Source organism: Paractinoplanes lichenicola (genome assembly GCF_016785085.1).
Lineage (GTDB): Bacteria > Actinomycetota > Actinomycetes > Mycobacteriales > Micromonosporaceae > Actinoplanes > Actinoplanes lichenicola.
Genome location: NZ_JAENHO010000004.1, coordinates 336,639 through 451,220, shown reverse-complemented (window position 1 = coordinate 451,220; position 114,582 = coordinate 336,639). Strand labels below are relative to the sequence as shown.

Sequence of the window (114,582 nt, the reverse complement as noted above, 5' to 3'; positions counted from 1 at the left end):
CGAGGATCTGCACTTCGGACGGGCGGCGACCCGGCTCGGCATGGCGCAGCCGCCGCTGTCCCGGGCGATCAGCCAGCTCGAGCGGCGCCTGGGGGTCGAGCTGTTCCACCGTACGAGCCGTGCCGTGTCCCTGACCGAGGCGGGCACGGTGCTCCTGCGCGAGGGCCGGGCCGCGCTCGATGCGGTCGAGGCGGCGGAACGGCGTACGCGAAGGGCCTCGGAGAACCCTGGCCTGGTGCTCGCGTCGAAGGCGGGGGCGGCCGGGGAGATCCTGGCGAAACTGCTGGACGCGTACGCCGCGGAACCGGGCTCGGTCGCGGTCGACGTGGTGCTGTGCCGGGTCGGCGAGCAGGAGAAACTGCTGCGGGACGGCCGCGCCGACGTGGCCCTGCTGCACCTGCCGTTCGACTCGACGGCCGGCTTCGACGTCGAGGAGCTGAGCACCGAGAGCCAAGTCGCGCTGTTCCCGGCCGGCCATCCCCTGAGCACCCGGCCGCACCTGCGGATGTCCGATCTCGCCGAGCTGCCGCTGCCCCGCTGGCCGTCGGCGGACGGGGTGTACGCCCCCGGCGCCGGCCCGGAGGTGCACGACCACACCCAGTTGCTGCAGCTCATCACCCTCGGACGGGCGATCGCGGTGCTGCCCGAGTCGTGCCGCACCCAGCTCGGCGACGACATCGCCACCGTCCCCGTCCTCGACGCCCCGCTGGTCACGACGGTGATCGCCTGGCCGCCGCACAGCCGCTCGCGGGCGTTAGCCGGGCTGATCCTGGCGGCGACGCGCCTCTGAGCCGAGCGCCTCCACGCGACGCGTCTCCGACCGCAGGGCCTCGTCGAGCGGCCGTGGCGGTGCGTACAGATAGCCCTGGCCCGTGTGGCAGCCCAGCGCGAGCAGCTCGTGGGCCTGCTCGGTGGTCTCGATGCCCTCGGCGATCGTGCGCAGCCGCAGCACCTGGGCCAGGCGGATGACCGCCTCGGCGATGGCCGCGCCGGTCGGGGTGCCGTCGAGCTCGGCCACGAAACTACGGTCGATCTTGAGGATGTCGACCGGCAGCCGGGTCAGGTAGTGCAGCGACGAATAGCCGGTGCCGAAGTCGTCGACGGCGATGCGGATGCCGTGCGACCGCAGCTCGTGCAGGGTCGCGATGCCGCCGCTCTGCTCGTCGACGATCGCCGACTCGGTCACCTCGAGCACGAGCCGGTCCAGCCCGATCCCCGAGCGCCGCACGACCGCCAGCACGTCGTGCACCAGCGTGGGCGTCTGCATCTGGCGGGGTGAGAGGTTCACCGACACGTACGGGCGGCCGGGCGCCGCGGCCATGTCGGTGCAGGCGCGTTCGAGCACGTGCAGCCCGATGTCGTAGATCAGCCCGGTGCGCTCGGCGACCGGGATGAAGTCGAGCGGCGGCACCAGCCCGCGCACCGGGTGCCGCCAGCGGACCAGGGCCTCGTACCCGGCCGCGGCCCCGGTCTCGATCGTGACGATCGGCTGGTAGAGCACGATCAGCTCGCCGCGTGCGGCCGCGCCGGTCAGGTCGTCGGCCAGCGCCGCGTCCATCGCCCGGCGGTCGACCATCGACGGGTCGTGCCGCATCCACGAGTGGGCGCCGGCCCGCTTGGCCGCGTACATGGCCAGGTCGGCCCGGCGCATCAGCTCCTTCGTGGTGTCGCCCGGCCGCGCGTCGGTCAGCCCGATGCTGGCGTGGACCAGCACCGTGTCCTCCCCCAGCCGTACGGGATGGGCTGTCAGCGCCCCGAGAATGCGCTGCGCCACCACGTCGGGCGCCGCGCCGCCGGTCAGCAGCACCGCGAACTCGTCGCCGCCGATCCGCGCGCAGGTGTCCTTGGCCCGCACCACGGCCCGCAGGTGATGCCCGAACTCCGTCAGCACCGTGTCCCCGGCCGCATGCCCGTACGCGTCGTTGATCAGCTTGAAGTCGTCGAGGTCGATCAGCAGCAGCGCGGCCGGTTCGCCCCGGCGGGCGGCGATCGCGATGGCGTCCTCGAGCCCGGTGCGGTTGGCCAGGCCGGTCAGCGGGTCGGCGACCACCAGATCGCGGGTCTGACGCAACGACACGGTCATGTGCACCATCACGGCCGCGACCATCAGCAGCAGGCAGATGACCAGGCCACCCCACGGGAACATGTCGTCCTCGTTGATCGTCACCGCGATCAGCGTCACCGCCCCGGTCAGCAGCGACGCCAGCACCAGCCGCTGCGACCAGGCCGGCCGCCGGTTCAGCTCCACCCGCTGCCCGCGCTGCGTCACGGCGGCGATCGGCGACAGGGTGAGCAGCAGACCCGCGCCGACCATGCCGAGACCGATCAGCCAGACGTCGGCCTGGGTGTCGCTGTGCAGGTCGGTGGCGTTCCAGGCGACGTCGGTGATCATCAGCAGCACGAGGCCGCCGACCATCGGCGTGGTCGGATGGGCCAGGTGCGGCCAGGCGCCGCCGAGCAGCAGCGCGCAGGTGGCGGTGAGCACGAGCAGGTCACCCACGACGTAACCCAGGATGCGGCTGAGCTCCATCGGCGGGGTGTGCACGACGAACGCGTGGTCGATCACGAAATACCAGGCCAGCATGGCCCCGGCCGCCACCACGATGACGATCTCGGCGATGTACGCCCACCGGTTGCGGCCCCGGATCTCGGGCAGCCGGGAGACGAAGGCGGCCGCCGCCAGCAACACGAACATCATCCCGCGGAGGCCGATGCCGGCCCAGTAGGCGAACACGGGACCGTCCTGCAGATACCAGAGCAACACGAAGAAGGCGGCCACGGCGCTCGCCCGGGCCAGGCCGATCAGCCGCCAGCCCCACGGGTACGGGCTGTTGCGCACGGCCCGGAAGCTGAAGTAGACGCCGATGACGTCGAGCAGCAGCACCGAGCCGAACAGGATCGGGCGGCGCAGGCCGGGCTCGGCCAGCGACACCAGCTGCGTGGCGACGACCAGCGACACCAGCACGACGGCGGCCCGGGAGGCCGGCCGCCAACTGGTCATCCGGGACAGCAGGGCCACGTCATACCCATCGGACGACCGGCGGGCTCACTGAGTCACGTTTCAGATGTTCTTATCATCGGGATGGTGGGAGTATCGTGTCGCGCATGAGGATGACCCGGGCCCAGCAGCAGGAGCGCACCAAGGGCGCCGTGCTCTCGGCCGCCAAGTGGGAGTTCTCGCACTTCGGCTATGCCGGGGCCAAGGTCGACCGGATAGCCGAGCGGGCCGAGCTGACCCGCGGCGCGGTGTATTCCAACTTCCCCAGCAAACGCTCGCTCTACTTGGCCGTGCTGCTCGCGGCGGCCGCCTCCCCCATGCCCGATCCCCCCGGCGAGCTCGCCGGCGTCGCCTCCGCCGTCGAGGCCTTCGCCCGGGTCTGGCTCGAACGGCTGCCGCTGGCCACCGACGAGGCCGACGCCGGTCGCCTCGCCGCACGCTCGCTGACCGGGGTGGTCGACGACGACCAGGGCCGCGCCGCCCTGGCCCAGATCACCCGGGTCGAGGGGCTGCTGCTCGGCCTCGCCCTCGAGTCGTGCCGGGCCCGCGGCTCCGGCCGCCAGGTCCGGCTGGCCGAGCTGCTCCTCACGATGCTGCAGGGGGCGGCGCACCTGGCCGAGACCGCGCCCGGCTTCGGCGACCCCTTCGACGTCGCGCGGGCCTGCCGCCACCTGGCCGGTCTGCCGCTGGCCGACGAGTGGGACCCGCCGCATCTGCCGTTCGTCGCTTCCGCGCGGCCGGTCCACTTCACTCCGGCCGGCTTCGCGGAGTTGCTCGGCGGCGGGGCGGGCGGCTTTGTGGATTTGCTCAGTGGCCGGCTGGTCGGCTTCGGGGATGACGGGGTGCTTGTCGTGCTCGGCAGCGGGCGGCTCGAGGCCGCCGAGGAGGCCGTGCGCGCGGCCCGTCCCGGCGACACCGTCACTCTCGCGTTCGTCACCGACGATCCGGCCGAGACGGGCGCCCTCGTCCGCCTGCGCCTCACCGACCTGACGACCTGCCTGCGCCGCGTCTTCGGGCATGCCATCCGGCCCGAGGTGCGCGTGGTCCTCGACGACCACGGCGCGCTGGCCACGGCGATCGGCCTCACGGCGGCCGCGGACACCGAATCCGCCGTACGGGTGCGGACCGGCGAGATCGTGGCCCGCGCCGACGGCCGCGGGGCCGGCCACGCGGCGGCCTCGTCATGAACGTCGTGCTGCACACCCTGCGCTGCATCGGGCACGCCGACCTGAGCCGCATCGCCGCCACGGCCGGCCTGCCCGAGGCCCACGTCGAATCCGAGCTGATCGACCTGGCAGTCGACGGGCTGGCCACCCGCTCGATGGGCGCCTGGGGGCTCACCGCGGCGGGCAAGGCGGCCGACGCCAAGCAGACCGCCGACGAGCTCGACACGAGCGGCGCCCGAGCCGCGGTCACGTCGGCGTACGAGACGTTCCTGGTGCTCAACCCCGAGCTGCTCGACCTGTGCTCACTGTGGCAGCTGCGCGACGACACGATCGACCCGGCCCGGGTGCTCGACCGCTTCACCGACCTCAACCGGCGCGTCCAACCGGTGCTGGCCGCCCTGCCCCGCCTCACCCGCTACGGCGGACGACTCGACGCCGCTCTGCATCGGGCCCGCGCCGGCGCCATGGAGGAGCTGACCGATTCGATGACGTCGTACCACGTGATCTGGTTCCAGCTCCACGAAGACCTGCTGGCCACGCTCGGCATCCCCCGCACATGACCTCGCCCCACTCCGTGCCCGGACCCGGCCACGCCCTCTCTCAGCCCGGCGGCGCCCTCTCTCCGCCCGACGGCGCCCTCTCTCTGCCCAGCGACGCGCTCTCTCCGCCCAGCGGCGCCCACTCTTTGTCCGGCGGTGCGTTCTTTCCGCTCGATCCGGCGCTTGGTGAGCCGGTCGAGGTCATCGGGGGCAAGGCGCACGGCCTGGTCCGCCTACTGCGTCTCGGGCTGCCGGTACCGCCCGGCTTTGTCATCGGTGCTTCGGCGTGCCGGCGGTTCCTGCGCGACGGCCGGCTGCCCCACGGGCTCGACGTCGCGGCGGGTTGGCTCGGCGCCGAGTCGGTGTCGGTGCGTTCGGGGGCCGCTGTGTCGATGCCCGGGATGATGAACACCGTCCTCGACGTGCGGGGGCCGATCACCCCCGCCGTACGGGAGGTCTTCGAGTCGTGGAACACGCCGCGCGCGGTCACCTATCGGGAGTTGCACGGCATCCCGCACGACTTGGGGACGGCCGTGATCGTCCAGGCGATGGTCCACGGCGACCGCGACGAGCAGAGCGGCAGCGGGGTCGCCTTCAGCCGCGACCCCGGCACCGGCGACCCCCACCCGTACGGGGATGTGCTCTTCGGCCGCCGCGGCGACGCTGTCGTGTCGGGCGAGTGCAACACGTTGCCGTTGGCCGCCCTCGCCGAGCGGGAGCCCCCGGTGTGGTCCGCGCTGGTGGCCGCCCTGAATTTGATCGAACAGCACTACCGCGACGCGTGCCACGTCGAGTTCACCTATGAATCGGCTCGCCTGTGGCTGCTGCAATTGCGGCCGGGCGGGCTCACACCACGCGCCGCCGTCCGCGTCGCCGTCGACCTCGCCGACGAGGGCCTGATCGACCGCCGGGAGGCCGTCCGTCGAATCTCGCCGTCCCGGCTGCGCGCCGCCGCCACACCCCGCATGGTTGTAACCAGCCCGCCGCTCCGAAAACGGCACGCAGCCAACCCGCCCACTCGCGAGCGTGCAGCGTCGGCCGGTGTTGCCGACCCGCCCGTTCGGAACACGCTCGCCGACACCGCTGGCCTGGTGGCTCGCGGCCGGGGCGCCTCTCCTGGCGTGGCCACCGGGCGGGTCGCGCTCACGGCTGATGCCGCGGTTCGGATGCAGGGACCGGTCGTGCTGGTGCGGCCGGAGACCTCGCCCCTCGACATGCACGGCTTGGCCGCGGCCGTCGGTGTCGTGACGGCCCGGGGCGGCCTGGCCAGTCACGCGGCGGTCGTTGCCCGGTCGCTGCGGAAGCCCGCGGTGGTCGGGGCCTCGGGGCTGGACGCGCTCGCGGAGGGCACCGAGATCACCATCGACGGCAGCAGCGGCGAGATCGCTTGGGGCGCCCAGGCCTCTATTGCGGCAGGGGACGATCCGCACATCGGTCGGTTGCTGGCCTGGGCCGACGCGATCTCCGGCGACGACTCCCCACGCCCGGCCGAGGAACGCCTGTCCGCAGCCCAGGACCGGCTCTTAGCCGCGCCCGGCTGAGAACGGCGGGCCCGGCTGAGAGAGGGCGGGCCCGGCGGAGAGAGCGCGGGCCCGGCGGAGCGAGGGCGAGCCGCTGGCGGGGTTGTTTCAAGGCGCCCGGCCTGGCGAGCCGCCGTCGTTCGGTCATGGCGAGCGGGGCCGGCCGGGCTGCGCGTCAGGAGGTGATTGTCTGGCCGGAGCTGTCGATCGTGTGGTTGCGCCAATAGACGTCCCACTCGTCGTCGACGTGTTCGGGCACCTGGCCCTCCGGGAAGCGGGTGAACCCGGACGGCGGCTCCTGATCCTTGGGCACGCACTGCCGGCCGCTGCCGCCGGTCTGCAGCACCGGGTAGTCGTCGGATCCGCAGATGGCGTCCTTCATGCAACCGCCGAGCAGCAGCGCGGCGGTGGAGGCGACGACGGCAAGCACGGCGGGACGACGCAGTCTCATGACCCGATTGTTCCCAACGCGGCGCCCCGGCGAAACAGCCTGTCGTCAGCGGCGGGCGAGACGGCGTTCGCCGGCCATGCCCGTCTGGTAGGGCAGGTTGTAGTGCGCGAAGACGCCCGGCTCGTCGGCCGCGGTCAGCTCGCCGTCGACCTCGATCGTGGGGGCGTCGCCGACCAGCTTCTTGTCGTAGCGCACCCGCACGGCGTCGGGCCGCACCGTGGCCCCGCCCAGCGGCACGAACACCAGGCGATGCCGTCCGATGAAGCCCACCCGTACGGTCGCGAAGGCCGGCTCGTCGGTGGCGGTGTCCACATACACCGCCTCCAGCTCGCCGATCTTGTCGCCGTCTTGGTCGATGACCTTTTCGCCGCGCCAGTCGCGCAGGTTCTCAGCCGGGAACATGCACCTCAGATGCCCGTCCTGGCCCAGGCAAAACCCGTTCGTCAGCCGAAGACGATGCGGGCGGCCAGGCCACCGTCGAACGGGCTGGCGAAGGTCAGGTCGGCGCCCTGAGCCGCGATGATCCGACGGGTCACGGCCAGGCCCAGGCCCATGCCCGGGGACTCGTTGCGCTGGGCGTCGGCACCGCGGAAGAACGGCAGACCCAGCTGGGTCAGCTCCTGCTCGCCGAGACCGGGACCGAAGTCGCGGATCTCCAGCACCGGGCGGGGACCGCCGGCGAGGGACACGACTACGGGGTGATCGGCACGGCTGTAACCCAGGGCGTTGCTCAGCAGGTGACCGATCGCCACCTCGAGCAGCTGCGGGTCGGCGTACACGGGAACCGGGCGGCCGGGACCGTCCAGCACGATCCGGGAAGCGGCCGGACCGAGCGCCTCGGCCACCCTCGCCGTCAGGCACGTCAGGTCGACCGTACGGCGGTCACCGACCGGCTCGACGTGGTGCTGATGGGCGGCGCGCAGCAGGGTGTCGACCGTACGGCAGAGGCGACCGGCGTTGCGGCTGATCGCGTCGAGCTGGCGGGCGAACGCGGGCGGCACCGCTCCCGGCACGCCGTTGAGCAGCTCGACGTAGCCCTGGATCGCGGTCAGCGGCGTGCGGAACTCGTGCGACATCGTCGCCAGCATGTCCTCCCGGCCGGCCAGCTCGAGCGGCGAGCGGTTGTCCAGCAGGTGCCGCAGACCCGTCTCGGCGTCGACGCGACGGGCGAGACGCTCCAGGTAGCGGCGGGTAGTGTCGGCATCGAGGCTCCGGCGGCCGTTGTCGAACACGCACAACGCCCCCACGATGTGCCCGTCGTGCCGCAGCGGCGCGGCCGCGATGAAGTTGACGTGCGCCGCCCCCGACACCAGCGGGTGATCGGCCAGCCGCGGGTCGTGCGAGGCGTCGTCGACGACCATGGTGTCGTTGCGCCCGGCCACGATGTCGCACAACGACCGCGACTTGGGCACGTCGACCGCCATCGGCATGCCCAGCGTCGCCGCGAAGTGCGCGTGCGCCTCGTCGGCCACCTTCAGCGCGACCATCGGGGCCTGACAGACATCCGCGACGAGCTCGAGAACTTCGGGCACATCCGACACCGCGGTCCGATAACTACCGGCCGCTACGTGCCGCGGTTCAACGCTAGACGCCACCATGACTTTCCCTTCCCCCGCCGACGTGGTTTCTCCAGACAGCGCAGACGATCGGCAGTCCGGCTCGCCATCGCAGAACAGCACCTGGTGCAGACCGGGAGCGGTCTCGCCTGCCGAGCCGTTTCGTCGCCCGCGATGGTCGCTGTCGCGTGTCGACTGGCACGGACTGTATGCATCCTAGGAGGCTAGGAACATCGTCTCGGCGACTCGGTTAGGCGCGGCAAACAAGCGCGCGGCCGGCGGTGGGCCGGGGCAGCCGGTGGCCTGGGGCCGGTGGGTTGGGGGCCGGTGGGTTGGGGGCCGGTGGCCCGGGGGCCGGTGGCCCGGGGGCTGGGGGGCCGTGGGCTGGGGGGCCGTGGGCTGGGGGGCCGGAAGGCCGGGGCAGCTGGCGGGCCGGGGCGGGGTTGAGACAGCCGGTGAGCTGGCCGGCCAATGGGCCGATGCAACCTGTGGCCTGGCGGGCTGGCGGGCTGGCGGGCCGGCGGGCCGGCGGGCCGGCGGGCTGAGCTAGGGGAACGAGCGGCTGCGGTCAGGGGTTTGTCAGGGCCTCGGCGGTGCGAAGGACATGACGGCGCAGCAGCTCGGCTGCCCGGTCGCCGTCGCGGGAGAGGGCGGCGTCTTCAAGGGCCTGATGTTCGGCGGCGGCATCGCGGGACGGATCGCCGTGCAGGGACCAGCGGCGAGTCAGTTCGCTAGCTGTCCAGAGGCGGTCGAAAGTCTCCAGCAGCACGTCGTTGCCGCACGCCGACAACAGGGTGCGGTGGAACAAGCGGTGCGCCTCGGACCAAGCGTCGCTCAGGTGGTTGTCGCCCTCGCGCTCGAAATGGGGCGTGCCCGCAAGACGGTGATAGGCAGCCCGTACGGCCGCCTCCCACTCCAGGTCGCCGCGCGTGATCGAGAGCCGCAGCGCGCCGGGTTCGACTATCGAGCGGGCCTCGGCGATCTGTTGCCAGCGTTCGGCGCTTGCGGCCGGCACGGCGAAACCGCGGTTGGGCAGCCGGTCGGCCAGGCCCTCCCCCACCAGCCGCAGGAGCGCCTCCCGCGCGACGGCCAGGCTCACGCCGTGCGCCGTGGCCAGCTCTTGCGGCTTCAGCGCCTGCCGCGGCTGGAACTCCCCGCGCAGCACAGCGGTCCGCAGCGACGCGTAGACCTTCTCGGACGGTGTCACGCTCATCACCCTACCGCAGATAATCGATTATCTGTAAGTTAATCGATGACACGAGAGACACGACAGAGAAGAGCAAGCCATGAACAACCCGTTCGCGAGACTCCCGGAAGTTCCCGCCTTCACCCTCACGAGCACCTCGGTGAAGGACGGCGAGCCCCTGGCCCCGGCCCAGCTCTCCGGCCAGGACAAGTCGCCGCAGCTGAGCTGGTCGGGCGCCCCGGAGGCAACGAAGAGCTACGCCGTCACGGTGTACGACCCCGACGCCCCGACGGGTTCCGGCTTCTGGCACTGGGCGGTGGCCAACCTTCCGGCCGCCGTCACCTCGCTCGACGAGGGTGTGCAGGAGCTGCCGGCCCCGGCCTACCAGCTGCCCAACGACGCCCGGCTGGCCCAGTTCGTCGGCGCGGCCCCGCCGGCCGGCCACGGGGCGCACCGCTACTTCATCACCGTGCACGCGCTTGACGTCGAGGACATCGGGGTGCCCGCCGACGCCACCCCGGCGATCCTCGGCTTCACGATGGCAGGCCACATCCTGGGCCGCGCCACGATCGTCGCCACAGCGGAGAACCCGGCCGCCTGACCCACGGAGGCGCCGCGGCCCACCCCGCGGCGCCAAGCCCGGCCCACCCAGCGGCGCCAAGCCCGGCCCACCCAGCGGCGCCAAGCCCGGCCCACCCAGCGGCGCCAAGCCCGAGCCACCCCGCGGCGCCAAGCGCGAAGCCGCCGGGATAGTGCGCGACCCTGCGGGGTACAGGGATCGCATGGCCAAGTACGAGGTCAACGACGCGGCGGTGCGGCGGGCCCGCGAGCTCATCGAAGCCAAGCAGTATGTGCTGGACAGCGATTGGGGCAGCGTCCAGCCCCGCGCCGACGCCGAGAACTCGTTCCTCGACAAGCATTCCTGGGCCGATTACGCCGCCTGGCATCTGGGCCTGACCGACGGCGCGGCCGACGAGACCAAGGCCCGGTACGCGTTCGTCTACGGCGATCTGCGGCGACTGCACCGTACGGGCCTGATCGCCTGTGTCTATCGGGCCTCCGAGTGGCGGCACAAGGGCATCGAACTGGCCGCCCACGACCTGCTGCAGCAACTCGACGCGAAGGCCGGTATCAAGTAAAGGTGCGCCGCAATGTGGAGGTCTTCGGGCCCCGGGACGTCGGGGACGCCTGGGATCGGTATGTGCAGCCCGCCCGCTGGGCCGAGTGGTCGCCGCAGATTCGGTCGGTCGACTACGCGGAACCGGAGTTGCGGGAGCGGACCGGTGGGGTGGTGCACGGCCCCTTGGGCGTACGGGTGCCCTTCGTCATTCTGCGGGTCTCGCCGCCGCAGTCATGGTTGTGGGCCGTCTTCGTCGCCGGTGCTTCGGTGCAGCTCTCGCATCGGGTCGAGCCTGCGGCGACCGGCACCCGGGCCACCCTGATGATCAACGGGCCGGCGCCGATGGTGCTGGGCTATCTGCCCCTGGCCCGGCTCGCGCTGCGCCGGCTCGTCAAGAAGTGAAGCGCACCGTACGTACCTTTACGCACCAACGCCGGGTACTTCCTTTTTTCCGAACGGACGGCGACCGCCAGTAACCGCGCGCATACGGGGACATACCGGCGACGCGCCGAGGCCCGACATCATCCTTTTGGTCCGTTTAAACCTGCTTTGCGAGTAATCGGCCGACCGAAAGTCGCACAGCGGCGTCAGTGTGGCGCTTACCACTCCCTATCTCCGCACCCCGCCCCCGCGCCGCCGGCGCAGGGACAAAGGCCGAGGCCAGGGCCTTTTCCGGCGGCCGCGCGGCACCTTTGACCGAACCGGTGGCGAACTCGACCCGTACGGCTGGGAAAAGGGCCCCGGAGAGCCCGTAACCGCCCTTGACCGGCCCGGCGATGATCCGCCACCCAACCAAGGGGATGAATCTCTTCTCCCCCGCGACAGGCAGACAGCCTTACCATGTCTTCCCGAAGCTCGGCATCATCAAGCGCGCGACTTATTGTCCGGTCTTGACAAAGTCGTGTAGTAAAGAGATCCACTTCAGCGACGACGAGGACAGATGAACCCCTACGGCGATCCGCAGTCTGCGAGCGCGCGGGCCAGCGTGCCCGGTTCCGGTTCCGCCCCGGCGCGGGGCAGCAGCAGCCCCGTCCCCGGCGGCCGGGCATCCGTAGGGTCGGCGTCCGTGGGCGGCCGCGCGCCGGTCGGATCGGCCTCCGTCGGAGCGGCGCCGGTCGGTGGCCGCGCCTCGGTGGGAGCAGCCTCGGTGGGCTCGGCCTCGGTGGCCCGCGCCGCGGTGCGCCCCCAGCCACCGGGTGAGAAGCCCCCGGTCAGCCCCAAGGACACGAAGAAGGCGGCCAAGAAGCGCCGCCGCACCAACCTGCTCACCGTGGCCGCGGCCGTGCTCGTGATCGTGCTCGGCGCCGGTGTGGTCGGCGGGGCCTACTTCTTCGACGACGTGAAGTTCACCGAGCCCAAGTCCGAGGACCAGGTCACGCAGATCTTCGCGGCCGACAACAAGACGCAGCTGGCGACCATCGGCAACTCGACCCGCCAGCAGGTGCCGTTCGCCAGCATCAACCCGGTCATCGGCCAGGCGGTCATGGCGGCCGAGGACAAGAACTTCCTCGACCACAACGGCATCGACATGAAGGGCATCGCCCGCGCGGCCTGGAACAACTTCACCGGCGGCGACCAGCAGGGCGCGTCCACGATCACCCAGCAGTACGCGCGGCACGCCGCCGAGCTCAAGGAGATCAGCTACAACCGCAAGCTGCGCGAGGCCGTGATCGCCCGCAAGATGGAGGACCAGTACTCCAAGGGCGAGATCCTGGGCCGCTACCTCAACTCGGTGTATTTCGGCCGCGGGGCGTACGGCATCGAGGCGGCCGTGAAGGCGTACTTCGGCCCGACCCGCTCGGTGCTGACCAAGCCCGGCACCAAGGGCGCGATCACCGCCGCCGAGGCCGCCGTCATCGCGTCGGTGATCAAGCAGCCCGAGCCGTCGGCCACGCACAAGGGCTACGACCCGCAGAACAACCTGACGGACGCCAAGATCCGCTGGCAGTACACGATCAACAACATGCTCGAGAAGGGCTGGATCAAGACCGCGCCGGCCGCGTACCCGAAGGTCGCCAAGTTCGACCCGGACGCGTGCCGCACGTCCTGCGGCAACGACAAGGCCACCGGCAAGATCGTGAAGTACGTCAAGCAGGAACTGCGGGCCATGGGCATCAGCGACGCCAAGCAGCAGAGCGGCGGCCTGCGGATCACCACGACGATCAACCCGGCCGTGCAGAAGGCGGCCGAGACCGCGGCCATGCGCACCAGCGACAAGTCGCCGCTACGCAAGCTCGACGCGACGTACAAGACCGCGCTCGTCGCCGTCGACCCGGCCAACGGCCACGTGATGGCCTACTACGGCGGCCCGGACGGCGTGGGCTGGGACTACGCCGGCCCGAACTACAACAGCGAGGGCGACTTCGTCGGCGGCGGCCGGCCGCCCGGCTCGTCCTTCAAGATCTATACGCTGCTGGCCGCGCTGAGCGACGGCTACGGCTTCGACACGACGTGGGACTCCGAGGCCAAGAAGGTCGGCGGCGACGCGATCAACAACTCGAGCCGCACGAACTTCACCTGTGACAAGCGGCGCTGCCCGCTCTCCGAGGCCACCATCCAGTCGTACAACTTCCCCTTCTACCACCTGGCCGCGGCGCTCGGGCCCGACAAGGTGGCCGAGGCGGCGCACAAGGCCGGCATCCAGTACATCTCCAGCCCGACCAAGATCGGCGCCCGGGTCGACCTCAACAAGACCAAGGGCGACGCGCTCAAGCAGTACGGCAACGAGATCGGCTACGGCCAGTACGCGATCACCGCGCTCGACCACGCGAACGGCGTGGCCACGCTGGCCAACGAGGGCCGCTACACCAAGGCGCACTTCGTGAAGTCGGTGGCCGAGCGCGACGAGAAGACCGGCAAGTTCAAGACGATCCACACCGAGCGGGTCAAGTTCACGCAGGTCTTCGACCCGGGCGTGGTCGCCTCGATCGACACCGTGCTGCAGAAGATCCCCGGCAAGAACGGCCAGAACCTGCGCAGCGGCTACGACGCTATCGGCAAGTCGGGCACCTGGGAGTACAAGGACGGCAAGAGCGGGCAGAACGGCGACGCCTGGTGGGTCGGCGGCACCCCGCATCTGGCCGCCACGGTCTGGATCGGCCGCGAGAAGCAGGTCAAGGACCAGATGCAGCTGCTGCCGATCTACAAGCCGGGCAGCAAGACCAAGGGCATGACGGGCGGCTCGACCCCGGGCGACACCTGGAAGGTCTTCATGGACCTGGCCAACAAGGCCCTGGACGCCGAGAAGACCTCGTTCCCGCCGGACGTGCGGGTCGGCGACCCGAACAAGAAGGGCAACGGCCTCGACCCGCTGCCCGAGGCGCCGACCAACGGCTGCATCCTGGGCGGCACCATCTGCCCGCCCGGCACCGACCCGAACAACCCGGGCGGCACCGTCACCCCGCCGGGCGGCAACCCGAACAACCCCGGCAACGGGCTGCCCGACGGGGGCGGCAACGGCGCCGGCAACGGAAACGGCCGTAACTAAAAGCAACAGCACCGTTTCACAGGGTGACCGAAGCCTCATAATTCGGGCCCGTCTGCCGAAGTGATCCGCGACGACGTTTGCGACCACTTCCACGGACGGAGACCCCACGTGACGGCCGAACCGCGCACCAGCCAGACCTGGCTCAGCCCCTCCACGCCGGCCGCCGCCCGTCAGGTTCACCAGGCGCCTCTGCAGGGCGGCAGCCAGGGTCTGGCGGCGCGGTATCAGGCCGCCGAGCGCCCGGTGGCCCGCCCGTTGTTCGGCCCGCCGCCCACGCCGGCCTATCCGGCCCGCCAGGCGCCGCAGGGTGACCTGTTCGCGGCGCCCGGCATGCTGCCGCCGAGCGTCTGGCCGGTGGCCGTGTGGACGTTCCTGTTCGGGCCGCTCGCGATCATCTCGGTGCTCGCCCGCGGGAACAAGGCGGGCCGGATGGGGCTGTCAACCACCCCGTACTGGATGGCCTTCGGCATCACCACGGCGGTGACCTACGCGCTCGGCTGCGCGCTCTACATGGTGGTCGTGGTGGCCCTGGGCCTGTACACGCTGTGACCGGGAGGGCCGAGCGGCTCCTGGACGCCGCCGTGGCCGGCTGCGGGCTGCTGCTCGCGGTCTTCTTCGTGTTCTACCTCGGCGGCTGGGGTGACGAGCCGCTGCGGCAGCTCGTCACCGACGGCGCCTACCTGCCGCCGGCCGTGCTCGCCGTCGTCGCGGGCGTCCGGCTGGTCCACCGGGGCGGGCTCGACCAGCGCGGCCGCCGCGCCTGGACGCTGATCACCCTGGCGTTCGGCTGTCAGCTGGTCGCCCACGCCACCTGGTTTCTCGAGGACAACTTCCTCGGCCCGCCCACGTACCCGGCGGCCGCCGACTACTGGTTCCTGGCCTTCGTGCCGTTCCTCTTCGCCGGCCTGCTGCTCCTGCCGGGCACCCGGCGCACCCGCGCCGAGCGGACGAAGCTGGTCATCGACTCGCTGATCGTCGGCACCGGCACCTTCATGGTCGCCTGGTATCTGGTGATCGGCCCGGCGCTGCAGGTCGAGAACGCCACCGCGCTGCAGGTCGCCATGTCGGCCGCGCTGCCCGTGGGCGACCTGCTGCTCGTGCTCGCGCTGGCCTCGGTGCTGCTGCGCCGCCACGGCCGGCAGCCCGCCACCCTGCTGCTCACGGCCGCGGTCGGCACCTACGTGGTGGCCGACTTCGCCTACAGCTGGATCACGCTCAACGACCGGTTCACCGGTGGCACCTGGCCCGACCTGTTCTGGCTGACCGGTTGCTACCTGTTCGTGCTGGCGACGCGCCGGCGCCACAAGAGCACCGCCGAGCGCATCGGCCGCGCGGGGCGGAGCCGGATCAGCCTGCTCCCGTACGGGGCCAGCGCCATCGCGTACGGGCTGCTCGGCTATCTGGCCCGCGAGCAGGACCTCTATCCGCTCGGCGGCATGATCATCGGCGCCATCGTGCTCACCTCGCTGGTGATGGCCCGCCAGATGTATGCCCTGAGCGAGAACCGCCGGCTGGCCGTGACGGACCCGCTGACCGGCCTGGCCAACCGGACCCTGGTCGGCGAGCGCCTGGCCGAGCTGACCGGGCAACCGCCGCGCGAGGGCCGCCACGGCGCGGTCCTGCTGGTCGACCTGGACCGGTTCAAGCCGATCAACGACCGGTACGGGCACGAGGCCGGCGACGCCGTGCTGACCGCCGTGGCCGGGGTGCTGCGCTCGGTGGTCCGCGCGGGCGACACCGCGGGACGCCTCGGCGGCGACGAGTTCGCCGTCGTGCTGACCGGCCTGCCCGACCGGGATGCCGCCGAGCAGGTCGCCCGGCGCATCGTCGCCGCCCTGGACACCCCGGTGATCTTCGGGGATCTGCTGCTCGCCGTGACCGCCAGCATCGGGGTCGCGTTCCGCGCGGACGGCGCCGACGACGTCGAGGAGCTGCTCGCACACGCCGACACGGCGATGTACGCGGCCAAGCGCGGCGGCCGCGGCCGCTACCGGGTCTACACGCCCGAGCTGGACACCCGCGCCCGCGACGCCGAGCTGCGGCACGCCGTCGCCGATGGTCAGCTGCTGCTGCACTACCAGCCCGCGGTCGACCTGCGCGGCGACGTCATCGTGGCCGTGGAGGCGCTGGTGCGGTGGAACCACCCCGAGCGCGGCCTGCTGATGCCGGGCGCGTTCATCGACCTGGCCGAGGAGACCGGCGCGATCGTGCCGCTGGGCGAGTGGGTGCTGCGCGAGGCGTGCCGGCAGGCCGCCCGGTGGCGCACGGAGGTCCCGGCCGCGGCGGGAATCTATCTGAACGTGAACCTCTCACCCCTGCAGGTGAAGCAGAGTGGTCTGGTGGAGATCGTCACGGGGATCCTCGCCGAGACCGGGTTCCCGGCCGACCGGCTCGTGCTGGAGCTGACCGAGCGCATCGTCCTCGAGCCCGACGAGGCGACCCTGGACCGCCTGCACGCGCTGTGCGAGCTGGGCGTCAGGATCGCCGTGGACGACTTCGGCACCGGGCACGCGGCGATCAACTACCTGCGGCGGCTGCCGGTGTCCCTGCTCAAGCTCGACCGGTCCTACGTCGCCGGCATCGACGACGACCCCCGGGCGTACGCGGTGGCGGCGGCCGTGGCCGGGCTGGGCGCGGCGTTCGGCATGCACGTGGTCGCCGAGGGCGTCGAGACCCCCGCGCAGGCCGGCCGCCTGCTCGAGATGGGCTGCCGGTACGGCCAGGGCTACCTCTACCACCGGCCGCAGCCGGGTGACGAGCTGACCGCCCTGCTGACCCGGGCCGAGCTGCTGGTGGCGCCGTGACCCGGCGGGGCTGGCAGCTGTACGCCGCCGTGGTCGTGGCGGCCGTCGTGGTCTATCTGGCCGCTCCCGGGGGTCAGGCCTGGGAGACCAGTTTCCAGATCGGCGTCCAGGTCACGCTGATCGCGGGCCTGCTGGCCGGGCTGCGGCGGGTGCCGGCGGGCGACCGGGCGCCGTGGTTGTTCTTCGCGCTCGGCCTGACCTGCACGACCCTGGCCACCCTGCCCCTGCAGGTCGGCGCCGACTGGCTGGCCGCCGACGGGCCCGACCTGGCCGACCTGCTGTTCCTGGCGTTCTATCCGGCCGTGGCGACCGGCCTGGCCCTGATGATCCGGCAGTCGCGGCGGCGCACCGACTGGGCGGCGCTGGTCGACGCGTTCACCGTCACGGCCGGCATCGGCCTGCTGGCCTGGTCGTACGCGATCGCGCCGGTGCTGCGCGACGAGTCGACGGCGCTGGTGACCCGGCTCGTCACCTGCGCCTACCCGCTGGCCGACCTGGTGCTGCTGGCGATGACGATCCTGCTGGCCCGCAGCAACGGCCGGGAGGGCCGCCGGGCGCCGCTGATGGTGGCCGTCGCGATCGGCGGCTACCTGGCCGGTGACTGCGCGTGGGTCGTGCTGCGCCACGTGAACGAGGGCTGGGCCGACTTCTGGTGGACGGCCCGCCTGATCAACGCGGACTACCTGCTGTGCCTGCTCGTGCTGACCCTGGCCGTCGCCTGGCCGCGGGTGCGGGGCGACGGGGACGGTGCCGGCGCGGTCCACCACCTCAGCCGGCGGCAGCTGGCCGTGCTCACCCTGGCCATGCTGATGTCGCCCACCCTGCTGATCACGCAGCAGCTGACCGGCGAGATCGTCGACGGGCTGGCCATCGGGATCGGCTCGGCCATCATGTTCCTGCTCGTGATGGTCCGCTTCACCCAGCTGCTCAAGCAGGCCGAGCGGCAGGCGGCGCTGGTGCGCGAGCTGTCCCGCCGGGACGAGCTGACCGGCCTGCACAACCGCCGCAGCTGGAACGAGGAGTTCCCGGTCTTCCTGGCCCGGGCCCGGACCGAGAACATCCCGGTCGTGGTCGGCATGATCGACCTCGACCACTTCAAGGCCTTCAACGACACGTACGGGCATCCGGCCGGCGACCGGCTGCTGCGCGAGGCGGCGCAGGCCTGGGGCGAGCAGCTGCGGGCGTACGACGTGCTGGCCCGCTACGGCGGTGAGGAGTTCGTCGTGCTGCTGACCGGCTCGCCGGCGACCGAGGCGGTGACGGCGATCGAACGGCTGCGCGACGTCACCCCGCAGAACCAGACGTTCTCGGCCGGCCTGGCCGAGTGGGACCAGCAGGAGACCCCGGACGAGCTGATCGCCCGGGCCGACGTCGCGCTGTACGCCGCCAAGGCCGCCGGCCGCAACCGGGTGTGCTTGGCCGAGGAGCCCGTGCGGGTGAGCTAGGTGCGGCGCAGGACCGAGACGACCTTGCCCAGCACCACGGCGCGGTCGCCGTCGATGTTCTCGTACGCCGGGTTGCGCGGCTCGAGCACGACGTGCCCGCCGCGGCGGCGGTAGACCTTCACGGTCGCCTCGTCGTCGATCATCGCGGCCACGATGTCGCCGTTGAACGCCTCGTGCCCCTGCTTGACCACGACGATGTCGCCGTCGCAGATGGCCGCGTCGATCATCGAGTCGCCCCGCACCCGCAGGCCGAACAGGGTGCCCCGCCCGACGAGGTCACGCGGCAGCGGCAGCACCTCGTCGGAGTTCTGCTCGGCCAGGATCGGCGAGCCGGCCGCGATGTCGCCCAGCACGGGCACCCCGACGGTCGGCTCGGTGCGCTGCCGCGGCACGGGCTGCAGGAACATCCGTACGTCGATGGGTCTGGTCGCCCGGCCCCGGCGCAGGAACCCGGCCTCCTCGAGCACGCGCAGGTGCCGCCCGACCGAGGACGGGGAGGCGAGCCCGATCGCGTCGGCGATCTCGCGGGTGGACGGCGAATAGCCGTGGCGCTGGGCCCACTGCTGAATGACCGTGAGGATCTGCCGCTGCCGCTCGCTCAGCGTCGACGTGTCGTAGTAGTCCTCATCCATCAGCACCCGGTGATCTTGCCAAATCGGGCCCGGCCGGTCACGCAGGCGCGCCGTCAGCGGGGCCGCGAGGCCTCGGCGACCAGGGCCGCGGCGACGTCGCGAAGCTTGCGGTTGCTCTGCTGGGAGAGCTTGCTGAGGCGGGTGAACGCCTCGTCGGGCGAGCACCGCTGCTCGGCCATGATGATGCCCTTGGCCTGCTCGATGGCGGCCCGGTTGGTCATCGCCTCGCGCATCTGCCGGGCCAGGGTGGCCGTCGCGTCGTACGACTGCGCGTTGGCCAGCGCGACCGCGGCGTAGTCGGCGAAGCTCTGGGCCACCGTGACCGCGTGGTCGTCGAACGCCTCGGCCCGCAGCGAGTAGAGGTTGAGCGCGCCGGTCACCGCCTCCTGCACCGGCAGGCCGACCGACAGCGCGCTGCCCAGGCCGGCCCCGGCGGCCCGGGGGAGGTAAAGCGGCCAGCGCTCCTCCCTGGCCACGTCGGGCACCGAGATCGTGACGGTCGAAGCGGCGGCCTCGAGGCAGGGGCCGCCCTCGTTCTCGTACTGCCATTCGTCGAGCATCTTGGCCAGCACACCGGTGAACGCGGCGGTGCCCGACTCGCGCGGGGCCACGAGGGTCACCGACGCCTCGTCGGCCCCGTCCACCGTGTCGCGGGCGAGCGTGGCCACCCGCAGGAGCACGTCGTCGAGCGGCACCTCGCTCAGCCGGATGCGCCCGAGCTCCGCCAGTGCCCCCTGCGAATCGGCCATCCGCCCAATTTACGCCCTAGCCGTCCATCTGCTCGCGGAGCTTGGCCAGGGCCTGGGTGAGCAGGCGGGAGACGTGCATCTGGGAGACCCCGATCCGCTCGGCGATCGCGGACTGGGTGAGCTCGCCGTAGAAGCGCAGCGCCACGATCGTCCGCTCGCGCTCGGTCAGCGTGGCCAGCGCGGGCGGCAGCGCGACCCCGAACTCGGCCAGCGCGAACCCGCGGTCCTCGCCCCCGAGCGTGTCCCCCAGCGTCAGGTCCTCCCCATCCCGTACGGGGGAACTCAGCGAATCGGGGCGGTAGGCGTGCCCCGCCTCGAGCGCCTCCAGGATCTCCTCCTCGCCCACGCCCAGGTGGGCCGAGATGTCGGCGACCGTGGGGGCGCGGGTCAGCGTGTGCTCGAGCTCGGTGCGGGCGTGCCCGATGGCCATCCGCAGCTCCTGCAGGCGGCGCGGGATCCGCAGCGTCCACGAGCGGTCGCGGAAGTAGCGCTTGACCTCGCCGAGCACGGTCGGGATGGCGTACCCGGTGAAGTCGACCCCGCGCGTGGCGTCGAACCCGTCGATCGCCTTGATCAGGCCGATCGTCGCCGTCTGCAGCAGGTCGTCGAACGGCTCGCCGCGGCCCATGTAGCGGCGGGTGAGCCGGTGGGCCATCGGCATCCAGGCCTCGATCGCGCGGCGGCGCAGGGCGGGCCGGTCGGGATGGTCGGCCGGCATCGCGGCCAGCGCCTCGATCAGGGCGGTGGCGTGCCTGTCCTCGTCGGTGACCTCGAACTTGCGGCGGCCGGCCGGTCGGGTGGTTACGGTCACGGTGTCTCCATTCACAGCGCATCGCGTGTGTGATCGCGACGTGCGGCAGACACCAGGCAAGGCGCGTCGAACCGCGACGAGATGAACCGCACGTCGAGGATCGGCGCCTTCTTGACCGATAGCCGGACGCTACCCGAGGATCCGGAACTATGCCAGCCGAAAGGATGAGTCCCGTTCGGCTGATCAGCCGACCGAGTGCTTGCCGACCTCGGCCACCAGGGCCGCCGCCACGTCGCGGACCTTGCGGTTGGCGTCCTGCGAGGCCTTGGTCAACTGGGCGAAGGCCTCGTCGGCCGAGCACCGCCGCTGGGCCATGATCACGCCCTTGGCCTGCTCGATGACGGCCCGGCTGCCCATGGCCGCCTGCATCTGCGAGGCGAGCAGCAAGGCGCTGTGGAACGAGTGCGCATTGGCCACGGCGACGGCCGCATACCCCGCAAAGGCCTCCGCCCGTACGGTGTCCTCGTCGCTGAACCCCCGGGGCGAGCGGCTGTGCAGGGTCAGGACGCCGGTCAGCTCGGCCGAGACGGGCAGCCCGATCGAGAGCACCGCGGCCGCGCCGGACGGCTCCCCCACGGCGGCCGCGGTGTACGAACCGGACTCACCGGCCAAGGTGATCGAGATGGCCTCGGCCCCGGGCACGGCCTCGCAGGCCAGCATGGCCACCCGGTCGAGAAAGCCGGCCAGGGTGGTCTCGGCGAGCCGGATCCGCCCCAGTGCCGTCACGGCATTCGGGTCGTGCGTCATGGATGTCGGTCTGTCCTTGCAGCGGGCGGGGCCGCGACGGCGGCCGGGACGGGCGGGTGGACGGGCCCAGGAGTGCCTGGAATCCCGTTCCCGCGCCGCTGCTTGACGCGAGACGGCCGGTCCTCGAACGAGGCCGACCGCAGGGCTCCGATATTACCCACCGGATCCGGCCCGTCGCGCGTCAACCTCCGGACCACCGCTCAAAGAAAGCGCTTCCCGACCATCGGCGCACGTTTCCGCATATGGTGCCGATCGAAGGACGTCAAAGTTGAGAGAGCGCTTCCTCGGGTCTGATACTCCGGAGCACCCGATTCCCCCTCCCCCGAAGGGAGCGTCATGCATTCATCCCCACGAATCCGCCTCCTGCTGGCGATCGTCCTCGCGGCAGCCGCGACCGTCCTCGGTGCCCCGCCCGGCCCGGCCTACGCCGCCGACGCCGCCGACGGGTGGGTGCCGGTCGACGCCGCGGCCTGGAACGCCCAGCTGGCCGAGTTCCGGGCGCTGACCCCGCGGCCGGTGCCGGCGAACTCGGTGCGCGTGCCCGAGTTCAACGCGACCTGCGCCTACAGCCACTCGAAGCCGGACGACCCGATCGTGTTCCCGGGCCTGCCGGGCGCCTCGCACATGCACTCGTTCCTCGGCAACACCGGTACCGACGCGTACGCCACCACGCGCACCCTGCTCGCCAACGCGGGCACCACCTGCCGCCCGGCGCCCGACCTGTCCGCGTACTGGATCCCCACGCTGTACGAGAACGACCGCGCGATCGAGCCCAAGGACGTGGTCGTCTACTACGGCTCCCGGCTGACCGACTCGTCGGCCACGGTCCCCTTCCCCCAGGGCTTCCGCATGATCGCCGGGGACGCCCGGCGGCAGGTGCCGACCCCCGCGGGCTCGGTCAACGCGTTCTACTGCGCCGGTCCGGGCGGCGAGGTCGGCCGGAGCGCCGACGGCAACTGGCCGGTCTGCGCGCCCACCGCGGTGCTGATGTTCCACCTGGTCTTCCAGGACTGCTGGGACGGCCGCAACCTGGACAGCCGCACCCACAAGGAGCACGTCGCCTACAGCTACGACGGCACCTGCCGCGGCGCCTACCCGGTCGCCATCCCCAACCTGTCCTTCCTCATCGCCTACCCCACCAGCGGCGGCCCCGCCGGGTTCCGGCTGGCCTCCGGCATGGCCTCCTCGATGCACGGCGACGCGTTCCTGGCCTGGGACAACCGCGCCCTGGGGGAACGGGTCAAGAACTGCCTGACGCAGAGAGCGAAGTGCAACACCAGCGGCGACTTCTAAAGGCGTCCCCCTGCCGGTCGATCAAGGGCTGGTCAGACAACCGGCAGGGGGTACGTGGTGGATCGGTGGCGGTTTGCTGCCTGGCAGGTCTACCTCGCCGTCTGCGCCGTGGCGGGCGTCGTCTACTACGCGTTCCCCGCGGAGTGGGTGCAGGCCACCATCGTGGCGGGCGTCGGCATGTCGGCCGCCGTGGCGATCGTGGCCGGGGTGCGGCGGCACAAGCCGGCCGTACGGTGGCCGTGGTATCTGATGGCGGCCGCGCGGGCCTGCTTCGCGCTGGCCGAGGTGGCGTACTGGATCCAGCACTTCACCACGGGCGGCGACGTCTTCCCCTCGTACGTGGATGTGCTGTACCTGACCTTCGCGGTGCTGCTCGCGATCTCGGTCGTCGGCCTGGTGCGGGCCCGCCGCCCCGGACGTGACCGGCCCGGCCTGATCGACGCGCTCGTGCTCTCGACCGGCGCGGCGATGCTGGCCTGGGTGTTCCTGATCGTGCCGTACGTGCGGGCCGAGGACCTGAGCCCGCTCGCCCGCGCGGTCTCCCTGGCCTATCCGATCTCGGACCTGCTGGTCCTGACCGTGCTCTCGCGGCTGGTCACCGGCAAGGGCGACCGCCCGCCGGCGTTCAAGCTGCTCGTCGCGAGCATCGCCGCCCTGCTGTACGCCGACATCGGGTACGCGCTGCTCGAGCTGAGCATCGGCTACACCGCGGGCAACATCGTCGACCTGGGCTGGATCGCCATGCAGGCGCTGGGCGGGGCCGCGGCGCTGCACCCGTCGGTGCGCGCGCTGGCCGAGCGGAGCCCGCAGACCGCCGAGAGTCCCGCGCCCCGGCGCCGCGTGGCCGCGCTGGCCGTGGCGAGCCTGATGGCCCCGGCCGTGCTGGCCATCGAGTGGCTGCGCGGCATGCCGATCGACGTGCCGGTCATCGTGGCCGGCTGCACGGTGCTGTTCCTGCTGGTCATCGCGCGGCTGGACGGCCTCGTGCGGCTGCTGGCGGGCGCTTTGCGGGCGGTCGAGGAGCAGGCCACCACCGACCAGCTGACCGGCCTGGCCAACCGCCGCCGGTTCCACGACCGGTGGGCGGCCGCGCTGGGCGAGTCCGTCGGCCCGACCGCGCTGCTCTACATCGACCTCGACGGCTTCAAGCCGGTCAACGACACCTGCGGCCACGAAGCCGGCGACGCGGTGCTGGTCGCGGTGGCCCAGAGAATCAACACCATTGTCCGTACGGGAGATGTGGTGGCCCGGCTGGGCGGCGACGAGTTCGCGGTGATCCTGCCGTGGACCGACGACGAGACGGCCAAGACGGTCGCCGACCGCATCGTCGCGGCGCTGTCCGAGCCGTTCGACACCCCGGCCCGGCCGGTCTACATCGGGGCCAGCATCGGCGTGATCACCGCCTGTTCGGGCGCCAACCCCGAGACGGAGCTCCGCCGCGCCGACACGGCGATGTACACGGCGAAGAACAACGGCCGCAACCGCGTGCACCACGATCTAGCGACGCCGGACCACAGCTAGGCCGCCACGGGCCGGGGCCACGGCGATGCCCCGGTTGTGCGAGCGTTCCGGCGCGGCGGTGGTCGGCTCGAGCACGAAATCGCGCAGGATCGTCCGCAGGACGACGCGCATCTCGAGCGAGGCGAACGCGGCCCCGAGGCAGCGCCGCACTCCCCCGCCGAACGGGATCCAGCCGTCGGCCCGGGCCCTCAGGAACCGGTCCGGGTCGAAGCGCTCCGGCTCGGGGAACAACGTCGCGTCGTCGTGCACCAGGGCGATGCCGGCGGTGACCACGGTGCCGCGGGGAAACGTCCAGCGGCCGATCCGCAGCGACTCCGCCCGCACCTGCCGCGACGTCATCTCGATGACCGGGCGCACCCGCTGCACCTCGGTGACCGTCGCGTCGAACAGCTCGTCCCCGGCGTCGTTCAGTCTCGCCAGCACCTCGGGATGGCGTCGCAGCCGCTCGACGGCCCAGGCCAGCGTGGTCGCCGTGGTCTCGTGCCCGGCCGCGAGCAGGGTCAGCAGCTGGTCGGCGATCTGGTCGCGGCTCATCGCCGACCCGTCGTCGTAACGCGACTGCACCAGCATGGCCAGCACGTCTTCCCGCTCGGCCAGCCGCGGGTCGGCCTTCGCCCGCGCGATGAGCACGTCCACGATCTCGTCGTAGCGCCGCCGATGCCGCGCGAACCGGGCGCCCGGCCCCTGCCCGCCCAGCTCGAGCCGCAACACCGGCAGCACGGCCAGCACCGACCCCAGCCGTACGGCCTTGGGCAGCAGCACGCGCAGCTCGTCCAGCTCGTCCCCGTCGGCCCCGAAGACCGCGCGCAGAATGACGTTGAGGGTGATCCGCATGGTCGACGGCATGACCGGGAACGGCTTGTTCATCGGCCACGACGCCGTCTCGCGCCGCGTCTCGACCTCGATGATCCCCTCGTACGCCCGCAGCCGGCGCCCATGAAACGGCGGCGTGAGCAACTTGCGCTGCCGGCGGTGCTCCTCGCCCGCGATCGCGAACATCGACCCCGGCCCGAGCACCGAGCCCAGATTGGCGTCCGGGGTGTCGGCCAGCTCGGGCGCCGCCTGCAGCAGCTCCCGCACCTCCTGCGGGTCGGACAGCATCACCATCCGCCCCAGGTTCAGCGACTGCACGGTGAACGCCGAGCCGTACCTGTCCCGCATCCGCCGCATCGTCCCGCGCCGTGAGGCGGCGAACTGCAGCACCTGAACGAGGCGCGGACTGCCGGGCCCGTCCGGAAGAACGACGTCCATCGCTTCACCGTACGATCCCCGACCCGCCCGGCATAGGCTGCAGTCCATGGATCCGCAAGAACTGCTCGCTCACTGCCTCGGCAAGCCCGGCGCCTGGGCCGACCAGCCCTGGGAGGGCGACACGGTCGTCAAGGTGGGCAGCAAGATCTTCGCGTTCTGCGGCTCGGCGGATGCGGTCGGCGTCAAATGCGGCAAGGACCGCACGGTCGCCGACGAGTGGCTGACCCGCTACCCGAAGGACGCCGAGCCCCTGGCCTACATCGGCCGCTACGGCTGGAACCGCCTGCGCCTGACCGGCGCGATCCCCGACGACGAGCTGCTCGAGGCCGTCGATTCCTCGTACGACGATGTGGTGGCGCGGCTGCCCAAGAAGGAACGCCCGCCCCGGTAACCTTCCCCCATGCGCATCCCCACGGCGGCGATCACCACGACCTCCCTGATCGGCGGCTGGCAACTGGCCCGCCGCACCGGCATCCGCCCGCTGGGCGGCGCGGTCCTGGCCGCCGGCGGCGTCCTCGCGGGCCGCGAATGGTCGCGCCACACGTCCCCGGCCGTCACCACGGCGCTGGTCGCCACGTATGTCGGCGCCTTCGGCCTGTCCCACCCGCTGGCCAAGAAAATTGGCTCCTGGCCCGCGGTCCTGGCCGTCTCCGCCGCCACCGCAGCCATCTCCTACGCCGCCGCCGACCGCCGCTGACCGCTCCGACCGTCACGAGCGGCACGGGGCACAAAGGATCAACGGAGTTCGATAGCGTCCGGCTATGAGGCGGATGGCAGCGGTGCTGAGCGCCGTCGTGATGGTCCTGGCCGGTCCCGTCGCGCCCGCGCAGGCCGCGCCGCCGCAGCCGGGTGCGGCGGGCATCGGTGACAGCTACTACCCCGATTACGGCAACGGGGGCTACGACGTCGAGCACTACGACATCCGCCTGCGCTATCAGCCCGCCACCGACGAGCTTTCCGGCAGCACGACCATCAAGGCCCGGGCCACGCAGGATCTGAGCCGCTTCGATCTCGACTTCCGGCTGGGCGTGAAGTCCGTGACTGTCGACGGCCGGGCCGCCCGGTTCGCCCGCAGCGGCGACCACGAGCTGGTCGTGACGCCGGCCCGGCCGCTGCGCCGGGGCCACACCATGACCGTACGGGTGGCCTATTCAGGCATTCCGTCCAGCACAACCGGCGCCTGGTTCCGCACTCCCGACGGCGCCGTGGCGGCCGGCGAGCCCGAGGCGGCGTGGTGGTGGTTCCCGGCCAACGACCACCCGGCCGACAAGGCGCGCTTCGACATCTCGGTCGCCGTTCCCACCGGTGTCGAGGTGCTGAGCAACGGCACACTGCCACACCCGCCGTCCCCCGACGGGCCGGGCTGGACGAGGTGGAGCTGGCACTCGGCCCACCCCATGGCCACCTATCTGGCCTTCCTGGCGATCGGGCAGTACGACATCGAGAGGACCCGCAACTCGATAATCGCGTACTCCCAGCTGCTCACCCCCGAGCTCGAAGCGGCCGCCCGGGCCAGCGTCGGCCGCACCGCCGAGATCGTCGCCTGGGAGAGCAGCCTCTTCGGCCCGTACCCGTTCGAGTCGCAGGGCGGCGTCGTCACCCCACCCGACGCGCTGCCGTATTCGCTCGAGACCCAAACCCGGCCCACGTACGGCACGAGCCACTTCCGCCGCGGCCCCAACCCCAATGTGGTCGTGCACGAGAACGCGCACCAGTGGTTCGGCGACAGCGTCTCGCTGACCAGGTGGCAGGACATCTGGCTCAACGAGGCCTTCGCCGTCTACGCCGAGTGGCTCTGGTCCGAGCACACCGGCGACGCCCCGGCCCAACAACTCTTCGACGAGTACTACGACGGCTTCCCGGACGACGACACGGTGTGGACCCTGCCGCTGGGCGACCCGGGCGTCCCCGTCATCACACCGGAGATCTACTTCCGCGGCCCGATGACCCTGCAGGCGCTCCGCGTGACCGTGGGCGACCCGGCCTTCTTCAAGATCCTGCGCGCCTGGCCGGCCGAGCACCGGTACGGCAACGGCACCACCGCCCAGTTCGTCGCCCTGGCCGAACGCCTCTCCGGCCGCGACCTGGGCCCGTTCTTCCAGGCCTGGCTGTACACGCCGTCGAAGCCGGCGCGCCCATCGTGAAGGCCGCGGTCGACGTCCTCGTCGGTGATGTCAGCCGGCTGCCGGTCGCGGTGTCGGTCAGCCCGCTCAGCACCACCATGACCAGCGTGGTCGAGGCGTTCGGGGTGCTGCGGGGCCGGCTGCCGAGCGCCGTGCAGGCGGCGATCCACTCGCTGGCCCGGCCGCTCGACCTGTCGGCCCTGGCCCCGATCGGCAACCGCCACGACCCCCGCATCCCCGACGCGCTGCACCCGGGCCGCCCCGGCACGATGACCTTCGCCGAGGAGCTCGAGCTGATCGGCGAGGCGGGCGGCGACATCCGTACGGCCATCGCCGACGAGTTCACGGGCGACGTCCCGGAGCATTTCCGGTCGTGGCTGGACGCCCCGGCCCGGGCCCTCGGCGCGTACGTCGACACGCTGCGCCGCTATCACGACCTCGTCGTCCGGCGCGTCTACCCCGACCTGTTCGGCCGGCTGCGACGCGAGGCCGAACTGCTGGAGGGTGCGCTAGTCGACGGGCCCACCCGGCGCCTGCTGGAGCGCCTGCATCCCAGCCTCAGCATCGGACCGGACAGGCTGCGCCACGAGCCCCGCTCCCCCGGCGGCGCGTCCCGCCAGCTCCGGGCGCGGTCACTCACCCTGGTCCCGGTCGTCAGCGCACCCCTGACCTACAGCGCCAACCTCACCGGCGCGCTCACCACCACCGGCGGGGTGCGATTCTCGTACGCCCCGCCCAACCTGGCCCTGTTCGACAACGAGGCCCGCCCCCGCGGCCGCGACGACCCGCTGGCCGCGCTGCTCGGCCCCCGCCCGACGGTGATCCTGCGCCGGCTGGCCCGGGCCGCCACGACCAGCGAACTGGCCGACGAGCTCGGCCTGGCCCCCAGCACCGTCTCGCATCACCTGACCGTCCTGCTGGCGGGCGACACGGTCAGCGCCCACCGGCAGGGCAACACCGTCTACTACCGCCTGACCGACCGCGGCCGGGCCCTGCTCGAGCTTTATCCATGATTCGACCGCCGTCGAAAGACGTTGGGGCCCCTGCACTGCCGGCCCTACCGTCCTCCGCATGAAACGTCTCCTGAGTGCCCTGACGGCGGGCGCGGTGATGGTCGCGGGCTCGCTGCTCGCCAACCCGGCCCCGGCCTTCGCCGCGAGCTGGAAGTTCCGCTACACCGAGCACCAGAACGGCCCCAGCTACACGTACCAGATCGGCGTCAACGAAACGACGTGGGGCGACGACCTCGGCTCGGTAACGGTCAGCAGCAACACATCCAACGAGGACCAGATCCGCAACATCCGAGTCTGCGACAACGAGAACGACGACTGGGAGGTCCGTCTGCGGATCTACCCCCTCAGCGGCAGCTACATCGACTACGTCGACCGCGTCGGCGGCAGCTGCTACACCCGCAACCTGGGCTACAGCATCTCCCACTTCCGCATGATGTTCCGCGGCACCCTCTCCGACCCCCTGGACGCCCCTCCGGGCTGACAGTCTTCGACTGCCGCCACCTCCGCTTTCGGGTGGTTTGCCGATCATCGCCAGGTGATGTCCGTCCGGCGATTCCAGTCCGGGTTGGCCGGGTGCAGGCATGTGCCATGGGGGTGTGCAGGCTTCCGGTGCCGATGCCGGCTCGGTTGGAGGGTTCTCCTCGTGCGCCGGCCAACCCGTTCGTCGGCCGTGACGAGGATCTTCGTACGTTGGAGCAGACGCTCGATCGGCAGGGCGCCACCCCGGCAAGGCGCGCTTCGACATCTCGGTCGCCGTTCCCGACGGCGGCGAGGCGCTGAGCAACGGCACCCTGGCGCGGTCGCCCCGACGGCCCGGTCTGGACGAGGTGGAGGCCCGCGACACCCCGCCTACAGGCGTGGGTGGTAGAGATTGCGGCGGGGCCGTTGAGCCGGGTCTACGTCCACCGGCGGGATGAACTCAGGTCGTTGATCGGCGTCAAGACGGATCTGCCAGCCCGCGGTCGGGTGATGGATCAGCCGATGATGGTGGCGGCAGAGCAGCACCAGATTCTCAAGGCAGGTCGGACCGCCGTCCATCCAGCTGACAAGGTGGTGTGCGTCGGTCCACCGTGGCGGGCGATCGCAGCCGGGGAACGTGCAGCCACCGTCGCGTAGATGCAGCGCGCGCCGGAGCGGCCCGGTCGGCAGGCGGTGGCTGCGTCCGAGGTCGAGGACCTGGCCTTCGCCGCCGAGGACGGCGGGCAGGATCTTGGCGTCGCAGGCGAACCGCCGTGCGGCCGCGGCGGACAGTCGCTGCCCGGTGTCGGTGGCGGCTGTGCCGAGGGCCCGGGTGAGCGGGTCGAACTTGACGGCGACCGTCAGCTGGACGGGTTCGCCGCCGGACTCGGGCAATTCCCCGGTACGCAGGGCGAGCCGGCAGATGTCGATCAGCGCGTCGGCCCGGCGTTGTGCGGGCCGCCGGTCGTCGTCCGGAAGGGGCCGGCACAGCGGGTGCAAGGCGGCCTGCACCACGGCCGCCTCCTCCAGGCCGAGCATGCCGGACAGGCGCACCAGGCCTGCCGCCGGATGGGACATGGTGAAGCCCCGGGCCTGATGAGCGCGGTCCTCCTGCCGGGCCAGGGCGAGCTGATCGGCCCGTTCAGCCACATGCGGGGCGACGTGGGCCAGGATGCGTCCGCCGATGTGGCGCAGCTGATACGCGGGTAGCCGGTCGGCCCAGTCGATCAGGGCGGTGGTGGCCTGCCGAACGATCTCGTCGGCCGCCGCTGGGTCAAGGATCGCCGGGTCGGCCTGGCGCAGTTCGGCCAGGCCGTCGGCCGCGGTCTGCGTGAGGGCCGCGATCTCCGTCGCCTGCCGGACGTCGACTCGCCCGTCGATCAGGGCCTGCTCCACGGCGGGGTGACGGGCCAGGACGGTGGCGCGGTTCGCGAGGTCGCGAGCCGCGCTCGGATCGAGGAGCAACTGCTCCCGCAACCAGGCCTTGGTGCCGCGGTAGCCGTTCCTGGTGGTCAGACCCAGCTCGTCGGCATGATGCGTCAACCGGGCCTGCAACGCCACCGCGACTTGTTCCAGCCGATGGGCCGCCGCCAGGCCCGCGGTGATCTCGTCGTCGGCGAGCGGCCACAGCGGAGCGGCGGCAAGCTTTGCCGCTTCCTGCCCCAGCTGCACCACTTCGTCCACCAACATGGCGAGCATCTTCGTACACACGTACGACAGAAAGCGAGCCCAAATCCGGGCACAAGTGATCGACATCCACTATTTGCCAACCACACCAAAGTTGTTTCCGCCCGGACGGCCCGAACCCCGTCGCGCTGTCCAGGCGGGACGCTAGTTACCCGCGCCCAGGCTGCCCATCATCGCGGTCGGGTAGCGGTCGCCCCGGGCCGCGCCCGCCGGCACCGCCTTCTCGATCTCGGCCAGGTCGTCGGCGGTCAGCGTGAGGTCGAGCGCCGGCAGGGCCTCGGCAAGGCGTTCCCTCGTACGGGCCCCCACCAGCGGGACGATGTCCGTGCCCTGGGCCGCCACCCAGGCGATGGCCAGCTGGGCGACCGTGCAGCCCTTGGCCGCGGCCACCCGGCGCAGCGCCTCGACCAGCGTCAGGTTGTGGTCCAGGTTGTCGCCGGAGAATCGTGGCGTCATCCCGCGGAAGTCGCCCGCCTCGCCGCCGCGCGCCGCGTTCCAGTGCCCCGAGATCAAACCCCGGCTGAGCACCCCGTACGCGGTCAGGCCGACACCCAGCTCCCGCAGCGTGGGCAGGATGTCGCCCTCCACGGCGCGCGAGATCAGCGAGTACTCGATCTGCAGGTCGGCGATCGGGTGCACGGCGTGGGCCCGCCGGATCGTCGCCGCGTCGACCTCGGACAGCCCGACGTGCCGGACGAACCCGGCGTCGATCATCTCCTTGATCGCGCCGACTGTGTCCTCGATCGGGACCGCCGGGTCGAGCCGGGCCGGCCGGTAGACGTCGATGTAGTCGACGCCCAGCCGGTTCAGCGAGTACGCCAGGAAGTTCTTCACGGCCGCGGGCCGCCCGTCGTTGCCGCCCCACGAGTGGTCGGGGCCGCGCAGCGCGCCGAACTTGACGCTCAGCTGGTAGCTGTCGCGAGGCCGGCCGCGCAACGCCTCGGCCAGCAGTAACTCGTTGTGACCCATGCCGTAGAAGTCGCCGGTGTCGATCAGCGTGACGCCCGCGTCCAGCGCGGCGTGCACCGTGGCGATGCTCTCCGCGCGCTCCGAGGTGCCGTAGACGCCGTTCGACATGCCCATCGCGCCGAGGCCGAGCGCCGAGACGGTGGGGCCGTTCTTGCCCAGGTTTCGTGTCTGCATGGAGACCAGCCTGCGCCGATCGCGGCGGTGACGGGAGCGGAGCGCTTATCGTGGGAGAGCCGCTCCCTGGATAGCCCGCACGGGCCCGGCGAGGATGGATTTCATGCAGCGTGAAGAGCTAGCCGACTTCCTGCGCCGCCGCCGCGAGGCGATCCGCCCGGCCGAGGCGGGTCTGGCCGAGGGCCCCCGCCGCCGCACCGCCGGGCTGCGTCGCGAGGAGGTGGCGATGCTGGCCGGCATGTCGAGCGACTACGTCGTACGGCTCGAGCAGGGCCGCAGCAGCCAGCCGTCGACCCAGATGCTGGGCGCCCTGGCCCGCGCGCTGCGGCTCTCCGACGACGAGCGTGATCACCTGTTCCATCTGGCCGGCCACCAGCCCCCGCCCGCCGAGAGCTCGTCACGCCTGGCCCGCCAGGGTCTCGTACGGATGCTGGATCTGCTCGGCGACACCGTGGCCATGGTCCTGTCCGATCTCGGCGAGACCCTCGCCCAGTCCCGGGGTTCGCTGCTGCTCGGCGGCGTGCAGACCGGTCTGACCGGCGATCGGCGCTTCCACATCTACCGGTGGTTCACCGAGCCGGCCATCCGCGCCCTGCATCCGGTCGAAGAGCATGATCACCTGAGCCGGGCCACGGTGGCGGACCTGCGTGCGGTGGCCGGGCGCCGGCATGACGACCCTTCCCTCGTACGGCTGATCGCGCACCTGTCGGAGGAAAGTGAGGAATTCCGCGCCCGCTGGTCCGAACACGAGGTCGGCGTGCGCCGCGCCGACCGTAAGACGTTCCTTGATCCACGGGTGGGTCCCCTGGTCATGGACTGCGAGACACTGATGACGCCCGATCAGCGCCAGATGCTGCTCGTGCTCACTCCCGCCGACGCGCCGTCACGCGAGCGCTACGAGCTGTTGCGCGTGCTGGGCCTGCAGGAGTTCACCGCCGGAGTATGACGCCCGCATCCGGGTACGCTTCCCCGGTCATGCCTGCCACCCACCCGTCCCGCCGCCGCCTGTTTCTCCTGCTCGGCGCGGTCGTCCCCATCCTGGCCGCGGTCAACGTCGCCGACAAGTTCGGCCCACCCCACACCGGCCTGGTCGCCGGCCCCCTCGTCGCGGCCTTCCTGGTGCTCCTTGCCCGCCGAGCCGGCCTCACCTGGCACGACTTAGGACTTTCCCGCCGTACGCTGGTGCCCGGCCTGAAGTATGCCGTCGGCGCGATCCTGGCCGTAGCTCTCGTCTACGCCATCGGCGTAGCCCTCCCGTGGACCCGCCCCGCCTTCCACGACGTCCGCTACCACTTGCACCCGGGCGCGGCTTTGATGGCAGCCTTCATCATCGTCCCGCTGGGCACCGTGCTGTTGGAGGAGATCGCCTTCCGCGGCGTCCTGATGGGCGTGATCAACCGCCACCGCGGCGCCGTCTGGGCCAGCATCACATCCTCAGTCCTGTTCGGCCTGTGGCACATCCTCCCGTCTTTACGCCTGAACTCAGCCAACCAGGCCGTCGGAGACGCGGTCGGCGCCGGCACCACCGGTCGCGTGCTGGCCGTCCTGGGAGCGGTCGCGTTCACCGCCGTGGCCGGCCTGCTCCTGTGCGAACTCCGCCGCCGCAGCGGAAGCCTCTTAGCCGCGGCCGCCCTGCATTGGGCCACGAACGGCTTGGGCCTGCTAGTCGCGGCCGCTCTGGCGACAACCAGCTTCGCTTAGTGCTTGGGCGGGTCAAGATGATCAGACGTGCGTGAGGGACGGGCACCGGCCAGCTTCCATCGAAGATGATCTCGCTTGAGGGCCGGTCGAGGATGCCGACCAGGCGTGCCGCAGCCCGGCAGGACACGCCGCAGGGGCAGGATGTGACCATGCCGGTCATTCCTGCCTCCACGAAGACGTCCCTGCCGCAGCGGCTGCAGGCACAGGCCGAGCAGAAATGGCCGCAGCTGACCGGAGTCCACGTGCGCTACCACGGTCAGTTCGCCTACGTCAGCGTCGAGTTGACCGGCGGGCAGCAGCAGCTACCGGTGATGCGACTGCGTTACAGCGGATCCGCCCACCGCTGGCGCCTGGCTACCTACCGGGCCAGCAACAACAGCTACGAAGACCAGTACTGGTTCAGCGGCACCACCGAAGACGCCCTCGACTTCGTCTGCGAGGTCCTCATCAGCCCGATCACCGACTGGCCGCATCGAAGCCCCGAACCGTCAACCCCCGAAGGACTTACGAACTGAAGCGCTAAGGGGTCGTCAGGCGGATGGGGCAAGTGCGGCGCGGCGGCTCCGGCCGGCCGCGTCGCCCTCGGGGAACGGCTCGGCCTTGCGCATCCGCAGGAACATCGCGACCGCTCCGAGCAGCCACGGCAGGTAGGCCCCAAGCACGACGCCGAAGTGCGGGCTGGCGGAGACGCCGAACCGCTGCTCCATCAGGATGATCAGCACGTTGGACGCCATCATGCCGGACCAGACCAGGGCCGGCACCCGGATCCAGGACCGCGACCGGACGAACGCGTAGACGGCGGCCAGATAGAACGGGCCGAAGAGCAGGACATCGATCCAGATGGTCATCTGCCAGAAGGCCGGCCGGGCCATCAGCAGCGGGTCGAACGACCGCCCGTACCAGTGGATGAAGTCGACGACGGGCGGCGGCGGCCAGAGCGGATAGCTGAATCGGTCCGGATCGTCGATGACCAACTGCTCGATGTCGATCGTGTACGTGACGACGACCGCGTTGAACACGAAAAACGCCACGAAGAACAGGTCGACGGGCCGTTTGCGCAGAGGCACCGGAGCCAAGGAATCCATCGCCGTGGATCTTAGGCATCTTTCACCGGCAGGTCCACCGCCGCTTCGCCGTCCGGCCCAGGGTCAGAGCCGGCCCAGGGTCAGGGCCAGCAGGCCGCGGTCGAGACCCACGATCAGGTGGTCGTCGATCTGACGGACGGCCAGCGCGCGGTGATGCACCGGGATGACGAGCAGCGACTTGCCGAGGCGCGGATCCCACACCCGTACGGTCCGGTCGAGCCCGCACGACACGAGCACCGTACGCCCGTCGAGCACCGCCGGCGTGACCCCCGTGACCTCGGCCGTGTGCCCGGTCAGGACCCGGATCGGGCGGCCGTCGACGAGATCCCACAGCCGGATCGTGCAGTCGATCCCGGCCGACACCACCACCTGCCTGTCCGGCAGTTGCAGGGCGCACAACGCGTTCACGCCGTCGTTGTGATGGTTCTGCTCCCACAGCCGGCCGCCCGCGCCGTCCCACAACCGGACCACGCCGTTCTTGTCGGCCGACGCCAGCACCTGCCGGCCGTCCCGCACGACCGTCGTCAGCGAGGTCACCCAGTTCCGGTGGCCGATCAGCCCGTCGACCGGCCGCGCCGTCCGCGGTTCCCACAGCCGTACGGTCATGTCGTCCCCGGCCGACGCCATGATCGGCTCGCCGTGCCGGTCGACGACGCAGACCGCCTTGACCGGCTCCTCGTGCGCCTGGAACGGCTCGGGCGGCTCGTGGCCGTCGACGTCCCACTGCAGGACGTGCCCGTCCTCGCCCGCCGAGGCCAGCCCCGACTCGGTCGCGCAGAGCGCGTTGACCGGCCCGAAGTGCGACCCCAGCTCGCCGCGGGCCGCTCCCGTGGCCAGCTCCCAGAGCCGGATCGCGCCGTCGCCCCCGGCCGTCGCGACCAGCGTCTCGTCGCCCCGCCGGACCGCGCTGACGTCGGCCACCAGGCCCGGCAGCTCGCTCTCCCGGACCGCCCTGGGCAGGTCGCCGCGCGGATCCCACACCCGTACGGTGCCGTCGTCGCCCGCGGTGGCCAGCAGGTTGCGCCCGCTCACCGGCAGCTCGCAGACGGCCCGGATCCAGCTCGCGTGCCCGCGCAGCCCCCGCCGCTCGACGCCGGTCTCGACGTCCCACAGCCGGACCGTGCCGTCCTCCCCGGTCACGGCGAGGATGCAGCCCTGCTCGGACCGGATCGTGCAGATGTCGGTGATCGGCCCCGACCCGGGGGTCAGCGTCGCGACCTCCCGCCCGCCGATCGGATCCCACAGCCGCACCGTGCCGTCGTAGCCGCCCGAGGCGAGCAGGGTCCACTTGTCGGTCACGACCGGATACAGCGTGGTCACCCAGCCGTCGTGCCCGTGCAGCTCGCGCAGACAGCGGCCGGAGAGCGGATCCCACAGCAGCACGCAACTGTCGAACCCGGCCGACGCGAGGATCCCGTACGACTGCGGGACCGGAACGTGCGTCACGGCGGTGACCCACCCGGTGTGCCCCCGCAGCGTGCGCGCGGGCATTCCGGAGGCGACGTCCCAGATCCGTACGGTCCGGTCGTCCCCGGCCGAGACGAGCAGGTCACCCGCGGGCATCGGCAGCGAGCACAGGTTGCGGATCCAGTCGTCGTGCCCCACGAAGGTGCTCCGGTGCGTTCCCGAGCGCGGATCCCAGAGGCCGATCGTCCCGTCGTGGCTCGCCGTCGCCAGCAGCGTGACCCCACCGGCCGTGACGGCGCTCAGGCTCCGGATGCAGTCGTCGTGACAGGCGAACGAGCGGACGGTCTGATTGGTGATCGGATCCCAGAGCCGGACCGTGCCGTCCTCGCCGCCCGACGCGAGCAGGCTCCGCCCGTCGACGACGATGGCGCACACGTCGTGCACCGCCAGCGAATGCCCCTCCAGCACCGTACGCTCGAGCCGCGGCGGCGTGTGGGCCCAGCGCGCCCGATAGCGGGCCCCCGAGGTGCTCACCTTGGCCCCGAGAGCGTCGAGCCGGTCGACGACCGAGAACTGCGCGGCCCGCTCCTCCGGCTCGGCGGTCACCGCGACCGGCGTACGCTGCAGCAACAGCTTGCGGGCGCGGCCGGCCTCGGTGCGGGCGGTGTCGGCGTGCGGCAGCAGGCGTTCCAGGCGGGCGTGCAACAGATAGCCGTCGTCGGCCAGCAACTCGTCGATCAGGTCGGCCCGCGCCGCGTGCGCCGGGAGCGAGCGCAGCAGATATTCGGGCGCCTCGTCCCACCCGTCCGCCCGGCCCAGCCCGAGCCAGGCGCCGACGAGCCGCCGTTCGTCGTCCCGGCGCCGCCCCGCCTCCTCCCGGCTGCTCAGCAACGCGTCGTTGAGGGCCTGGTGGAACAGGCGATACGTGGGCTGCTCGGGGTCGCCGCTCTCGACGAGGAAGTTGGCCGCCGACGATCTCGCGAAGTCCCGCAGCTGCCCGGCCGCGACCTCCGCGCCCAGCGCCCGCACGGCGAGCCGCCACAACTCCATGGGCAGACCGGGCGTTTCCGCGTACGCGAGAGCCGTGAGCGCCATCCCGGCGGACGCGCCGCCCGCCGGGGGCAGGTCGTGAACGTACTCGTTGAGGGCGTCGCCGACCGTGGCCGTGAACGAGACCCGTGCCGGGTCGACCGGTTCGACGTCGCGCAGGGCGCGGGTGCGGGCCACCAGCCCGGCGATCAGGAAGTTGCGGTCGGCCAGCTCGGCGATCCGGCGCGCCACCGGTTCGGCGACCACCGGATCGGCGTACGCTCCCCCGCCGGCGTGCTGCAGGGTGGCCTGGGCGTAGGCCGCGAGGTCCTCGGCCGAGAAGAACGCCGGGGCGTCCAGATCGATCACGTGGGCGTCCGCCCCGAACCCGCCCAGCAGATCACCGGCGTCGTCGGACCGCCGGGTGCCCACCACGACCTGGGCCCCGAGCTCGGCGCAGCTGCGGGCCAGCGGCACCAGCACCTCCTCGACCAGGGCGCGGGCGTCGCCGGGGGTGACCACCTCGTCGAGGGCGTCCACGACCAGGTTGAACCGGGCCGGGCGGGAGCCGAGCCGTGAGCGCAGGGCCGGCACGAGGTCGACCAGGGCCTGCGGCAGCCGGGCGGCGGCGCTGCGGGCGATCTCCTCGGCGATCTCCAGCGCCGTCTTGCCCTTCGCGTGCACGGCGCAGGCGACCGACCCGGTCGTGGCCCGCTCGGCGATGTCGTCCGGCGGCAACGCCGCGACCACACCCGGGTCGGCGGTCGTCACGATCCGCCCGAGCACCGCCGACTTGCCGACGCCTGGCGAACCCGTCACCACCAGCGGCCGGCCCGCCGCCTCGGGACGGTCGAGGAAGGACCGCAGCTCTCGCAGCGCCGCGCTCCGGCCCCGGAACCGCGAGCCCTTCTCGGCGCCGCTCGCCACCCCGCGGGCCCGCGGCAGCCAGTGCCGGCCGGCCTCGTCGTCGGTGGTCAGGGCCCAGCCCCACGCGGCCAGGCTGGGCTCGTCGGCGTCCTCGAGCCGCCAGTCGCCCAGCGCGGACAGCTTCAGGCCGGGCAGCTGCTCGTCGGCGTGGGCCAGCACGAGGGCCTGGCCGGCCTCCGCGTCGACGACCAGCCCGACCACCGCCCGGTAATTCGGGGACCAGAGGGCGGCGCCGGTGAAACCGCGCGTCACTCCGGCGTCCCCGGCCGTGGTGGTCAGCCGCACCAGGCCCTCGCGGCCGCCGTCGCCGATCGTGCCCTCGACCCGCAGGCCGCCGGCACCGCAGGCCCGCCATTGCCTGCCGACCAGGCCCGGCGTCGCGGCCAGCCGCAGCCGGGCCGGGGTGACCGAGACGGGCACGGGCTGCTCGAGTTCGAGCAGGGCGATGTCGATGCGCTGTTCCGCGCGGCCGTTGAGCCGGCAGGCCCGCACCTTGCGCCGCTCGGTGTGCTGAGCCTGCGGGAAGGCGACCCACAGGTCCCGGAGCTCACCGTCGGCGAAAGCCACGGGCGTGCTGGTGAGGATGAGCGTCTGATCCACCACGAAGCCGGCCCCGAGCGGCACCTCGTCGTCGGCGGTGGCATGCAGCGCCACCGCCCAGGACTCGACCTTCGCGCCGATCGGGATCAGCGGCACGCGGGAACATCCCTCTTCGGCAGCGCGGGCGGGCGGTGTGCGGGGCTTTCCTTGCTCGGCAGCGCGGGCGGGCGGTGTGCGAACGACATGGACATCGGACCCCCATCGGGCGGGCGAGGGCGGGCGCACGGAGAGCGGGGACGAGCCGGGCCGCACTCCGCGGTAATGCTGCACGGTGATTAGCCGGATCGCAACGACCAATCGGTTGATCAAAATGCCGTTCCGCACGGATCATTCCAGTATCGGCGACGAGCTGCGAATACGGAGATCCACATTGTGCTTTGTCGGATTTTGGCCGCTTGTTCGAGCGTCTTGCGCGGCCCGTTCCGCGTCGGCACAATCGGCCCGAACTCGCTATTTCGATGATCCGTATCCAGCCGCGGCCACAGGGTGCTGCGGCGGCGCGGTCGTGTGTTTCGGGAGGTCGGCTGCATGCCGGAAGGGGAACTCACCAATCCGCAAAGGGCCGTCTTGTTCGCCTTGATGGTCAAGGCCGAACCAACGGAACTTCGGCATTTGACACACGCGAAGATCAATATCAAGAAGTCCGATCGGGAGAAGCTGATCAAACAGAAGTTGATCACTTTGAAGCCCGACACGCGGTATCTGACCTTGGAACTCACCGAAGAGGGTTGGGGCCGGGCTATCAAAGAATCTTCCGCGGGTGTCCCTGCCTTGGCCGGCGCACTCGGCGCGGCGCTCTACCTACTGCTCGACGTCTTACGGCAGCACTTCGAGAAGCAGGATCTGTCGGCGGCGGAATTCTTCATGGCCTATGCCGGCCAATCACCTGCCCCCATGACGACGAGGGCGGCTTCGGCTCCGGCGCCGCGCGGCAAGCCGGCCGCCCAGGAGGATCTGAAGTCGCGCATTCGTAAGGCTTACGCGGAACTGGCTGCCGAGCCGGGCGCTTGGGTCATGCTGGATGACCTCCGGCAGGCCGTCAGCGACGCGTCCAAGTCGAGTGTCGACGAGGCTCTGCGGCGTCTCGGGCGAGAGCCCGACGTCTCGCTGATTCCGGAGTCAAACCAGAAGGCGCTGACGGCGGCCCAGCGCTCCGCGGCCGTCCGCATCGGCAACCAGGACATACACCTCCTCGCCGTCGGCCGCTGATGGATGCCGAGCAGCAGCGTGCCCTGGCCGCGCTGAGGTTCAACTGGGCTCCCACCCCCGACGATGTGTGGAGACCGGCCCCGTTCCACGTGGACGGTCTTCACCACAACGTCGTGCGCATGGTGCTCGACGGGGTGGACGAGGCCGAGCGAAGCACCGAGTCCAGTCCGATCGGCGTCGCGATCCTGGGCCAGCGTGGCAGCGGGAAGACACATCTGCTCGGTGCCGTTCGCACCCAGGTGCAGGATGCCGGGGGCTACTTCTTCCTGATCAGCCTGCTTGAGACCAGCGCGTTCTGGCGGAGCGGGGCGCTGTCGATCCTGGACGGATTCGCCCGACCCACAGCTTCGGGTGAGAGCCAGCTGAAGACCTTTCTGCGACGGCTCGGCACCGTGATCGGGGCCACCCGCGGCGTGCATCGCGCCGCCGTCGGTGACAGCGAGCTCACCCGTCCGGCCCTCGACGCGTTCATCGACCTTCTCCGCAAACATCACCGCCAGATCGGCATGGAGAGCCAGGACACTGCACGGGCCCTGATTCTCTTCGCGAGCGGAGATCCCGGATCGCAGGACATCGGATACCAGTTTCTTTGCTCCAACGACGAGGAGGAGCCGGGTCAACGGGCTGCCTGGGGAATGCGGCGCGGCAAGCGTTCGGCGCAGGAAGTCGTACGGGACGTGTCGCGGTTGCTCGCCCTGACCGGGCCTACGGTGATCGCGGTCGACCAGATCGACCTGCTGGTCGCCCAGTCCGCCAAAGTGACCGGCGTTCTGGGCGACCGAGCTGGCGCGTGGCAGCACGCGTTGCTACTGGAGCAGGTCGCAGGCGGCCTCATGTCGCTGCGGGAAACAACTCGGCGGTCCCTGTCCGTGGTGACTTGCTTGCCCCATACCTGGGAAGACATCACCACACAGGCAACCGACACCGTGCAGGACAGGTTCCGCGAGGCCGTGCAGCTTCGCAAGATCCCGACGGCCGACATGGGCCGGGAGCTGATCGAGAAACGCTTCGCGCAGCCTTTCGAGAGCATCGGCTTCACGCCGCCGTACCCGACGTGGCCAGTCAGTCCCGCCGCATTCGACGACGCGCCCGACTACACGCCACGCGAGTTGCTGCGCGCCATCGATACCCATGTACGCGCTTGTCTGCGTGCCGAGACCGTGTCCGAGCTCGAAAACCTGGATCCTCAAGCCGAGCGGGCCGTTCCCGCCGCGGAGCGAGTCAGCACGACGGAGTCCGCCGAGAACCTGGATCCGATCGACGAGCAGTTCGCCGAATTCCTCAGGCACGCCGACCCAAGTCCCGCGCTGGATCAGGCCACCGAAGACCTGGAGGTGCCCGCGCTGCTCACGGCGGGCCTCACGGCGTGGATCGGGGAGCGTGGCGCCCACGGGGATGCGTTCAGCATCGACCCGCACGCCGGCGGCAAGCCGGCCCTGCACGCGCGACTGCGGCTGAGCCTGTCCGAGGACGACCTCGATGCGGAGTCCGAGGACGAGGAGCACTGGGCGTTCCGGGGCATGTGCGCGACCCACCACATCGCCGTGCTCAATCGGATCCGTAATGCCGTCACGACCGCCGGGCTCACTGCGGGGATCACCAAGCGCCGGCTGTTCCTGTTGCGCAACCTGGATGTGCACCCGTGGTCGCAGGGCGCCCGCACGCGTGAGGTGGTCAAAGACTTCACCGAGGCCGGCGGGGTCGTGCTGCCCTTCAGCGACGACGACATCAAGCGGCTGCGAGCCCTGGCCGACCTGATCGACAAGTACGGCTCGGACCGGCTCCTGCCGTGGTTCCGTGAACGGCAGCCCACTAAGGCGATCGGGCTGCTGCAAGAGGCGCTGGGCACGGCCTCGGCACCGGCGCCGATCTCAACCCCCGCCGTGGCCCCGGCCGGTGGGTCCCTGCCGCTGGGCACCCCGATGGACGGCGGCGACCCGGTGACCATCGATCTGGAGGCCATGCGGCGGCACACGGCGATCTTCGCGGGGTCCGGGTCGGGCAAGACGGTGCTGATCCGGCGGATCGTCGAGGAGTGTGCGCTGCGCGGGGTGTCGACGATCGTGCTCGACCCGAACAACGACCTGGCCCGGCTGGGCGATCCCTGGCCCACGACGCCGGAAGGCTGGGATGCCGCGGAGGCCGCCCGCGCCGACGACTACCTCCGGAACACCGAGGTCGTCGTGTGGACGCCGAACCGGGACAGTGGGCGCCCGATCAGTTTCCAGCCGCTGCCGGAGTTCGCCGACATCTTGGACGACGCGGACGCGTTCGCGGCGGGGATCGACTCCGCGGTGGCGGCCCTGGCGCCGCACGCCCGGGTCGACGGCAAGACCGACAAGGCGGTGCTGGGCCGGGCCGTGCTGCGGGAGGCGATGCTGAGTTACGCGCGGGCCGGCGGGAGCGACCTGCGCGGCTTCATCGGCCTGCTCAACGCGCTGCCGGAGGGCGTCAGCCTGCTCGACGAGGCGACCAAGCTGGCCGGCAACATGGCCCAACTCCTCACCGCGGCGATGGTCAACGACCCGATGTTCGGCGGCCGCGGCGCCCCCATGAACCCGGGTGAGCTGCTGACCCCGTCCGACGGCTTCCGCGCCCGAGTCTCCGTGATCAGCTTCGTGGGATTGCCCGACGACCAGCAGCGGCAGAACTTCGTCAACCAGCTGCAGATCGCCCTGTTCGCCTGGATCAAACGCAACCCGGCGGGCGACCGCCCCCTCGGCGGCCTGTTCGTGATGGACGAGGCCCAGACCCTGGCCCCGTCGGGCACGATGACCGCCTGCACCCAGAGCACGCTCGCGCTCGCCTCGCAGGCCCGCAAGTACGGCCTGGGCCTGATCTTCGCCACCCAGGCGCCCAAGGGCCTGCACAACCGCATCCCCGGCAACGCCGCCACCCAGTTCTTCGGCCTGCTCAACAGCCCAGCCCAAATCGCCGCGGCGCAAGACATGGCCCGCGCCAAGGGCAGCTCCATCGCCGACGTCGCCCGCCTCAAGGCCGGCCAGTTCTACGCAACAGTCGAGGGCGGCCCGTTCGTCAAGCTGACCGCCCCGCTGTGCTTGAGCCACCACCCCCGCAGCCCTCTCACCACCGAGGAAGTTCTCGCACGTGCGGCAGCCGCCAGTTGAAGCCGTGACGGAAGCACACGGGACTTGTGGGCGAGCGTAAACGCTGGCTGACCACGCTCGGCAACGCCGCGCTCATCCTCGCGGCGTTGCTTCTGGGCGCGCTGATCGCCGCGATCGTCCGGGGCCGGGACGCTCTCGACCTGATGGACAAGATGGGATCGACGCTCGGTGTGATCGTCGCGCTCGTCGTGGTGCCGGTGTCCCTGCTCGGCGGTGTCGCGGCGGAACAGACCTCGCATCGCAGCGAGACCCGGCGGACGGGCCGGGTCGTGAATGCGGCCCTGCTCGTCATCGCGTTCGTCGCGGGCGCCGTGGTTCTCACCTTTGTCCGCTTGCCTGGCGACGACACCCCGGCATCCGATGTCGGCTTTGCCTTCACCGAACCCGCCCCGGGTTCCGAATTCGCGCCGAAGACCAGGATCGGGCTCGCCGGAACCTTCGGCGGCGGGCCGGACGGCCACACCCTGTGGATCGTGTCCCGCGGCGACAGTTCACGCGACTACTTCATCGTGGGTGGAGGGCCGGTCACCGTTGCCCAGGAGGGCCGCTGGGTGGCCTCGGCCTCCGTCGGGGACCAGGACGACGTCGGGCACACGTTCCGATTCACGGCGATCGACGCGAATGCGGATTGCCACGGACTTCTGCTCACCGCCGCCGGCGGGCAGAACTCGGACTACCGGCTCCCGGCGATTCCGTATCCCTGCAAGCCGCTGGCGCCGACGGCGGAGATCACCCTCCGGTAGGCGGGTCACTTGGCCGGGGCGACGATGCCGTATTCGTGGATTTTTCGGTAGATCGTGGCGCGGGACATGCCCAGGGCGGCCGCCGCCTTCACCTTGTTGCCGTCCCAGTCGAGCAGGCTGCGGACGATCGCGTCGCGTTCCATGGCTTCCAGCGGGCTGAGCAGGCGGCGCGACACGGTGCGGCATTCGGGGGGCAGGTCGAGTGGGCGGATGGCGCCGCTGCGGCGATGCTGGACTATGTTGCGGAGCACTTGCCACAGTTGTTCGATGTTGCCCGGCCACGAGGAGCGGCTGAGCATCTGCAGGGCTTCCGGTGAGCAGGTGAGCCGGCCGTCCGGCACCAGGCGGGTCAGGAAGAACGGGACCAAAGTCTGCACGTCCTCCAGGTGGTAGCGCAGCGGGGGCAGTTCGACTGTGCTGGGGAAGAAGCGCAGCAGGTCGGCGAGGTCGCTGCCGTCGTGGCGTTGGCTCAGGGTGACCGCGACCCACGGGGCGGCGCCGGCCACGCGGGCCTTCTCCAGCAGGCGGCAGAGGGCGGTCAGGTGGTCGCCGGCGCGGTCGGCGTGTTGGATGACCAGGGCGCCGGTGCCGTCGGCCAGTTCGCGGCGGATGTCGATCAGCCAGCCGCGGCCGGGGGAGGCGGCGTCGACCACGGCGAAGTGGGCGCCGGGGTTGTCGTGCTGGTGGATGGCGCGCACGACGGCGAGTTTGCCTACGCCGGGTTCGCCTTCCAGGGCGAGCCACTCCCCCGCCGCGTACGCGGATTTGACCTGGTGGCAGCCGCGTAGCCAGAGGCCGCCGGAGCCGACGAGGCCGGGCAGGAACATGCGGGGGTCGGGGTCGAGCCGTACGCCGGTGCGTTGCTCGGCCAGTTTGACGTGCACGACGCCGCCGGTGAGGCCGCCCTCGCCGCGGACCGGGCGGCAGAACATGCGCGCCTTGACGCCGCTGGGCAGCTCCACTGTGAGCGACGCCGTGGGGTTGCGGCCGGCCAGAGTCTCGGCCGCCTGGGCCAGCAGCATGCTCTGTTCGGCCGGGTCGAGCACGTGGCGGGCGTTGTCGTTCATCATCACGACGTCGTTGTTGAGGGCAAAGACAATTCCCGCCGTACGCCGGCACGTGCGCAGATATTCCTGCAGGAGCTCGAGCTCGCGGATGCCGCTGTCGGCCAGCAACGCCTGCTGGATCTGCCCGGCGGTCGTCTTGGCCAGGGCGAGCAGCAGCGGGTCGGCGTCGCGGCGCCAGCAGGTCAGGTCGACCGCCCCGACCGTCTTGCCCGAGATCGGATGCTGGATCGGCACCCCGGCGCAGGCCAGGTCCTCCAGATGCTCGGCGTAGTGCTCGTGACCGAAGACGTGCATGGGCCGGCCGCCCTCGAGCGCGGTGCCGATGCCGTTGGTGCCGACGAACTCCTCGGCGTAGCTGAAGCCGGGGGCCAGGTTGACCCGGTCGAGGTGGGTGTCGAGGTCGCGGCCGGCGTCGAGGCGGGTCAGCACGAGGCCGGTCGGGTCGGTGAGGATGATGCTGATCGGCTGGCCGTCGAGGTGTTCGCGCAGATGTTGCAGCACGGGCAGGGCGCTGCGGGTGAGCGGCGTGTCGAGGTCGGGGTCGCGCAGGTAGGTCAGGTCGACCCGGTCGGCGGCCACGTTCCAGTGGCGGGAACGCCACCACGAGGCCAGGATCGCGTCCCGCACCTGGTTGGGGTCGACCTGTTCGGCTGTGAGGAACTGTTCTCGCGTCTTCGCCAGCGGATCGTTCTGTCCGAGCGCCATGGGGTCCCCTGTCGGCAGGGGTTGTTTCGGGCCTGTTTCACCATAGGCCCGGCCGGGGTGACCCCCGTCTCATGTTGAGACCGCGACCCCTGGGACAAAGGGGTGGACTCGGGCGATGGAGACGTTCAACCCGTGGACCGTCGTCAACGTGGTCTTCCATCACTTGGCTGCTCAGGGCCTGCATCCCGTGCTGGGCGGGACCGATCCGGGCGCGCCCGCGGCCGACCTGCTGCGGGCCCTGGGCATCGAGCCGGCCGCCGAGGGCGACCGCCAGGTGCGAGAAAACGTGAAAAACCGTCTGGCGGAAATTCGGGCAGCCATGTTCCCCGACGGCCCTGACTCAATGTGAGACCCCCACCACGTACGGCATGGGGTCTGATGCGCCAAGTAAGGCACGCAGCCGAATAAAGGGAGCACTCATGAGTCGCCAGAGTGTGGCCAAGGCTCATCAGAAGATCCAGGAGCTGGCCTGGGAACCGATGTACCACCAGCCGGTCTCGCACTACGGAACGGACTACACGTTCCGCAAGGCGCAGAAGAAGGACCCGCTCAAGCAGGTGCTGCGGTCGTACTTCCCGATGCAGGAGGAGAAGGACCACCGGGTGTACGGCGCGTCCGACGGCGCGATCCGCGGCAACATGTTCCGCCAGGTGCAGGAGCGCTGGCTGGAGTGGCAGAAGCTGTTCCTGTCGATCATCCCGCTGCCGGAGATCTCGGCCGCCCGCGCGATGCCGCTGCTGTTCCGCAACGTGCCCAACCCGGAACTGCACAACGGCCAGGCGATCCAGATGATCGACGAGGTCCGGCACTCGACGATCCAGCAGAACCTCAAGCGCCTGTACATGAACAACTACATCGACCCGGCGGGCTTCAACTCGAGCCTGCGCAACTTCCAGAACGACTACTGCGGCACGATCGGCCGCCAGTTCGCCGAGGGCTTCATCACCGGTGACGCGATCACCGCGGCCAGCATCTATCTGACGATCGTGGCCGAGACCGCGTTCACCAACACCCTGTTCGTCGCGATGCCGGCCGAGGCCGCCGCGAACGGCGACTACCTGCTGCCGACGGTGTTCCACTCGGTGCAGTCGGACGAGTCGCGGCACATCTCCAACGGCTACGCGACGCTGCTGATGGCGCTGGCCGACGAGGGCAACCACCAGCTGCTCGAGCGCGACCTGCGCTACGCCTGGTGGAACAACCACCGCGTGGTCGACGCCGCGATCGGCACCTTCATCGAATACGGCACCAAGGACCGGCGCAAGGACCGCGAGTCGTACGCGGAGATGTGGCGCCGCTGGATCTACGACGACTACTACCGCTCGTATCTGGTGCCGCTGGAGAAATACGGCCTGACGATCCCGCACGACCTGATCGAGGAGTCGTGGAACCAGATCTGGCACAAGGGCTACGTGCACGAGGTGGCGCAGTTCTTCGCGACCGGCTGGCTGGCCAACTACTGGCGGATCGACCCGATGACCGACAAGGACTTCGAGTGGTTCGAGCACAAGTATCCGGGCTGGTACGACCGCTATGGCAAGTGGTGGGAGAACTACAACCGCCTGAGCACGCCGAACGGGCATCACCCGATCGTCGCCGAGGACGTCGACTACCAGTATCCGCACCGCTGCTGGACCTGCATGGTGCCGTGCCTGGTGCGTGAGGACATGGTGATGGCCGAGGTCGACGGGCAGTGGCGCACGTACTGCCACGAGGCCTGCCGCTGGACCGACGTCGAGGCGTTCCGCCCGGTCTATCAGGGCCGCAACACCCCGAACATGGGCCAGCTGATCGGCGCCCGCGAGTGGGAGACGCTCTACCACGGCTGGAACTGGGCCGACGTCGTGCAGGACATGGGCTTCGTCCGCGATGACGGCAAGACGATGGTGGCGCAGCCGCACCTCAACCTGGACGACCCCAAGAAGATGTGGACGTTGGACCACCTGCGCCGCATGCCGAACCTGCAGAGCCCGAACGTGCTGCTCAACCAGATGTCCGACGCGGAGCGGGCGGCGTTCCACGCGAACTACATCAAGGGCGGTCCAGCCGGAAGGCCGGCCAAGGACTGATGGGCGAGAAGCACCGGGTCCGGTTCGAGCCCGTCGGGATCGAGATCGAGGTCGACGAGGAGCAGACCGTGCTGCGCTCCGCGTCCGAGCAGGGGCTGATGCTCATGCACGGGTGCAAGGAGGGCCAGTGCGCCGCCTGCAAGTCGTTCGTCCTCGACGGTGACGACATCGAGCTCGACCGCTACTCCACGTTCGCGCTGCCCGACTACGAGAAGGAGGAGGGTTTCACGCTCCTGTGCCGGGCCCACGTGTACGAGGACGTGACGATCGAGCTGCTCAACTTCGACGAGGAGATGATCCGCTCGGGGCTGCCCATCCAGAACGCGGTGGCCGAGGTCGTGGCGATCGACCACGTGACCCACGACCTGCGGCACCTCGTCCTGGAGCTGATCGAGCCGCGGGAGCTGACGTTCTTCCCCGGGCAGTACGTCGACATCAAGGTGCCGGGCACCGAGATCACCCGCTCGTTCTCGATGGCGGGCACCTCATATAAAAAGCTCGAGTTCGTCATCAAGGTCTACCCGGACGGGATCTTCTCGTCCTACCTCGACGGCACGCTCAAGGTGGGCGACCGCCTGGAACTGACCGGCCCGTTCGGGGTCTTCACCCTGCGCGACGCCCCCGACCGCGACCTGATCTTCGTGGGCGGGGGTGCCGGGCTGGCGCCGATCCTGTCGCTGCTGCGCTCGATGGCCGAGCGGGGCATCGAGCGCAAGGCCGTTTTCTACTACGGAGCCCGTACGGCGAAGGATCTTTGCTTTGTCGCCGAGATCGAGGCGCTGCGCGGCAAACTGCCCGGCTTCCGATTCGTGCCCGCACTCAGTGAGGAGCCTGAGGGCTGGGCGGGCGAGGTCGGCTTGATCACCGACGTCCTCAAAACCAACGAGGTCGATCTGAGCAGGGCGCACGCCTATCTGTGCGGGCCGCCGCCGATGGTCGAGGCGGCCATGCCGCTGCTGGCCCAGCTGGGAACGCCCGAGAAGCACATCTATTACGACAAGTTCACCACGACAGGTGGGGAGGACTGATGACGACCGCGACGGAACGCAGCGTTCCCAAGCCCGTCTTCACCGACGCCGAGGCCGGCGCCAAGGAGTTCCCGGACTCCAAGGCGCGCCGTTTCAACTACTTCACCCCCCAGAAGCGCAAGCAGACCCACTACGAGGACGTCACCGTCGAGGTGCAGCCGGACCCGCGGCACTACCTCGCGCAGGGCTGGCTGTACGGCTTCTCCGACGGCAAGGGCGGCTACCCGCTCGACTGGACCCAGCTCAAGGCGTGGGGCAGCGACCGGCCGGAACCCGAGCGCGGGCCGGGCACGGGCGGGCAGGGCTACGAGTGGCCGGCGCACGGCTGGCACGAGTTCCGCGACCCGAACGAGGAGTGGGAGCTCTCGCTCTACCGCTACAACGCCAACGTCGTACGGCAGTTGCAGGCCAATGTGGACGCGGCGAAGCAGGCCAAGTCGTTCCAGCAGTGGAACCCGAACTGGGTGCGGTTCGTGCAGCAGAACGTGGGCGCGTGGATGCACGTCGACCACGGCCTGGGGCTGTATCTGTTCGCCAACGCCAACCGGCGCGGCCCGACGAACATGCACAACACGGCGATCGCGGTCAACAGCATGCACCTGATCCGCGCGGCCCAGGATCTCGCGCTCTATCAGCTCACGCTGAGCGAGGAGGTCGAGGGCTTCGACGGTTCGGCCCACCTGGAGACGTGGAACTCCGATCCGGCCTGGCAGGGCGTACGGGAAATGGCGGAACGCCTGACCGCGACCGATGACTGGGCCGAGGCCGTGTTCGCGGCGAATGTGGTCTTCCAGCCGCTCGTGGGTGAGCTGTTCCGCAGCCAGCTGGTGATGCAGGTGGCCCCGCGCAACGGCGACTTCGTCACCCCGACGGTGGTCGGCGCCGAGGAGTACGACTTCAGCGAGCGGGATCTGCGCTACACAAAGGCGATCTTCGAGCTGCTCAGCAACGACCGCGAGTTCGCCGAGCACAACAGCCGGATCATGAACACCTGGCTGGCCGACTGGACCGGGCAGGCCATCACGGCGGCCCGCGCCATGCAGCCGCTGTGGTCGCAGCCCGACACCAAGCCGATCCGCTTCGAGGACGCGCTGGACCGGGTCAAGAGCCGCTTCGCCGGTGTCGTCGAGGAGCTCAGTTTGGACATCCCGAAGGAGCTGGAGCGATGACGCAGCAGTTCAAGACGGCCGAGAGCCCCTTCAAGTCGGACAACACGGCGTCCAACATGTGTGGCTTCACGCTGATGAACAGCCAGGTCGGCGTGGTGGTGGCCGACGTGATGAAAGACAAGCCCGGCGTACGGGTGACGCCCCTGCCCTCGATGATCCGCGTCGACGCGACCAACCGCATGGACGTCGTCTACGACGAGGTGTCCGAGGCGCTGGGCGAGGAGCCCGGCTTCTTCGACGCGGCCCAGTTCGAGGAGAGCATGTCGACCCACTACGGCCGCATGATCCACGAGGACGACCGCACGATCATTTTCGCCAACCCCGAGGACGCGGCCGAGTACATCGGCTTCGACCTCAAGGCCGAATCGAGGTAGTCCATGTACGAAAAGGACGGCGAGAAGTACTTCGTTGTCGACAGCCACATGCACTACTGGAGTGCCGGGCCGGACAACTGGGTGCCGGGGGCCGAGCAGTACGCCAAGGGCTGGATCGAGTGCTTCCACGCCTACCAGGGGCTGGGGCCGCCGGCGACGCACTGGCCGATCGAGAAGTTCATGTCGTACACCGAGGACGACCTGATGAAGGACGTCTTCCAGGACGGGTACGTGGATGTCGCGATCTTCCAGCCGACGTACCTGACCGAGTGGTACCGGGAGGGGTTCAACACGACCGAGCGCAACGCCGCGCTGGGCGCCAAGCACCCCGGCAAGTTCATCGCCAACACCCGGTTCGACCCGCGCGACGGCGACGACGGGCTCAAGCAGCTGGAGGAGAACGTCGCCCGGTACGGCAGCATCGGGCTCAAGCTCTACACGGCCGAGTGGAAGGACGGCTCGCGCGGCTGGACGCTCAAGGATCCGGCCGCGTACCGGTATCTCGAAAAGGCGCAGGAGCTCGGCATCAAGAACGTGCACGTGCACAAGGGCCCGACGATCTGGCCCCTGGACAAGGACGCGTTCGATGTCTCCGACGTGGATCACGCGGCGACCGACTTCCCCGAGCTCAACTTCATCGTCGAGCACGTGGGGCTGCCCCGCATCGAGGACTTCTGCTTCATGGCGACGCAGGAACCCAACGTCTACGCCGGGCTGTCCGTGGTGATCGGCGGCCTGATGCATGCCCGGCCCCGGTTCTTCGCCAAGGTGATGGGCGAGCTGCTGTTCTGGGTCGGCGAGGACAAGATGACCTTCGGCAGCGACTACGGCATCTGGGAGCCGAAGTGGCAGATCGAGGGCTTCGTCGACTGGGACTACCCGGGTGACGAGTTCAGCGACTATCCGCGGGTGACGACCGCGACCAAGAAGAAGATCCTCGGGCTCAACGCCGCGAAGCTGTACGGCATCGAGGTTCCGAAGGAGTATCAGCTCGACGCGGGCGAGGGGGCACCGGCGGCCCGGGACGACTCCGTGGGCGTCAGTTCCGGGTCTCCGGCGGCCTCGCTCGGATGACCGCGACAACGACGGGTTCGCGCATCTTGGCCGCCCTGGCCGAGGTGCGCGACCCCGAACTGGACGAGCCGATCACGGCGCTGGGCTTCGTCGCGTCCGCCGCCGTGACCGACGACGGGACCGCCGAGGTTCATCTGCGGCTCCCGACCTATTTCTGCGCGCCCAACTTCGCGTATCTGATGGTCGCGGACGCGTACGACCAGGTGGCCGCGCTCGGCCTCAGAACAACGGTGATCCTGGACGACCATTTCGCGTCGGACGCGATCAACGAGGGCGTGGCGGCCCGCGCCGGATTTGTCCGGTCGTTCGAGGGCGAGGCCGTCGACGAGCTCGACGAGTTGCGCGCCGACTTCCTGCGTAAGGCCGTGCTGGCCGGCACCGACGCGGTGTGCCGCCCGCTCGCCGGGTTTCCGCTGGCAACGATGACGCTGGGCGACATTCCTTACTCCCCCGCACTCCAGCGGCTCCGAAGGCGGCGGCGCGATCTCGGCCTCCCGTACGCCGACGACAGTCCCCTGCTCATCGACCCCAGAACCGGCGACCCGGTCGGCGCCGGCGACGTCCCGCTGCACCTGCGCAAGGCCCGCCTCACCCGTACGTCGCTCGACGCGAACACCGGCATCTGCCGCGGCATGTTGAAGCACCGCTATGACACCGACGGTCAGGGCGAGGAAGCCCTGTAATCAAGGAGACCCGATGGCCAAGGAACTCCGATACGGCAGTGATGCGCGGACTCTGCTGCAGAGCGGCGTCGACAAGCTGGCCGAGGCGGTCAAGTCGACGCTGGGCCCCAAGGGCCGCAACGTCATCATCGAGAAGATCACCGGCTCGCCCGTCGTTACCAACGACGGCGTCACCATCGCCCGCGAGATCCACCTCTCCGACCAGTTCGAGAACATGGGCGCCCAGCTGGTCAAGGAAGCGGCGATCAAGACGAACGACATCGTCGGCGACGGCACCACGACGGCGACCGTGATCGCCCAGGCGATCGTGCGCGAGGGCATGTCGGCGATCACCGCCGGGGCCAACCCCGTACTGGTGAAACGCGGTGTTGATCTTGCAGTGGAGCGGCTGGTCGAGCGCCTGGAGTCGGCGGCGCGCCGGGTCAGCAGCGAGGCGGAACTGCAGCGGGTGGCGGCCATCTCGGCCAACGACGACGACGTGGTGGGCTCGGTGATCGCCAAGGCACTGCACACCGTGGGCGACGGCGGCATCGTGACCGTCGAGGAGTCGCAGCGGCACGGCATGAGCGTCGACTTCGTGGAGGGCTTCGAGTTCGACAACGGCTACCTGTCGCCGTACATGGTCACCGACCCGGGCCGGCTCCAGGCCGTGCTGGACGACCCGTACATCCTGCTGTGCAGCGAGAAGATCACCAAGGTGCAGCAGCTCATGCCGCTGCTCGACAAGATCATGCGGGCGCCCCGGCCGCTGGTCATCATCGCCGAGAACGTCGAGGGCACCGCCCTGTCGATGCTCACGCACAACCACGTCAACGGCGTCTTCCAGTGTGTCGCCGTACGCGCCCCCGGCTTCGGCGACCGGCGGCTGCACAAGCTCGAGGACATCGCCGCGATCACCGGCGGCGCCGTCTACAGCCGGCACTCCGGATTCACGCTCGAGACGATGACGATCGACCAGCTGGGCCGGGCCGACCAGGTGCGGGTCGAGTCGGAGAACACCGCGATCATCGGCGGCGGCGGGTCACCCGGCGACGTCGAGTTCCGCGTGACCCAGCTGCGGGCCGAGCTCGAACGGGCCACCTTCGGCGCCGACGAGGACGTGCTGACCGAACGGATCGGCGCCCTGACCGGCAAGGTCGCGGTCATCCACGTCGGCGCGCCGACCCCGGCCGAGCTCAAGGAGCTGCAGCACCGGGTCGAGGACGCGCTGTCGGCGACCCGGGCCGCGATGGCCGAGGGCATCCTGGCCGGCGGCGGGGCGGCGCTGCTGCACGCGGCGGGCGCGCTCGACGGCCTGGAGGTCAAGGACGACGACTACGTCAAGGGGGTCGAGATCGTGCGGCGGGCGCTGCCCGAGCCGACGTTCCTGATCGCCACCAACGCGGGCTTCTCCGGTCAGGAAGTGGTGGCCCGCGTGGCGCAGCTCGGGGCGGACGAGGGCTTCGACGCGCTGCAGGGCCGCTACGGCAACATGATCGAGATGGGCATCGTGGACCCGCTGCGGGTGGCCCGGTCGGCCCTGCAGAACGGCGCCTCGGTGGCCGGGCTGCTGCTCACCACCAACACGCTGGTCGCCGAGGAGCAGACGCCGTGGGGTGGCAGCCCGGCCCTGATGACCGAGTTCGGCGAGCTGGACGAGGGTCTGCGGCAGCCGTCGCCCGATTCGAGCACGCCGCAGTCGCTCGGTCTCGGCCCGTCGGTGGGCTAGCCGGATGGGCCCGGTGGAGGGCTCCGTAGTCGCCCCCGCGTCCGTCTTCACGGATTTGCGAGCGCGGGGGCGCGTACGGGGAACTGTTGCTCTTCTCGGTCCGGCTTTCGTCGCGGCCGTCGCGTACATCGACCCCGGCAACTTCGCCACCAACTTCACCGCCGGGGCCCAGTTCGGCTACACCCTGGCCTGGGTCATCGTCGTCGCCAACCTGACCGCCATGCTCGTGCAATACCTGTCGGCCAAGGCGGGCGTGGCCACCGGCCGTGACCTGCCCGAGCTGTGCCGCGCCCATTTCCCCCGTACGGTCTCCCGCGGGCTCTGGGCGCAGGCGGAGATCATCGCCATGGCCACCGACCTGGCCGAGTTCTTGGGCGCCGCGGTCGGGCTCTACCTGCTGTTCCACGTGCCCCTGTTCCCGGCCGGCTTGATCACCGCCGTCGTCGCGTTCGGCATCCTCGCCCTCGAGCAGCGCGGCTACCGCCGGTTCGAGCTCGCCATCGCCGGCCTGCTCGGCATCGTGTTCCTGGGTTTCCTGTACGACCTGATCGCGGTCGGCGCCGATGCGGGCGGGGTGGCCGCGGGCCTGATCCCCCGGCTCGCCGGCGGCGACAGCGTGCTGCTGGTCTGCGGCATCATCGGCGCCACGGTGATGCCGCACGTGGTCTATCTGCATTCGGCGCTGACCAAGTCGCGGGTGGCCTGCCGTGACGACGGGGAGAAGCGCGAGCTGCTGCGCTTCCAGCGGCTCGACGTGATGATCGGGCTGGGCGCGGCCGGGCTGATCAACCTGTCGATGCTGGTGATCGCGGCGTCGCTGTTCCACGGCACCGCCTTCGCCGCCGGTGACGCGATCCAATCGGCTCACGACGGGCTCGGGCGGCTGGTCGGCGGCGGGGCGGCCCTCGCCTTCGCCGTGGCCCTGCTCGCCTCCGGCCTGTCGTCGTCGAGCGTGGGAACGTACGCGGGTCAGATCGTGATGCAGGGGTTCATCCGCCGCCGTATCCCGTTGTTCGTGCGACGCGCGGTGACGATGTTGCCGGCGTTGATCGTGCTCGCGCTGGGCCTGCCGGTGACCGACAGCCTGGTCATCTCGCAGGTGGTGCTGTCGTTCGGCATCCCGTTCGCGCTCGTGCCGTTGCTGCTGCTCACCCGGCGCCGCGACATCATGGGCGTCTTCGTCAACAAGCCGCTGACCACGGCGGTCGCCGGCACCGCGGCCGTGATGATCATCGGTTTGAACGCGTTCCTCCTGTACGACGTTTTCGCAGGGTGACCTGCACCCATTTCGCAACCGGGACGCCCGCCGATCGCCAACCTGCTTGTCCGATGCTCGCATCAGTGGGTCTTTCCACCCGCGGCGATGACGGACGGGAGGGTTGCTGGTGTCGTTCCTGCGTGCCTCCCGCACCGTGACCGTGGTGCTGGCCGTCCTGCTCGCCGCGCTGGCCGGCTATGCCGTGCTGGCGAACTGGCAGCAGGCCCAGCGCGTCCGCGCCGTCGCGGCGGCCGGCAGCGACACCGACGCGTACCAGAAGGCCGCCTTCGCCCTGACCACCGAGACGACGATGCTGCAGGGCACGATGCTCGAGCACGACGGCGAGGAGCGCGACAAGCTGCTCGACGCCAACCTGGAGACCCAGGCGGCGATGGACCACATGGCGTCGATCGACGAGGAGCACCGGGGCTCCGCCCACGAGCTGGCCGAGCACCACCGCAACCTGCAGATGGTCGTGATCGGGTTCCTGGCCCAGGTCGACCGGGGCGACAACGGCGCGGCCAAGGCGACTGTCGAGGGCGTGCTGGAGCCGGAGTACACGGTGATGATGCGGGAGTTGCTGGACGAGCAGAACGACCATCTCGCCGACTACGAGCGCAAGCAGGCCGACTCGCTGCGCGACTCCCGCAACTCGGTCATCGCCGTCATCGTCGTGTTCCTGCTCGGCGTCGTCGCGCTCGGCGGCCTCGCCCTGTCCCGCCGGGCGCTGCGCCGGCAGGTCGAGGCGATGGCGGCCACCGACCCGCTGACCGGCCTGCTCAACCGCACCGCCTTCACCACCCGGGCCGTCCAGGCCCTCGCGACCGGCCGCCCCACCGTGCTGGTGATCAACGTCGACGGCTTCCGCGACGTCAACGAGCAGCTCGGGCATCGCATCGGTGACCTGCTGCTGATCGAGGCGGCCCGCCGGCTCCGCTCGCTCGTGCGGACGGGCGACGACGTGGTGGCCCGGCTCGGCGGCGACGAGTTCGCCGTCCTGCTGCACGACGACGACCCGCGGGTCGGCGAGACCATCGCCGAGCGCCTGACTGAGGCGTTCGACCGCTCGTTCGTGCTCGACGAGGTCACCGTCGACCTCGAGGTGAGCATCGGCGCGCACACCGCCCGCGACGGCGAGGACGTGGCCACCGTGCTGCGGCACGCCGACACCGCCATGCACGACGCCAAGCAGCACCGGGCCGGCTTCCACCGGTTCCGCGAGGAGCAGCGGCAGGACGTCGCCGCGCGGCTGTCGCTGCTGGGCGACCTGCGCCGGGCCATGGACGACCCGGGTCAGCTGACCCTCAACTACCAGCCCAAGGTCGCGGTCACCGACGGCGCCCTGGTGGGCGTGGAGGCCCTGGCCCGCTGGCACCACCCGGTGCGGGGCCCGATCTCGCCGGCCGACTTCATCCCGGTGCTCGAGGTCACCAACCTCATGCACCGCTTCACCGAGCACGTGCTGACGATCGCGCTGCGGCAGGCCCGCGCCTGGCTCGACGCGGGCCACCGCGTGCCGGTCGCCGTCAACGTGTCGACCCGCAGCCTGCTCGACCCCGAGTTCCCCGTACGGGTGGCGGCCCTGCTCGCCGAGACCGGCGTGCCCGGCGAGCTGCTGTCGATCGAGGTCACCGAGTACGCCCTGATGAGCGACCCGGACACCGCGATCGAGGCGCTGAACCGGCTGCGCGCGGCCGGCGTCAAGTCCTCGATCGACGACTACGGCACCGGCTACTCCTCGATGACCTACCTGAAGGTCCTGCCGATCGCCGAGCTGAAGATCGACCGCTCCTTCGTCCTGGACATCGCCGAGAACAACAGCAGCCGCGCGCTGGTCGCCTCCACGGTCGAGCTGGGCCACCGCCTGGGCCTGACCGTGGTGGCCGAGGGCGTCGAGGACGAGGCCGCCGCCGAGGCCCTGCGCGAGATCGGCTGCGACACGGCCCAGGGCTACCACTTCGCCCGCCCCTTAACCGCCGACGCGCTGACCGCCCGGCTGACCGACCGCGAGCTGGCGGACACCGGTCCGCGCGGCTGACTCGACCCGGGCGATCAGCCGGCTGTTGTGCACGGCGTGCGCGAAGCCCGGGGTGTGCCGGGTCCCGTTCGCGATGTCGCGGGCCAGGCTCGCGTACACCTCACCCACGTTGATCGCGGCGCCGGTCCAGATCTCGGCCGCGGCCGGGCCCGTACCGGTGGCGACGGGCCGGTCGGGGGCGGTGAAGGCCACGCTCGACGACAGCTCGAGATCGCCGACCTGAACGCCGGCCGGGTGGGCACCGGTCAGCCGCAGCCAGCCGTCCGAGCCGCGGATCTCCAGCCGGAACTCGCCAGTGGGCACTCCGGCCAGAATCTGCACACCGGCCGGGGCGCCCGACGCGGTCTTGACGACGGCGTCGAGATGATCCGGAACCTCCCGCACGGTCGTGACACCCGTGTCGGCCAGCCTCACCCGCGGCCACAAGAGCTCCGTACGGGCGTCGACCTCGGTGATGTCGCCCAGCACCGCCTCGACCACGTCCAGCACGTGCCCGGCCGCGATCGGCAGGAAGCCGGCCCCGGCCGCCGCCTTGTCGAAATACTCGTACGGGCTCGCCGACTCCGGCCCGTTGCCGAAGGTGGTGGCGGTGACGCGCGCCGAGAGCAGCCGCCCGAGCCTCCCTTCTCGCACCACGTCGGCCGCGCGGCGCACCGCCGGATTGTGCCGGCCCTGCAGCCCGATCGCGGTGGGCAGCGACCCGGCCGCGGCGGCCATCTCCTCCGCCTCGGCCACGGTCGCGCCCAGCGGTGACTCCGCATAGACGGCTTTGCCCGCGGCCAGGGCGGCCAGCACGAGCTCGCGGTGCGCGGGCACCTTGACGGCCACGGTGACGAGGTCGATCTCCGGGTCGCGGATGAGGGCGAACGGGTCGGCGTACCACCGCTCGGCGTGGAAAGTTTCGGCCGCGCGGCGGGCACTCTCCTCGTGCCGGGTGGCCACCGCGGCCAGGGCGAATTGCGGCTGAGCGGCCAGCGCGGGAATGTGCGCCGCCCCGGCCCAGCTGGCCTTGGTGTCGGCACCGATGATGCCGGCGCGAATCGTGCGGGACATGGATGCTCCGTTTCTACAGGTTGACGGCGGCCATGCCGGGCTCGTCGTGACGAGCGCCGGCGGCCGCGGGCAGGGCGGTCAGGCGGGCGAGCTGGGCCTCGGTGAGCCGGAGCCGGTCGGCGGCGGTGTTCTCCTCGAGCCGGTCGATCCGTTTGGTGCCGGGGATCGGCGCGACGGCCTCGCCCCGCGCAAGCAGCCAGGCCAGGGCGACCTGGGCCGGCGTGGCCCCGGCCTCGGCCGCGACCGCGCGCACCTCGTCGGCGAGGCGCAGGTTGCGGGCCAGGTTGCCGCCGGTGAAGCGGGGGTTGGTGCGGCGCCAGTCGGTGGCGTCGAGGCCGTCGAGCGAGCGGATCGTGCCGGTGAGGAAGCCGTGCCCGAGCGGCGAGTACGGCACCAGGCCGATCCCCAGCTCGCGCAGCACCGGCAGGATCTCGGCCTCGGGGTCGCGGGTCCACAGCGAATACTCGGTCTGCACGGCCGCCACCGGATGCACCGCGTGCGCCCGGCGGATCGTGGCCGCCGACGCCTCGGACAGCCCGATGTGCCGCACCTTGCCCGCGGCGACCAGCTCGCTCAGGGCGCCGGCGGTCTCCTCGATCGGCGTGCCCGGGTCGACCCGGTGCTGGTAGTAGAGGTCGATGCGGTCGGTGCCGAGCCGGCGCAGCGACCCGTCGGCGGCGGCCCGGACGGCGGCCGGGCGGCTGCCCGAGATCAGGCCGAACTTGGTGGCGATCACGTAGTCGTCGCGGCGGCCGCGGATCGCCCGCCCGACCAGCTCCTCGTTGACGTAGGGGCCGTAGACCTCGGCCGTGTCGAGGTGGGTGACGCCCAGGTCGCGGGCGCGGTGAATGGTGCGGATCGACTCGGCGTCGTCGCGGCCGGCGCCCGTGTAGTACGCCGACATCCCCATGACGCCGAGGCCGATGCGGGGGACTTCGAGCCCGCCCAGGGTGGTGGTTCGCATGTCGCGCCTCCGTTTGAACTTGACGCATCAAGAAGTACACGCTCGAACTTGATGCGTCAACAAGAGGGGCTAGGATGGGGCCATGACGAAGAGCACCCCGCGCTGGCTGGAACCCGACGAGCTGGCGGCCTGGCTGGCCAACTCGGCGATCATGATCAGCCTGCCGGCGGCGCTCGACGCGCGCATGCAGCGCGAATCGGGGATGACGTTCTTCGAATACATGGTGCTGTCGGTGCTCTCCGAGGAGCCCGAGCGCACGATGCGGATGAGCGACCTGGCCGGCCGGACGGCGGCGTCACTGTCCCGGCTGTCCCACGTCGCCGGGCGGCTGGAGGCGCGGGGGCTGCTCACCCGCGCCCGCGTCCCCGGCTCGGGCCGCCGGACGAACGCGACGCTGACCGAGGCCGGCTACGCCGAGGTGGTGGCGGCGGCCCCGGGCCACGTCGCCGCGGTCCGCGAATACCTGATCGACGACCTGGACCGCGACGACCTGAAAGCGTTGCGGCGCATCGGGTCCGCGGTCGAGGCCGCCATCAAGCGCAGCCCGGCCCTATGACACCTGGAACGTGGTCAGCACCGCGGCGTGGTCGGAGGTCCAGGCGTTGGCGGCGTGGTTCGGGATGGGCTGGGGTGCGCCGACGACCAGGGTGCGCGAGCCCAGCACCGGCCAGCCGCCCCTGGCGTACACGAAATCGATCCGGTCCTGCGGTTCGGGCTGCCCGGCGAACTGGTCGTAGCCGTAGCCCCCGGCGAACGTCCGCGTGATAGGCGACCACGTATTGCCGGGCACAGCGACCGGGTCGGGGTGGGCCACGCGGAAGGTGTCGGTCAGGCCGGCCTGGGCAGGCAGCGTGGAAGTGGGCCACGGGACGGTCTGCTGATAGCCGCACCGGCGGGTGGCCGGGGTCCAGTCGAGGTGCGAGGCGGCATTGAAGTCGCCGGTCAACAGGATCGGGGTGGTGGCCGACTGGCCCAGCTGCGCCTGCATCCGCTGCAGGATCGTGGTGATCTGACCCGTACGGCCGGAGTCCGCCTCCCGCTGCAGCAGGCGCGCGGTCGAGAGCTTGCCGAAACAGGCGCCGTACGGCCCGTACGGGGTGTAGCCGAGATGCGCGTTCCACAGCGCCACGTCATCGCCGAACTGGTCGTCGAGGCTGATCACGACGTCGTTGGCCTTGACCCCGCCGGACGACTGGGCGCCCCGGCGCACGATCGGATAGCGGCTCAGGATGCCGACGTCGGCCCCGGCGTCGTAATAGTTCCAGCCCAGGGCCGCCCCGAGGGCCGCCGCCGCGCCGTCGTTCTCCTGGATGCCGACGACGTCGACGTCCTGCTCGACCAGGAAACGGAGCTGCTTGGCGCGGTAGTCGGTGACCCGGGTGCCGCCGTGCCACAGGTTCCAGCTCATCACGTTGAGCGTGGGCACGAGCCGGTCGGCGGCGCGGCTGACGTCGACGGTGACCCGCGTACGGGCGGTCTGGCCGGTGCCGTTGGTGGCCTGCACGGTGGCCGCGGCCGTGGTGCCGCCCGCGCTCTCGGGCGGGGTGCCGCCGATCGTCCCGTCCCGCCCGACGGTCAGCCAGGCCGCGCCGTCGACCTTGGCGAACGCGACGCCCTGACGGTCACCGGTGAGCAGGCCGGCCACCGACGCCTGATAGCCGCGCTGGGCCTTGGCGTTGCGCAGCGGCGTGGTCGCGGCGACGAACTGCAGCGCCTGCGAGCTGCGCACGGTGAAGCGTACGGGCTCGGCGAACCAGGCGTATCCGTCGCGGGCCAGCCCGTACGCGATGTAGTTGCCGGGCGCCCAGGAGCCGGTGGCGAAACTCAGCGTGCCGCTCGCCGCGGTGGCGTACTGCCATTGGAACGAGGGCCCGACGAACTTCTGATCGACCGGTCCGTTGCCGGGATCGGTGTAGATGCCGACCCAGTTGGTGGCGTTCGCGGCGTCGGCCCGATAGTCCACCCGCAAGGCCTCACCCTGCACGACGACGGGCGTGCCGATGGCCAGGCTCCCCGTCGGCGCGGGAGCGACGGCGACGCCGACAAGAGCCACAACGGCCGCCAGGGCCAGCTTGATCATAACTCTGGACTCAACCGCAGCCAGCGACGTCAATCAATGCCTGACAGTAAAGTTCGTAGACTGTTTCACATCACTCCGCCGGAAAGGCGCGGCCGGGCCACTCCTCGACCCGGCGGACGAGATCGCCCAGCGCCGCCTCGAAGACCGGGTCGTCGATCTCGCCGGTGCGCAGGCTCCGCCACAGGTCCGCCATGTCGTCGCCGATATCACCCTCTTGGTACTCGTTCCCCCTCACCCCACCTGGCACGCCGACCTGCCACGCCGACGCCGCGGCCAAGGCCGGTCAGGCGCTGCCATTCGAGTCCCCGCCGTCGTGGACGCCTCAGGAACCCGGACCACCTGAGTCAGGGGCGATGGCTTCCGGGGCGGGACCGTCCGGGCCGGCAGAATCCGTGCCGCCCGAGCCCGTGGCTGTGGCATTCGGGCCGCGCAAACCCGAGGCCGACCGGGGTGTGGACCGGAGAGCGTCGACGGTGGACGCCACACCGATGGCGGCCAGCGCGGCGACGGCCACCCAGAGGCCGTAGGCGTAGCGGAACGAGGCGGCGACCTGGTCGTAGCTGTCCCAGTCGCGTACTTCCGCGACCGTCGGAGCGGGTTCGGCCGATGGCTGGCCGGACTGAAGGAACACGGCGGCCACCGCGTCAGTGGCGTCGCGCCGGGCCAGCACCGTCGCCCCGAACAGCACGATGGCCGCGGCCAGGGCCAGCCCGCCCACGGCCGTCGCGCGCCAACTGCGGGAGGGCAGCGCCGCGGCGGCGAGCGCCATCAGCAGGAGCGCCGCGGCCGACCAGGCGACGGGCTGCGCCGGCAGGGACAGGGTTTCCGGCCCGAGAAACTGTTCGACCTCGGCGGCGCTCAGCCGGCGGATCGGCTCGCGGTCGGCGTCCTCGGTGTAGTAGATCTCGGGGGCGCCGCCGGTCATCACATCGGCACCGGTGTAGGTGACCCGCCACTGCGTACGCGGCGACTGGTCGGCGCCGCAGGAGGCACTCATGAACGGCAAAAGCAGGCACAACCCGGCCAGGATCAAACCCGCCGGACTCAACAGACGCCGAAGCACCCCGGCCCGCTGACGTCTTCCGCCCACTCCCCCAGACACGGCACCACTGTGGCCCCCATCCGCAAGCCCACACCCCGACACCTCCCGCGGCGCCGGATTGCCAGCGGCACGCTGACTTCCGCGGCGCCGGTTGCGAGCGCGCGGCAGCGTTTCTACGGTCGGGGGCATGACGGCGGATCTTTTCGACGCGACGGCGATGTACGAAGAGGACTATCTGCATTTCTTCGCCACCGAGAGCAAAGGCCCCACCCACGGCCCCCTGGTCGGCACGGCCTATCGGGAGGACGCGGCCGTCGATCTTGTCTGGCGACTGCTCGAACTGGCGCCGGGCATGGCGGTGCTCGATCTCTGCTGCGGTCACGGCACGATGGCCAACGCGCTGGCGGCGCGTGGCTGCCGGGTGACCGGGCTCGACTCGTCCCCCGTCTTCTTGGAGCGGGCGCGGGCCGACGCAACGGCGGAGGTCGAGTTCGTGGCCGGTGACATGCGGGCGCTGCCGGACTGGACGGGCCGGTTCGATCGGGTGATCAACTGGACCACCGCGTACGGGTATTTCGACGACGCCACGAATCGGGGCGTGCTCGGCGAGATCGCTCGGGTGCTGCGGCCCGAGGGCAGGGTCGCGATGGATCTGGACAACCTGACGCGGTTTCTGGCCTCGGTCCCGCCGTCGCGGATCACGTCCGCCCTCGACAACGGTGACATGCTGGTCGACCGGCACCACCTCGACCCGCTGACGATGCGGTTCGAGGTGGAGCGGACGGTGATCCGGGACGGCCGGGCCCGCCGCCTGACGTTCGTGAAGCGGCTGTTCGCCTTTCCCGAGCTGCGCGACTGGCTGGTCGCCGCCGGGTTCGACGAGGTGGCCGGCTTCGGCGAGGACGGCGAGCCGTTGACCGCGGAGCACCACCGCATGGTGATGGTCGCCGGGAGAAGCTAGTTGCTGACGTGGACGTAGTCGATCAGCATGCGGCTCTCGTCGGGGAGGCCGGCCGGGTTGCCCTGGCCGAAGTTTCCGCCGATGGCCAGGTTGAGGATGATGAAGAAGTTGTGCTCGAACACCCAGTCGACGTTGCCCTTGGCGGCCCGCAGCGATTCCGGGGTGGCCCGGAAGAATTCGTTGCCGTCCACGGTCCAGACGATCAGGTTGGGTGACCAGTCCACGGCGTACGTGTGGAAGTCCTGGTGCCACGGCGTGCCCGAGACGATCTGGTTGCCGTAGGACTCGCCGCCCGAGTAGCCGGGGCCGTGCAGCGTGCCGAAGAGCTGGTTGGGTTCGCGGCCGACGACCTCCATGATGTCGATCTCGCCGTCCGTGGGCCAGTTGCCGCCGCCCAGCATCCAGAAGGCGGGCCAGAGGCCGGAGCCGTCGGGCACCTTGATCCGCGCCTCGACCCGTCCGTACTGCTGGGTGAACTTGCCCGAGGTCTGGATGCGGCCCGACGTGAACTGGCAGGCGCCGTTCCAGCAGTCGTTGTGCCCGCCGCTGCCCTTACGCGCCGTAATCACCAGGTGACCTTCGCCGTCCATGGCGACGTTGCTCGTGCCCTCGGTGTAGTACTGCAGCTCCTGGTTGCCCCAGCCATGGCCGCCGGTATCGAAATTCCACTTCGAGGTGTCGACGCCGGAGCCGGCCGGACCGTTGAAGTCCTCGTTCCAGACCACTGCGGCCTCGGCGGTGTCGTTGCGGGAGCCGACCGTGAGGCCCGCGCCGAGGGTCACCGTGAGGGCGGTGGCCGCGATCAAAAACCTTGACTTACGCATGGGGAATCCTCCGGGGGAGAGGGACAAAACCGATCAATCCCCAACATAGACCCCCGTTGTTCGAGGAACGCAACCCTGACCGCTCACTTCACGGTGCGTGACGGCCGGGTGGGGCGCAACCGGGCAGCCCGGGTCGGCCCGATCGGGCACCGATCGCGTTCCCCCGGGGCAGCAAGGTCCAAAAGTCAGGGCACGAAGACCTCGGCCACCCGGATGACCACCCCGTCGCGGAACCGCAAAGTGATGGGCCCGGATCGGAGCCGCGCCAACGGGACCGGCACGAAGCGGCGCGCGTCCCGCGGCGAGACCGCGAGAACGACGGCCTTCGCGGCGACCCGGGCGGTGTGCAGCTTCGTGTCGGGGTTGCGGTAGTAGTAGTCGTTGCACCATTCCATGTCCGGGATCTCCTGCCCGTCCTCGCGGCACGCCTTGGTCGCGGCCGCACCCCAGAACCAGGTGACGACGTCGAAGGTCACCGTCCGGGTCTTCGGGTCGACGGCCTTGAGATAGGCGTAACGCTCGCCCGAGATCGCCGCGGCGGCCGGGGCGGGAACGGCGATCGGCAGCAAGGACAAGGCAACCAGCCCGGCCAGTCGGTGCGCTCTCATGCCGTCATTGTTGGACGACCACCCGCCCGCGCTCAGGCCCCGATCGAATGACCACGCGATCGGATGAGTCAGCGACCGACGGTGCTCTCGCGGGGTAGGAGCGTGTGGGCGGCCCGCGCCTCGGCCGGGGCCGGGGCGGCGCCGCCCTCGATCAGGGCGACCAGGCTCTCGACGGCCAGCGTCGCTATCGCCTGCTTGTCGGGGACGATCGTGCTCAGGCTGGGAGTGGCGAACTCGCCCTCCTCGATGCCGTCGATGCCGATCACGGCCACGTCGTCGGGCACCCGGAAGCCGGCCGTGAGCAGGCCACGTAAGGCGCCCAGCGCGAGCAGGTCGTTGTAGCAGAAGATCGCGTCGGGCGGGGAGTCGAGGGCCATCAGGGCGGTGGCGGCGGTGGCGCCGAGGCGACGATGGAAGCGCTCGGTCGGGCGGACCAGCGCCGGATCGTACGGGAGACCGGCCCTTTCCAGCGCCTGCCGATAACCCGCCGTGCGCAGTTGCGCGGTCTCGCCCGTACGGTAGGGCTGGTCTCCGACGGCCGCGATGCGGGTGCGGCCCAGGCCGATCAGGTGCTCGGTGGCCTCGCGGGCGGCCGCCACGTTGTCGATCGCCACGTGCGAGAAGCTGCCGTCGAAGATGTGCTCGCCGAGCAGCACGACCGGCGTCTTGTTGCCGCGTTCGCGCAGCTCCTGGGCGCTGAGCGTGAGCGGGCTCAGGATCAGCCCGTCGAACAGGGTGAGCCGCGAGTTGCGGGTGAGCAGCTCCCTCTCCCGTACGGGGTCGGCGTCGGTCTGGTCGACCATGACCGCGTAGCCGTGCTTGCGGCCGGCCGCGATGACCGCGCGGGCCAACTCGGCGAAGTAGGGCACGTCGAGCTCGGGCACGACCAGGCAGAGCATGCCGCTGCGGCCCTGTTTCAGGTTGCGGGCGATCAGGTTGGGCCGGTAGTCGAGCTCGGTCAGCGCCGTCTCGACCTTGGCCCGCAGGCTGTCGGAGACCGGGGCGTAGCCGTTCACGACGTTCGACACCGTACGGATCGACACCCCGGCCCGGGTCGCCACATCCCGCAGCGTGGCCTCGCGCATGGTCCGCCCTCCCCTGAGTCGACCGACAGCTTAATGCAACGCGCCCATCATAGGTCTTGCATCGTTGCAGAGCTACGTGCACGATGTCTGCATCGTTGCAGAGCGAGTCTGCAGAGCTGCCACCAGCTCGGAGGAGCCCGATATGACAACCACCCGCCGTTCCCTTTTGGCCGGCGCTGCCGGTGCCACCGCCCTGACCGCCCTCGCCGCCTGCGGCGGTGGCGACGACACCACGACCTCCCAGCCCCTGACCGCGTCGTCGTCCGCCGGCCCGCTCACCGGATCCCTCACGATCTGGAGCCGCTCGGGCGACCTGTTCAAGGTCTTCGACGCCGCGATCAAGAAGTTCACCGCCGCCAACCCCGGCGTCACCGTCGACCACCAGGCCGTCGACATCGACGCCAAGCTGGCCAACACGCTGATCTCGGGGGCCGGGGTGCCCGACGGCTCGTTCTGGGACGACGCGAAGATCGCCGGTCAGGCCGAGCACCTGTACGACCTGACCACGCTGATCGCCCCGTACCGCGACAAGATCGCCCCGCAGAAGCTGAGCGTGAACACCGTCGACGGCAAGGTCTACGGCGTCCCGTGGGACCTCAACCCGGGCCTGCTCTACTACCGCGAGGACCTGCTGCAGGACGCGAGCATCGACCCGGCGTCCCTGGCCACGTACGACGATCTGCTGACCGCCTCGAAGAAGCTGCAAGAGCGCAACGCCAAGGCCAAGCCGATCCACCTCGACGCCGACCCGTTCCTGGGCCAGCTCTGGCTCGAGATGCTGGCCAACCAGCAGGGCACCAGCCTCAGCGACGACCAGGGCAAGCTGCGCCTCGACTCCGAGGAGTACCGCCGGATCCTCACCTGGATCAAGTCGGCCGTCGACGACAAGCTGGTCACCCACACCCCGTACCTGAAACCGGCCGACATCGCCGCGCTCGAGGACGGCACGCAGGCGTTCGTGCCGTGGGCGATCTGGTTCGACTTCGCCCCGCAGACCCTGCTCAGCAAGACCAAGGGCAAGTGGCGCGCGGCCCCGCTGCCCGCCTGGACCCCGGGCGGCGCCCGCAGCGGCGCGATGGGCGGCAGCAGCTTCGTCATCCCGGCCAAGGCCAAGAACCCCGAGCTGGCCTGGCGCCTGTACGAGTTCCTGACCGTCAGCGACGAGGGCATCAAGGCGGTCTACGGCCCCAGCGACACCTACCCCGGCGGGCTCAACACCTCGGTGCCCGCGTTCCTGCCCGCGCTCGACGCCGAGCCGCTGTTCAAGCCGGTCGAGGCGCTCGGCGGTCAGGACCTCTGGAAGGTCGCCGTCGAGGCCAGCAAGACGATCCCGGCCGCCGCCCCGATTCCGGCCTGGTGGGCCAAGGCCGTCGACTATCTCGGCAACAACGTGCAGCGGCTGATCCAGGGGCAGATGGCACCGGACGACGTGATCGCCGAGTCGACCAAGCAGATCCAGCGGAACCTGGTGGACCGCGCCTGATGTCCGCGCTCCTTCGAAGGAGAGCGGCGCCGTACGTCTTCGTCCTGCCCTTCTTCCTCGTGTTCGCCGCCTTCGGCGCGTACCCCTTGGCGTACGCGCTGCGGTTGAGCTTCACCAAGTGGACCGGGGCCGGCGAGGCCCGCTGGATCGGCTTCGACAACTACACGTATTTGCTGACCAGCCCCGAATTCTGGGCGTCGCTGGGCAACAGCTCGGTCATGTGGTTGCTCGTGGTGCCGATCCAGCTCGTCGCCGGCCTCGGCGCCGCGGTGCTGCTGTCCAACGCGAAACTGCGGCTGCGCGGGGTGTTCCGGGTCGCGTTCATCGCCCCGTTCGTGACCCCGCTGGTCGCCATGGCCCAGGTCTGGATCGTCGTCTTCGACCGCGACTACGGCCTGGTCAACCACGCGCTCAACCTGGTCGGCCTGCCCGACGTGGGCTGGCTGACCAGCACCGCCTGGTCCAAGCCGACGCTGGCGCTGCTGTTCCTGTGGAAGACGACGGGGTTCGCGATCATCATCCTGCTCGCGGGTCTCCAGTCGGTCCCCAGCCACGTGTACGAGGCGGCCGACCTCGACGGCGCCTCACGGGCCCGGCAGTTCTGGTCGATGACCGTCCCGCTGATGCGCCGCAGCCTGTCGTTCCTGCTGGTGATCCAGACGCTCGCGGTGTTCCAGATGTTCGCCGAGCCGTTCGTGGTGACCCAGGGCGGCCCGTACGGCTCCACGACCACCGCCGGGCTCTACCTCTACGACCACATCACGGCGTCCGACCTCGGCACCGGGGCGGCCAACTCGTTCCTGCTGGTGATCCTCGTGTTCGCGTTGTCCCTTGTCTCCGTCCGGCTGCTGCGAGCGCGCGATGAATGACAAAAGACCAGGCATTCCCACGTACGCACTATTGGGCGTACTGGCGTTGCTGTTCCTCTACCCGATCTGGTGGGCGATCAGCTCGTCGGTCAAGCCGGCCGCGGAAATCATCAGCGACCCGCTCGGCTTCACCCTGGGCGACGTCACGCTCGACGGCTATCGGGCCATGTTCGCCGACGTGCCGATCGGAACCGGCTTCGCCAACACCGCACTGGTGCTCGCGATCAAGGGCGGCATGACGCTGTTCTTCTGTCCCCTGGCCGGTTACGCGTTCGCCAAATACAAGTTCCCCGGCAAGGACGTCCTCTTCGGAATCGTGCTGCTGACCCTGATGCTGCCCACGCTCGTGCTCATCATTCCGTTGCTGCTGGAAATGAGCGCGCTGGGCTGGGTCAACACGTACAAGGCGCTGATCCTGCCGGGCAGCATCGACGCGTTCAGCATCTTCTGGATGCGGCAGGTGATCGCGGCCATTCCCGACGAGCTGCTCGACGCCGGAAGGGTCGACGGCGCCTCGGAATTCGGGGTGTTCCGGCGGATCGTCGTGCCGGTGATCCGGCCCGGACTGGCCGGGCTCGCGGTGCTGACCATGATGAACGTCTACAACGACTTCGTCTGGCCCGTGGTCGCCGTCAACGACGAGCGGCATCAGACGTTGCAGGTGGTGCTCTCGACCCTGGCCCAGAACATCAGCGGCAACCGGATCGGCGCCGACTTCGCCACCGTCTGGAGCGAACTGCTCGCCGCCAGCAGCATCGCGATGATCCCGCTGCTGCTCGTCTTCATTCTCCTGCAACGCCACTTCATCAACGGCATCCTCGCCGGCAGCGTCAAAGGCTGAAAGGCTTTCCATGAACGAGTATCCGCGGCCGCATTTCGACCGCTCGCACAGCTGGCTCAGCCTCAACGGCGCCTGGGATTTCTCCTTCGGCGAGCCCGTTTTCGACAGTCAGATCGAGGTCCCGTACGCCTGGGAGACCCGCGCCTCGGGCCTCGCGCAATACTGGCAGCCGATCGGCTGGTATCGGCGCACAATCGACGTGCCTTCCGACTGGGACGGGCAGCGCATCGTCCTGCATTTCGGGGCCGCCCACCACCTGACCACCGTATGGGTCAACGGCATCGAGGTCGTCAAGCATGAGGGCGGCTACACGCCGTTCGAGGCCGACATCACCGACGCGCTCTCGTCTACGAACGAACTCGTCGTGCGAGTCGACGCCCCGGCCGACAAACGCGAAATCGCCCACGGCAAACAAAGAAGCGTCCCCCGTACGGACTACGACGGCGTCTGCTTCACGCCCAGCTCAGGAATCTGGCAGTCCGTCTGGCTGGAATCCCGCCCCGCCACCCACATCGCGTCACTGTCGCTGCGCCCCACCGAAAACTTGGACGGCATCGTCGTACGGGTAGAGGCCACAGGCCCGAACACCGAAGGCGCGACGATCCGGGTCAACCTCGCCGGCGCCCCGGCTGTCACCTCGGACATTTCCGAAATAATCCTGGAAATTGCCGAGCCGGCGTTGTGGAGCCCCTCGGCGCCTCACCTTTACTACGTCGACGTCGAGCTGGAAACGTCCGACGGGGTCGACCGGGTCCGCGGCTACACCGGGCTGCGCAGCGTCGAGGTGCGTGGTGAGGAGATTTTGCTCAACGGGGAGCGGCTCTACGTCAAGGGCGTGCTCGACCAGGGCTACTGGCCCGAGACCGGCATCACCCCGCCCGGCGACGACGCGATGATCCGCGATCTCGAACTGGCCCGCGAGCTCGGCTACACCCTCGTACGGAAGCACTTGAAGCTCGAGGACCCGCGGTTTGTGCACCTGGCCGACAAGCTGGGCATGCTGCTGTGGTGTGAGCCCGCGTCCACCGGCACGTTCAGCGCGGCGTCGACGGCCGCGTTCGAGGCGCAGATCGAGCCGATGGTCCGTCGCGACGGCAACTCCCCGGCGATCGTGATCTGGGGGCTCTACAACGAGGAGTGGGGCCTCGACTGGGACATCCCGGGCGACGCGGCCAAGCAGGAGGCAGTCGTTTCCGCGTACGGGAAATTGGCTTCTCTCGACCGGAGCCGTCCCATCGTCGACAACTCGGGCTGGACCCACGTTCGCACCGACCTGCTCGACTGGCACTACTACGACGAGAGCGCGATCGGCTGGGCCCGCACCCTGCGCGCCCTGGTCGAGGGCGAGCGCGACGACTTCCCGGTCAAGCTCGGCCCGGATTTCGTCGTCAACAAGGCGCTCGCCGTGCCGTCGCAACCGCTGCGCGGCCTGCCCAACCTCAACAGCGAATACGGCGGCGGCTTCACGGCCGTCGAACGCGGCTGGCACCTGCGCTGGCAGACCCAGGAGCTGCGCCGCCACGACCGGCTGTCGGGCTACGTCTACACCGAGCTCTACGACATCGAACACGAGTCGGCCGGCCTGCTCACCTTCGACCGGCAGCGCAAGGACCTGGGCGGCGCCTCCCCCGTCGACGCCAACGCCACCACCACGCTCGTGCTCGACGTGCTGCCCGTGGCCCCGAGCCGCGACATCCTCGGCCCGACGGCAACGTTCGGCGCGCACGTCTCGCATCACGGCCCGGACCTCTTCGCCGGCCGCCTGACCTGGGCCTGGGGGCCGGTCTATTCGGCCGCCCCGCTGCTGCCCCCGGTCGACGGGCCGGCGGTCGAGGCCAAGCCGTACGAGCTGAGCCCCGCCGTCACCGTCGACGCCACCCTGCCCGACGGTTGGCCGGCCGGCCGCCTGCACGTGACCGCCCTGGCCCCGAACGGTGAGGTGGCCGCCCGCGCGACGGTCGACGTGGACCGCAGCACGACCCCGCACATCGGCGACGACAAGCTGGCCTGACCTCGCGGGGGTCTCCGGGCGACCGGCGACCCCCGCCCCGGGTAGGACTGGTCGCCGCCGTCTCAAGGTGAGACACCTTCCCGCGTACGGGCGGGGTGTGATGGCCGCATGGAGTCGAGCAGCTGGGTCGAGGTGGCCGGGGTGGTGACCTGGTTCGGCGTGCTCGGGATGATCGTGACCGCGCTGGCCGTCGTCGCCGTGCGGCTGGTGCGGGCGCAGGACGTCCCCGCCTATGTGCAGGGCCGGGCCCGGTGGTGGGCCGCGCACAACGTCGGGTTCCTGGTGGCCAGCCTGGTCGTGACGGTGGGCGGGATTTGTGCGCTGATGGCGGCTAACCTCGCTGCATGACGGATCAGCGACCCACGCTCGCCGATGTCGCCCGGGCCGCCGGGGTGTCGCGCGCGGCCGCCTCGCGGGCGATCAACGGCGCCTACGGCACGTCCGAGGCCGTGCGGCAGCGGGTGCGGGCGGTCGCGGCCGAGCTGGGGTATGAGCCGCATGCGGTGGCGCAGGCGCTGGCGACCGGGCGGCCCAGCGCGGGCCGCCGGGAACGCGTCGAGGTGCTGATCGTCGACCCGGATCCGGCCGCGCTGAGCGTCAAGCCGTTCTACGGGCGGGCGCTGACCGGCGCCATGCGGGCGCTGGGCGACCGGGACATCGCGCTCGAGGTGCGGCGCGTGTCCACCCTGCCGGCGCAGGACGACGACCCGCCGTACGGGCGGCTGTTGATCAACGTGGCGGGTGCAGCCGGGGCCGCGTACGCACGCCGGGGCCGGGTGGTCGCGCTGGGCCGGTCGGCGCCGGGCGTCGCGTTCGTCGCCCCCGACAACGACGGTGGCGGGCATCAGGCCGCGGTCCATCTGGTCAAGACCGGCCGCAAGCGGGTCGGCGCGGTGTTCGGCCCGCCCACCCCGTGCGCCCAGGAGCGCCGGGACGGTTTTCTGCGCGTGTTCGCCGGCGCGGCCCAGCCGGTGACCGCCGCCGACGGCGACTTCACGTACGCCCGCGCCTACGCGGCGGCCCGGGAACTGCTGGCCCGCGAGCCCGGGCTCGACGCCGTCTTCGCCGCCTGCGACGTCACCGCCATGGGCGTGCTGCGGGCCCTGCGCGAGACCGGCCGCCGGGTGGCCGACGACGTGGCAGTGGTCGGCTTCGACGGCAGCACCCTGGCCGAGGCGGCCGATCTGACCTCGGTCTACATGCCTGTCGAGGACGAGGCCGCAGCCGCCGTCCAGCACCTGCTCGACCCGGCCCTGCCCGCCCCGGCCCGCCTGCCGACGACGCTGACCGTGCGCGGCTCCAGCTGACCAAAAAAGTCGAAGACGCCTGCAACCGTACGGGTGGGCTGTTGGTCCTTTGAGGGACAGGTGGTGAGCGGCGGGGAGGGTGCGTGGGGGCCGACGAGTCGGTGCGGCAAGCGTACGAGGCCTATTACCGGCGGCTCGTGACGCAGGTCTACGGCCTCGTCGGTGATCTGGCCGAGGCCGAGGACGCCGTGCACGAGGCGTTCGCGCGGGTGCTGGCCTCGCCGCGGTCGTTTCTGCAGGCCGACGACGCCGAGCGGTGGCTGCGGGTGGCCGCGCTGAACGTGGCGCGGAGCCGGTATCGGCGGCGGTGGCTGTTCGACAAGCTGGTGCGTTCGGGGCGCGTCGAGGTGGCTCCGGCGGCGGTGCCGGGGATGTCCGGCGATCGGGTGGCGTTGCTGGCCGCGCTGCGCCGGCTGGCCCCGCCGACCCGGGAGGTCGTGGTGCTGCATCACCTGGCCGACCTGTCGGTGGCCGAGGTCGCCGAGACGCTGGGGGTGCCGGTGGGCACGGTCAAGGCCCGGCTGGCCCGGGGCCGCGCCACGCTGGCCCGCTACCTGACCGACGACGAGCCCGTCCCGCTGACCGAGGAGGTCCGTCATGCTTGAGCGGCGGTTCGACAGCTTGCGGTCCGAGGCCGGTGACGCGGTGCGCCAGCCCGATTTCGATACCGTACGGCGGAGGGCAGTGCGCGTCCGCCGGCGCCGGCTGGTCACGTCGAGCGCGGCGTTCCTGGCTACCGTCCTGACCGTGGCCGGGCTCGGCCTGGCCGTGCGGGGCGGTTCGGACGGCACCGGCCTGCCCGCCGCGGCCCCGTCCGAGGCCGTGTGGCCCCGCGTGACCACGGCCGCCGCCACCGGGCAAGACCTTTACAGCGTTCTCGTGGGCTGCACCGGCTGCGGTTCCCAGCTGTGGGTGTCGTCCGACGGCGGCAACTCGTGGCAGCGCCGCACCGAGCCGCCCCAGCCCGCAGACGCCGGCGACCCCCGCATGGCCACCCTCATCCCGCTGGCCCCGGGCATCCTCGCCTGGAACGACGGCCGGGTCATCCCGTTCAACGAGGCGACCGGAACGACCGTCGCGCGGGACAGCGACCGGTTGTGGGTCACGACCAACGGCGGCGGGAGCTGGCAGCGCGCCGAGACCAGCACCGAGCCGCTGGCCGCCGTCCCGGCGGGCACCCGCCCGGTCGACTGCGTGGTCTTCCGGGTCACGACCTGCACGGTCGGCGCGATCGACCCGGCCACCGGACGGTTCGCCCCGCTGGCCCACCAGCCCACCGGCATCACCGTCGAGCCCGGGTGGAGCGACCTGATCACCGTGCCGGCCGACGGGCGCCTGTGGGTTCCGGGGCTGGACCCGGTCACGAAGAAGCCCGCGGTGGCCGCCAGCTCGGACGCCGGCCGGACGTGGCGCACCCACGTCTTCACCGACGGCGTGGCGGCCAAGTTCCAGAACGGCTGGGCGCCCATGAAATATCAGCCGTGGGTGGCCGCGAGCCCGGGCGCGACCGCGTACGTGCTGATCTATCGCGAGGACAACGTGGCCGTCGCGCAGCACACCACCGACGGCGGGCTGACCTGGCGGGCCGGGGACACGATCCGCGGCGCCGTGGACAACGCCGGTTTCGTCGCCGCCGACGGCTCGCACATCGTCATGACGGGCACCGGGTTCGTCGCCGCTCGCGGCACCGGCACATACACGCGGACGAGCCTGCCCGGCTATCCCGCCGATCTCAGTCGACACCTGCAGGTCACCTCGCGCCAGGCCGCCGATCCCTTCCTGGTGACGTCGGAAATCGGCCCGTACGTCTCCGCGGACGGCCGGACCTGGCGGCAGCTCCCCCTCCCCTAGCGCTTCCCCACCCGTAACCGGACCGGCCGCAGGCCCGCCCGGTGGGTGGCGTGCGCCCTCATCCCCAGGAGCGGATCGTGCAGGACGACCATCGGGTGGCCGGGCTCGACGGGCTGCGGGGCCTGGCCGCCCTCTACGTCGTCGTGCATCACTGCTGGCTGCTGTCGTTCCCCGGCTACCCGGCCAACACCGGCCCGGGGTGGCTCGGCTGGCTGGTGCACGGCCGGTTCGCGGTCGTCGTCTTCATCACGCTGTCCGGCTTCTCGCTGGCCCTCGCGCCCGCCCGCAACGGCTGGCGGCTGGGCGGCCTGCGGCGTTACCTCCGGCGGCGGGCCCGGCGCATCCTGCCCGCGTACTGGGTCGCTCTGGTTCTCAGCGCGGCGCTCGCGGCGTGCCTGCCCGCTCTGCCGCTCAGCGAGCCGCCCACCGTACGGTCGATGGTCGTCTACGCCCTGCTGCTGCAGGACTTCGTGGCCGCGCCCGCCCCCAACGGCGCGTTCTGGTCGATCGCGGTCGAGGCTGGGCTGTATCTGGCCTTCCCGCTTGTGCTGCTGGCCCGGCGGCGGCTGGGCGCGATCGCGACGCTGGTCGTGGTCACCGTGCCGGTCGTGGCGGCCGGACTGCTCGTGCCGGAGCTGGCCACGGGGGCGCGGGCGACCGGCTACACGTGGGAGCTCGCGCCGCTGTTCACCCTGGGCGTGCTGGCGGCGGGGATGCGGGCCCGGCCCCTGCTGGCCGCGCTGGCCGCCGCCCCGGTGCTGGCCCTGATCGTGTTTCGTGGCCCGGTGTGGACGGTCACGCACTACTACTGGCTCGACCTGGCCGTGGGACCCGCGATCGCGCTGTTCCTGGCGGCCGTCGCGGGGCGTCGACCGGCGGGACTCGTACGGGTGCTGGACTGCCGGCCGCTGCGGGCGCTGGGCGGATACTCGTACAGCCTCTATCTGATCCACATGCCGATCGTCGCGCTGGTCCACCGCGGGACCGGCCTGACCGCGTACGGGGAAACGGTTTTTCTGGCGGTCCCCCTGTGTCTGGCGGCGGCCCGGCTGTTCGCGGCCGTCCTCGAAAAGCCGGGCCCGCAGAGCGTCAGTCCGCCGACGGCCGATACAGGTCACACTGGCGGCCCCGCTCGGCCTGCGCCGGCGTCACGCCCGCACAAAGCCGGACCGGCGGCTTGACCCCGCGGAACATGTACGACGCCTGCACCCGGAAGCTACTCCGCCCCGGCCCGCAGTGCTTGCCGAACGTGCGCCATTCGAGACCGTCGGCGGGGCCGCTCTGCCCGACCTGGATCACGGCACAGCGGAACAGGCTCCGCCCGGCCATGGTCCCGGTGATCCGGAACGGCGGCACGGGCCGCTCCGGAATGCTCATCATGTTTTCGTACATGCCGTACCCGACGACACTGCCCGCACTGAGCCGAAACTGATTGCTGCCGGCGGCCGAGGCCGGCGCCGCGGCGACCCCCAGGCCGACGACGGCGGCGAACGCGATGACAAGAGACCGCACTGCTGACTCCTTCGTGTTGGTGAGCTGTCGAGAACACCAACGCGGAGCAGCCCGGTCTCGTCACTCCTCGCGGAGCGCCGCCAGCCGCGGGAACCGCCGCCGGACGGCCTCCGGGTCACCGAGATCCGTTTGTTCACCGACCAGATCGTCCGGCCCGTCGGGGTCGTAGTCGGGCGGCCAGCTTCCGGCCACGACCATGTGCGCCTCCGCCAGGAACTCCTCGAACGAATCGGCGCGGGCACTCCCCCGGTCCGCGACGAGGCCGGCGAGGCAATCCGGATCCCGGGCGACGCGGTCGACCGTCTCCCGCCCGTAAGAGATGATCCAGTCCTGGATGCGCTCCAGCTCCTCGTCGTCCTCGTCCACCGGCCCGAGCAGCACGGCGGCCGCGTCGGTCACCGGCCATGAATACAGCCGCGACCGGGCCCGTTCCCACCACCGGACGAACTCGACCACCTCGGCCGGACCGAGGACGCGGAGACGCCGGAACAGCAGCCGCGCGACGCGGGCCGAGTCGCTTCCGGCCTCTTCCCGGGTCGCCCCGATGATCGCCCAGAACCTGTCCTCGTCCACGCGGCGGACCGTAGCAGCAGGGTGCGCATTTTCCGGGAGGCTTCATGGGCTCGATGACCGCGAGACTCGCTTACTCCGACGGCGGCCCGCGCCCGCGCCCGGCGTTTTGAGGGGCGGCGCCGTCGATTTGGCCGCGGCTGTCATTCGCAAGGCAGCTTGACACCGGTACGGTTGCTACCGCCCTTGGGTGGATGCTTACCGAGGATGCTGGTCCGCCAGCTTCGGCAGGATGCTCTGCGCTCATGGTGCCGGGAACGACCAGTGTCTCGATGCCCAGCGCGGCGAAGATCTGCTCGACCAGGCATGCGTCCATGCGGTGCGCCCGCGGCTCAGCAATCTCGGTAAGTTTCGACCGGCTGGCCCTGGCGCAGCCAACCTTGCCCGCCGAGTCCAATGCGACCGCGTGATGGCCGGTTTTGCCGACGACCAGGCCGAGGAACACGCCGTACTCGTCGCTCACGTCTTCGTCCCCACGACGTCCATCATGGGATCGGCCACCATGCCTGAGCTTCGGACTGCCGGCAGCCACGTTACGAAGAGACCTACCCAGGAATGGGTGGCCGGGTCCCTGTCAGCGGTCTCACCGACGCCACCCGGCCCAGCGACAATGCCCCCGGATCATGCGTACGGCAGGGGCAGCAAGTCACACCAGGCCGAGCGACCGAGCAGCCCCGGCTGGTGACGACCAAAAGGCCACGCACCGAACTACCACTACCCCCAGAAACCAAGGTCAAATGCGGGTGACACGTTCGGGCGGCGGCAGTCGCCGTAGGCTGCCGATCATGGTGGAGTGGCGGGTCAGGGCGGCGTCGATCGGGGATGTCGACGTGATCGCCGAGTTGCGGGCCTTGGTGTTGCGGGCTGATCTGGAGCGGCTCGGGCGTTTTGACGAGCACCGGGTGCGGCAACGGCTGCGGGACGCGTACGAGCCTTCGCACACCTGGATCGTCGAGGTGGACGGTGGCTTTGCCGGCTGCGTGGCGCTGCGGCCGGCCGCGGACGGGCACTCGCTGGAGCACTTCTATCTCGAGCCGCGCGTGCAGGGACGCGGCCTCGGCTCGGCGGTGCTGTCGTGGCTGCTGGCGGGTCGCGACCGGACAACGATCCGGCTCAACGTGCTGCAGGGCAGCCCGGCCCGGCGCCTTTACGAGCGGCACGGGTTCACCGTCGAACGCGAGGACACGGTCGACGTCTTCATGATTCGCGGTCGCGCTTGACGTTGATGGGTGCCGATGTTTGACTTTGGGCATTCTTGGTCGTTCGGCTCTGGGGAACGTGCGATGGTGATTGGTCGGAAGCGTCTCGGTGCCATTGCCGTGCTCGGGCTGATCGGGGGGTTGCTGGCTCCCGGCTCCCCGGCCGAGGCCGCCGTTTCCCCGCCGCCGCTCTATCCGCCGGCGGGGACGACGACCACCTTCCTCGACCACCGGGCGCTGCTCGGCAATACACCGGAGCCGGATTGGTACGAGGCGAATATTCCGTTCGTCGACCTGCCCGACGCCGAGATCGAGAAGACGTACTACTACCGGTGGCGCACGTTCAAGGAGGCCCTCAAATACACGGGGCCCAAGGACGGCTGGATCGTTTCGGAGTTTCTCGGGCCGGTCGGCTATTCGGCGCCGTTCGGCGGGATCGACGCCGCGGCGGGGCATCACCTCTATGAGGGACGCTGGCTCCGCGACCGCCGTTATCTCGACGACTACCTCGATTACTGGCTCACCGGCTCCGGATCTGAGGCCAAGCCGGCCACCGAGGAGCTGAACAAGAACACGACGGATTGGGCCCACCAGTATTCGTTCTGGGCGGTCGACGCGGCCGTCGCGCGGGCCGAGGTGACCGGTGACTGGAAGTTCCTGACCGACCGGATGGCCGCGCTCGAGAAGCAGTACGCCGGTTGGAAACGCACCAACTTCGACGCGGCCCGCGGCGTCTATTGGCAGACGCCGGTGTGGGACGCGATGGAGTTCACCGCCAGCTCGTATCAGAGCAGCGACCCCTATCACGGCGGCGACGGTTATCGGCCCACCCTCAATGCCTACCAGTACGGCGATGCCCGCGCCCTGGCCCTGTTGAAGCGCAAGACCGGCGACACCGCGGCGGCCCAGCGCTACGAGGACGAGGCCGCACAACTGAAAGCGGCGACCGACCGCGTGCTGTGGGACGGCTCGTTCTACAAGCACGTGATGAAGGGGCAGGACACGCGGATCGCCGACCGCGAGCAGATCGGCTTCATCCCGTGGTATTTCCACATGGCCGCGGCCGGCAAATCCGTGGCCTGGCAGCAATTGACGGATCCGCAGGGCTTCGCCGCGCCGTACGGGCCGACGACCACCGAGCGCCGCAGCCGGTGGTTCATGCACGAGGCGCTCAACGGCTGCTGCCGCTGGGACGGGCCGAGCTGGCCGTTCGCGACCAGCCAGACCCTGACCGCGCTGGCCAACCAGCTGCTCGACTATCCCGCCCAGTCCTATGTGAGCAAGGACGACTACACGGCGACTCTGCGCGGATATGCCCTCACGCAAAGGAAGAACGGCCAGCCGTACGTGGCCGAGGCGCACCATCCGGACGAGGACCGCTGGATCTACGACGGCGCCGGGCATTCCGAGGACTACAACCACTCGACCTACACCGATCTGGTGCTGTCGGGGCTGCTCGGCATCAGGCCGCAAAGCGACGACACCGTACGGGTGGCGCCGCTCGTGCCGTCGGCGTGGAACCATTTCGCGGTCGAGAACGTGCCCTATCACGGTCGCAACCTGACGGTCTTGTGGGACCGGGACGGCAGCGTTTACGGCCGGGGCGCCGGAATGCAGGTCTGGGTCGACGGGGTGCGGAAACTGTCACGGGCCACCCTCGGCGATGTGCGGGTGGCGGTCGGATCCGCGGTATCGGCCGCCGGTCAGCCGGAACTTGCCGACGATGCCGCGAACGTACGGGAAACCGGTTTTCCGCGGGCGTCGGCGTCGTACACGTGGCCGGCCGACAGCGCCGCGAACGCCATCGACGGGCAGGATTTCCACCTCGACGTGCCGAGCACCCGCTGGACCACGTGGCAGTCGCCGAACGCGTCGGACTGGCTGGCCGTCGACCTCGGTGCGCCGACCGCGGTTTCCGACGTACGGATCGATTTCTACGACGACGGCGGCGGTGTGCGCACTCCGGATGCGTACGCGTTGCAGTATCAGAATTCCGGTGGGGCCTGGGTGGATGTTCCCGGGCAGCAGCGCTCGCCTTCCACGCCGGTGGGCCGGGCCATCAATCGCATTGTCGTGGACCCGCCGCTGACGACCGATCGGCTGCGAGTCGCGCCGACACGAAATGGCGGCGGTGCGGTCGGCATTACGGCCCTGCAGGTGTGGCGGCAGCCCGATTCCCGGCTGACCGCGCGATTCGGCGCCGATTCCCTGGCCGTCGACGCCGGGGTGACAACGACCGTGCAGACGCGCGTCACCGCGTCGAAAACAGTTCCCGACGTACGGGTCTCTCTCGAGGTGCCTCGCGGATGGACGGCCCGGCCGCGTACGGCTGCGCAGGTCCCGGTTTTGAACGCCGGTGCGACGCTGGCGACGACGTGGGACGTGACGGTGCCGGGCAGTGCGGATCCCTTGGCGGGTCTGCCCGTGCGGTTGCTGGCCCGATCGGGGGCCGGGGTCAGCGCGGCTGTCCTGCCCACGTCGTACCAGTTCAACCCGGACAACTACCCGGTGACGCTGTGGGACGACGACTTCTCGACCGACCGCGTGGCCCAGTATCGGATCGACCACCCGGCCGCCGAGCCGTCGCCGGCCTTGACCGTGGCCGGGGGCACGCTGACCGCCGCCGCGAACTCCCGCTCGTTCGCCGTGCTGGCCGCACCCGTGGCGGCCTCGGCCAACGGCACCGCGGTCATCGTCGAGCCGGCCAAGTTCGCGGGCTCCTCCCCCGAGGACAGCCTGTTCCTGGGCCTCTCCTCGGGCGCCGCCACGAACGCGCTGGCCTGGTACAACAACCACTTCGGCACGTCCGGCGCCGACGTGCGGGTCGACGGCGCTGCCCAGCCGGACGGCGGTTGCTGCGCGAATGTGCAGTGGCAGGCCGGGGACAGGTTCGCCGTTCTGGCCCGCTCGGGCACGCTGACCACCTGGCACGAGCGCGCCGGGGCGTGGAGCCTGATCCACACCGCGCCGCTGGCCTCGGTGACCGGCGCCCCCGCGTTCGGGCTGCGCCTCGACGCCGGCACGCTCGCGCTCAACCGGGTGACGGTGCGGACCCGTTAGTCGCCGCCACCCCCGCCGCCACCGCCGTCGCCGCCGCTGTCGCTCGAGTCGCTGCCGCTGTAGTAGCCGCCGCTGTCCCCGCCACCCCGGCGCCCCGATTTCTTGGCGGCGCGCGCGACCACGAGCACGAAGACAACGACGACCGCTACCACGATCAAGATCTCCATGCCCGCAGTGTGGGGGATGGCCGCCACACCCCCGTACGGGCCTAGACTGCCCTATGGACGCAGTCACACCTGCCGACGGCTGCCGTCGCCGGTCCGACCCGCGACCCCGGCCGGTGCGGCTCCCCCGCCCGGCGACCGCCACCCGTCGCGCCGCCGGCCCGGCCGACCAGATCTCGATCGAGAGCTACCGCGAGGTCCTCGAGGAGCTCACCGCCCACCCGACCCGGCATTCGTTCTCGCCGCACTACCGCGACGCGGCCCGGCAGGTCGCCGACCGGCTGGCCGCCCTGGGTTACGCGACCCGCACCGAGCCGGTTGCCGTGGGCGGCCGGGAGACGCTGAACGTCGTGGCCGACCGGCCCGGCCCCGGTGACCGGCTGGTCTACGTCATGGCCCACCTCGACTCCGTCAACCAGGCCGGCGGAGTCTCGGCGCCGGCGCCCGGTGCGGACGACAACGCCTCCGGCGCGGCCGGGGCGCTCGAACTGGCCCGCGTGCTGGCCACCGCGGAGGCCACCCACGACCTGCGCGTGGTTTTGTTCGGCGGCGAGGAGCAGGGCCTGCACGGAAGCCGCGTGCACGTGGCCGGTCTCGCCCCGGCCGAGCGGTCGAGGATCACCATGGCCGTCAACATGGACATGATCGGCCGCCGCAACACCGCCACCCCCTCGGTGCTGCTGGAGGGCGCGCCCGTCGCCCAGCCCGTGATCGACGCCCTGGCCCGGGCCGCGCACGACCACACCGGCCTGGAGGTGTTCGTCTCGCTCGAGCCGTTCGCCTCCGACCACGTGTCCTTCCTGGACGCCGGCCTGCCCGCGGTGCTCACCATCGAGGGCGAGGATCAGCTCAACACCGACGAGCACACGCCCCGGGACACGCTCGCCGGGCTGGATCTCACGGTGGCCGAGGCCATCCTCCGGATGAACGCCGCCGCCGTCGCCGCCGCGCTGAACTGAGCGGCCGTGACGATCGACCTGACGGGTCCGCCACCGTCGCCGCGGTCGAGGCGGCCCGCGTCGCCTGCGCCGCGGCCGCACGACGTTCACGGCCGAATACCGCCTGGACGGCAATGCCCCGGTCCCCGTCGGTGATCGTCCGCATGCGGAGTCGCTTATCTTCTTGACGCTTTTCGGCAGGCGTGCGAGCCTCCGCTTCAGGACACTTAGAGGCCCATAAAAGTCCTACTGATCGCCATTCTTGATCTCTCTTCCGGATGTCGACATGAGTTCGTCGGAAACCCGATCCCGCGTCCCGGCCGACGCCGCCCGGCCTACCCTGTTCATCCTGCATTCGCAGGCCGACAGGGAGTGGGTCGACGGTTTCCTGCGCCCCGAGCTCGGGCTTCCCACCGGCGCCGTCCTCACCGAGGAATCGTTCCGGCCGGGCGTCGCCGTCGTCGACGAGGTGGCCCAGGCCGTACGGAATGCGCAGTTCACGGTGCTGGTGCTCTCCGACGCATTCCTGACAGATCAGTGGGCCGTCTTCGGCGGGACGCTGGCCACGCACGCCGGCGTGACCGACCCGGAGAGCGTCATTCCGCTGGTCCTGCACCCGTGCGAACTGCCGCTCAACATCGTTTATCGGGTCCGCCTGGACTGCACGAATCCCGATCGCTGGAGTGCCGAGATCGGCCGCTTGCGCGATCTGCTGAAAGTGGCGGAACCCCCGGCCGAAAGGGTCGCCTGCCCCTATCCGGGAATGGTGGCTTTCGGCCCGGCCGACGCGCCGTTCTTCTACGGCCGGGAGCGCGAGATCGACGAACTGGCCCAGCGGGTCAGGCAGCAACGATTCCTGCTCGTCGCGGGCCCCTCCGGCTCGGGCAAGTCGTCGCTCGTCGCGGGCGGCCTGCTCCCCCGGCTGGCCGGCGACGGCGGCTGGTCCATCCGCACGATGCGTCCCGGCGCCCACCCGTACGAGGCTCTGCAGCCGGCGCTGGACGGCAGTCCCGGGCTGCTCGTGATCGACCCGTTCGAGGAGGTCTTCGTCCAGGCCACTCCCGGCGAGCGCGAACGGTTCCTGCGCGCGCTGGCGGTGCTGCGCGACTCCGGCTCCTGCACGCTGATGCTGCTGATGCGGGCCAACAACTACGCCGAGCTGATGACGAGCCCGCTGTGGCCCCTCGGCCCCGGCGAACGCTTCGAGATCGTGCCGCTCGGCGCGCCCGAACTGCGCCAGGCGATCGCCCGCCCGGCCCGCGACGTGGGCGTCCATCTGGAGCCGGTGCTGATCGAACGCCTGACGCACGACGCCGTCGGCGAGCCCGGCGTGCTGCCGCTGCTGCAGGAGACGTTGGTGCTGCTGTGGGAGCGCCGGTCCCGTCGCCTGCTGACGGCCCGCGCGTACGAGTCCCTCGGCACCGACGGCCGCAGCGGTCTGGCCACCGCGATGGCGATCCGGGCCGACGCCGCGCTGGCGGGGCTGCCTCCCGCCCGGCAGGCGATCGCCCGGCGCATCCTGCTGCGGCTGGTCCACCTGAGCGACGACCACGGCGACAGCCGCCGCCGGCAGCCGGTCGCCGCCCTGCGCAGCGCCTCCGACAACGACGACTTCGAGCCGACGCTGCGCCACCTGGCCGACCGCCGTCTGCTCACCCTGGACGGCGACGCCGCCGACCTGGCTCACGAACAGCTGATCCGCGGCTGGCCCACGCTGCGCGAATGGGTCGACCAGAACCGCGCCGACGAACTCACCCGCCGCCGCATCACCCGCGACGCCGACGACTGGGCCGGGAGGGGGCGCGAGCGGGGGGCGCTCTATCGCGGCCGCCGGCTGGCCGAGGCCCTCGACTGGCGGCGACGCTATCCGCACGAGCTGGGGCTCAGGGAGCGCCGCTTCCTGCGCGTCGGCCGGATCTGGCGCGCGGCGCGGCACGGCGCTCTGGCCGCACTGGTGCTCGTCTTCCTGGCCGGCACCGTCTGGTTGGCCGTCCCGCGGGTGCAGGAGTGGCGGTGGCGCAACGAGGCTCGGCGGCTCGGCCCTACCGTGCTGCTTCCGGGCGGTACCGCGCTCATCGGCACCGAACCGTCTCCAGTCACGCTGCCGCCGCTGCGCTTCGACGTCCACGAGGTGACCAACGGCCAGTTCCGGCTGTGTGTGCGGGCCGGTCGATGCCTGGAGCCGGTCCAGCCCCTCATCGACTCCGCTTACTACGACGGCGATCGGGGCCGGCCGGTGGTGTACGTGACGGCTTATCAGGCGGCCGACTATTGCCGGTGGGTCGGCCGCCAGCTGCCCACCGAGACGGAGTGGGAACGGGCGGCGCGTGGGACCGAGGGCCGGCCGTATCCGTGGGGCACCGCCGAGCCCGACGCGAGCCGCCTGGTCACGGCCTTCGGCGAGTCGGCGGCGCCGCCGCTCGCGGCCGTGGACGACAACCGGTACGCGGGTGGGAACACGCCCGAGGGCATCAGCCACCTGGCCGGCAACGTGCAGGAATGGGCGGCCACCGCGGTGCGGTACGGCCCCGGCGACGACACGAAGTTGAACCGCCTCGGCGACTGGAACGGCCGTGACCGCGTCAACGTGCTGACCGTGAAGGGCGGCGGGCGCTACGACGGGGCGACGCACATGTCCTACGCGGTGGGGGCCGAGGCGACCATGCTCGACGGCGACATCGGGTTCCGCTGCGCCGCGACCGACGAATGAGGTGAACGACGATGACCGAGCCCGAGGACCCCAGGTACAACGACGACGACGCGGCCGATCCGCTCGACGACATGCTGCGGATGAGCCCGCTCCGGTTCGCCCCACCGGTCGTCGACGGCGCGCGGATCGTCTCCCGAGCGCTGCACCGCATGCGCAGCATCGACCAGGAGTTCGCCCTGCACATCGAGGTGAGCGAGCCCAGCGACCGCGGTCTGGCGAACCACCTCGAAGCCATCAGCGAGATGGAGGCCGGCTATTTCGTCGCGCACCTGCCCGACCAGCGCCAGATCACGGATCGGGACGCGGGGCCGGACGATCAGGGTGACATCGAGGGCCTGACCTTCAGCGTCGGCCCGGTGGAATCCCGCGACACCGCCACGACCGGCCGCGCCGCCGAGGCGATGGCCGACGAGAGCGTCATGGTGATCTACGGCGTACGGACGAAGGTTCCCAACAGGCACTACGACGTCTGGCAGAACACCACCGGCCGCAACGAGAGCGGGCACATCGTGGTGAACGCCGGCACGGCCCGGCTCCGGTCCGGGTCGAGGTCGAGCCGCCGATCGGCCGGGCAGAAGGCCAGCGACACCTACAGTGCCGGTTTGCTGGCCGTGCACGGCGAGACGGAGAAGACCGCGACGTATACGTTCTACGGCCGGTTCCGGAGGATCAAAAGGGTGTGACCAGCCTTGATGACACGCATGCCTTGGTGGTCGGAATCGCGGACTACGAAAGGTTTCCCGCGCTTCCGGCCGCCGTCCGGGCCGACGCCCGGGCGATGCGGGACGTCCTGACCGACCCCGATCACGGCGGATACCCGGCCGCGAGGGTGACCCTGCTGCTCGACCAGGAGGCGACCCGAGACGCCATCACGTCGGCGTTGCACCGCCTCGCCGGCGCCGCCCGGCCGGGGTCCACTGTCCTGCTCTACTTCTCGGGTCACGCCATCGGCAACTTCCTGTTCCCGATCGACGCCGACCCGCGGCGCCTGCCGAGAACCGCCATCTCCGGAGGCTCGCTGGGCGCCACGCTCGAGGCCGTCCCGGCGACCGACGTGCTGGTGATCCTCGACTGCTGTCACTCCGCGGGCGCCGGCCCCGATGCGTCGTTCTTCAAGCGGCTGGCCTCGGGCCGGGCGATCATGGCCGCGTCGCGCGAGGACGAACTGTCGTACGTCCTGCCGGGTCACGCCCACAGCCTTTTCACCGAGCACCTGCTGGCCGGCCTGCGCGGCGGCGTCACCGGCGGCGACGGCCTGATCCGGGTGCTGGACCTGTTCGAGTTCGTCCAGCCACGGGTCACCCGCGACCAGCCGGCCCAGCATCCGGTCTTCAAGGCCCGCCTCGAACAGAACTTCCCGATCGCCCGGCACGCCGCCGCCCCGGCTCCCGCTCCGAGCGACGGCTTCCCGTACGACGCCTACATCAGCTACGCCGACCGGACGTCGGACGCCGACTGGGTGTGGGAGGTGCTGGTGCCCCGCCTGGAACGAGAAGGCCTACGCCTAGCGGTCTCCGGCGCGTCCGGCGATCCCGGAGTCCCCCACATCGTCAACGCGGAACGGGGAATCCGGGCCGCCAAGCGCACCGTGATCGTCCTGTCCCCGACCTACCTGGCCGACAACACAGCCGATTTCGAGAACGTGCTGGCGCAGTCCCTGGGCGTACGGGAGGGCGCCTACCGCGTCCTGCCGATCCTGATCGTGCCGACCGACGATCTGCCCGTACGCCTGGAACTGCTGACCACCCTCGACCTGGCCGACCCACGCCGCGCGCCGCGGGATTTCGTTCGCCTGATCGAGGCGCTGCGGGCACCCCTACCCCGGCGCTGATCAGGTGGTGAGACGGATCGCGGCCCACGCGATCGGTGGCAGCGTGACGCGAATCGTGTCGCCGTCGATGGTGATGTCCTCGAACGGCTGGGGGATCACGCGATCCGGATTCTCCTGGGTGTTGGTCGCGGTCGGATCGGCATCGGCCAACAACCACGCCTCGGCCAGTTCCGGGGCGCCGCCGACGGAGAAGGTCAGCTCGGTGGGTTCGTTCTGGCTGCGGTTCACGGCGAAGACCGTGAGGGAGCCCGGTTCGTGGGTGGCTACCGCGTCTATCACGGGGACGTCGCCGAAGCGGGGGGTGGCGTATGTGGGGGAATCGATTTGGATGTCGAGGACCTCGCCGGTGGCTAGGCGGGACGTGAGGGCGAACGGGTGGAATGTGGTTTGGCGCCAGGCCGGGCCCGACGACTCGGCGCGGATGGGGGCGATGACATTCACTAACTGAGCCTGGCAGGCCGCCGTAACGCGGTCGCTGTGGCGGAGCAGGGAGATGAGGAGGCTGCCGACTACTACGGCGTCGGTGACGTTGTAGTGGTCCTCGATGACTCGGGGGGCCACCTCCCATTCCGTGGGGGTGGGGGCGTTCTGGAAGCGGCTGAGATACCAGACGTTCCACTCGTCGAAGGAGATGTTGATGCGCTTCTTCGATTTCAGGCGGGCGGCCACGCTGTCGGCGGTGGCGGTCACGCTCGTGACGAAGTGGTCCATGTCGACGGCGGAGGCCAGAAAGGACGCCAGGTCGCCGTCGAGGGGCTCGTAATAGGCGTGGGCCGAGATGTAGTCGACCGCGTCGTACGCCAATTCGAGGACCGTGGCCTCCCATGCGCCGAACGTGGGCATGGCGGAATTCGAGCTGCCGCAGGCGATCAGTTCGAGGCCGGGTTCGGCGGAGCGGAGCGCGCGGGCGGTTTCGGCGGCGAGACGACCGTACTCGTGGGCGGTTTTGTGGCCGGTCTGCCACGGGCCGTCCATCTCGTTGCCGAGGCAGAACATGCTTATCCCGTACGGCTTTCCGCCGCGCCGGTCGGACAGGTGGGTGCCCTCGGGCTGGTTGAGATACTCGTGGACGTCGAGCGCTTCTTGCACGCCCCGGGTGCCCAAATTGAGGGCGTACATGACTTCGACACCGGCCTGTGCGGCCCAGCGCATGAATTCGTCGATGCCGACCTCGTTGGTCTCCAGGCTGTGCCAGGCCAGATCGCGCCGCACGGGTCGCGACTCGACCGGGCCGATCCCGTCCTCCCAGCGATATCCGGAGACGAAATTGCCACCCGGATACCGCACGAGCGAAACCCCCATTTCCCGTACGAGGGAGAGCACGTCCTGCCGGAAGCCGTCCGCGTCGGCCGACGGGTGGGACGGCTCGTAGATGCCGCCGTAGACGCACCGGCCCATGTGCTCGACGAACGAGCCGAAGGTCCGGCGCGACACGGGGGCCACGACGCGGGCGGGGTCGAGGTGCAGCGAGGCACGCAGGGTCACTTGAGGCTCCCGACGGAGAGTCCACCCTGCCAGTATTTCTGGAGGGTGAGAAAGGCGACGATCAGCGGCACGATCGACACCAGCGAACCGACGATGATGAGGTTCCACAGCGATTGCCCGCCGGCGTTGTTCGAGCTGGCCAACTGCGTCCACAGGCCGATGCCGACGGGCAGCGGGAACAGTTTCGAGCTCGACAGCATCGTCAGCGGCAGGAAGTAGTTGTTCCACGTCGTGACGATCGACAACAACAGCACGGTGATCACGCCGGGCCGCATCAAAGGCAGGGCCACCCGGACGAAGGTGCGCAGTTCCCCGGCGCCGTCGATGCGCGCCGCGTCGAGCAACTCGTCGGGCACCGAACCGGCGGCGTAGACGCGCATGAGATAGACGGCGAACGGGCTCAGCAGCGACGGCAGAATGACCGCCCAGATCGTGTCGATCAGCCCGACGTTCGACATCAGCACGAACGTCGGAATGACCAGCGCCGTCAACGGCACCATGACCGAGCCGAGCACCATCGCGAAGACCAGATTGCGGCCGCGGAAGGTGTATTTGGCGAACCCGTAACCGGCCAGCACCGAGATGACGGTGCAGCCGATCCCGCCGGCCAGCGCGTACAGCACCGAGTTGCCGAGCCAGCGTACGAACTCGCCGTTGTTGAAGGTGAAGAGGTCGCGCAGATTGTCGGCCAGGTGAAAACCGTTGAACCACAACGCGCCCGAGCCCGAGAACAGGCCCTCGGCGTTCTTCGTGCTGGCCACCAGCAGCCACCACACCGGTACGAGGAAATAGCCGCACAGCGCGAGCAGCAGGAGTTTGGCTCCCACGTGCCGAGGCCTCATGAGAACAGACCCCCTCGTTTGCGGGTGGCGAACGTGAAGACGGCGACGACCAGGAACACCACGAAGCCGAGCGAGAACGAGATGGCCGAGGCGTAGTTGAACTGGGCGTACCGGAAGGCCATGTAATACGCGTAGATGTTGGGGGTGAAGTCGGGTGTCACCGAGCCGTTGGCGATCGGGCCGAGGATCTGTGGCTCGGTGAAGAACTGCAGGGTGCCGATCAGCGAGAAGATGAGAATCAGCACGAGCGCCGACGACACCATGGGCACCTTGATGCGTACGGCAATCTGTCTTGAATTGGCCCCGTCGATCCGGGCCGCCTCGTAGATCGACGAGTCGATGCTGCGCAGCGCGGCGTAGATGATGATCATGTAGTAGCCGGACCACTGCCAGGTCACGACGTTGAGCAGGCCGTAGAAGATGTTGCCCTGGCTGAGCAGGAACGGCGCCCGCACGTCGAAGGCCCCGGCGATCTGCTCGATCGGGCCGAAGCTCGGGCTGTAGAGAAAGCCCCACATGAGGGCGCCGAGAACGACCGGGATCGCGTACGGGAGGAAGATGACCAGCCGGCTGAAGCGCGCGAGCCGGCCGGTCACCTCGTCGAGGACCAGCGCGGCGACCAGCGCCACGACGATCTGCAGCGGGATCACCACGACGCTGAACTTGAGCACGAACCACAGGCCCTTGCGGAACGACGGGTCGCCGAACGCGCGGGTGTAGTTGTCGAAGCCGGCGAACGTGGTGCCGGTGGCCAGCCCCTTGGTGTAGAGGCTGAGATAGCCGGCGTAGAGCAGCGGCGCGAGCAGGAACGCGACGAAGACGATCAGGAAGGGGAGGATGAAGAGCCAGCCCGCCGGTTTGAAAACGCGACGTCTTGTCCGATTTGTCACGTCGGCGGGCGGCGCCTCGAGCGTCAGTGCCATCGTCAGCTCACCGTGAAGCCCTGCGACTTCGCGTACTCGACGATCTGGTTGTGCAGGTCGGTCGCGGCCTGCGCGCCGGTCGTCTTGCCGCCGAGGATCTTCACGATCTGGGCCTGCAACTGGGCGTAGTAGAAGACCGTGAACGGGCTGTAGACGGCGCCCTTGTACGCGTTCTCGGCCGGGATGTAGATGTCCTTGTTCGCGGTCTGCCCGCTGAAGAAGTCGACCTTGGCGTTGACGAACTCGTCCGACTTGAGCACGCCCTGGTTGAGCGGGAAGATCGTCTGCGTCTTCCAGCCGTCGGTGAGCGACGCGTCGTCGGCGTAGATGCCCATCGCGACCTTGGCCGCCAGGGCCTTGTCGGCGGCCTGCGAGGTGACGGCGAAGGCCGAGCCGCCCCAGTTGACCGAGACCGGGTTGGCCGGATCCCACTGCGGCAGCGGCGCGACGGCGAACTTGCCCTTGTCCTTGCCCGCGCCCACACCCGAGCCGGTCAGATAGCCGGGCGCCCACGCGGCCGAGACGTACGTGGCGTACTTGCCGCCGACCATGCCCGCGATGTAGTCGGTCGTGAACTGGTCCTCCTTGCCGACCAGGCCCTTGGTGGCCAGGTCACCCCAGTAGGTCAGCACGTCCTTGGTGGCCTGGTCGTCCAGCTTGATCGTGATCTTCTGCTTGTCGGCCAGGTTATAGACGAACGGCTGGGCGCCCTTCTGGATCATCAGGGCGGTCGTCACGGCGGGCACGTTGCTGCCGAAGTCGCCGAACACCGGGCCGCCGGCCGCCTTCACCTTCGCGGCCGCCTGCGCGTACTCGTCCCAGGTCTTCGGGGGTTGGATCTTGTATTTGTCGAAGACGTCAGTGCGGTAGATCAGCGCCATCGGGCCGCCGTCGACCGGAATCGCGTAGACCGCCTCGCCCTGCGACACGTCCTTCCAGGCGCCCTCGCTGAAGTTCTTCTTGACGTCGTTGGCGCCGAACGGGGCCAGGTCGACCAGCGCGTCCTGGATCTCGAAGCCGACGAGCTGATCGGCCTCGAGCATGATGACGTCCGGCGCGCCCTTCTTGGCCGAGATCGCCGTCTGGAACTTCTCGTACTCGGGCTGGCCCTGGCCGGCGTTGGTCCAGCAGACCTGTACGTCGGTGTGCTGGTTGTTGAAGTTGTCGACGACCTTGGCCATGTTCGGATACCACGCCCAGACCAGCACCCGGGGCGCGGCCTCGTTCACGATCTTGTTGGTGCAGTTGGTCGGCTTCGCCGCTGTTTTGGAATCGGCGTCGTCACCGCCACACGCGGCGGTTCCCAACGCGACGGTCAAACACAGCAAGGCAGCGGGGATTCTGCGCATTTCGTCCTGGCCTCCGGAAACATCGCGCGTCGTTCCTAGGGCAGGAGTCATCACCGAGCGTGATAAGGCTCGTGCCGCGACGCGCTATGGGTGGGATGCCGAGGAGGGTGAGGGGAGAACACACTCGCCGGTTTCGAGAGCTTTAAGATGCGATTGCAGCGCTGCAAAGGACTATGCTCCGTCGCGCGGACTCTGGCAAGAGATGGGGAGCAATCGATGCGCGAAACTACGCTGCGCGATGTTGCCGAGCTGGCGGGCGTCTCGCCGCGCACGGTCTCCAATGTGGTCAACGGCTACGCCAAGGTCACCGACGCCACCCGCGAGAAGGTCGAACGGGCCATCGCGCAGCTCGGCTACCGGCCCAACGTGCTGGCCCGCAACCTGGCCAACGGCCGCTCCGGGCAGATCGTCGTCGTGGTGCCCTACCTGGACACGCCGTACTTCGCCGAGCTGCTGCAGGCGATCATCCCGGCCGCCCGCGAGGCCGGCTACAACGTGCTCGTCGACCAGACCGACGGCGACCCCGCGCACGAGTCCTCGCTGGTCGGCCGGGGTGCCCGCGGGCTGCTCTTCGACGGCATGATCTTCAGTCCGCTCGGGCTTTCCCAAGACGACCTGTCCGTACGGGATCCGGCCCTGCCCCTGGTCGTGCTGGGTGAGCGCACGTCGGACGGCACGTTCGACCACGTGGGCATCGACGACGTGGCCGCCTCCACCGAGGCCGTCGGGCACCTGATCGAAATCGGACGACGGCGGATCGCGGCGATCGGCGACCAGCCGTACCCGACGGGCGAGGCGGCCCAATTGCGTACGCGGGGCTTCCGCGCGGCCCACGCGGCGGCCGGCCTGCCCGTGGACGAGTCGCTGATCATCGGAACCGCCCGGTTCAACCGGATCGACGGGGCGACCGCGATGGCCGCGCTGCTCGACCGGGCCGACCCGCCCGACGCCGTGTTCTGCTACAGCGACCTGGTCGCCTCGGGGGCCATCCACACGCTGCTGGCGCACGGGCTGCGGGTGCCCGAGGACGTGGCGATCATCGGCTACGACGACATCGAGGACGGGCGGTACGGGCGGCCCACGATCAGCACGATCTCGCCGGACAAGGGGGCCATCGCGCGGATCGCGGTGGAGCGGCTGGTGCTGCGGATGGGCAGCTCCACACCCGTGCCGGGCGTCGAACTGCGGGCCGCCCACCGGCTGATCCCGCGGCAGAGCACTATCGGTTTTTGACGGCCCCCATCAGCAGCGGCCACATCATGCCGACGTCGCCCTGTTCGCGGCCCGCCCGCTCGATGTCGCGCAGGAAGGCGGCCCGCTGGTCCTCGGTGATCAGGCCCTGTTCGAGGGCGATCGGGGCGATGCTCGAATAGGTCGCGGCCAGCATCGCGGCGGTGTCGGCCATGGTCCCGAACCGGCCGGCCACGTCGGTGAGGTCCGGCGCGCCGATGCCGGCCGCGGCGAACATGGCGGGCAGGCGGGTGCCGAGCCGATAGTCGCGGCCGGACTTCTCGTAGGCGCCCAGGAAGACCCGCCGCCACTCCAGCGTGACGTCCAGCGGCGGGAACGACTCGGCCGCATCCATGTCGTAGTCCTGCACGACCAGCTTGCCGCCCGGGGCTACCCACCGCCACATGCGGCGCAGCACGTCGACCGGGTCGTTCGTGTGCAGCAGCACCAGCCGGCCGTAGACGAGATCGAAGCTTTCGGGCGGCACCGCGTCGTCGTCGGTCTCGAGGTCGGCCCGGACGAACGTCCCGGCGACGGTCTCCCCCAGGCCGGCGTCCAGATCAATTCCGGTCACCTGGCCGCCGCGTGCGGACATCAGATCCATGACCGCGCCGGTGCCGCAGCCGGCGTCGAGGCAGCGGTCGCCCGGTGCCAGGCCCGCCAGGTCGAGCAGGCGGCCGGTGGCCTGCTGCCAGATCGCGGCCTGCCGGCGCAGCCGCTCGTGCTCCTCGGCCGTGCGGCCCATGACGTACCTGCTCATGCTGTGTTCCCCCTCGACTGTCGGGCATGTGGCTCCAGGCTGGCCCGGGCGGCGGGGCGGGGTCATCGTGGAGGCTCTACCGAGATTTGGCGTACGCATGAGGGTTTCCGCGCTTCGTGAGGCCGAGCTCGCCGTCCTGGCCGGCGGGCTGGACGCGGCTGCGTCGGGCTCGGGGCGGCTGCTGACCGTCGAAGGTGCGGCCGGGACGGGGCGGACGACCCTGCTCGCGCGGGCCGTCGAGCTGGCCCGGGCGCGCGGGATCACCGTGCTGCGGGCTCGGGGGAATCCGCTCGACCTGGCGTTTGCATTCGGGGTCGCTCGGCAGGCTTTCGCGCCGTTGCAGGGGGCGCCGGGGTGGGAGTCGCTGTGCCGCGGGGCGGCGGGGCTGGGGGCGCGGGTGCTCGAGGGGGATGATCCGCTCGACGGGCCCTACGCGGCTACGCACGGGTTGTTCTGGTTGACCGTGGCGGTGGCTTCGCGGCGTCCGGCTGTGCTCTTCGTGGACGATGCGCATTGGGCTGATGTGGCGTCGCAGCATTGGCTGGCGGCGCTGGCCCGGCGGGTTGATGAGCTGCCACTGACGCTGGTGCTGACATTGGACGCCGGCGCGGACACGCCCGATTCCGGGACGTGGGACTCTGGGGGCACCGCGCCCAATCACGGGACGCGGGGCATCGGTGGCGCGTCCGACAGCGGGACGCGGGGGTTTGGTGGCGCGCCCGACAGCGGGACGCGGGGTCTTGGTAACACGCCCGACAGCGGGACGCAGGGCATTAATGGCGCGCCCGATCGCGGGACGGTGGGTCGCGGCGCGACGCCCGAACGTGGGGGCGTCTTAGGAGAGCTGACCGCCGGCACGGTGCTGCGGCTCGGACCGCTCGATGCGGCTGCGTGCGCGCTGCTCGTGCACGAGCGGTTCCCTGAGGCCGCGCCGTCGTTCGTGGCGGAATGTCATGCGGCCAGCGGCGGAAATCCGTACCTGCTCAAGGTTTTGCTCGCCCACTCGGACGGCCACTCGGCCCCGGCCGTCGGCCCCGGAGAGGTCGCGCGCTGGTTGTCGCTGCGGCTCTCCCGGATGCCGGACGGATGCGCCACCCTGGCGACTAGCCTGGCCGTGCTAGGACCGGCGGCCCGGCTGACCGACGCGGCCGCGCTGGCCCGGCTCGACCCGGACCGGGCCGCGGGGTGCGCCGATGCCCTGCGAGCGGCGGGAATCGTCTCGTCCGAGGACTGGTCGCCGGCCAACCCGATGCTCGCGTCGGCGCTGACCGACCGGCTGGGAGCCGCCGAGCGCGGGCTGTGGCACGCCCGGGCGGCGTCATTGCTCGCCGCGCGCGGGTCAGATCCGGAGCGTACGGCGGTGCATCTGTTGCGGGCCGAACCGGCGGGGCGGCCCGAGGTGGTGACATGGCTGCGCTCGGCCGCCACGCGGGCCGCCGGACGCGGGGCACCGGAGAGCGCGGCCACCTATCTGCGCCGGGCGCTCGAGGAGCCGGTGACGGACCCGGCCGACGACGCGGCCGTTCGGCTGGAGCTGGCCCTGGCGCTGGCCGCGGTGCGTCAGGAGGGTGCGCAGGCGCTCGCGTATGAGGCGGTGGCTCGGATCGCCGACCCCGGGGCCCGGGCGGAGGCCGCGTTGCGGTGCGGGCGGGCGCTGGCGATCAGCGCGTACGGGGCGGCGGCCATCGCCGTGTGCCGGCTTGCGCTGAACGAGCCTGCGGCGCCCGACCCCGCCGCGCCGTTGCTCGGGGCCGCCACCTCAGGCATCCCCGCACCGCCGACCGCTGTGGATAACGCCCGGGTGGACAAAGCGGACACCACCCCCGCTGTGGATAACTCGGGGGCTGGACTTGACAGGGATCTACTCTTGGCCCGCCCCCTGGTTGGGCGGGGTGGGCAGAGTGGGGGCGCGATCACGGCGAAAACGGCCACGATCGAGCGGCTGGAGGCGGAGATCGCGGGAGCCGGCGGCCTCGACAGCCGCACCAGGCCGCTGGTGCGCGATTTCCTACGGCAGTGCCGGGAGCGACCGCCCGCACTGGGCCTGTGGCGGGTGCTGGCCGCGGTGGAGGACACGTTCGCCGGGCGGGCGGCCGCGGACAACCTGGCGATTCTGCGGCCCCTGCTGGCGAGCGGCGGGCTGGACGGCGAGAACGACTCCGTGCTGCCGACGGTGGCGGGGCTGACGCTGATCGCGAACGGGGATCTCGGCACCGCCAGGGCGATGAGCGAGGGCATCGCGGGGGCGGCCGGGGCGCGGGGGTGGCTGAGCACCGTCGCGCACGGGCGGTTCCTGCGGGCGCAGGCGGTGCTGCCGGCGGCGCTGGTGACCGAGGCCGTGGCCGATGCGCGGGCGGCCGTCGAGTTCAAGGTGGGCAGCAACACGCCGGCCGAGGGGTTGCTGTTCGCGTTGTGCCCGCTGGTGGACGCGCTCGTCGAGGCGGATCGGGTCACCGAGGCCGATGCGTTGCTCGCGGCGGCGTTTCCGGGGGAGCCACCGCCGTACGGGCTCAGCAGTCCGATGTTTCTGCAGAGCCGGGGGCGGCTGCGGTGCGCGCAGGAACGGCCGGTGGAGGCGATCGCGGATCTGCGCGCGGCGGCGCGAATGTGGGACGAGCTGGGCGTACGGCACCCGGGGGTGGCCTCGTGGCGGGCCGACCTGGTGGCGCCGATGAGAGCCGCGGGAGCCGCGACCAGAAGCGCCGCAAAAGACGAGGTGGAAGCGCTGGCGTGGGAGCATCTCGAGCTGGCCGAGCGGGCGGCGGCGCCGGGGTCGCTCAGCTACGCGCTGCGGGTGGCGGCGACGGTGGCGGGGCGGGACGAGCGGATCGCGTTGCTGCAGCGGGCGGTCGCGGTGTGTGAGGGAACCCCGGAGCGGCTGGCGAGGGCGTACGGGCTGGTGGGTCTGGGCAGCGCCCTGCGGCGGGCCGGTCAGCTCGGCGCGGCGCGGGAAAAACTGCGTACGGGGCTCGAAATCGCCGCCGCGGGAGGAGCGAGTCGGCTGGCGGCGCGCGCGACGGCCGAACTGCATGCGGCGGGTGCGCGACCACGCCGGGCCGCCCAGCACGGGCCGGGGGCGTTGACCGAGGCCGAGCAGCAGGTGGCGGGGATGGCCGCGGGCGGGCTGACCAACCGGGAGATCGCGGCGCGGCTGGTGCTGAGCCGGCGCACGATCGAGACGCATCTGGCGCACGCCTATCACAAGCTGGGCATCGCCTCGCGCCGTGACCTGACGGCGGCGCTGCGCTCAGCGGGCGATCAGCCGGCTTAGATCCTCGCGGGTGACCTCCTCCTGCAGGAAGACCACGCGATAGACGACGTAACCGACCCACGACTGCGCGATGAGGGTGACCGGCAACGAGGGGTCGCCGCGGCGTTCCAGGATCGTGACCAGGCCCTCGAACCACGGGTGCAGGATGTCGCGCAGGTCGGCCCGGCCCGCCTCGCCGCGGGAGCTCATCGCGCCGGCCACCACGCTTGCGTCGCCGTAGCGGGTGAGCGCGCCGAGCAGGGCCTCCAGCTGCGCCAGCAGGTCGCCCTCGAGCGAGCCGGTGTCGGGCAGTTCCGCGGGGGCGAGCTTTCCCCGTACGGCGTCGGTGACGATCGCGGCCTTGTTCGGCCACCAGCGGTAGAGCGTCATCTTGGCCACGCCCGAGCGTTCGGCGATGCGCTCCATGGTCACCCGGTGATAGCCGACCTCGTTGAGCAGCTCCTCGGCGGCGGCCAGGGCAGCGGCCTGCGCCCGGGGATCACGCTTGCGACCCGGCATGAGCGTTTCCTCCTGTCGTCGGGATCACAGGATCCTATATCCGATACGAGACGTATCGTTTAGGAAACGCGAACGACACACAACCTGGAAGAGGCGAGGACGATGGCGCGACTGGACGGCAGGACGGCGCTGGTGACCGGCGGGGCGAGCGGCATCGGGCGGCAGACCGCGCTGCGGCTGGCGAGCGAGGGCGCGAACGTGGTCGTCGCCGACGTGCAGGACGATCCGGGCGCCGAGGTGGCCACCGAGATCGAGAAGAACGGCGGCCGGGCGCTGTTCGTGCACCTCGACGTGACCGACGAGGCCGCCTGGCAGCAGGCCGTGGCGCAGGTCGAGAAGGCGTACGGCGGGCTCGACGTGCTGGTCAACAACGCCGGGCTGGGCCACGCCGACACGCTCGAGGAGACGTCGCTCGAGCTCTACGAGAAGGTCGTCGCGGTCACGCAGACGAGCGTCTTCCTGGGCACCAAGGCCGCGGCCGAGCTGCTCAAGGCGTCGCCGGCCGCCTCGGTGGTCAACATCAGCTCGATCTTCGGCGCGTCCGGCGGCTTCGGCACCTCGCCCGCCTATCACGCGGCCAAGGGCGCAGTCCGTACGCTGACCAAGAACATCGCCGTGCAGTGGGCGCCGCTCGGCATCCGCGTCAACAGCGTGCACCCGGGCTTCATCGAGACCCCGATGATGGGCGAGACCGACCAGAGCCCGTACGTGGCCACGACGCCCCTGGGCCGGGTCGGCCGGCCCGAGGAGGTCGCGGCCGCGATCGTCTTCCTGGCCGGCGACGACGCCTCGTTCATCACCGGCGCCGAGCTGTTCGTCGACGGCGGCTACATCGCCCGCTGATTTTCTGGCGGCTCTTGCGAGCGTCGTCAGCCCATCGGCGTCAGCAGGGCCTCGTTCGCGAGGAAGAGCGGGATCGCGCGGGCCGGCTGGGGAACGGCGTAGTGGAAGCCCATCCCCTGCCGGTAGCCGAGCTCGTGCAGCATCTCGGCCTGCGCGGCGCTCTCCACAGCCTTGGCCACGGCCACGATGCCCAGTTCGCCCGCGAGCGTGGCCACGGCGCGGGCCACGGCGGCCTGCCGGGGCGACGTGATGATCTGCTCGGTCATCGACCCGTGCAGCTTGATCACGTCGATCGGCGCCGACGCCAGCGCGGGCAGCGACCCGGGCCCGGCGCCGAAATCGTCAAGCGACACCCGTACGCCCAGGTCCCGCACCGCGTGCAGCGCCTCGAGCACGGTCTGCTCGGCCAGCGCGTCCTCGGTCACCTCGATGATCAGGCGGCCGGGTTCGGGAACCGTGCGGGCCACCTCGTCGGCGAAGCCGGGCTCGCGCAGCTGGTGGGCGCTGACGTTGACGTACGTCTCGGGCCAGTCGGCGTCCTGCTGGCGGCACGCCTCGGCCAGCATCCAGCGGCCCAGCGGCACGATCAGCCCGCTGCGCTCGGCGACCGGGATGAAGTCGCCCGGCATGATCGGCCCGCGGGTGGGGTGCTGCCAGCGGGCGAGCGCCTCGAGGCCGGTCAGGCTGCCCCGCCCGAGCCGCACGATGGGCTGATAGACCAGCTCCAGCTGGCCGCCCTCGACGGCGTCGTGCAGCCCGTCGAGCAGGGCCGCCTGATCCCCGAAGCGGCGCTTCAGGCCCGACTCGTAGTGGAAGGGCCGGCCCCGGCCGCGCGCCTTGGCCACCCGCAGCGCCATGTCGGCCTTGCTCAGCAGGTCGCCGCCGGTGTCGCCGGGCATCCCGGAGGCCACCCCGAGGCTGGCCCGGGCCGAGACCGGGCGGCCGTCGACGTCGATCGGGCTGTCCAGCGCGATCTGGATGCGGTCGGCCAGCTCCTCCAGCGCGGGCACGGCGATCTCGGGCGCGAGCACGGCGAACTGGTCGCCGCCGAGCCGCCCGACCAGGTCGCCCTCGCGCACGCTGTCGCTCAGCAGCCGGGCCACGGCGGCCAGGATCCGGTCGCCCACGACGTAGCCGAGCACGTCGTTGACGGCGGTGAAGTTGTCGAGGTCGACCATCAGCACCGCGGGCGGGTTGCCCCGCTGGAACCCGTCGTCCAGGCGGCGCATGAACTCCGCGCGGCTCAGCAGGCTTTCGTCTCCCACAGCGCGTAGTATCGCCCGCCGCTCCGCCGATAGTGGCGGGAATGCCCGAAACAGGCGCTAGCCATCGAGGAGTATGGTCGGTCCGAAGTCGACCTTGGGAGCCGTCATGAGCGAGCCGAAGCTGGACACCTCGCGGCCCAGCAGCGCGCGGGTGTGGAACTACCTGCTCGGCGGCAAGGACCACTTCGAGATCGACCGGATCGTCGGCGATCAGGTGCGCGAGTCGCTGCCCGAGATCGTGGTGGTGGCCCAGGAGCAGCGCAAGTTCCTCTCCCGGGCGGTCACGTGGCTGGCGGGCGAGGCCGGCATCCGCCAGTTCCTCGACATCGGCACGGGCCTGCCGGTCGCGGAGAACACGCACCAGGTGGCCCAGCGGGTGGCGCCGGACGCGCGGGCCGTCTACGTCGACAACGACCCGCTGGTGCTGGTGCACGCAAGAGCTTTATTGACCGGTACGGCGGAGGGCTCGACCGACTACGTCGACTCCGACGTCGAGGACCCGGCCAAGATCCTGCGCGAGGCGGCCCGCACGCTCGACTTCTCCCGCCCGGTGGCGCTGACCATGCTGGGCATCCTGGGCAACGTGGCCGACTACGCCGAGGCCCGGTCGATCGTCGAGCGCCTGCTGGCCGCCGTGCCCCCGGGCAGCTACCTGATGATCTCGGACGGCACGAACACGAGCCCCGGGATCGTCGAGGGCCAGCGCAAGGCGAACCAGAGCGGCCACCCGTACAACCTGCGCAGCCCTGAGCAGATCGCCGGGTTCTTCGAGGGGCTCGAGCTCGTGGAGCCGGGCGTGGTCTCGATCCCGCATTGGCGGCCGATCGGCGAGGCGCCCCCGGCCATGGACGGCTACTGCGGGGTCGCGCGCAAGCCCTGAGTGCCGCTTGAGCATTGACGAGCGTCACTGTCTTGGACGATGATGACGCCGTCCCACGCGGCCGTTGAACGGCCGATTCGTGGGCGGGTTGATGACTTTGTGGGGAGTCAGTGGTGCTCCCGCCTGCCTTCGGTTGCTTCGGCGGCGGCGTCCCTTTGTTTCCCGAAGGACCCCGCGTATGTCCCCCGCACGCAAGGTCGCCCTGGTCGCCGTCGCCGTTGCCCTGACTTTCGTCGGCATGCGCCCGGTGTACGCAGCGGAGAAATCGGTCTACATTCCCGCCTCTTGGAAGAGCACCGGCGAGGTGCCGTGGAGCCAGGACCGGACGAAGGAATCGGCGAACTTCATCTTGCTCTGGGGCGAGAAATCGGGCCCGAACCCGAAGAGCGCGCCCTCGCCGTACACGTTCGATCCGGACAACATCCTGTCCCAGCTCGAGACGCTGTACGCGTTCTACAACGACACGATGAAGTTCACGGTCACCGCGCAATACAAGATCGACGTCATCGTCACGCAGACCTGGAACCGTACGGAATTGAACGCCTGGGCCACCGGGGGCAGCGCCGACGGGCGGGTCGGCGTCATCAACATCGCGCCCGCGGCCGCGCTGCCGGGATCGTGGGGACTCGCGCACGAGCTCGGCCACGTCTTCCAGAACCTGACGTTCCTCGGCAGATCCGGGTACGGCTTCACGAACGCGTCGGCCGGCACGTTCTGGGAGGCGAGCGCCGAATACATGGCGATGCAGGTGTATCCGGACGGGGGCGCGGGCGACCTCACCCGCTTCCTGCGCACGGAGAACCTCGCCTATTCGTCCTCACGGCACCATTACGGCGCGTGGATGCTGATCCAGTATTTCGAGGACCTCCAGCCCGGCCTCTTCAACCGCGTGTGGGCCGAGGCTCGCAACACCGAGCATCCGCTGGAGACGTACCGGCGGCTGCTGGGCTATTCGCAGGAACAACTCAATGCCGCGCTGGCCTCCTACGCCCAGCATCAGGTCACGTACGACTACAGCAACAAGTCGCACTTCCAGAAATTCATCAACTCCATGTACGGCGGGGCCTTCATCAACGCGTACAACGGGGTGCCGGTGGACGCGGTCGGCAACCACTACGCGATTCCGGACGCGTTGGCGCCCTCGGACTACGGCTACAACAAAATCAAACTGGTGCCGTCTTCTTCTCTCGTGCGCCTGCACTTCAAGGGACACGCGAACGACGCTGCGGGGTGGAGCTACGGATTCGTCGCGGTTTCGGCTAGTGGGGTGCCGCGGTATGGGCCGGTGAGCACCGCGGCCGACGGACAGATCTCGTTCCAGATGCAATCCGGGGACAAGGACTTGTACCTGGTTGTCGTGGGCGCGCCTTCGTCGGTGCACAAGTACGGGTTCTTGGACGGGTATACGAAGAACCATCGGTATGCGTACGAGTTCGGGGTTTCCGGGGCCGTGCCGTCGGGATACGAGCCGGGATATGTGAAGCCGGCCGCTGCCGGGGGTGGGCACTGGCACTCCAACGGCGGGGGCTGGGTCGACAACCAGGCTTCCGTGGCGTCCACCGCTTATGTGGGGCCGCGGGCTGCCGTCTACGGAAACTCGACCGTCTCGGGGAACGCCCGGATCGAGGGGCTGGCCTGGGTCAACTCGGGGGCCACCGTGAGCGGGAACGCGATCGTCAAGGACAACGCGATCGTCCAGGGCGGCGCCAATTTGTCGGGGTCGATCGTGGTCGGCGGGGACGCGGAGTTGGCCTCTGCTTGCGGCTCGGGAACCTACCTGCTGTTCAACCCTGACCGGGGGTGCGACGGGCGCGGGGGCGAGAGCGACATCAACCCCTCGTACGCACGGTTCAGCGATGCCGAAGTGGCGGTCACGGACGGCTCTACGCCGACACCTACGCCCACTGCCTCACCCACTCCCACTCCCCCGCCCGCTGGCCGCTCCTGCCAGGCTCGGCTGGCGGTCACCGGCAGCTGGACGGGCGGCTTCCAGGGCGAAGTGACCGTGACGGCGGGTTCGAGCGGGACTTCCGGGTGGACGGCCGCCTGGCAGCTCGCCTCAGGCCAGCGAATCACCCAATCGTGGGGCGCCACGGTCACCACGACCGGCAGCGCGGTCACGGCCGGCAACGTGAGCTGGAACGGCACGCTGGCCGCGGGCGCCTCGGTGACGTTCGGCTTCCTGGCGGAAGGGGCGGCGACCACCCCGTCCCTGTCGTGCGTAGCAACCTGACTCGGTTCCGGCGGCCCGCTCCCGGCTACGAGACGGGGGCGGGCGCCATGCGGGATTCGATGTCGGCGGCGGTGGCGGGGCGGCCGAACAGGTAGCCCTGGGCCAGGGAGTAGCCGGCGGCGTGCAGGCGGTTGGCCTGGTCCTCGGTTTCGACGCCCTCGGCGACGGCCTCGATGCGCAGGCCGTTGGTGAAGCCGATCAGGTGCTCGACGATCACGGCGCCGGCGTGGTCGGCGGCGTCGCCGCTGACGAAGGACTTGTCGACCTTGAGGACGTCGACCGGGACCGTGAGCAGCAGGCTCAGCGAGGACTGGCCGGTGCCGAAGTCGTCCAGGGCGACCCGCAGGCCCCGTTCGCGCAGTTCGCGGACTGCCTCGAGCGGGGCGCCGGCCTCCAGCACGGCCGTCTCGGTGACCTCCAGCAGCAGCGTGGCGCGGTCCACCCCCGTACGGGCCAGGATCTGCTCGACCTCGGCCACGAAACCGGGCTCGGCGAGCTGGCGCGCGGACACGTTGATGCTGATCTTCGAGGGGGCGTGTGCTCCGAAGCGGCGCTGCCACTCGGCGGCCTGGCGGCAGGCGTTCTCGAGCACCCAGCGGCCGATCTCGACGATCCGCGCGTTGCGCTCGGCCAGCGGGATGAACACGTCCGGCGAGACCAGGCCGTGCTCGGGGTGGCGCCAGCGCAGCAGCACCTCGACGCCGGCCGGGCGGCCGCTGGGCAGCTCCACGATCGGCTGGTAGAGCAGGAAGAACTCGTCGCGGTCGAGGGCGCCGAGCAGGTCGGCGCTGAGCCGGGCGGTCCGCTGGGCCTGCTCGTCCATCTCGGCGTCGAACCAGTGCCGCCGGTCGCCGCCGCGGGCCTTCGCCTCGTACATGGCCACGTCGGCCCGGCGCAGCAGGTCCGGTCCGGTGTCGCCGGCGCGGGCCGTGGTCACGCCGACGCTGGCCACGCTGCGCACCCCGGGGCCGAGCCGCGGCGATTCGCGCAGGCCGGTCAGCACCCGCGCCAGGATCTCGTCGACCCGGTGGTCGGTGACGTCGCGCAGCACGATCGTGAACTCGTCGCCGCCGAGCCGGGCCACCACGCCCTCGCTGCCCACGGCGGCCCGCAGGCGGCGGCTGACCACGATCAGCAGCGAGTCGCCGGTGGTGTGGCCGAGCCGGTCGTTGACGCTCTTGAAGTCGTCCATGTCGAGCAGCGCCACGTGGAACTCGGCCCGCGTGGCCAGCAGCACGTCGACGGTCTCCTCGAACAGCGCGCGGTTGCCGACGCCGGTCAGCGGGTCGTGGGTCGCCTGGTACGAGAGCTGGTCCTGGGTCTCGCGGAGCCGGTTGAGGCTGGTGTCGACGGTGCTCAGCAGCCGCCGGTTCTCCCGCAGCGCGTACACCTGACGCAGCATGACCAGCACCGTGAGCACGGCCGTGCTGATCCGTACGGCGGTGCTGTCGCCGCCCGCCCACAGCAGCAGGGCGTCCATGGCCACCACGGCCACGTACGGCACGACGCTGATCCGCCGGATCCGGCGCGGGGCGGGGAGTCGGCCGCCGCTGCGCAGCTGGCGGGCCGCGGCGAGGGTCACGCCGAGCGATCCGACCGGGATGGCGACGAAGCTGCTGGACAGGTGCGGGTGGTCGACCAGGAACGGGGACAGGCTGCCGAACGCGGCGCTGAGCGCGCTGCCCGCCGAGAGCAGGTGCAGGGCGCGGCGGTCGAGGCGGCCCGCGCCGGCGAAGGCGACCTTGGCCAGCGTGACCACGGCGACCAGGCCGATCGAGACCATCACCAGGACGGCGGTGGCCGACCCGGATTCGGCGGTCCACTCCTGGTGGTTGCGGATCGAGAACTGCCAGACGAACGCGGCCCCGGCCACCAGCACGACGCACGAGTCGAGCAGGAAGCGCACCCAGTCGCCGCGGGTGCGCTGCCAGGCCGGCAACCGCAGCAGGGCCCAGATGACCACGCCCATCGTGGCCAGATACCAGCTCATCGTCAGCGTGCCGACGCGCTGCGAGGGCTCCGGGCCGCCGACCGCGTCGACGGTGTTGGAGATCGTGCCGCCGACGTAGAGCGCGCTGGCCAAGGCCATGTGCCGCCAGAACCGCCGGGTGCCCGGGTCGAGCACCGCCGAGCGGGAGACACCCCAGGCCGCGTACGAGGCCACGCCCGCGCTCACCGGGAGCAGGAGCCAGCCGAGGATCGGGTACGCCCATTCGTGCACCAGGCCGACGGCGAGCCAGGCGGCACCGGCCAGCACGAGCGCCGAACCGGCCACCCCGAGGGCGTTCCGGTGCAGCCGCAGCCTCGCCTGCTCCAATGTCGTCTCCTCCGGATCCCCGTACGGCGGTGGTTCATGTGCCCTCATCGGCGCGGCGCCGGGGATTCTGTAGCAAACTTTCCGGAAACCTCGATCTCTTACCTGCCCGGGGAGACTGCCGATGAGGGCCTGTATGAGAGACCCCGCTCGCCGGTCCGACCCCGTCATGGCCGGGCTCGCGGCGGTCAGCGTCGCCATCGTGCTCTGGTTCCTGGCCGGGCCGGGCGGCGCGACCACGTCGTGGGGCGTGCAGACGTGCCTCGACGTGTTGATCGCGGTGTTCGCGTGGAGGCTGGTCCGGGCCACCGCCGGTCAGCGGCACGCGCGCCGGTTCTGGCGGGCCGTCCTGTTCACGGGCGTGACGTGCGCGCTCGGCGACGGCTACCAGACCGTCCTCGCCGTCGTTCAGGGCGCGAACCACCAGCCGAGCCCGATCCAGACCGGTCTCGTGGTGCTCGGCATGGTCACTGTGATCATCACGATGCTCTTCCACCCGCTCGGCGGCACCGGCCGGCTGCGCCTGCGCCTGTGGCTCGACGCGACCACGGTGCTCACCGCGGTCATCGTGTTCCTCTGGTATTTCGTGCTGGCCGAGGTCGTGACCGACGGCGACACCACCGAGCTGGTCGGCGCGGTGGCCACCTCCGCGGTCATGCTGCTGATCACCGTCGGCCTGCTCAAGCTGCTGCTCAGCGGCACCGCCCCGTTCGACCGCGGCCCCGGCATCGTGGCCAGCCTGGGCGTGGCCGGCACGGCGATCGCGGCCTCCACCGTCACCCTGCTCACCGGCACCGACGACCCCGGCGTCATCTACGCCGCGCAGCTCGTGCCGTGTCTGCTCATGCCGGTCGGCATGCGCTACCAGGAGCTGCGGATGCGCCGCAGCGGCGCCGAGGCCGTCGGCACCGGGCGGCGGCGGGCCAGCCGGCTCCCGTACGTGGCCGTCGGCGCGGTGCAGCTGCTGCTGCTCGCCGCCCTGGCCGGCCGCGGCGGCGACCTGCGCGTCTGGGGCGTCACGATCGGCGCGGTGGCCATCACCGCGCTGGTGCTGAGCCGGCAGAGCGCCGCCTTCACCGACAACGAGCGCCTGACCGACGAGATCGACCGCAGCCGCGAGTGGTTCCGGTCGCTGCTGCAGCACTCCTCCGACGTCACGCTGGTGGTCGGCCGGGACGGCTCGGTCCGCTTCACCACCCCGGCCGTGCACAAGGTGCTGGGCATCGAGGCCGTCGAGCTCGACGGCACGGTGCTGGCCGACCGGGTGCACCCCGACGACATGCCGACCCTGCGCGAGCTGCTGGCCCGGCTGGCCGCGCGGCCCGGCACCGAGGCCGACGCCCAGGTGCGGCTGCGGCACACCGACGGGTCGTACCGGTGGCTGCAGGTCGTCGGCGTCGACCTCTCCGGGAACCCCAGCGTGAACGCGATCGTCTTCAACGCCCGCGACGTCACCGAGGCCCGGGCGCTGCACGACGAGCTGCGCCACCAGGCCACCCACGACGCGCTGACCGGGCTGGCCGACCGCAGCCTGCTCGAGCAGCGGCTCGCGGAACTGTCCGACGGCCAGGTCAGCGTGCTGCTGATCGACCTCGACGGGTTCAAGCCGATCAACGACCGGCACGGCCACCACGCCGGCGACCAGGTGCTGACGGCCGTGGCCGAGCGGCTCACCACGTGGACGCCGGAGCACGGCCTGGCCGTCCGGCTCGGCGGCGACGAGTTCGCCGTGCTGCTGCCCGGCTCCGGCGCCACCGCGGCGGCCGACCGGGCCGAGCACATCGCGCAGGCCGTGGCCGAGCCGATCCGGCTGCCGGACGGGCTCGAGGTCACGGTCGGCGCCAGCGTCGGCGTGGCCACGGGCGCCCCGGGCGACGCGACGCAGCTGCTCAAGGACGCCGACGCCGCCATGTATCGCAAGAAGGCCCTCCGAAGTGGATCGCCGCTCGCGCCGGTCCGCTAAATTGCCGGTGTGACCGATCGGATCGTCGCCGGCCGATACCGCCTCGAGCGGCCGATCGGCCGGGGCGGCATGGGCGCCGTCTGGCAGGCCCACGACGAGCTGCTGGGCCGCGACGTGGCGATCAAAGAGGTCATCGGGCCCAGCACCGAGCGGGCCCTGCGCGAGGCCCGGGCCGCCGCCCGCCTGCGGCACCCGAGCATCGTCACCGTGCACGACGTGGTCACCGACGACGACCGGCCGTGGATCGTCATGGAGCTCGTCGGCGGGCAGTCCCTCGCGGGCGCCATCCGCGAGCACGAACTGCTGACCGAGCACCGTACGGCCGGGATCGGGCTGCACGTGCTCGACGCGTTGCGCGCGGCCCACCGCGAGGGCATCCTGCATCGCGACGTCAAACCGGCGAACATCCTGCTCGACGGGGATCGCGTGGTGCTGACCGACTTCGGCATCGCCGCCATCGACGACGCCACCGCCCTGACCGCCACGGGCCAGCTCGTCGGGTCGCCGGCGTACATGGCGCCGGAACGCATCAACGGCAAGCCCGCCACGGCCGCGGCCGATCTGTGGGCGCTCGGAGTCACCCTCTTCACGGCGGTGACGGGCAAATCGCCGTTCCAGCGCGAGGACACGCAGGCCACGTTCGCCGCGATCCTGACCTTCGAGGTGCCACCACCCCCGTACGCGGGAAGGTTGTGGCCCGTCATCAAAGGGCTGCTCGACAAGGATCCCGCCACCCGGCTCACCGCCGAGGCCGCGCGCCCGCTGCTCGAAACGGTCGCCGCCCTACCCGCCGACGAGCCCCCACGGCGTCGCGGCGACGGCTCCACCGCGGTCGCCCCGCCTCTGACGATCGCCGCGCCGACCGTGCGGCAGGACCCCGGCGGGCCCACCGCGACCGCCCACACCGTGCTGATCCCGGGGTCGGGCCGCCGGGTGCGTACGGCCTGGGTCGTCTTGTCGGCCGCCCTGGCCGTGCTGATGCTCGGCGGGGGCATCGCCTGGGCCGCCGGGCGCGGTAGCGACGACAAGCCCCCCGTGCTTCCGGCCGAGGCGTCGTCGTCGCCGGCGCGATCCGCCGCTCCCCCGTCGACGCCTGCCACCCCGGTCAACCCGAACCTCGACAGCTGCCTGGTCGGCCGGTGGCGGATGACCTCGGTCGAGGTGGTCAACCACTTCGAGGGGATCGACAAGACGTTCAGCGGCGGCCGCGGCGCCATCATGCGGATCTGGCCGGACGGGCGGGGCGCCAGCGACTTCAACAAGTCGGCGCCGCTGACGGCCACCGTCAAGGGCGCGAAATACGTGCAGACGCTGCGGGGCACCGCGACCTATCACAACGAGACCCGCAACGGCCGGGTCTACTCGAGCGGGGTGGTCGCCAAGCGCTCGACCAAAATCACCCGCAACGGGCGCAACGTCAGCTTCACCCAGTCGGTCTCCAACGGCTCGTCCCAGGAATACATCTGCTCGGAAACCCGCCTCACCATCTACGGCGACGAAGACTCTTCCACAGACAGCTACGAACGGCTCAGCCGAACGCCCTGAGCCTGTGGACAACTCCGCATTGTGGATAACTCCGGCCCGCTTCCCACCGCACGGTAGGGTCCCCACCACATCCCGTGGTGGGCGGGGGAGGCGGTGGCCGTACAGCGATCTTGCGGTTTCGATCTTGGGGTGGGCGATCTTGGGTGCGCGGCGTTCATGGCCTGAAACGGCGGGGGAATCCGCCGTTCGGGGGGCCGACCCGGCGGACGATCCCCGGTAGCGTCGGCGGCGGCAACCGCACCGAACTGCAGGAAGAGCACCGTGCGCATCTCCGTTCTCGGCCCGTTGCGGGCCACGGTGCAAGGCTCGGCCGCCGACCTGGGCGGGCCCCGGCAGCGGGCGGTGCTGGCCCGGCTGGCGGTGGCGGGCGGTGACGTGGTGTCGGCCGACCGGCTCGTCGACGACCTGTGGGGCGACGCCGACGTGCCGGCCAAGGCGCTGGCCACGCTGCAGGTGCACGTCTCGCATCTGCGCCGCGCGCTCGAACCGGGCCGGGCGCCCCGCACCCCGGCGTCGGTGCTGGTCAGTGCGCCCCCGGGCTATGCGCTGCGGCTGCCCGCGGACGGGGTCGACGCGTGGCACTTCGACGACCTCGTACGCCGGGCGGCCGGCGCCGAGCCCGCGCAGCGAGAGCGGTTGCTGACCGAGGCGCTGGGTTGCTGGCGGGGTGAGGCCTACGCCGAGGTGGCGGCCGAGCCGTGGGCCGTGCCCGAGGTGGCCCGGCTGGCCGAGCTGCGCCTGCTGGCCGTGGAGTCGCTGGCCGAGGCGCAGCTCTCGCTCGGGCAGGCTGCGCTCGTGGTCGCCTCGCTGGAACGCCACCTGCACGACAATCCGGGCCGCGAGGGTGCGGTGCGGCTGCTGGCGCTGGCCCTTTATCGGGGCGGGCGGCAGGGGGACGCGCTCGCGGTGCTGCGCCGCACCCGGGAGCATCTGGCCGAAGAGCTGGGGGTTGATCCGGGGCCGGCGTTGCGGGCGTTGGAGACGGACATTCTGGCGCAATCCCCGGCCCTGGATGCGCCGGTTTTGTCTGGTTATCCGGCCACGCAGGAGAGCGCGTCTGCCGCCGGGCAGCTCGGGTCCGGGACGGCCGCGCAGGTCGCGTCCGCGGCAGCCACGCAGCTCACGACCGGAACAGCTACGCAGCTCACGTCCGGGACAGCCACGCAGCTCACGACCGGGGCGGCCACGCGCGGGGTGTCGGCCCCGGAAGGGCAAACGCCGGCGTTGTGGGGCCGGGAGGCGGAACTGGCCTTGATCGCGAGGGCTGCGGACGAGGTCGCTCGCGAAGGTGCCCGGGTGGTGCTGATCGGCGGCGAGCCCGGGGCCGGGAAGACGACCCTGGCCGAGGCCGCCCTGGCGGAGCTGGGTCGCGCCGGCTGGCTGACCCGTCGTGGGCGCTGCCCGGAGGTCGACGGCGCCCCGCCCGGCTGGGCCTGGACGGAGGCATTGACCGCGGGGGCCGACAACAAGACCGGCGGGGCCGGGGGCATGACGGGGAACGACGGCGCGGTGCCGAACCCGTTCCGGCTAGGGCTGAGTATCGCGGCGGCGCTCGACAGCGGGCGGAGTGTCGTGCTGCTCGACGACGTGCATCGGGCCGACGACCTGACCCTGCAACTGCTGCGCCAAGTGGTGGCGCAGCAGGCGGGACGGCCGCTTCTGGTGATCGTCACCTATCGCACCGGCGACCGCGGTGACGAGCTCGAGGCCACGATCGCCGCGCTGCTCGGGTCGACGGCGGCCCACCTCGAGCTGCGCGGGCTCGACCAGCGGGCGACGGCCGAGCTGGCCCGGCGGCACGGGCTGGCCGAGGCGGGGCCCGACCTGCTGACCATGGTGGCCGAGCGGACCAACGGCAATCCCTTGTTCGTCCGGGAACTGGCCCGGCTCATCGCCGCCGAAGGCTCGCACGCGGCGGGTTCGGGGGTGCCCGCGGGCGTACGGGAGGTGTTGCGCCGCCGCGTGGCCCGGCTGCCGGACGCCGTGGCGACGACGCTGCGGCAGCTGGCCGTGCTGGGGCGCGCGGCCGACCTCGACGTGCTGGCCGAGGTGGCCGGGCGCGACCCGGACGAGCTGCTCGACACGCTGGAGACCGCGGTGCTGGCGGGGCTGCTCGACGAGCCCGCGCCGGGGCAGGTGCGGTTCACCCACGCGCTGGTGCGGGACACGCTCTACGAGGACACGCCGCTGCTGCGCCGGGCCCGGCTGCACACGCGGGCGCTGACGGTGCTCGACGGGCACGCGGACGCGGCGACCCTGGCCCGGCACGCCGCGGCGGCCGCCGGTCCGGCCACGGCGAGCGAGGCGATCCCGTACGCGGTGGCGGCGGCCCGCGCGGCCGAGCGGGCCGGGTCGTGGCGGGAGGCGGCCGGGGAGTGGCGGCAGGCCGTGCGGCTGCACGAGCTGGCCGGCAGCCGCGCCACCGGGCCGGCCGCCGAGTTGCTGGCCCCGGCGGTGAACGCGCACGCCCGGGCCGGGGACATCGTGCGGGCCCGCCGCATCTATCTGAACGCCGGCGACGACCTCGCCGTTCTGACGGCCTGGGACGCCCCGCTGATCTGGACCACGCGTGACGGCCGCGAGCCGTCGTCCGGCACGATCGCGGCCATCCGGCGTCATCTCGCCACCGACGTTCAAGACCCTTCCCGCGTACGCCTTCTGCTCGCACTTTTCCGTGAGCTGGAGGGCTTCGACGAGCCCGAGGCCCAGCGGGTCAGCGCCGAGGCCCTGGCCCTCGCCCGCGGGGCCGGCGACGCGCGGCTGCTGTGCGCGGCGCTCAACGTGCGGGCGTACGCGGCCCTCGGGCCCGACCTGCGCGACGAGCGCCGGGCGGTCGCCGAGGAATATCTGGCCCGCGCAACCGAGTGCGGCGAGATCGACCACGAGGCCGTCGCGCACTGGCTGCTGTTCCTGGAGTCGGCCGCCCGTACGGACCTGGAGCGGGCGCGGGCCGAGATGGGGCTGGCCGTGGCCCGCTCGACGACGGGGCAGCTGAGCGGGTTGCTGGCCGTGGTCGGCATCTTCGAGGCGCTGCTCGAGCTGCTGGCCGGGCGGGTCGACGCGGCCCTGGAAAGGTACGCGGACGTGAGCCGGCGGCTGGCCGAGCACGGCGCGCTCAACGGGGCCGCGATGGCCACGGTCGGGCGGATCGGGGCGGCGATGGCCCGCGACGAGTGGGCGCCGCTGCGCGACGAGCTGATGGCGGTGGAGGCGGCGTACCCGGGACGGGTAACCGATCCGCTGGTGCTGGCCCTGCTCGACACGGGCGACGAGGAGACGGCCCGGCGGGTCTGGGCGGATCGGCTGCCGATCGACCGCAACTACTACTGGCTCGGGTTCACCGCGCTGCGCGGGCACGCGGCGGCCCGGCTCGGCGACGAGGAGACCGGCCGGCGGATCGCCGCCGACCTGCTCCCCTTCGCCGGCCGGGTCGCCGGGCTCGACTCGGGCACGCTCTACGCCGGGCCGGTCGACGCGGCCCTGCACGCGCTGACCCGCGACGAGGCGTACGCGAAAACGGCGGCCGAGCTCACCGCGCGGCTCCGAACACCAGGCTCTCCCGCCGCCTGAACGGCAACGGCAACAGCTTGATCATGATGGCGACCGGGATCCCGCCCTCCTTGCGCGTCTCGGCCAGCTCGGCCTCGGTGGCCACGGCCAGGATCCGGGGCACCTCGAAGGTCATCTTGGCGCCGCGCTTGCGGATCTCGGACTCGACCCGGTTCCACTCGTCGTCCGACACGTACTGCTTGATCAGCGGGACGATCGTGCGCTCCTCGTCGGCGATGTGCTCGTGCAGCGTGTCGCGCAGGTCGGCCAGGTCGGCGGCGAGCTCGGCGGGCACGATGTGCTCGGCCTTGAGCGCGGCCGCGCCGACCCGGATCCGGGCCAGCTTGGGGTCGAGCACGGCGTGGTCGTCGGTGAGCTCGGTCAGGTCGACGTGGGCGCCGGCCGAGCGCTCGAGCACCGGCCACAGCACGTCGTCCTCGGCGCTGTGATGGTGGTGGATGCTGTCGCAGAAGTCGGTCAGGTAGCCGGCGATGGCGGAGGCGCGCTTGCGGTCGAGGCGCGGGCTGTTGCGGGCCAGGTCGGCGGTGAGGGCGGCGCAGCGGTCGAGGTCGCGCAGCATTGCCCGGTGGGCGAGGAGGAGTCCGCTCGGTTCGTTGTTCATGGGAAACACCGTGCCGGGCGGCACCTGCGACCGACCTAAGGCCGGCTTAACGAGAGCCGCCGCAGGGCCAACGCGAGTTGCAGGCGGAGGCGGCCCTGGGGGTCGCGCACGTCCCAGCCGAGCACGGGCAGGGTGTGGGCGAGGCGGTCCTGCAGGGTGGAGTGGTGCACACGCAGGGCGGTCGCGGCGGCGCGCAGGCTGGGCGAGCGGGCCACCGCGTCGAGGGTGGCCAGCACCCAGGGGGCGGTGGCGGCGGCCCGGTCGAGGGCGCGCTGGTCGGGCACGGGTTCCGTGCCGGGGCCCACGGCGGCGGCCAGCAGGGCCAGGCCGCCCAGCTCGTCGGCGTGCACGACGCGCGGGCCGGGATCTTGATCTGTGCCCGCGGCGGTGAAACGTAAGGCCAGGACGGCCGCTTCGTAAGAGGCGGGAAGTCGTGTCACCGGGCCGGCGGGGCCAACCCCGGCGCGATCGCCCGACAGGCCGCCCGCCCCGTGAAGCAAGCGCACCGCTCCGCTTTCCAGCGCGACGACTCGTACGGGATCATGGGGGTTGAGACCGAGCCGGGCGGCGGCTTGCAGGCGCAGGGGTTCGGCCGCACGCGCATCGATCACCAGCTCGACCAGCGCCGGATCGGCCTGCGGGGCATGCCCCCGGGTGCGCTCGAGAACCGACCGCGCGGCGGCGGATGCACGCTCGAGCACCATGGCGTCGACCGGACCAGGCGGCCCACTCCGTTCCAGCCACAGCGTCGCGCCACCCGCGGGGGCCGACATCCAACCCTCATCCCGTACGCCATCTCGTACGTCGGCAGGGGCCGGCGCGCCGTCCGGTTCGACCCGGATCTGGACGCGGCGCTCGTCGTCGACCAGCCGCGCCGGACAACCCGAGAGCACGGCCGCCCCGCGCACGATCGTGTGCAGACCGGCCCGCGCCTCGGCGAGCCGGTCGAAATACGCGATCACGTGCAGGGCGGCGCCGGCGTCGGGGTCCAGCGCGGCCAGCCGGACGGCGAGATCCTTCACGGTTACATCCCCATCAGCCTCTTGAGCCAGCGCACCCGGGCGGCGCGCGCGTCCTGCGACACGGCGGCCTGCGGAACCATCATGTCGAAGCCGTGGAAGCCGCCGGGCCAGACGTGCAGCTCGGCCTGGCCGCCGGACCGCCAGATCGCGCTGGCGTAGGCCACGTCCTCGTCGCGGAACGTCTCGGCCGAGCCGACGTCGACGAACGCGGGCGGCAGGCCGGACAGATCGGTGGCGCGGGCCGGGGCCGCGTACGGGGAGACGTCGGGCCCGCCGCAGTCGGCGCCGAGCAGGGCGGTCCAGCCGGTGTTGTTGGCCGTACGGTCCCAGACGCCGCGACCGGCCATCTGCACCGCTGACGGGGTGTCGTTGCGGTCGTCGATCATCGGGCACAGCAGCATCTGACCGGCGAGGGCCGGCCCACCCCGGTCGCGGGCGATCAGGGCGACCGCCGCGGCCAGCCCGCCACCCGCGCTGGCGCCCGCGATGACGATGCGCTCGGGGTCGATGCCCAGCTCGGCGGCGTTCGCGGCGGTCCAGACCAGGCCCGCGTAGCAGTCCTCGACCGGGGCCGGGTGCGGGTGCTCGGGGGCGAGGCGATACTCCACCGACACGATCACCGACGGCACCTCGGCCGCCCAGTCCTGCAGGACCTCGACCCCCGTACGGTTGTTGCCGACGATCATGCCGCCGCCGTGGGTGTGGTAGATCGCGGGTTTGACGACGTCACCCGTTGTCGGCGTCAGGATCAGCAGCTCGACGTCGGGATCGCCGTCCGGGCCGGGCACGTGGCGCCGGGTCACCGTGAAGGCGCCGTCGCGGGCCAGGTCGTCGTCGCTGAGCTCGGCCAGCAGCGAGCCCTCACGCATCGGCTGGATCATGTCGGCGGTCAGCTGGGGCGGCATCTGCTCGCCGATGACGGCGAGGGCGGCGCTCAACTCGGGATCGAAGGGCGGCGGCGGGCCTACGGTGGTCTCGGGCAGAACGTTCGTCACGGGAACCCCCTTGTTACAGGAAGATTTCGGCGGTGTGACCTCATTCTGTTGCCCCGGCCCGCCGCGGGCCGAGCGCCGTCCGGCGGAACTTCCCCGCCAGTTGGCGGGTTACTCCCCCGCCAGTCCGCGCAACCTCAGCAGCGCGGCCGACCAGTACGCGTCATACTTGGCGACCCAGGGGGCCAGCACCCGCGCCATCGTGTCCGCGTCGACAGCGTAACGCTGGTGGCGGCCCTGCCTGGTCGCCGTGACCAGACCAGCCGCGCGCAAGGCCATCAGGTGCTTCGAGATGCCCGAGGCCACCAGCTCGGGAAAGTGGGCGGCCAGCTCGCCCACCGTCAGCGTCTCGTGCTCGGCCAGCAGGTCGAGGATGCGCCGGCGGGTGGGGTCGGCCAGGGCGCGGAACAGGTCGTCTTCCTCAGACACCGGCTGCTGTCACCACGTCGGCCAGTCGCCGGAGCACCTGGTGCTTGTCGGCGCCGCGCTCGTACGCCTCGGCGGTCCGCTCCCAATCCGGCTTCCCGATGCCCGCGAAGCCGTCGTGCACGAGGTGCACGAGGGTGCCTTGCCGCGTCGGCTCCAGGGTGATGACGAGGCGACCCGGATGCACCCAACCCTCCTCCAGCCACGAGAGCACGAGCCGCCCCTCGGGCACCAACTCCAGGACGACGCCACTGATCTGGATCTCGCCGTCGCCGCCGGGCATCTGATATGCGCCGCCGATCCGCGCGTCGATCACGAGGTCGGGCGAGAGCCACCGCCGCAACCCGTCCTGGGTGGACAACCACTGCCAGACAGCACTGGGCGGAGCGGGAATCTCGAGCGAACGGGTAACCTCCGGCATCGTGGCCTCCTCAACGCTTTACCAATCGGTAATGCATTACCGTACGGTAAGACGTCATGCGTGACAAGCTGCCGTGGGTGTCTCGGGTATGGCGCCCGGTGACCGACGTGCGGCAACTCCACGGCGGCGTCACGTCGACGATGCCGGCCCTGACCGCGGGCGACGGCGAGCAGGCCGTCCTGCGGTTGATGACGAAGGACCCGTGGCGGCGGCAGGCTCCCGGGCTGCTGACCCGCGAGGCTTTTGTCCAGCGGCAGTTGCAGGGGTCACCGATCCCTGCGCCACGCAGCATCGCCGTGGAGCTGACCGGCACGCCCGCGCACCTCATGTCGTGGCTGCCGGGTCGGCTCCGCCTGGATTCTGCACCAGTGCAGCCGATCGCGGACATGCTGGCCGAGATCCACCGCTTCGACCCGGGCCCCGACCGGCCACGCGAGTTTCAGTCGTGGGCGCCGCGAGCCAAGCGTGTCGTACCCTCCTGGTC

The 114,582-nt window shown here is 71.0% G+C and carries 100 protein-coding genes (2 of these 100 running past the window's edge); 60 read left to right on the top strand and 40 right to left on the bottom strand.

Features of this window, described 5'->3' with window-relative positions; all coding sequences use genetic code 11:
* Nucleotides 1-790: the 3' portion of a LysR family transcriptional regulator gene (locus tag JKJ07_RS15525; RefSeq protein WP_202992221.1), read on the top strand. 38 nt of this gene lie to the left of the window's left edge; only the last 790 of its 828 coding nucleotides appear in the window; its start codon lies beyond the left edge, outside the window; its stop codon occupies nt 788-790.
* Here the strand turns inward: JKJ07_RS15525 and JKJ07_RS15520 are convergent.
* Nucleotides 755-3,019, bottom strand: a complete 2,265-nt coding sequence (locus JKJ07_RS15520; RefSeq protein WP_307834277.1) for a putative bifunctional diguanylate cyclase/phosphodiesterase — start codon at nt 3,017-3,019, stop codon at nt 755-757. The genes JKJ07_RS15525 and JKJ07_RS15520 overlap by 36 nt on opposite strands.
* Before the next feature lie 86 nt (nt 3,020-3,105).
* Between JKJ07_RS15520 and JKJ07_RS15515 the strand changes: the two genes are divergently transcribed.
* From JKJ07_RS15515 to JKJ07_RS15505, 3 genes are read left to right on the top strand one after another with little or no spacing between them, the layout of a single operon-like run.
* Nucleotides 3,106-4,185 (top strand): TetR/AcrR family transcriptional regulator, encoded by a 1,080-nt coding sequence (locus tag JKJ07_RS15515; protein WP_202992220.1) that lies wholly within the window; start codon nt 3,106-3,108, stop codon nt 4,183-4,185.
* A complete protein-coding gene (locus JKJ07_RS15510; protein ID WP_202992219.1) occupies nt 4,182-4,724 on the top strand; it encodes a transcriptional regulator in 543 nt (180 codons plus the stop codon). The genes JKJ07_RS15515 and JKJ07_RS15510 overlap by 4 nt, the downstream gene beginning before the upstream one ends.
* Nucleotides 4,721-6,244, top strand: coding sequence for a PEP/pyruvate-binding domain-containing protein (locus JKJ07_RS15505; RefSeq protein WP_202992218.1), 1,524 nt, complete (start codon nt 4,721-4,723; stop codon nt 6,242-6,244). The genes JKJ07_RS15510 and JKJ07_RS15505 overlap by 4 nt, the downstream gene beginning before the upstream one ends.
* A gap of 154 nt (nt 6,245-6,398) precedes the next feature.
* On the opposite strand, the gene JKJ07_RS15500 is transcribed toward JKJ07_RS15505, so the two are convergent.
* The 4 genes from JKJ07_RS15500 to JKJ07_RS15485 form a co-directional block, all read right to left on the bottom strand.
* Entirely contained in the window at nt 6,399-6,674 is a 276-nt protein-coding gene (locus tag JKJ07_RS15500; protein ID WP_202992217.1) for an SCO0607 family lipoprotein, read from the bottom strand.
* A gap of 45 nt (nt 6,675-6,719) precedes the next feature.
* The gene (locus JKJ07_RS15495) at nt 6,720-7,076 is read right to left on the bottom strand and encodes a PRC-barrel domain-containing protein (RefSeq protein WP_202992216.1); all 357 of its coding nucleotides are present in this window, start codon (nt 7,074-7,076) and stop codon (nt 6,720-6,722) included.
* 41 nt (nt 7,077-7,117) lie between these two features.
* Nucleotides 7,118-8,206, bottom strand: a complete 1,089-nt coding sequence (locus JKJ07_RS15490; RefSeq protein WP_202992215.1) for a GAF domain-containing sensor histidine kinase — start codon at nt 8,204-8,206, stop codon at nt 7,118-7,120.
* Nucleotides 8,207-8,798: 592 nt separating this feature from the next.
* The gene (locus JKJ07_RS15485; protein ID WP_307834276.1) at nt 8,799-9,437 is read right to left on the bottom strand and encodes a GntR family transcriptional regulator; all 639 of its coding nucleotides are present in this window, start codon (nt 9,435-9,437) and stop codon (nt 8,799-8,801) included.
* Between the two features lie 79 nt (nt 9,438-9,516).
* Between JKJ07_RS15485 and JKJ07_RS15480 the strand changes: the two genes are divergently transcribed.
* The 7 genes from JKJ07_RS15480 to JKJ07_RS15450 all read left to right on the top strand — a co-directional run bounded on the left by JKJ07_RS15480 (nt 9,517) and on the right by JKJ07_RS15450 (nt 18,272).
* Nucleotides 9,517-10,017: a YbhB/YbcL family Raf kinase inhibitor-like protein gene (locus tag JKJ07_RS15480; protein WP_202992213.1), complete on the top strand. Its 501-nt coding sequence runs from the start codon at nt 9,517-9,519 to the stop codon at nt 10,015-10,017.
* Between the two features lie 181 nt (nt 10,018-10,198).
* A complete protein-coding gene (locus JKJ07_RS15475; RefSeq protein WP_202992212.1) occupies nt 10,199-10,555 on the top strand; it encodes a hypothetical protein in 357 nt (118 codons plus the stop codon).
* A 2-nt stretch (nt 10,556-10,557) separates the two neighbouring features.
* Entirely contained in the window at nt 10,558-10,938 is a 381-nt protein-coding gene (locus JKJ07_RS15470; RefSeq protein WP_202992211.1) for an SRPBCC family protein, read from the top strand.
* A gap of 745 nt (nt 10,939-11,683) precedes the next feature.
* Nucleotides 11,684-14,023: a transglycosylase domain-containing protein gene (locus tag JKJ07_RS15465; protein WP_307834275.1), complete on the top strand. Its 2,340-nt coding sequence runs from the start codon at nt 11,684-11,686 to the stop codon at nt 14,021-14,023.
* A gap of 108 nt (nt 14,024-14,131) precedes the next feature.
* The gene (locus tag JKJ07_RS15460; protein WP_202992209.1) at nt 14,132-14,572 is read left to right on the top strand and encodes a hypothetical protein; all 441 of its coding nucleotides are present in this window, start codon (nt 14,132-14,134) and stop codon (nt 14,570-14,572) included.
* Complete coding sequence (locus tag JKJ07_RS15455; protein WP_307834274.1) at nt 14,569-16,827, top strand: putative bifunctional diguanylate cyclase/phosphodiesterase; 2,259 nt, start codon at nt 14,569-14,571, stop codon at nt 16,825-16,827. Before JKJ07_RS15460 ends, JKJ07_RS15455 begins: the two co-directional genes overlap by 4 nt.
* Entirely contained in the window at nt 16,824-18,272 is a 1,449-nt protein-coding gene (locus JKJ07_RS15450) for a GGDEF domain-containing protein (RefSeq protein ID WP_307834273.1), read from the top strand. Before JKJ07_RS15455 ends, JKJ07_RS15450 begins: the two co-directional genes overlap by 4 nt.
* On the opposite strand, the gene lexA is transcribed toward JKJ07_RS15450, so the two are convergent.
* The 4 genes from lexA to JKJ07_RS15430 form a co-directional block, all read right to left on the bottom strand.
* Entirely contained in the window at nt 18,269-18,910 is a 642-nt protein-coding gene (gene lexA / locus JKJ07_RS15445) for a transcriptional repressor LexA (protein WP_438871411.1), read from the bottom strand. The genes JKJ07_RS15450 and lexA overlap by 4 nt on opposite strands.
* A gap of 47 nt (nt 18,911-18,957) precedes the next feature.
* Complete coding sequence (locus JKJ07_RS15440) at nt 18,958-19,653, bottom strand: GAF and ANTAR domain-containing protein (protein WP_202992208.1); 696 nt, start codon at nt 19,651-19,653, stop codon at nt 18,958-18,960.
* Between the two features lie 16 nt (nt 19,654-19,669).
* Nucleotides 19,670-20,464 carry a SigB/SigF/SigG family RNA polymerase sigma factor gene (locus JKJ07_RS15435; RefSeq protein ID WP_438871410.1) on the bottom strand — a complete coding sequence of 265 codons (795 nt, stop codon included), beginning with the start codon at nt 20,462-20,464 and terminating at the stop codon, nt 19,670-19,672.
* 183 nt (nt 20,465-20,647) lie between these two features.
* On the bottom strand, nt 20,648-21,211 hold the full coding sequence (locus JKJ07_RS15430; RefSeq protein WP_202992207.1) for a GAF and ANTAR domain-containing protein: 564 nt from the start codon (nt 21,209-21,211) through the stop codon (nt 20,648-20,650).
* A gap of 336 nt (nt 21,212-21,547) precedes the next feature.
* Here JKJ07_RS15430 and JKJ07_RS15425 point away from each other — a divergent pair, with 336 nt between their 5' ends.
* Together JKJ07_RS15425 and JKJ07_RS51730 are read left to right on the top strand one after the other, a co-directional pair.
* A complete protein-coding gene (locus tag JKJ07_RS15425; protein ID WP_236028989.1) occupies nt 21,548-22,504 on the top strand; it encodes a DUF1996 domain-containing protein in 957 nt (318 codons plus the stop codon).
* 57 nt (nt 22,505-22,561) lie between these two features.
* Nucleotides 22,562-24,025, top strand: a complete 1,464-nt coding sequence (locus tag JKJ07_RS51730; RefSeq protein ID WP_202992206.1) for a GGDEF domain-containing protein — start codon at nt 22,562-22,564, stop codon at nt 24,023-24,025.
* On the opposite strand, the gene JKJ07_RS15415 is transcribed toward JKJ07_RS51730, so the two are convergent.
* Nucleotides 24,002-25,276, bottom strand: coding sequence for a cytochrome P450 (locus tag JKJ07_RS15415; protein WP_202992205.1), 1,275 nt, complete (start codon nt 25,274-25,276; stop codon nt 24,002-24,004). The genes JKJ07_RS51730 and JKJ07_RS15415 overlap by 24 nt on opposite strands.
* A gap of 46 nt (nt 25,277-25,322) precedes the next feature.
* Here JKJ07_RS15415 and JKJ07_RS15410 point away from each other — a divergent pair, with 46 nt between their 5' ends.
* From JKJ07_RS15410 to JKJ07_RS15390, 5 genes are all read left to right on the top strand, one after another.
* Nucleotides 25,323-25,667: an MmcQ/YjbR family DNA-binding protein gene (locus tag JKJ07_RS15410; RefSeq protein WP_202992204.1), complete on the top strand. Its 345-nt coding sequence runs from the start codon at nt 25,323-25,325 to the stop codon at nt 25,665-25,667.
* A 9-nt stretch (nt 25,668-25,676) separates the two neighbouring features.
* Complete coding sequence (locus JKJ07_RS15405; protein WP_202992203.1) at nt 25,677-25,973, top strand: hypothetical protein; 297 nt, start codon at nt 25,677-25,679, stop codon at nt 25,971-25,973.
* Between the two features lie 64 nt (nt 25,974-26,037).
* Entirely contained in the window at nt 26,038-27,420 is a 1,383-nt protein-coding gene (locus JKJ07_RS15400; protein WP_202992202.1) for a M1 family metallopeptidase, read from the top strand.
* Nucleotides 27,417-28,412, top strand: coding sequence for an ArsR/SmtB family transcription factor (locus tag JKJ07_RS15395; RefSeq protein ID WP_202992201.1), 996 nt, complete (start codon nt 27,417-27,419; stop codon nt 28,410-28,412). Before JKJ07_RS15400 ends, JKJ07_RS15395 begins: the two co-directional genes overlap by 4 nt.
* A 58-nt stretch (nt 28,413-28,470) precedes the next feature.
* Nucleotides 28,471-28,893 carry a hypothetical protein gene (locus JKJ07_RS15390; protein ID WP_202992200.1) on the top strand — a complete coding sequence of 141 codons (423 nt, stop codon included), beginning with the start codon at nt 28,471-28,473 and terminating at the stop codon, nt 28,891-28,893.
* Between the two features lie 368 nt (nt 28,894-29,261).
* On the opposite strand, the gene JKJ07_RS15385 is transcribed toward JKJ07_RS15390, so the two are convergent.
* Together JKJ07_RS15385 and JKJ07_RS15380 are read right to left on the bottom strand one after the other, a co-directional pair.
* Nucleotides 29,262-30,560, bottom strand: a complete 1,299-nt coding sequence (locus JKJ07_RS15385) for an HNH endonuclease signature motif containing protein (RefSeq protein ID WP_202992199.1) — start codon at nt 30,558-30,560, stop codon at nt 29,262-29,264.
* Nucleotides 30,561-30,701: 141 nt separating this feature from the next.
* On the bottom strand, nt 30,702-31,700 hold the full coding sequence (locus JKJ07_RS15380) for an aldo/keto reductase (protein WP_202992198.1): 999 nt from the start codon (nt 31,698-31,700) through the stop codon (nt 30,702-30,704).
* Nucleotides 31,701-31,803: 103 nt separating this feature from the next.
* On the opposite strand from JKJ07_RS15380, the gene JKJ07_RS15375 reads away from it, so the two are divergent.
* The 3 genes from JKJ07_RS15375 (at nt 31,804) to JKJ07_RS15365 (ending at nt 33,916) form a co-directional block, all read left to right on the top strand.
* Nucleotides 31,804-32,646 carry a helix-turn-helix transcriptional regulator gene (locus JKJ07_RS15375; RefSeq protein ID WP_202992197.1) on the top strand — a complete coding sequence of 281 codons (843 nt, stop codon included), beginning with the start codon at nt 31,804-31,806 and terminating at the stop codon, nt 32,644-32,646.
* Between the two features lie 29 nt (nt 32,647-32,675).
* The gene (locus JKJ07_RS15370) at nt 32,676-33,401 is read left to right on the top strand and encodes a CPBP family intramembrane glutamic endopeptidase (protein ID WP_202992196.1); all 726 of its coding nucleotides are present in this window, start codon (nt 32,676-32,678) and stop codon (nt 33,399-33,401) included.
* Between the two features lie 149 nt (nt 33,402-33,550).
* Nucleotides 33,551-33,916, top strand: a complete 366-nt coding sequence (locus JKJ07_RS15365) for a hypothetical protein (RefSeq protein ID WP_202992195.1) — start codon at nt 33,551-33,553, stop codon at nt 33,914-33,916.
* Between the two features lie 15 nt (nt 33,917-33,931).
* Here JKJ07_RS15365 and JKJ07_RS15360 read toward each other — a convergent pair whose 3' ends face one another.
* Nucleotides 33,932-34,486: an EXPERA domain-containing protein gene (locus tag JKJ07_RS15360; RefSeq protein WP_202992194.1), complete on the bottom strand. Its 555-nt coding sequence runs from the start codon at nt 34,484-34,486 to the stop codon at nt 33,932-33,934.
* Between the two features lie 63 nt (nt 34,487-34,549).
* Nucleotides 34,550-38,545, bottom strand: a complete 3,996-nt coding sequence (locus JKJ07_RS15355; RefSeq protein ID WP_202992193.1) for a WD40 repeat domain-containing protein — start codon at nt 38,543-38,545, stop codon at nt 34,550-34,552.
* Between the two features lie 432 nt (nt 38,546-38,977).
* On the opposite strand from JKJ07_RS15355, the gene JKJ07_RS15350 reads away from it, so the two are divergent.
* From JKJ07_RS15350 to JKJ07_RS15340, 3 genes are read left to right on the top strand one after another with little or no spacing between them, the layout of a single operon-like run.
* Complete coding sequence (locus tag JKJ07_RS15350; protein WP_202992192.1) at nt 38,978-39,658, top strand: hypothetical protein; 681 nt, start codon at nt 38,978-38,980, stop codon at nt 39,656-39,658.
* Nucleotides 39,658-42,786: a helicase HerA domain-containing protein gene (locus tag JKJ07_RS15345; RefSeq protein WP_202992191.1), complete on the top strand. Its 3,129-nt coding sequence runs from the start codon at nt 39,658-39,660 to the stop codon at nt 42,784-42,786. The genes JKJ07_RS15350 and JKJ07_RS15345 overlap by 1 nt, the downstream gene beginning before the upstream one ends.
* A 26-nt stretch (nt 42,787-42,812) precedes the next feature.
* Nucleotides 42,813-43,529 (top strand): hypothetical protein, encoded by a 717-nt coding sequence (locus JKJ07_RS15340; RefSeq protein ID WP_202992190.1) that lies wholly within the window; start codon nt 42,813-42,815, stop codon nt 43,527-43,529.
* A 5-nt stretch (nt 43,530-43,534) separates the two neighbouring features.
* Here JKJ07_RS15340 and JKJ07_RS15335 read toward each other — a convergent pair whose 3' ends face one another.
* Nucleotides 43,535-45,301 (bottom strand): sigma-54-dependent Fis family transcriptional regulator, encoded by a 1,767-nt coding sequence (locus JKJ07_RS15335; RefSeq protein WP_202992189.1) that lies wholly within the window; start codon nt 45,299-45,301, stop codon nt 43,535-43,537.
* A 115-nt stretch (nt 45,302-45,416) separates the two neighbouring features.
* Here JKJ07_RS15335 and JKJ07_RS15330 point away from each other — a divergent pair, with 115 nt between their 5' ends.
* The 10 genes from JKJ07_RS15330 to JKJ07_RS15285 all read left to right on the top strand — a co-directional run bounded on the left by JKJ07_RS15330 (nt 45,417) and on the right by JKJ07_RS15285 (nt 56,702).
* Nucleotides 45,417-45,650: a hypothetical protein gene (locus tag JKJ07_RS15330; protein ID WP_202992188.1), complete on the top strand. Its 234-nt coding sequence runs from the start codon at nt 45,417-45,419 to the stop codon at nt 45,648-45,650.
* 70 nt (nt 45,651-45,720) lie between these two features.
* Nucleotides 45,721-47,370, top strand: a complete 1,650-nt coding sequence (locus JKJ07_RS15325; protein ID WP_236028988.1) for a ferritin family protein — start codon at nt 45,721-45,723, stop codon at nt 47,368-47,370.
* Nucleotides 47,370-48,398, top strand: a complete 1,029-nt coding sequence (locus tag JKJ07_RS15320; RefSeq protein ID WP_202992187.1) for an NADH:ubiquinone reductase (Na(+)-transporting) subunit F — start codon at nt 47,370-47,372, stop codon at nt 48,396-48,398. Before JKJ07_RS15325 ends, JKJ07_RS15320 begins: the two co-directional genes overlap by 1 nt.
* Complete coding sequence (locus JKJ07_RS15315) at nt 48,398-49,567, top strand: ferritin family protein (protein ID WP_202992186.1); 1,170 nt, start codon at nt 48,398-48,400, stop codon at nt 49,565-49,567. The genes JKJ07_RS15320 and JKJ07_RS15315 overlap by 1 nt, the downstream gene beginning before the upstream one ends.
* Nucleotides 49,564-49,941 (top strand): propane 2-monooxygenase effector subunit MimD, encoded by a 378-nt coding sequence (mimD, locus tag JKJ07_RS15310; RefSeq protein WP_202992185.1) that lies wholly within the window; start codon nt 49,564-49,566, stop codon nt 49,939-49,941. The genes JKJ07_RS15315 and mimD overlap by 4 nt, the downstream gene beginning before the upstream one ends.
* 3 nt (nt 49,942-49,944) lie before the next feature.
* Complete coding sequence (locus tag JKJ07_RS15305) at nt 49,945-51,015, top strand: amidohydrolase family protein (protein ID WP_202992184.1); 1,071 nt, start codon at nt 49,945-49,947, stop codon at nt 51,013-51,015.
* Nucleotides 51,012-51,698: an iron-sulfur cluster assembly protein gene (locus JKJ07_RS15300; protein WP_202992183.1), complete on the top strand. Its 687-nt coding sequence runs from the start codon at nt 51,012-51,014 to the stop codon at nt 51,696-51,698. The genes JKJ07_RS15305 and JKJ07_RS15300 overlap by 4 nt, the downstream gene beginning before the upstream one ends.
* A 13-nt stretch (nt 51,699-51,711) precedes the next feature.
* Nucleotides 51,712-53,406, top strand: a complete 1,695-nt coding sequence (gene groL / locus JKJ07_RS15295) for a chaperonin GroEL (protein ID WP_202992182.1) — start codon at nt 51,712-51,714, stop codon at nt 53,404-53,406.
* Between the two features lie 4 nt (nt 53,407-53,410).
* The gene (locus tag JKJ07_RS15290; protein WP_202992181.1) at nt 53,411-54,682 is read left to right on the top strand and encodes an Nramp family divalent metal transporter; all 1,272 of its coding nucleotides are present in this window, start codon (nt 53,411-53,413) and stop codon (nt 54,680-54,682) included.
* 109 nt (nt 54,683-54,791) lie between these two features.
* Nucleotides 54,792-56,702, top strand: coding sequence for a putative bifunctional diguanylate cyclase/phosphodiesterase (locus tag JKJ07_RS15285; protein WP_202992180.1), 1,911 nt, complete (start codon nt 54,792-54,794; stop codon nt 56,700-56,702).
* Here the strand turns inward: JKJ07_RS15285 and JKJ07_RS15280 are convergent.
* Both JKJ07_RS15280 and JKJ07_RS15275 read right to left on the bottom strand, forming a co-directional pair.
* On the bottom strand, nt 56,634-57,755 hold the full coding sequence (locus JKJ07_RS15280; RefSeq protein ID WP_202992179.1) for a Gfo/Idh/MocA family protein: 1,122 nt from the start codon (nt 57,753-57,755) through the stop codon (nt 56,634-56,636). The genes JKJ07_RS15285 and JKJ07_RS15280 overlap by 69 nt on opposite strands.
* 13 nt (nt 57,756-57,768) lie before the next feature.
* Nucleotides 57,769-58,719, bottom strand: a complete 951-nt coding sequence (locus JKJ07_RS15275) for an aldo/keto reductase (RefSeq protein WP_202992178.1) — start codon at nt 58,717-58,719, stop codon at nt 57,769-57,771.
* An 82-nt stretch (nt 58,720-58,801) separates the two neighbouring features.
* On the opposite strand from JKJ07_RS15275, the gene JKJ07_RS15270 reads away from it, so the two are divergent.
* Nucleotides 58,802-59,275 carry a MarR family winged helix-turn-helix transcriptional regulator gene (locus JKJ07_RS15270; protein WP_202992177.1) on the top strand — a complete coding sequence of 158 codons (474 nt, stop codon included), beginning with the start codon at nt 58,802-58,804 and terminating at the stop codon, nt 59,273-59,275.
* On the opposite strand, the gene JKJ07_RS15265 is transcribed toward JKJ07_RS15270, so the two are convergent.
* The 3 genes from JKJ07_RS15265 to JKJ07_RS15260 all read right to left on the bottom strand — a co-directional run bounded on the left by JKJ07_RS15265 (nt 59,270) and on the right by JKJ07_RS15260 (nt 61,796).
* The gene (locus tag JKJ07_RS15265) at nt 59,270-60,799 is read right to left on the bottom strand and encodes an endonuclease/exonuclease/phosphatase family protein (RefSeq protein WP_202992176.1); all 1,530 of its coding nucleotides are present in this window, start codon (nt 60,797-60,799) and stop codon (nt 59,270-59,272) included. The two genes, JKJ07_RS15270 and JKJ07_RS15265, sit on opposite strands and share 6 nt — an antisense overlap.
* A gap of 70 nt (nt 60,800-60,869) precedes the next feature.
* Nucleotides 60,870-60,992 (bottom strand): hypothetical protein, encoded by a 123-nt coding sequence (locus JKJ07_RS51110; protein WP_268919159.1) that lies wholly within the window; start codon nt 60,990-60,992, stop codon nt 60,870-60,872.
* A 129-nt stretch (nt 60,993-61,121) separates the two neighbouring features.
* Nucleotides 61,122-61,796, bottom strand: coding sequence for a hypothetical protein (locus JKJ07_RS15260; protein WP_202992175.1), 675 nt, complete (start codon nt 61,794-61,796; stop codon nt 61,122-61,124).
* Nucleotides 61,797-62,028: 232 nt separating this feature from the next.
* On the opposite strand from JKJ07_RS15260, the gene JKJ07_RS15255 reads away from it, so the two are divergent.
* Nucleotides 62,029-62,802, top strand: coding sequence for a class I SAM-dependent methyltransferase (locus JKJ07_RS15255; RefSeq protein WP_202992174.1), 774 nt, complete (start codon nt 62,029-62,031; stop codon nt 62,800-62,802).
* Here the strand turns inward: JKJ07_RS15255 and JKJ07_RS15250 are convergent.
* The 3 genes from JKJ07_RS15250 to JKJ07_RS15240 all read right to left on the bottom strand — a co-directional run bounded on the left by JKJ07_RS15250 (nt 62,799) and on the right by JKJ07_RS15240 (nt 65,319).
* The gene (locus JKJ07_RS15250) at nt 62,799-63,626 is read right to left on the bottom strand and encodes a glycoside hydrolase family 16 protein (protein ID WP_236028987.1); all 828 of its coding nucleotides are present in this window, start codon (nt 63,624-63,626) and stop codon (nt 62,799-62,801) included. The two genes, JKJ07_RS15255 and JKJ07_RS15250, sit on opposite strands and share 4 nt — an antisense overlap.
* A 185-nt stretch (nt 63,627-63,811) precedes the next feature.
* On the bottom strand, nt 63,812-64,234 hold the full coding sequence (locus tag JKJ07_RS15245; protein WP_202992173.1) for a hypothetical protein: 423 nt from the start codon (nt 64,232-64,234) through the stop codon (nt 63,812-63,814).
* Nucleotides 64,235-64,302: 68 nt separating this feature from the next.
* Nucleotides 64,303-65,319 (bottom strand): LacI family DNA-binding transcriptional regulator, encoded by a 1,017-nt coding sequence (locus JKJ07_RS15240; RefSeq protein ID WP_202992172.1) that lies wholly within the window; start codon nt 65,317-65,319, stop codon nt 64,303-64,305.
* Nucleotides 65,320-65,461: 142 nt separating this feature from the next.
* Here JKJ07_RS15240 and JKJ07_RS15235 point away from each other — a divergent pair, with 142 nt between their 5' ends.
* The 9 genes from JKJ07_RS15235 to JKJ07_RS15195 all read left to right on the top strand — a co-directional run bounded on the left by JKJ07_RS15235 (nt 65,462) and on the right by JKJ07_RS15195 (nt 74,862).
* A complete protein-coding gene (locus JKJ07_RS15235) occupies nt 65,462-66,802 on the top strand; it encodes an ABC transporter substrate-binding protein (protein ID WP_202992171.1) in 1,341 nt (446 codons plus the stop codon).
* A complete protein-coding gene (locus JKJ07_RS15230; protein WP_202992170.1) occupies nt 66,802-67,671 on the top strand; it encodes a carbohydrate ABC transporter permease in 870 nt (289 codons plus the stop codon). Before JKJ07_RS15235 ends, JKJ07_RS15230 begins: the two co-directional genes overlap by 1 nt.
* A complete protein-coding gene (locus tag JKJ07_RS15225; protein ID WP_202992169.1) occupies nt 67,664-68,512 on the top strand; it encodes a carbohydrate ABC transporter permease in 849 nt (282 codons plus the stop codon). Before JKJ07_RS15230 ends, JKJ07_RS15225 begins: the two co-directional genes overlap by 8 nt.
* Nucleotides 68,513-68,522: 10 nt before the next feature.
* On the top strand, nt 68,523-70,523 hold the full coding sequence (locus tag JKJ07_RS15220) for a glycoside hydrolase family 2 protein (protein ID WP_202992168.1): 2,001 nt from the start codon (nt 68,523-68,525) through the stop codon (nt 70,521-70,523).
* 108 nt (nt 70,524-70,631) lie between these two features.
* A complete protein-coding gene (locus JKJ07_RS15215; protein ID WP_202992167.1) occupies nt 70,632-70,871 on the top strand; it encodes a hypothetical protein in 240 nt (79 codons plus the stop codon).
* On the top strand, nt 70,868-71,830 hold the full coding sequence (locus tag JKJ07_RS15210; RefSeq protein WP_202992166.1) for a LacI family DNA-binding transcriptional regulator: 963 nt from the start codon (nt 70,868-70,870) through the stop codon (nt 71,828-71,830). Before JKJ07_RS15215 ends, JKJ07_RS15210 begins: the two co-directional genes overlap by 4 nt.
* A gap of 83 nt (nt 71,831-71,913) precedes the next feature.
* Nucleotides 71,914-72,435, top strand: a complete 522-nt coding sequence (locus JKJ07_RS15205) for a sigma-70 family RNA polymerase sigma factor (protein ID WP_202992165.1) — start codon at nt 71,914-71,916, stop codon at nt 72,433-72,435.
* Nucleotides 72,428-73,681, top strand: a complete 1,254-nt coding sequence (locus tag JKJ07_RS15200) for a hypothetical protein (protein WP_202992164.1) — start codon at nt 72,428-72,430, stop codon at nt 73,679-73,681. Before JKJ07_RS15205 ends, JKJ07_RS15200 begins: the two co-directional genes overlap by 8 nt.
* 50 nt (nt 73,682-73,731) lie before the next feature.
* Nucleotides 73,732-74,862 (top strand): acyltransferase family protein, encoded by a 1,131-nt coding sequence (locus JKJ07_RS15195; protein WP_202992163.1) that lies wholly within the window; start codon nt 73,732-73,734, stop codon nt 74,860-74,862.
* Here JKJ07_RS15195 and JKJ07_RS15190 read toward each other — a convergent pair.
* The 3 genes from JKJ07_RS15190 to JKJ07_RS15180 form a co-directional block, all read right to left on the bottom strand.
* A complete protein-coding gene (locus JKJ07_RS15190; protein ID WP_202992162.1) occupies nt 74,771-75,193 on the bottom strand; it encodes a hypothetical protein in 423 nt (140 codons plus the stop codon). The two genes, JKJ07_RS15195 and JKJ07_RS15190, sit on opposite strands and share 92 nt — an antisense overlap.
* Nucleotides 75,194-75,253: 60 nt before the next feature.
* Nucleotides 75,254-75,766, bottom strand: a complete 513-nt coding sequence (locus JKJ07_RS15185) for a DUF4240 domain-containing protein (protein WP_202992161.1) — start codon at nt 75,764-75,766, stop codon at nt 75,254-75,256.
* A gap of 70 nt (nt 75,767-75,836) precedes the next feature.
* The gene (locus tag JKJ07_RS15180; RefSeq protein WP_202992160.1) at nt 75,837-76,226 is read right to left on the bottom strand and encodes a hypothetical protein; all 390 of its coding nucleotides are present in this window, start codon (nt 76,224-76,226) and stop codon (nt 75,837-75,839) included.
* 322 nt (nt 76,227-76,548) lie between these two features.
* Here JKJ07_RS15180 and JKJ07_RS15175 point away from each other — a divergent pair, with 322 nt between their 5' ends.
* Nucleotides 76,549-76,983: a GNAT family N-acetyltransferase gene (locus tag JKJ07_RS15175; protein ID WP_202992159.1), complete on the top strand. Its 435-nt coding sequence runs from the start codon at nt 76,549-76,551 to the stop codon at nt 76,981-76,983.
* Nucleotides 76,984-77,046: 63 nt separating this feature from the next.
* Nucleotides 77,047-80,022 carry an MGH1-like glycoside hydrolase domain-containing protein gene (locus JKJ07_RS15170; RefSeq protein ID WP_202992158.1) on the top strand — a complete coding sequence of 992 codons (2,976 nt, stop codon included), beginning with the start codon at nt 77,047-77,049 and terminating at the stop codon, nt 80,020-80,022.
* On the opposite strand, the gene JKJ07_RS15165 is transcribed toward JKJ07_RS15170, so the two are convergent.
* Nucleotides 80,019-80,189, bottom strand: coding sequence for a hypothetical protein (locus tag JKJ07_RS15165; protein ID WP_202992157.1), 171 nt, complete (start codon nt 80,187-80,189; stop codon nt 80,019-80,021). The genes JKJ07_RS15170 and JKJ07_RS15165 overlap by 4 nt on opposite strands.
* A 53-nt stretch (nt 80,190-80,242) precedes the next feature.
* On the opposite strand from JKJ07_RS15165, the gene JKJ07_RS15160 reads away from it, so the two are divergent.
* The 4 genes from JKJ07_RS15160 to JKJ07_RS15145 all read left to right on the top strand — a co-directional run bounded on the left by JKJ07_RS15160 (nt 80,243) and on the right by JKJ07_RS15145 (nt 85,665).
* Complete coding sequence (locus tag JKJ07_RS15160) at nt 80,243-81,145, top strand: M28 family metallopeptidase (RefSeq protein ID WP_202992156.1); 903 nt, start codon at nt 80,243-80,245, stop codon at nt 81,143-81,145.
* 265 nt (nt 81,146-81,410) lie between these two features.
* Entirely contained in the window at nt 81,411-83,834 is a 2,424-nt protein-coding gene (locus tag JKJ07_RS15155; protein ID WP_202992155.1) for an nSTAND1 domain-containing NTPase, read from the top strand.
* Nucleotides 83,835-83,845: 11 nt separating this feature from the next.
* On the top strand, nt 83,846-84,517 hold the full coding sequence (locus tag JKJ07_RS15150; RefSeq protein WP_202992152.1) for a hypothetical protein: 672 nt from the start codon (nt 83,846-83,848) through the stop codon (nt 84,515-84,517).
* Entirely contained in the window at nt 84,514-85,665 is a 1,152-nt protein-coding gene (locus JKJ07_RS15145; RefSeq protein WP_202992151.1) for a caspase family protein, read from the top strand. Before JKJ07_RS15150 ends, JKJ07_RS15145 begins: the two co-directional genes overlap by 4 nt.
* Here the strand turns inward: JKJ07_RS15145 and arfA are convergent, their stop codons facing one another.
* The 4 genes from arfA to JKJ07_RS15125 are packed head-to-tail and all read right to left on the bottom strand — an operon-like array spanning nt 85,666 to nt 90,144.
* Nucleotides 85,666-87,150: an arabinosylfuranosidase ArfA gene (gene arfA, locus JKJ07_RS15140; protein ID WP_307834271.1), complete on the bottom strand. Its 1,485-nt coding sequence runs from the start codon at nt 87,148-87,150 to the stop codon at nt 85,666-85,668.
* On the bottom strand, nt 87,147-87,977 hold the full coding sequence (locus JKJ07_RS15135; RefSeq protein WP_307834270.1) for a carbohydrate ABC transporter permease: 831 nt from the start codon (nt 87,975-87,977) through the stop codon (nt 87,147-87,149). Before JKJ07_RS15135 ends, arfA begins: the two co-directional genes overlap by 4 nt.
* A gap of 11 nt (nt 87,978-87,988) precedes the next feature.
* A complete protein-coding gene (locus JKJ07_RS15130; RefSeq protein WP_202992148.1) occupies nt 87,989-88,915 on the bottom strand; it encodes a carbohydrate ABC transporter permease in 927 nt (308 codons plus the stop codon).
* A gap of 2 nt (nt 88,916-88,917) precedes the next feature.
* Nucleotides 88,918-90,144 (bottom strand): extracellular solute-binding protein, encoded by a 1,227-nt coding sequence (locus tag JKJ07_RS15125; protein ID WP_307834269.1) that lies wholly within the window; start codon nt 90,142-90,144, stop codon nt 88,918-88,920.
* A 336-nt stretch (nt 90,145-90,480) separates the two neighbouring features.
* Between JKJ07_RS15125 and JKJ07_RS15120 the strand changes: the two genes are divergently transcribed.
* The gene (locus JKJ07_RS15120) at nt 90,481-91,497 is read left to right on the top strand and encodes a LacI family DNA-binding transcriptional regulator (protein ID WP_202992144.1); all 1,017 of its coding nucleotides are present in this window, start codon (nt 90,481-90,483) and stop codon (nt 91,495-91,497) included.
* Here JKJ07_RS15120 and JKJ07_RS15115 read toward each other — a convergent pair.
* Nucleotides 91,484-92,254, bottom strand: a complete 771-nt coding sequence (locus tag JKJ07_RS15115) for a class I SAM-dependent methyltransferase (protein WP_202992142.1) — start codon at nt 92,252-92,254, stop codon at nt 91,484-91,486. The genes JKJ07_RS15120 and JKJ07_RS15115 overlap by 14 nt on opposite strands.
* 97 nt (nt 92,255-92,351) lie before the next feature.
* Between JKJ07_RS15115 and JKJ07_RS15110 the strand changes: the two genes are divergently transcribed.
* Complete coding sequence (locus JKJ07_RS15110) at nt 92,352-95,525, top strand: helix-turn-helix transcriptional regulator (protein ID WP_202992141.1); 3,174 nt, start codon at nt 92,352-92,354, stop codon at nt 95,523-95,525.
* Here the strand turns inward: JKJ07_RS15110 and JKJ07_RS15105 are convergent.
* On the bottom strand, nt 95,502-96,023 hold the full coding sequence (locus JKJ07_RS15105; protein ID WP_202992140.1) for a TetR/AcrR family transcriptional regulator: 522 nt from the start codon (nt 96,021-96,023) through the stop codon (nt 95,502-95,504). The genes JKJ07_RS15110 and JKJ07_RS15105 overlap by 24 nt on opposite strands.
* A 102-nt stretch (nt 96,024-96,125) precedes the next feature.
* Here JKJ07_RS15105 and JKJ07_RS15100 point away from each other — a divergent pair, with 102 nt between their 5' ends.
* Nucleotides 96,126-96,866, top strand: coding sequence for an SDR family NAD(P)-dependent oxidoreductase (locus tag JKJ07_RS15100; RefSeq protein WP_202992139.1), 741 nt, complete (start codon nt 96,126-96,128; stop codon nt 96,864-96,866).
* A 26-nt stretch (nt 96,867-96,892) separates the two neighbouring features.
* On the opposite strand, the gene JKJ07_RS15095 is transcribed toward JKJ07_RS15100, so the two are convergent.
* On the bottom strand, nt 96,893-98,131 hold the full coding sequence (locus JKJ07_RS15095; protein WP_202992138.1) for a putative bifunctional diguanylate cyclase/phosphodiesterase: 1,239 nt from the start codon (nt 98,129-98,131) through the stop codon (nt 96,893-96,895).
* A gap of 106 nt (nt 98,132-98,237) precedes the next feature.
* Here JKJ07_RS15095 and JKJ07_RS15090 point away from each other — a divergent pair, with 106 nt between their 5' ends.
* Both JKJ07_RS15090 and JKJ07_RS49810 read left to right on the top strand, forming a co-directional pair.
* Nucleotides 98,238-99,011 carry an SAM-dependent methyltransferase gene (locus JKJ07_RS15090; protein ID WP_202992137.1) on the top strand — a complete coding sequence of 258 codons (774 nt, stop codon included), beginning with the start codon at nt 98,238-98,240 and terminating at the stop codon, nt 99,009-99,011.
* Nucleotides 99,012-99,189: 178 nt separating this feature from the next.
* Nucleotides 99,190-101,244: a DUF6055 domain-containing protein gene (locus JKJ07_RS49810; RefSeq protein WP_236028986.1), complete on the top strand. Its 2,055-nt coding sequence runs from the start codon at nt 99,190-99,192 to the stop codon at nt 101,242-101,244.
* A 25-nt stretch (nt 101,245-101,269) separates the two neighbouring features.
* Here the strand turns inward: JKJ07_RS49810 and JKJ07_RS15080 are convergent, their stop codons facing one another.
* The gene (locus JKJ07_RS15080) at nt 101,270-103,561 is read right to left on the bottom strand and encodes a putative bifunctional diguanylate cyclase/phosphodiesterase (protein ID WP_236028985.1); all 2,292 of its coding nucleotides are present in this window, start codon (nt 103,559-103,561) and stop codon (nt 101,270-101,272) included.
* 133 nt (nt 103,562-103,694) lie between these two features.
* Between JKJ07_RS15080 and JKJ07_RS15075 the strand changes: the two genes are divergently transcribed.
* The 3 genes from JKJ07_RS15075 (at nt 103,695) to JKJ07_RS15065 (ending at nt 110,636) form a co-directional block, all read left to right on the top strand.
* Nucleotides 103,695-105,521: a sensor domain-containing diguanylate cyclase gene (locus JKJ07_RS15075; RefSeq protein ID WP_202992135.1), complete on the top strand. Its 1,827-nt coding sequence runs from the start codon at nt 103,695-103,697 to the stop codon at nt 105,519-105,521.
* A 9-nt stretch (nt 105,522-105,530) separates the two neighbouring features.
* Complete coding sequence (locus tag JKJ07_RS15070; RefSeq protein WP_202992134.1) at nt 105,531-107,066, top strand: serine/threonine-protein kinase; 1,536 nt, start codon at nt 105,531-105,533, stop codon at nt 107,064-107,066.
* A gap of 261 nt (nt 107,067-107,327) precedes the next feature.
* Nucleotides 107,328-110,636 carry an ATP-binding protein gene (locus tag JKJ07_RS15065; RefSeq protein WP_202992133.1) on the top strand — a complete coding sequence of 1,103 codons (3,309 nt, stop codon included), beginning with the start codon at nt 107,328-107,330 and terminating at the stop codon, nt 110,634-110,636.
* On the opposite strand, the gene JKJ07_RS15060 is transcribed toward JKJ07_RS15065, so the two are convergent.
* The 5 genes from JKJ07_RS15060 to JKJ07_RS15040 all read right to left on the bottom strand — a co-directional run bounded on the left by JKJ07_RS15060 (nt 110,596) and on the right by JKJ07_RS15040 (nt 114,098).
* Nucleotides 110,596-111,237, bottom strand: a complete 642-nt coding sequence (locus tag JKJ07_RS15060; RefSeq protein ID WP_202992132.1) for a hemerythrin domain-containing protein — start codon at nt 111,235-111,237, stop codon at nt 110,596-110,598. The genes JKJ07_RS15065 and JKJ07_RS15060 overlap by 41 nt on opposite strands.
* Before the next feature lie 35 nt (nt 111,238-111,272).
* Complete coding sequence (locus tag JKJ07_RS15055) at nt 111,273-112,259, bottom strand: helix-turn-helix domain-containing protein (protein ID WP_202992130.1); 987 nt, start codon at nt 112,257-112,259, stop codon at nt 111,273-111,275.
* A gap of 2 nt (nt 112,260-112,261) precedes the next feature.
* A complete protein-coding gene (locus tag JKJ07_RS15050) occupies nt 112,262-113,254 on the bottom strand; it encodes an alpha/beta hydrolase (protein WP_307834268.1) in 993 nt (330 codons plus the stop codon).
* Between the two features lie 108 nt (nt 113,255-113,362).
* The gene (locus JKJ07_RS15045) at nt 113,363-113,680 is read right to left on the bottom strand and encodes an ArsR/SmtB family transcription factor (protein ID WP_202992128.1); all 318 of its coding nucleotides are present in this window, start codon (nt 113,678-113,680) and stop codon (nt 113,363-113,365) included.
* Nucleotides 113,673-114,098, bottom strand: coding sequence for an SRPBCC family protein (locus JKJ07_RS15040; protein WP_202992127.1), 426 nt, complete (start codon nt 114,096-114,098; stop codon nt 113,673-113,675). Before JKJ07_RS15040 ends, JKJ07_RS15045 begins: the two co-directional genes overlap by 8 nt.
* A gap of 56 nt (nt 114,099-114,154) precedes the next feature.
* Between JKJ07_RS15040 and JKJ07_RS15035 the strand changes: the two genes are divergently transcribed.
* Nucleotides 114,155-114,582, top strand: the 5' portion of a protein-coding gene (locus JKJ07_RS15035) for a phosphotransferase family protein (protein WP_202992126.1). 394 nt of this gene lie beyond the right edge of the window; the window shows 428 of its 822 coding nt (coding positions 1-428); its start codon is at nt 114,155-114,157; its stop codon lies beyond the right edge, outside the window.

Excerpts from the sequence above, each read along its gene's own strand:
- JKJ07_RS15380 (WP_202992198.1), bottom strand. The coding sequence starts at position 31,700 with ATGCAGACACGAAACCTGGGCAAGAACGGCCCCACCGTCTCGGCGCTC.
- JKJ07_RS15365 (WP_202992195.1), top strand. The coding sequence starts at position 33,551 with ATGCCGGTCATTCCTGCCTCCACGAAGACGTCCCTGCCGCAGCGGCTG.
- JKJ07_RS15510 (WP_202992219.1), top strand. The coding sequence starts at position 4,182 with ATGAACGTCGTGCTGCACACCCTGCGCTGCATCGGGCACGCCGACCTG.
- JKJ07_RS15235 (WP_202992171.1), top strand. The coding sequence starts at position 65,462 with ATGACAACCACCCGCCGTTCCCTTTTGGCCGGCGCTGCCGGTGCCACC.
- JKJ07_RS15315 (WP_202992186.1), top strand. The coding sequence starts at position 48,398 with ATGACGACCGCGACGGAACGCAGCGTTCCCAAGCCCGTCTTCACCGAC.
- JKJ07_RS15150 (WP_202992152.1), top strand. The coding sequence starts at position 83,846 with ATGACCGAGCCCGAGGACCCCAGGTACAACGACGACGACGCGGCCGAT.
- JKJ07_RS15410 (WP_202992204.1), top strand. The coding sequence starts at position 25,323 with ATGGATCCGCAAGAACTGCTCGCTCACTGCCTCGGCAAGCCCGGCGCC.
- JKJ07_RS15105 (WP_202992140.1), bottom strand. The coding sequence starts at position 96,023 with ATGCCGGGTCGCAAGCGTGATCCCCGGGCGCAGGCCGCTGCCCTGGCC.
- JKJ07_RS15305 (WP_202992184.1), top strand. The coding sequence starts at position 49,945 with ATGTACGAAAAGGACGGCGAGAAGTACTTCGTTGTCGACAGCCACATG.
- JKJ07_RS15230 (WP_202992170.1), top strand. The coding sequence starts at position 66,802 with ATGTCCGCGCTCCTTCGAAGGAGAGCGGCGCCGTACGTCTTCGTCCTG.
- JKJ07_RS15350 (WP_202992192.1), top strand. The coding sequence starts at position 38,978 with ATGCCGGAAGGGGAACTCACCAATCCGCAAAGGGCCGTCTTGTTCGCC.
- JKJ07_RS15215 (WP_202992167.1), top strand. The coding sequence starts at position 70,632 with ATGGAGTCGAGCAGCTGGGTCGAGGTGGCCGGGGTGGTGACCTGGTTC.
- mimD (WP_202992185.1), top strand. The coding sequence starts at position 49,564 with ATGACGCAGCAGTTCAAGACGGCCGAGAGCCCCTTCAAGTCGGACAAC.
- JKJ07_RS15260 (WP_202992175.1), bottom strand. The coding sequence starts at position 61,796 with ATGAGTGCCTCCTGCGGCGCCGACCAGTCGCCGCGTACGCAGTGGCGG.
- JKJ07_RS15040 (WP_202992127.1), bottom strand. The coding sequence starts at position 114,098 with ATGCCGGAGGTTACCCGTTCGCTCGAGATTCCCGCTCCGCCCAGTGCT.
- JKJ07_RS15160 (WP_202992156.1), top strand. The coding sequence starts at position 80,243 with ATGGACGCAGTCACACCTGCCGACGGCTGCCGTCGCCGGTCCGACCCG.
- JKJ07_RS49810 (WP_236028986.1), top strand. The coding sequence starts at position 99,190 with ATGTCCCCCGCACGCAAGGTCGCCCTGGTCGCCGTCGCCGTTGCCCTG.
- JKJ07_RS15385 (WP_202992199.1), bottom strand. The coding sequence starts at position 30,560 with ATGTTGGTGGACGAAGTGGTGCAGCTGGGGCAGGAAGCGGCAAAGCTT.
- JKJ07_RS15090 (WP_202992137.1), top strand. The coding sequence starts at position 98,238 with ATGAGCGAGCCGAAGCTGGACACCTCGCGGCCCAGCAGCGCGCGGGTG.
- JKJ07_RS15335 (WP_202992189.1), bottom strand. The coding sequence starts at position 45,301 with ATGGCGCTCGGACAGAACGATCCGCTGGCGAAGACGCGAGAACAGTTC.
- JKJ07_RS15425 (WP_236028989.1), top strand. The coding sequence starts at position 21,548 with ATGCATTCATCCCCACGAATCCGCCTCCTGCTGGCGATCGTCCTCGCG.
- JKJ07_RS15500 (WP_202992217.1), bottom strand. The coding sequence starts at position 6,674 with ATGAGACTGCGTCGTCCCGCCGTGCTTGCCGTCGTCGCCTCCACCGCC.
- JKJ07_RS15440 (WP_202992208.1), bottom strand. The coding sequence starts at position 19,653 with ATGGCCGATTCGCAGGGGGCACTGGCGGAGCTCGGGCGCATCCGGCTG.
- groL (WP_202992182.1), top strand. The coding sequence starts at position 51,712 with ATGGCCAAGGAACTCCGATACGGCAGTGATGCGCGGACTCTGCTGCAG.
- JKJ07_RS15100 (WP_202992139.1), top strand. The coding sequence starts at position 96,126 with ATGGCGCGACTGGACGGCAGGACGGCGCTGGTGACCGGCGGGGCGAGC.
- JKJ07_RS15270 (WP_202992177.1), top strand. The coding sequence starts at position 58,802 with ATGACGAAGAGCACCCCGCGCTGGCTGGAACCCGACGAGCTGGCGGCC.
- JKJ07_RS15330 (WP_202992188.1), top strand. The coding sequence starts at position 45,417 with ATGGAGACGTTCAACCCGTGGACCGTCGTCAACGTGGTCTTCCATCAC.
- JKJ07_RS15115 (WP_202992142.1), bottom strand. The coding sequence starts at position 92,254 with ATGAGCAGGTACGTCATGGGCCGCACGGCCGAGGAGCACGAGCGGCTG.
- JKJ07_RS15225 (WP_202992169.1), top strand. The coding sequence starts at position 67,664 with ATGAATGACAAAAGACCAGGCATTCCCACGTACGCACTATTGGGCGTA.
- JKJ07_RS15390 (WP_202992200.1), top strand. The coding sequence starts at position 28,471 with ATGAAACGTCTCCTGAGTGCCCTGACGGCGGGCGCGGTGATGGTCGCG.
- JKJ07_RS15405 (WP_202992203.1), top strand. The coding sequence starts at position 25,677 with ATGCGCATCCCCACGGCGGCGATCACCACGACCTCCCTGATCGGCGGC.
- JKJ07_RS15155 (WP_202992155.1), top strand. The coding sequence starts at position 81,411 with ATGAGTTCGTCGGAAACCCGATCCCGCGTCCCGGCCGACGCCGCCCGG.
- JKJ07_RS15320 (WP_202992187.1), top strand. The coding sequence starts at position 47,370 with ATGGGCGAGAAGCACCGGGTCCGGTTCGAGCCCGTCGGGATCGAGATC.
- JKJ07_RS15360 (WP_202992194.1), bottom strand. The coding sequence starts at position 34,486 with ATGGATTCCTTGGCTCCGGTGCCTCTGCGCAAACGGCCCGTCGACCTG.
- JKJ07_RS15370 (WP_202992196.1), top strand. The coding sequence starts at position 32,676 with ATGCCTGCCACCCACCCGTCCCGCCGCCGCCTGTTTCTCCTGCTCGGC.
- JKJ07_RS15165 (WP_202992157.1), bottom strand. The coding sequence starts at position 80,189 with ATGGAGATCTTGATCGTGGTAGCGGTCGTCGTTGTCTTCGTGCTCGTG.
- JKJ07_RS15240 (WP_202992172.1), bottom strand. The coding sequence starts at position 65,319 with ATGCGCGAGGCCACGCTGCGGGATGTGGCGACCCGGGCCGGGGTGTCG.
- JKJ07_RS15220 (WP_202992168.1), top strand. The coding sequence starts at position 68,523 with ATGAACGAGTATCCGCGGCCGCATTTCGACCGCTCGCACAGCTGGCTC.
- JKJ07_RS15300 (WP_202992183.1), top strand. The coding sequence starts at position 51,012 with ATGACCGCGACAACGACGGGTTCGCGCATCTTGGCCGCCCTGGCCGAG.
- JKJ07_RS15075 (WP_202992135.1), top strand. The coding sequence starts at position 103,695 with ATGAGAGACCCCGCTCGCCGGTCCGACCCCGTCATGGCCGGGCTCGCG.
- JKJ07_RS15210 (WP_202992166.1), top strand. The coding sequence starts at position 70,868 with ATGACGGATCAGCGACCCACGCTCGCCGATGTCGCCCGGGCCGCCGGG.
- JKJ07_RS15475 (WP_202992212.1), top strand. The coding sequence starts at position 10,199 with ATGGCCAAGTACGAGGTCAACGACGCGGCGGTGCGGCGGGCCCGCGAG.
- JKJ07_RS15245 (WP_202992173.1), bottom strand. The coding sequence starts at position 64,234 with ATGAGAGCGCACCGACTGGCCGGGCTGGTTGCCTTGTCCTTGCTGCCG.
- JKJ07_RS15375 (WP_202992197.1), top strand. The coding sequence starts at position 31,804 with ATGCAGCGTGAAGAGCTAGCCGACTTCCTGCGCCGCCGCCGCGAGGCG.
- JKJ07_RS15175 (WP_202992159.1), top strand. The coding sequence starts at position 76,549 with ATGGTGGAGTGGCGGGTCAGGGCGGCGTCGATCGGGGATGTCGACGTG.
- JKJ07_RS15060 (WP_202992132.1), bottom strand. The coding sequence starts at position 111,237 with ATGAACAACGAACCGAGCGGACTCCTCCTCGCCCACCGGGCAATGCTG.
- JKJ07_RS15505 (WP_202992218.1), top strand. The coding sequence starts at position 4,721 with ATGACCTCGCCCCACTCCGTGCCCGGACCCGGCCACGCCCTCTCTCAG.
- JKJ07_RS15130 (WP_202992148.1), bottom strand. The coding sequence starts at position 88,915 with ATGGCACTGACGCTCGAGGCGCCGCCCGCCGACGTGACAAATCGGACA.
- JKJ07_RS15400 (WP_202992202.1), top strand. The coding sequence starts at position 26,038 with ATGAGGCGGATGGCAGCGGTGCTGAGCGCCGTCGTGATGGTCCTGGCC.
- JKJ07_RS15415 (WP_202992205.1), bottom strand. The coding sequence starts at position 25,276 with ATGGACGTCGTTCTTCCGGACGGGCCCGGCAGTCCGCGCCTCGTTCAG.
- JKJ07_RS15430 (WP_202992207.1), bottom strand. The coding sequence starts at position 21,211 with ATGACGCACGACCCGAATGCCGTGACGGCACTGGGGCGGATCCGGCTC.
- JKJ07_RS15200 (WP_202992164.1), top strand. The coding sequence starts at position 72,428 with ATGCTTGAGCGGCGGTTCGACAGCTTGCGGTCCGAGGCCGGTGACGCG.
- JKJ07_RS15120 (WP_202992144.1), top strand. The coding sequence starts at position 90,481 with ATGCGCGAAACTACGCTGCGCGATGTTGCCGAGCTGGCGGGCGTCTCG.
- JKJ07_RS15280 (WP_202992179.1), bottom strand. The coding sequence starts at position 57,755 with ATGTCCCGCACGATTCGCGCCGGCATCATCGGTGCCGACACCAAGGCC.
- JKJ07_RS15275 (WP_202992178.1), bottom strand. The coding sequence starts at position 58,719 with ATGCGAACCACCACCCTGGGCGGGCTCGAAGTCCCCCGCATCGGCCTC.
- JKJ07_RS15110 (WP_202992141.1), top strand. The coding sequence starts at position 92,352 with ATGAGGGTTTCCGCGCTTCGTGAGGCCGAGCTCGCCGTCCTGGCCGGC.
- JKJ07_RS15290 (WP_202992181.1), top strand. The coding sequence starts at position 53,411 with ATGGGCCCGGTGGAGGGCTCCGTAGTCGCCCCCGCGTCCGTCTTCACG.
- JKJ07_RS15495 (WP_202992216.1), bottom strand. The coding sequence starts at position 7,076 with ATGTTCCCGGCTGAGAACCTGCGCGACTGGCGCGGCGAAAAGGTCATC.
- JKJ07_RS51110 (WP_268919159.1), bottom strand. The coding sequence starts at position 60,992 with ATGGCGGACCTGTGGCGGAGCCTGCGCACCGGCGAGATCGACGACCCG.
- JKJ07_RS15250 (WP_236028987.1), bottom strand. The coding sequence starts at position 63,626 with ATGCGTAAGTCAAGGTTTTTGATCGCGGCCACCGCCCTCACGGTGACC.
- JKJ07_RS15255 (WP_202992174.1), top strand. The coding sequence starts at position 62,029 with ATGACGGCGGATCTTTTCGACGCGACGGCGATGTACGAAGAGGACTAT.
- JKJ07_RS15325 (WP_236028988.1), top strand. The coding sequence starts at position 45,721 with ATGAGTCGCCAGAGTGTGGCCAAGGCTCATCAGAAGATCCAGGAGCTG.
- JKJ07_RS15170 (WP_202992158.1), top strand. The coding sequence starts at position 77,047 with ATGGTGATTGGTCGGAAGCGTCTCGGTGCCATTGCCGTGCTCGGGCTG.
- JKJ07_RS15515 (WP_202992220.1), top strand. The coding sequence starts at position 3,106 with ATGAGGATGACCCGGGCCCAGCAGCAGGAGCGCACCAAGGGCGCCGTG.
- JKJ07_RS15480 (WP_202992213.1), top strand. The coding sequence starts at position 9,517 with ATGAACAACCCGTTCGCGAGACTCCCGGAAGTTCCCGCCTTCACCCTC.
- JKJ07_RS15345 (WP_202992191.1), top strand. The coding sequence starts at position 39,658 with ATGGATGCCGAGCAGCAGCGTGCCCTGGCCGCGCTGAGGTTCAACTGG.
- JKJ07_RS15265 (WP_202992176.1), bottom strand. The coding sequence starts at position 60,799 with ATGATCAAGCTGGCCCTGGCGGCCGTTGTGGCTCTTGTCGGCGTCGCC.